Annotated in this window: 91 protein-coding genes, 2 tRNA genes, 3 rRNA genes and 1 pseudogene (2 of these 97 cut by a window edge); 36 read left to right on the forward strand and 61 right to left on the reverse strand. The window is 38.6% G+C overall.

What is annotated here, in order from left to right; all coding sequences use genetic code 11:
- Window positions 1-2,029: the 5' portion of a sodium-translocating pyrophosphatase gene (locus ACJVDH_RS03725; protein ID WP_443946232.1), read on the reverse strand. The gene continues 218 nt to the left of window position 1, outside the view; the window shows 2,029 of its 2,247 coding nt (coding positions 1-2,029); the start codon lies at window positions 2,027-2,029; its stop codon lies beyond the left edge, outside the window.
- A gap of 211 nt (window positions 2,030-2,240) precedes the next feature.
- On the opposite strand from ACJVDH_RS03725, the gene ACJVDH_RS03730 reads away from it, so the two are divergent.
- The 5 genes from ACJVDH_RS03730 to ACJVDH_RS03750 all read left to right on the forward strand — a co-directional run bounded on the left by ACJVDH_RS03730 (window position 2,241) and on the right by ACJVDH_RS03750 (window position 8,429).
- Window positions 2,241-3,662 (forward strand): APC family permease, encoded by a 1,422-nt coding sequence (locus tag ACJVDH_RS03730; protein ID WP_443946233.1) that lies wholly within the window; start codon window positions 2,241-2,243, stop codon window positions 3,660-3,662.
- Between the two features lie 342 nt (window positions 3,663-4,004).
- Complete coding sequence (locus ACJVDH_RS03735) at window positions 4,005-4,952, forward strand: TIGR01212 family radical SAM protein (protein WP_443946234.1); 948 nt, start codon at window positions 4,005-4,007, stop codon at window positions 4,950-4,952.
- Window positions 4,953-5,297: 345 nt separating this feature from the next.
- Window positions 5,298-6,686: an ammonium transporter gene (locus ACJVDH_RS03740; RefSeq protein ID WP_443946235.1), complete on the forward strand. Its 1,389-nt coding sequence runs from the start codon at window positions 5,298-5,300 to the stop codon at window positions 6,684-6,686.
- Between the two features lie 38 nt (window positions 6,687-6,724).
- Entirely contained in the window at window positions 6,725-7,753 is a 1,029-nt protein-coding gene (locus tag ACJVDH_RS03745) for a porin (protein WP_443946236.1), read from the forward strand.
- Window positions 7,754-7,847: 94 nt separating this feature from the next.
- Window positions 7,848-8,429, forward strand: a complete 582-nt coding sequence (locus ACJVDH_RS03750; RefSeq protein ID WP_443946237.1) for a DUF4468 domain-containing protein — start codon at window positions 7,848-7,850, stop codon at window positions 8,427-8,429.
- 29 nt (window positions 8,430-8,458) lie between these two features.
- Here ACJVDH_RS03750 and ACJVDH_RS03755 read toward each other — a convergent pair whose 3' ends face one another.
- Window positions 8,459-8,929 (reverse strand): SRPBCC family protein, encoded by a 471-nt coding sequence (locus ACJVDH_RS03755; RefSeq protein ID WP_443946238.1) that lies wholly within the window; start codon window positions 8,927-8,929, stop codon window positions 8,459-8,461.
- Window positions 8,930-9,219: 290 nt separating this feature from the next.
- On the reverse strand, window positions 9,220-9,693 hold the full coding sequence (locus tag ACJVDH_RS03760) for a ribonuclease H-like YkuK family protein (protein WP_443946239.1): 474 nt from the start codon (window positions 9,691-9,693) through the stop codon (window positions 9,220-9,222).
- Window positions 9,694-9,912: 219 nt separating this feature from the next.
- On the opposite strand from ACJVDH_RS03760, the gene ACJVDH_RS03765 reads away from it, so the two are divergent.
- The 6 genes from ACJVDH_RS03765 to ACJVDH_RS03790 all read left to right on the forward strand — a co-directional run bounded on the left by ACJVDH_RS03765 (window position 9,913) and on the right by ACJVDH_RS03790 (window position 13,514).
- Complete coding sequence (locus tag ACJVDH_RS03765) at window positions 9,913-10,131, forward strand: hypothetical protein (RefSeq protein WP_443946240.1); 219 nt, start codon at window positions 9,913-9,915, stop codon at window positions 10,129-10,131.
- Window positions 10,132-10,164: 33 nt separating this feature from the next.
- A complete protein-coding gene (locus tag ACJVDH_RS03770) occupies window positions 10,165-11,469 on the forward strand; it encodes a DEAD/DEAH box helicase (RefSeq protein WP_443946241.1) in 1,305 nt (434 codons plus the stop codon).
- A gap of 71 nt (window positions 11,470-11,540) precedes the next feature.
- Window positions 11,541-11,771, forward strand: a complete 231-nt coding sequence (locus tag ACJVDH_RS03775; protein WP_443946242.1) for a DUF1456 family protein — start codon at window positions 11,541-11,543, stop codon at window positions 11,769-11,771.
- A 22-nt stretch (window positions 11,772-11,793) separates the two neighbouring features.
- Entirely contained in the window at window positions 11,794-12,492 is a 699-nt protein-coding gene (locus ACJVDH_RS03780) for a GDSL-type esterase/lipase family protein (RefSeq protein ID WP_443946243.1), read from the forward strand.
- A gap of 256 nt (window positions 12,493-12,748) precedes the next feature.
- Window positions 12,749-13,105 carry a hypothetical protein gene (locus ACJVDH_RS03785; RefSeq protein WP_443946244.1) on the forward strand — a complete coding sequence of 119 codons (357 nt, stop codon included), beginning with the start codon at window positions 12,749-12,751 and terminating at the stop codon, window positions 13,103-13,105.
- Window positions 13,106-13,127: 22 nt separating this feature from the next.
- Entirely contained in the window at window positions 13,128-13,514 is a 387-nt protein-coding gene (locus ACJVDH_RS03790; RefSeq protein WP_443946245.1) for a hypothetical protein, read from the forward strand.
- Window positions 13,515-13,620: 106 nt separating this feature from the next.
- Here ACJVDH_RS03790 and ettA read toward each other — a convergent pair whose 3' ends face one another.
- From ettA to ACJVDH_RS03805, 3 genes are all read right to left on the reverse strand, one after another.
- The gene (ettA, locus tag ACJVDH_RS03795) at window positions 13,621-15,300 is read right to left on the reverse strand and encodes an energy-dependent translational throttle protein EttA (RefSeq protein ID WP_443946246.1); all 1,680 of its coding nucleotides are present in this window, start codon (window positions 15,298-15,300) and stop codon (window positions 13,621-13,623) included.
- A 146-nt stretch (window positions 15,301-15,446) separates the two neighbouring features.
- Complete coding sequence (locus ACJVDH_RS03800; RefSeq protein WP_443946247.1) at window positions 15,447-16,781, reverse strand: paraquat-inducible protein A; 1,335 nt, start codon at window positions 16,779-16,781, stop codon at window positions 15,447-15,449.
- Between the two features lie 34 nt (window positions 16,782-16,815).
- On the reverse strand, window positions 16,816-18,147 hold the full coding sequence (locus ACJVDH_RS03805) for a paraquat-inducible protein A (RefSeq protein WP_443946248.1): 1,332 nt from the start codon (window positions 18,145-18,147) through the stop codon (window positions 16,816-16,818).
- A gap of 290 nt (window positions 18,148-18,437) precedes the next feature.
- Between ACJVDH_RS03805 and ACJVDH_RS03810 the strand changes: the two genes are divergently transcribed.
- Complete coding sequence (locus tag ACJVDH_RS03810; RefSeq protein WP_443946249.1) at window positions 18,438-18,785, forward strand: hypothetical protein; 348 nt, start codon at window positions 18,438-18,440, stop codon at window positions 18,783-18,785.
- A gap of 85 nt (window positions 18,786-18,870) precedes the next feature.
- On the opposite strand, the gene ACJVDH_RS03815 is transcribed toward ACJVDH_RS03810, so the two are convergent.
- The gene (locus ACJVDH_RS03815) at window positions 18,871-20,016 is read right to left on the reverse strand and encodes a clostripain-related cysteine peptidase (RefSeq protein ID WP_443946250.1); all 1,146 of its coding nucleotides are present in this window, start codon (window positions 20,014-20,016) and stop codon (window positions 18,871-18,873) included.
- Window positions 20,017-20,550: 534 nt separating this feature from the next.
- On the opposite strand from ACJVDH_RS03815, the gene ACJVDH_RS03820 reads away from it, so the two are divergent.
- From ACJVDH_RS03820 to ACJVDH_RS03845, 6 genes are all read left to right on the forward strand, one after another.
- Window positions 20,551-22,194: a fimbrillin family protein gene (locus ACJVDH_RS03820; protein ID WP_443946251.1), complete on the forward strand. Its 1,644-nt coding sequence runs from the start codon at window positions 20,551-20,553 to the stop codon at window positions 22,192-22,194.
- Between the two features lie 25 nt (window positions 22,195-22,219).
- Window positions 22,220-23,656 (forward strand): fimbrillin family protein, encoded by a 1,437-nt coding sequence (locus tag ACJVDH_RS03825; RefSeq protein WP_443946252.1) that lies wholly within the window; start codon window positions 22,220-22,222, stop codon window positions 23,654-23,656.
- Between the two features lie 526 nt (window positions 23,657-24,182).
- Complete coding sequence (locus tag ACJVDH_RS03830; RefSeq protein ID WP_443946253.1) at window positions 24,183-24,572, forward strand: hypothetical protein; 390 nt, start codon at window positions 24,183-24,185, stop codon at window positions 24,570-24,572.
- 139 nt (window positions 24,573-24,711) lie between these two features.
- Window positions 24,712-25,830 (forward strand): efflux RND transporter periplasmic adaptor subunit, encoded by a 1,119-nt coding sequence (locus tag ACJVDH_RS03835; RefSeq protein WP_443946254.1) that lies wholly within the window; start codon window positions 24,712-24,714, stop codon window positions 25,828-25,830.
- 77 nt (window positions 25,831-25,907) lie between these two features.
- The gene (locus ACJVDH_RS03840; protein ID WP_443946255.1) at window positions 25,908-29,066 is read left to right on the forward strand and encodes an efflux RND transporter permease subunit; all 3,159 of its coding nucleotides are present in this window, start codon (window positions 25,908-25,910) and stop codon (window positions 29,064-29,066) included.
- Complete coding sequence (locus ACJVDH_RS03845) at window positions 29,053-30,489, forward strand: efflux transporter outer membrane subunit (protein ID WP_443946256.1); 1,437 nt, start codon at window positions 29,053-29,055, stop codon at window positions 30,487-30,489. Before ACJVDH_RS03840 ends, ACJVDH_RS03845 begins: the two co-directional genes overlap by 14 nt.
- A gap of 95 nt (window positions 30,490-30,584) precedes the next feature.
- On the opposite strand, the gene ACJVDH_RS03850 is transcribed toward ACJVDH_RS03845, so the two are convergent.
- Entirely contained in the window at window positions 30,585-32,501 is a 1,917-nt protein-coding gene (locus tag ACJVDH_RS03850; RefSeq protein WP_443946257.1) for an LTA synthase family protein, read from the reverse strand.
- 486 nt (window positions 32,502-32,987) lie between these two features.
- On the opposite strand from ACJVDH_RS03850, the gene ACJVDH_RS03855 reads away from it, so the two are divergent.
- The gene (locus ACJVDH_RS03855; protein ID WP_443946258.1) at window positions 32,988-34,373 is read left to right on the forward strand and encodes a glycosyltransferase family 39 protein; all 1,386 of its coding nucleotides are present in this window, start codon (window positions 32,988-32,990) and stop codon (window positions 34,371-34,373) included.
- Window positions 34,374-34,577: 204 nt separating this feature from the next.
- Here the strand turns inward: ACJVDH_RS03855 and ACJVDH_RS03860 are convergent, their stop codons facing one another.
- The gene (locus tag ACJVDH_RS03860) at window positions 34,578-34,991 is read right to left on the reverse strand and encodes a DUF6691 family protein (RefSeq protein WP_443946259.1); all 414 of its coding nucleotides are present in this window, start codon (window positions 34,989-34,991) and stop codon (window positions 34,578-34,580) included.
- Between the two features lie 3 nt (window positions 34,992-34,994).
- Entirely contained in the window at window positions 34,995-35,489 is a 495-nt protein-coding gene (locus ACJVDH_RS03865) for a YeeE/YedE family protein (protein ID WP_443946260.1), read from the reverse strand.
- 407 nt (window positions 35,490-35,896) lie between these two features.
- Between ACJVDH_RS03865 and ACJVDH_RS03870 the strand changes: the two genes are divergently transcribed.
- The gene (locus ACJVDH_RS03870; RefSeq protein WP_443946261.1) at window positions 35,897-36,076 is read left to right on the forward strand and encodes a histone H1; all 180 of its coding nucleotides are present in this window, start codon (window positions 35,897-35,899) and stop codon (window positions 36,074-36,076) included.
- A gap of 135 nt (window positions 36,077-36,211) precedes the next feature.
- On the forward strand, window positions 36,212-36,427 hold the full coding sequence (locus ACJVDH_RS03875; RefSeq protein ID WP_443946262.1) for a hypothetical protein: 216 nt from the start codon (window positions 36,212-36,214) through the stop codon (window positions 36,425-36,427).
- 211 nt (window positions 36,428-36,638) lie between these two features.
- On the opposite strand, the gene ACJVDH_RS03880 is transcribed toward ACJVDH_RS03875, so the two are convergent.
- The gene (locus ACJVDH_RS03880; protein ID WP_443946263.1) at window positions 36,639-38,165 is read right to left on the reverse strand and encodes a DUF4394 domain-containing protein; all 1,527 of its coding nucleotides are present in this window, start codon (window positions 38,163-38,165) and stop codon (window positions 36,639-36,641) included.
- A gap of 49 nt (window positions 38,166-38,214) precedes the next feature.
- Window positions 38,215-38,529: a hypothetical protein gene (locus ACJVDH_RS03885; protein ID WP_443946264.1), complete on the reverse strand. Its 315-nt coding sequence runs from the start codon at window positions 38,527-38,529 to the stop codon at window positions 38,215-38,217.
- Window positions 38,530-38,676: 147 nt separating this feature from the next.
- On the opposite strand from ACJVDH_RS03885, the gene ACJVDH_RS03890 reads away from it, so the two are divergent.
- Window positions 38,677-39,549, forward strand: coding sequence for an EamA family transporter (locus ACJVDH_RS03890; RefSeq protein WP_443946265.1), 873 nt, complete (start codon window positions 38,677-38,679; stop codon window positions 39,547-39,549).
- 4 nt (window positions 39,550-39,553) lie between these two features.
- On the opposite strand, the pseudogene ACJVDH_RS03895 reads toward ACJVDH_RS03890, so the two are convergent.
- Window positions 39,554-39,685: pseudogene (locus ACJVDH_RS03895) on the reverse strand (FAD-linked oxidase C-terminal domain-containing protein); the annotation flags it as partial.
- Window positions 39,675-39,944: an FAD-linked oxidase C-terminal domain-containing protein gene (locus ACJVDH_RS03900; protein ID WP_443947599.1), complete on the reverse strand. Its 270-nt coding sequence runs from the start codon at window positions 39,942-39,944 to the stop codon at window positions 39,675-39,677. The pseudogene ACJVDH_RS03895 and the gene ACJVDH_RS03900, both read right to left, overlap by 11 nt.
- Before the next feature lie 492 nt (window positions 39,945-40,436).
- On the opposite strand from ACJVDH_RS03900, the gene ACJVDH_RS03905 reads away from it, so the two are divergent.
- Both ACJVDH_RS03905 and ACJVDH_RS03910 read left to right on the forward strand, forming a co-directional pair.
- A complete protein-coding gene (locus ACJVDH_RS03905) occupies window positions 40,437-42,986 on the forward strand; it encodes an ATP-dependent Clp protease ATP-binding subunit (RefSeq protein ID WP_443946266.1) in 2,550 nt (849 codons plus the stop codon).
- Window positions 42,987-43,368: 382 nt separating this feature from the next.
- Window positions 43,369-45,006 (forward strand): discoidin domain-containing protein, encoded by a 1,638-nt coding sequence (locus tag ACJVDH_RS03910; protein ID WP_443946267.1) that lies wholly within the window; start codon window positions 43,369-43,371, stop codon window positions 45,004-45,006.
- A gap of 105 nt (window positions 45,007-45,111) precedes the next feature.
- Here the strand turns inward: ACJVDH_RS03910 and ACJVDH_RS03915 are convergent, their stop codons facing one another.
- The 11 genes from ACJVDH_RS03915 to ACJVDH_RS03965 form a co-directional block, all read right to left on the reverse strand.
- Entirely contained in the window at window positions 45,112-46,179 is a 1,068-nt protein-coding gene (locus ACJVDH_RS03915) for a PA0069 family radical SAM protein (RefSeq protein WP_443946268.1), read from the reverse strand.
- Window positions 46,180-46,229: 50 nt separating this feature from the next.
- Complete coding sequence (locus ACJVDH_RS03920; protein ID WP_443946269.1) at window positions 46,230-47,474, reverse strand: carboxypeptidase-like regulatory domain-containing protein; 1,245 nt, start codon at window positions 47,472-47,474, stop codon at window positions 46,230-46,232.
- Window positions 47,475-47,557: 83 nt separating this feature from the next.
- Window positions 47,558-48,778: a carboxypeptidase-like regulatory domain-containing protein gene (locus tag ACJVDH_RS03925; protein WP_443946270.1), complete on the reverse strand. Its 1,221-nt coding sequence runs from the start codon at window positions 48,776-48,778 to the stop codon at window positions 47,558-47,560.
- 51 nt (window positions 48,779-48,829) lie between these two features.
- The gene (gene recN / locus ACJVDH_RS03930) at window positions 48,830-50,485 is read right to left on the reverse strand and encodes a DNA repair protein RecN (protein WP_443946271.1); all 1,656 of its coding nucleotides are present in this window, start codon (window positions 50,483-50,485) and stop codon (window positions 48,830-48,832) included.
- A 64-nt stretch (window positions 50,486-50,549) separates the two neighbouring features.
- On the reverse strand, window positions 50,550-51,860 hold the full coding sequence (locus tag ACJVDH_RS03935) for an alpha/beta fold hydrolase (RefSeq protein ID WP_443946272.1): 1,311 nt from the start codon (window positions 51,858-51,860) through the stop codon (window positions 50,550-50,552).
- Window positions 51,861-51,988: 128 nt separating this feature from the next.
- Window positions 51,989-54,052: a M56 family metallopeptidase gene (locus ACJVDH_RS03940; RefSeq protein WP_443946273.1), complete on the reverse strand. Its 2,064-nt coding sequence runs from the start codon at window positions 54,050-54,052 to the stop codon at window positions 51,989-51,991.
- A 56-nt stretch (window positions 54,053-54,108) separates the two neighbouring features.
- The gene (locus tag ACJVDH_RS03945) at window positions 54,109-54,480 is read right to left on the reverse strand and encodes a BlaI/MecI/CopY family transcriptional regulator (RefSeq protein ID WP_443946274.1); all 372 of its coding nucleotides are present in this window, start codon (window positions 54,478-54,480) and stop codon (window positions 54,109-54,111) included.
- Window positions 54,481-54,755: 275 nt separating this feature from the next.
- Entirely contained in the window at window positions 54,756-55,649 is an 894-nt protein-coding gene (porD, locus tag ACJVDH_RS03950) for a type IX secretion system protein PorD (RefSeq protein ID WP_443946275.1), read from the reverse strand.
- Window positions 55,646-56,842, reverse strand: a complete 1,197-nt coding sequence (gene coaBC, locus ACJVDH_RS03955; RefSeq protein ID WP_443946276.1) for a bifunctional phosphopantothenoylcysteine decarboxylase/phosphopantothenate--cysteine ligase CoaBC — start codon at window positions 56,840-56,842, stop codon at window positions 55,646-55,648. Before coaBC ends, porD begins: the two co-directional genes overlap by 4 nt.
- A 70-nt stretch (window positions 56,843-56,912) precedes the next feature.
- Window positions 56,913-57,239: a DNA-directed RNA polymerase subunit omega gene (locus tag ACJVDH_RS03960; protein ID WP_443946277.1), complete on the reverse strand. Its 327-nt coding sequence runs from the start codon at window positions 57,237-57,239 to the stop codon at window positions 56,913-56,915.
- A 3-nt stretch (window positions 57,240-57,242) separates the two neighbouring features.
- Window positions 57,243-58,181, reverse strand: a complete 939-nt coding sequence (locus ACJVDH_RS03965) for an outer membrane protein assembly factor BamD (RefSeq protein WP_443946278.1) — start codon at window positions 58,179-58,181, stop codon at window positions 57,243-57,245.
- Window positions 58,182-59,873: 1,692 nt separating this feature from the next.
- Here ACJVDH_RS03965 and ACJVDH_RS03970 point away from each other — a divergent pair.
- From ACJVDH_RS03970 to ACJVDH_RS03995, 6 genes are all read left to right on the forward strand, one after another.
- Window positions 59,874-61,393 (forward strand): 16S ribosomal RNA (locus ACJVDH_RS03970).
- Window positions 61,394-61,601: 208 nt separating this feature from the next.
- A tRNA-Ile gene (locus tag ACJVDH_RS03975) sits at window positions 61,602-61,676 on the forward strand.
- A gap of 11 nt (window positions 61,677-61,687) precedes the next feature.
- Window positions 61,688-61,761 (forward strand) — tRNA-Ala (locus tag ACJVDH_RS03980).
- Between the two features lie 388 nt (window positions 61,762-62,149).
- Window positions 62,150-65,025 (forward strand): 23S ribosomal RNA (locus ACJVDH_RS03985).
- A gap of 141 nt (window positions 65,026-65,166) precedes the next feature.
- Window positions 65,167-65,278, forward strand: a 5S ribosomal RNA gene (gene rrf, locus ACJVDH_RS03990).
- The 16S, 23S and 5S rRNA genes sit together here with 2 tRNA genes alongside, the layout of an rRNA operon.
- Window positions 65,279-65,571: 293 nt before the next feature.
- Window positions 65,572-66,552, forward strand: a complete 981-nt coding sequence (locus tag ACJVDH_RS03995) for an acyl-ACP desaturase (RefSeq protein WP_443946279.1) — start codon at window positions 65,572-65,574, stop codon at window positions 66,550-66,552.
- Window positions 66,553-66,603: 51 nt separating this feature from the next.
- On the opposite strand, the gene ACJVDH_RS04000 is transcribed toward ACJVDH_RS03995, so the two are convergent.
- The 19 genes from ACJVDH_RS04000 to ACJVDH_RS04090 all read right to left on the reverse strand — a co-directional run bounded on the left by ACJVDH_RS04000 (window position 66,604) and on the right by ACJVDH_RS04090 (window position 88,129).
- Window positions 66,604-67,551: an MBL fold metallo-hydrolase gene (locus tag ACJVDH_RS04000; RefSeq protein ID WP_443946280.1), complete on the reverse strand. Its 948-nt coding sequence runs from the start codon at window positions 67,549-67,551 to the stop codon at window positions 66,604-66,606.
- A gap of 75 nt (window positions 67,552-67,626) precedes the next feature.
- Window positions 67,627-68,109, reverse strand: coding sequence for an acetyl-CoA hydrolase/transferase C-terminal domain-containing protein (locus ACJVDH_RS04005; protein WP_443946281.1), 483 nt, complete (start codon window positions 68,107-68,109; stop codon window positions 67,627-67,629).
- 74 nt (window positions 68,110-68,183) lie between these two features.
- Window positions 68,184-68,903 carry an acetyl-CoA hydrolase/transferase family protein gene (locus ACJVDH_RS04010; RefSeq protein WP_443946282.1) on the reverse strand — a complete coding sequence of 240 codons (720 nt, stop codon included), beginning with the start codon at window positions 68,901-68,903 and terminating at the stop codon, window positions 68,184-68,186.
- A gap of 95 nt (window positions 68,904-68,998) precedes the next feature.
- Window positions 68,999-72,370: a methylmalonyl-CoA mutase family protein gene (locus ACJVDH_RS04015; protein WP_443946283.1), complete on the reverse strand. Its 3,372-nt coding sequence runs from the start codon at window positions 72,368-72,370 to the stop codon at window positions 68,999-69,001.
- A 186-nt stretch (window positions 72,371-72,556) separates the two neighbouring features.
- A complete protein-coding gene (pafA, locus tag ACJVDH_RS04020) occupies window positions 72,557-74,215 on the reverse strand; it encodes an alkaline phosphatase PafA (protein WP_443946284.1) in 1,659 nt (552 codons plus the stop codon).
- Between the two features lie 68 nt (window positions 74,216-74,283).
- Complete coding sequence (locus tag ACJVDH_RS04025; RefSeq protein WP_443946285.1) at window positions 74,284-75,576, reverse strand: bifunctional folylpolyglutamate synthase/dihydrofolate synthase; 1,293 nt, start codon at window positions 75,574-75,576, stop codon at window positions 74,284-74,286.
- A 150-nt stretch (window positions 75,577-75,726) separates the two neighbouring features.
- Window positions 75,727-76,935, reverse strand: coding sequence for a 3-oxoadipyl-CoA thiolase (pcaF, locus tag ACJVDH_RS04030; protein ID WP_443946286.1), 1,209 nt, complete (start codon window positions 76,933-76,935; stop codon window positions 75,727-75,729).
- Window positions 76,932-78,281, reverse strand: a complete 1,350-nt coding sequence (locus ACJVDH_RS04035; protein ID WP_443946287.1) for a 3-oxoacid CoA-transferase — start codon at window positions 78,279-78,281, stop codon at window positions 76,932-76,934. Before ACJVDH_RS04035 ends, pcaF begins: the two co-directional genes overlap by 4 nt.
- Window positions 78,282-78,283: 2 nt before the next feature.
- Complete coding sequence (locus ACJVDH_RS04040) at window positions 78,284-79,468, reverse strand: 4-hydroxybenzoate 3-monooxygenase (RefSeq protein ID WP_443946288.1); 1,185 nt, start codon at window positions 79,466-79,468, stop codon at window positions 78,284-78,286.
- On the reverse strand, window positions 79,455-79,859 hold the full coding sequence (pcaC, locus tag ACJVDH_RS04045) for a 4-carboxymuconolactone decarboxylase (protein WP_443946289.1): 405 nt from the start codon (window positions 79,857-79,859) through the stop codon (window positions 79,455-79,457). Before pcaC ends, ACJVDH_RS04040 begins: the two co-directional genes overlap by 14 nt.
- A complete protein-coding gene (gene pcaD, locus ACJVDH_RS04050) occupies window positions 79,856-80,632 on the reverse strand; it encodes a 3-oxoadipate enol-lactonase (protein WP_443946290.1) in 777 nt (258 codons plus the stop codon). The genes pcaC and pcaD overlap by 4 nt, the downstream gene beginning before the upstream one ends.
- Complete coding sequence (locus ACJVDH_RS04055; RefSeq protein WP_443946291.1) at window positions 80,613-81,962, reverse strand: lyase family protein; 1,350 nt, start codon at window positions 81,960-81,962, stop codon at window positions 80,613-80,615. Before ACJVDH_RS04055 ends, pcaD begins: the two co-directional genes overlap by 20 nt.
- A gap of 1 nt (window position 81,963) precedes the next feature.
- On the reverse strand, window positions 81,964-82,512 hold the full coding sequence (gene pcaG / locus ACJVDH_RS04060; RefSeq protein ID WP_443946292.1) for a protocatechuate 3,4-dioxygenase subunit alpha: 549 nt from the start codon (window positions 82,510-82,512) through the stop codon (window positions 81,964-81,966).
- Window positions 82,502-83,221 (reverse strand): protocatechuate 3,4-dioxygenase subunit beta, encoded by a 720-nt coding sequence (pcaH, locus tag ACJVDH_RS04065; RefSeq protein ID WP_443946293.1) that lies wholly within the window; start codon window positions 83,219-83,221, stop codon window positions 82,502-82,504. The genes pcaG and pcaH overlap by 11 nt, the downstream gene beginning before the upstream one ends.
- A gap of 630 nt (window positions 83,222-83,851) precedes the next feature.
- A complete protein-coding gene (locus ACJVDH_RS04070) occupies window positions 83,852-84,667 on the reverse strand; it encodes an energy transducer TonB (protein WP_443946294.1) in 816 nt (271 codons plus the stop codon).
- Window positions 84,667-85,068, reverse strand: coding sequence for an ExbD/TolR family protein (locus ACJVDH_RS04075; protein WP_443946295.1), 402 nt, complete (start codon window positions 85,066-85,068; stop codon window positions 84,667-84,669). Before ACJVDH_RS04075 ends, ACJVDH_RS04070 begins: the two co-directional genes overlap by 1 nt.
- Entirely contained in the window at window positions 85,068-85,775 is a 708-nt protein-coding gene (locus ACJVDH_RS04080; RefSeq protein ID WP_443946296.1) for a MotA/TolQ/ExbB proton channel family protein, read from the reverse strand. The genes ACJVDH_RS04075 and ACJVDH_RS04080 overlap by 1 nt, the downstream gene beginning before the upstream one ends.
- Complete coding sequence (locus ACJVDH_RS04085) at window positions 85,776-87,479, reverse strand: SPOR domain-containing protein (protein ID WP_443946297.1); 1,704 nt, start codon at window positions 87,477-87,479, stop codon at window positions 85,776-85,778. It lies immediately after the preceding gene.
- A gap of 185 nt (window positions 87,480-87,664) precedes the next feature.
- On the reverse strand, window positions 87,665-88,129 hold the full coding sequence (locus ACJVDH_RS04090; RefSeq protein ID WP_443946298.1) for a hypothetical protein: 465 nt from the start codon (window positions 88,127-88,129) through the stop codon (window positions 87,665-87,667).
- Between the two features lie 367 nt (window positions 88,130-88,496).
- On the opposite strand from ACJVDH_RS04090, the gene ACJVDH_RS04095 reads away from it, so the two are divergent.
- Window positions 88,497-89,399 carry a metallophosphoesterase family protein gene (locus ACJVDH_RS04095; protein WP_443946299.1) on the forward strand — a complete coding sequence of 301 codons (903 nt, stop codon included), beginning with the start codon at window positions 88,497-88,499 and terminating at the stop codon, window positions 89,397-89,399.
- 56 nt (window positions 89,400-89,455) lie between these two features.
- Here ACJVDH_RS04095 and ACJVDH_RS04100 read toward each other — a convergent pair whose 3' ends face one another.
- On the reverse strand, window positions 89,456-90,010 hold the full coding sequence (locus ACJVDH_RS04100) for a DUF4256 domain-containing protein (protein ID WP_443946300.1): 555 nt from the start codon (window positions 90,008-90,010) through the stop codon (window positions 89,456-89,458).
- Between the two features lie 169 nt (window positions 90,011-90,179).
- Here ACJVDH_RS04100 and ACJVDH_RS04105 point away from each other — a divergent pair, with 169 nt between their 5' ends.
- Entirely contained in the window at window positions 90,180-92,489 is a 2,310-nt protein-coding gene (locus ACJVDH_RS04105) for a hypothetical protein (RefSeq protein WP_443946301.1), read from the forward strand.
- A 117-nt stretch (window positions 92,490-92,606) separates the two neighbouring features.
- Here the strand turns inward: ACJVDH_RS04105 and ACJVDH_RS04110 are convergent, their stop codons facing one another.
- The 4 genes from ACJVDH_RS04110 to pyrR form a co-directional block, all read right to left on the reverse strand.
- On the reverse strand, window positions 92,607-94,313 hold the full coding sequence (locus ACJVDH_RS04110) for a hypothetical protein (protein ID WP_443946302.1): 1,707 nt from the start codon (window positions 94,311-94,313) through the stop codon (window positions 92,607-92,609).
- A gap of 7 nt (window positions 94,314-94,320) precedes the next feature.
- A complete protein-coding gene (locus ACJVDH_RS04115) occupies window positions 94,321-97,344 on the reverse strand; it encodes a tetratricopeptide repeat protein (protein WP_443946303.1) in 3,024 nt (1,007 codons plus the stop codon).
- A gap of 481 nt (window positions 97,345-97,825) precedes the next feature.
- The gene (locus ACJVDH_RS04120; RefSeq protein WP_443946304.1) at window positions 97,826-98,755 is read right to left on the reverse strand and encodes an aspartate carbamoyltransferase catalytic subunit; all 930 of its coding nucleotides are present in this window, start codon (window positions 98,753-98,755) and stop codon (window positions 97,826-97,828) included.
- A gap of 6 nt (window positions 98,756-98,761) precedes the next feature.
- On the reverse strand, window positions 98,762-99,307 hold the full coding sequence (gene pyrR, locus ACJVDH_RS04125; RefSeq protein WP_443946305.1) for a bifunctional pyr operon transcriptional regulator/uracil phosphoribosyltransferase PyrR: 546 nt from the start codon (window positions 99,305-99,307) through the stop codon (window positions 98,762-98,764).
- A gap of 221 nt (window positions 99,308-99,528) precedes the next feature.
- Between pyrR and ACJVDH_RS04130 the strand changes: the two genes are divergently transcribed.
- Entirely contained in the window at window positions 99,529-99,930 is a 402-nt protein-coding gene (locus tag ACJVDH_RS04130; protein ID WP_443946306.1) for a thiol-disulfide oxidoreductase DCC family protein, read from the forward strand.
- On the opposite strand, the gene ACJVDH_RS04135 is transcribed toward ACJVDH_RS04130, so the two are convergent.
- The 3 genes from ACJVDH_RS04135 to ACJVDH_RS04145 all read right to left on the reverse strand — a co-directional run bounded on the left by ACJVDH_RS04135 (window position 99,921) and on the right by ACJVDH_RS04145 (window position 102,304).
- Complete coding sequence (locus ACJVDH_RS04135) at window positions 99,921-100,118, reverse strand: hypothetical protein (RefSeq protein ID WP_443946307.1); 198 nt, start codon at window positions 100,116-100,118, stop codon at window positions 99,921-99,923. The genes ACJVDH_RS04130 and ACJVDH_RS04135 overlap by 10 nt on opposite strands.
- Window positions 100,119-100,274: 156 nt before the next feature.
- Complete coding sequence (locus ACJVDH_RS04140) at window positions 100,275-100,649, reverse strand: DUF779 domain-containing protein (RefSeq protein ID WP_443946308.1); 375 nt, start codon at window positions 100,647-100,649, stop codon at window positions 100,275-100,277.
- 149 nt (window positions 100,650-100,798) lie between these two features.
- Entirely contained in the window at window positions 100,799-102,304 is a 1,506-nt protein-coding gene (locus ACJVDH_RS04145; RefSeq protein ID WP_443946309.1) for an aldehyde dehydrogenase family protein, read from the reverse strand.
- 153 nt (window positions 102,305-102,457) lie between these two features.
- On the opposite strand from ACJVDH_RS04145, the gene ACJVDH_RS04150 reads away from it, so the two are divergent.
- The gene (locus ACJVDH_RS04150; protein WP_443946310.1) at window positions 102,458-103,384 is read left to right on the forward strand and encodes an AraC family transcriptional regulator; all 927 of its coding nucleotides are present in this window, start codon (window positions 102,458-102,460) and stop codon (window positions 103,382-103,384) included.
- Window positions 103,385-103,394: 10 nt separating this feature from the next.
- Here ACJVDH_RS04150 and ACJVDH_RS04155 read toward each other — a convergent pair whose 3' ends face one another.
- The 7 genes from ACJVDH_RS04155 to cmk all read right to left on the reverse strand — a co-directional run bounded on the left by ACJVDH_RS04155 (window position 103,395) and on the right by cmk (window position 111,411).
- Entirely contained in the window at window positions 103,395-105,065 is a 1,671-nt protein-coding gene (locus tag ACJVDH_RS04155) for a beta-N-acetylhexosaminidase (protein ID WP_443946311.1), read from the reverse strand.
- A 459-nt stretch (window positions 105,066-105,524) separates the two neighbouring features.
- A complete protein-coding gene (rpsA, locus tag ACJVDH_RS04160; protein WP_443946312.1) occupies window positions 105,525-107,459 on the reverse strand; it encodes a 30S ribosomal protein S1 in 1,935 nt (644 codons plus the stop codon).
- 938 nt (window positions 107,460-108,397) lie between these two features.
- Entirely contained in the window at window positions 108,398-109,111 is a 714-nt protein-coding gene (locus tag ACJVDH_RS04165) for an SH3 domain-containing protein (RefSeq protein WP_443946313.1), read from the reverse strand.
- Window positions 109,112-109,261: 150 nt separating this feature from the next.
- Window positions 109,262-109,405: a hypothetical protein gene (locus tag ACJVDH_RS04170; protein ID WP_443946314.1), complete on the reverse strand. Its 144-nt coding sequence runs from the start codon at window positions 109,403-109,405 to the stop codon at window positions 109,262-109,264.
- The gene (locus ACJVDH_RS04175) at window positions 109,402-109,698 is read right to left on the reverse strand and encodes a hypothetical protein (protein ID WP_443946315.1); all 297 of its coding nucleotides are present in this window, start codon (window positions 109,696-109,698) and stop codon (window positions 109,402-109,404) included. Before ACJVDH_RS04175 ends, ACJVDH_RS04170 begins: the two co-directional genes overlap by 4 nt.
- A 41-nt stretch (window positions 109,699-109,739) precedes the next feature.
- Complete coding sequence (locus ACJVDH_RS04180; protein ID WP_443946316.1) at window positions 109,740-110,561, reverse strand: 3-keto-disaccharide hydrolase; 822 nt, start codon at window positions 110,559-110,561, stop codon at window positions 109,740-109,742.
- Between the two features lie 169 nt (window positions 110,562-110,730).
- A complete protein-coding gene (cmk, locus tag ACJVDH_RS04185; RefSeq protein WP_443946317.1) occupies window positions 110,731-111,411 on the reverse strand; it encodes a (d)CMP kinase in 681 nt (226 codons plus the stop codon).
- A gap of 73 nt (window positions 111,412-111,484) precedes the next feature.
- Between cmk and arfB the strand changes: the two genes are divergently transcribed.
- A complete protein-coding gene (gene arfB, locus ACJVDH_RS04190; protein WP_443946318.1) occupies window positions 111,485-111,892 on the forward strand; it encodes an alternative ribosome rescue aminoacyl-tRNA hydrolase ArfB in 408 nt (135 codons plus the stop codon).
- A 113-nt stretch (window positions 111,893-112,005) separates the two neighbouring features.
- Window positions 112,006-113,034 carry an MAC/perforin domain-containing protein gene (locus tag ACJVDH_RS04195; RefSeq protein ID WP_443946319.1) on the forward strand — a complete coding sequence of 343 codons (1,029 nt, stop codon included), beginning with the start codon at window positions 112,006-112,008 and terminating at the stop codon, window positions 113,032-113,034.
- Window positions 113,035-113,078: 44 nt separating this feature from the next.
- Here ACJVDH_RS04195 and ACJVDH_RS04200 read toward each other — a convergent pair whose 3' ends face one another.
- Both ACJVDH_RS04200 and lon read right to left on the reverse strand, forming a co-directional pair.
- On the reverse strand, window positions 113,079-114,035 hold the full coding sequence (locus ACJVDH_RS04200; RefSeq protein ID WP_443946320.1) for a lipid A deacylase LpxR family protein: 957 nt from the start codon (window positions 114,033-114,035) through the stop codon (window positions 113,079-113,081).
- 82 nt (window positions 114,036-114,117) lie between these two features.
- Window positions 114,118-115,343 carry the 3' portion of an endopeptidase La gene (gene lon / locus ACJVDH_RS04205; RefSeq protein ID WP_443946321.1) on the reverse strand. It continues 1,246 nt past the right edge of the window, so only the last 1,226 of its 2,472 coding nucleotides appear in the window; its start codon lies beyond the right edge, outside the window — the gene reads right to left on this strand; its stop codon occupies window positions 114,118-114,120.

The following is a 115,343-nucleotide window of genomic DNA, read 5'->3' on the forward strand; positions in this document are numbered from 1 at the left end:
CGCCAACAGTATCTCCGGTAACAGAAGCTTTATGTGGTTCTGATTTTTTATAGTACATCTCGCCATTAATGTTTACGCCTTGTTCGAAAGACTTTTTTGCATTATCCCAGGCGCCGCCAGCATTGCTTTGGAAAATGCCCATCAATACGCCAGTTACGGTAACACCGGCCAGCATGCCGCCTAAAACCTCCGGACCGAACGTAAAACCAATAATAAGAGGGGTGATAATAGCGATGGCGCCTGGCAACATCATTTCCCGGATTGATGCTTTAGTTGAGATGGCTACACATTTTTCATATTCAGGTTTTGCCTTATATTCCATAATTCCGGGAATGTCCCGAAATTGTCTGCGTACCTCTTGCACCATGTCCATTGCTGCTTTTCCAACTGCTTGTATACAAAGTGCAGAAAAGATAAATGGAATCATGCCACCAATAAATAAACCAGCTAACACCGGAGCTTTGTAAATATCTATTGCCGTAATACCTGCAATACCCACAAAAGCCGCGAATAAAGCCAATGAAGTTAAGGCTGCAGATGCAATTGCAAATCCTTTTCCGGTTGCAGCAGTCGTATTGCCAACAGCATCAAGGTTGTCGGTGCGTTCTCGTACTTCAGGTGGTAGCTGGCTCATTTCTGCAATTCCGCCGGCATTATCGGCAATTGGGCCAAAAGCGTCAATAGCCAGTTGCATCGCTGTTGTGGCCATCATCCCGGCTGCGGCTATTGCAACGCCATATAGGCCTGCGAAATGGTAAGATGCCATGATTCCGCCGGCCAAAACCAAAATTGGAATCACAGTCGATTTCATTCCTACAGATAAACCGGCAATAATATTTGTTGCATGGCCGGTTGAAGATTGTTGAATAATAGAATTTACAGGGGCTTTTCCCATTGCTGTGAAATACTCCGTTACCACACTCATAATTGTGCCTACCACTAAGCCAACCAATATGGCATAAAAAACATTTATGCTAGAAAATTCATATCCACGCAAACTAAGTGTTTGTGGAAGCATCCATTTAACAATAAAAAATGAGGCTACTGCAGTAATCAGTATGGATGACCAGTTGCCTAGATTAAGTGCGTTCTGAACGTTTGATTTTTCATCTTTAATGGTTACAAACCAGGTTCCGATAATGGAAAAGATAATGCCCAGTCCGCAGATCACCATTGGCAATAAAATTGGAGACATCCCTCCAAATTTATCTGTAACCGATATCTCTTGGCCTAAAACCATTGTGGCGAGTATTGTTGCTACGTAAGACCCAAAGAGATCTGCACCCATACCGGCAACATCGCCAACATTGTCGCCAACATTATCTGCAATTGTTGCAGGATTTCTAACGTCATCTTCCGGAATGCCTGCTTCAACTTTTCCAACCAAATCTGCACCAACATCTGCCGCTTTGGTGTAGATACCACCGCCAACACGAGCAAAAAGCGCAATGGATTCTGCACCAAGCGAAAACCCCGTAAGCACTTCAATTGCAGTTCGCATTTCTGAACTATTTGAATTCGTAACATAAAAAATTTGTAAAAAAACAATAAATAAGCCGCCAAGCCCTAGTACAGCAAGTCCGGCAACGCCCAGTCCCATAACCGTTCCGCCAGTAAAAGAAACTTTTAATGCTTGTTTTAAGCTCGTTCGTGCGGCTTGCGTAGTTCGTACATTTGCTTTTGTTGCTGCTTTCATGCCAATGTAGCCAGCGGTTGCCGAAAAAACCGCACCAATGATAAAGGCAATGGAAATGATCCAGCTAGAGTGCAATTCTATTCCATTAATTTCGGTAACTGTGCCCGAATATGCGAGTAAAGCGGCTACGAAAACGGCGAAAATGCTCAATACTTTCCATTCTGCACGTAAAAAGGCCATAGCACCGTCGGCAATGTAGCCGGCCAGTTCTTGCATGTTTCTATCTCCGGCATCCTGTCGATTTACCCATGCACTTTTTGCTAACATTACAAAAATTCCCACAAGTCCGAGTATGGGAATGCAATAAATAAGATTGTTGTGTAGAAAGTTCATAATTTATATTTGGTTATAGATTGTTGTTCTCGCTTACGTAACGCGTATGATGTACAATTTTTCTGATTAGATTTACCAATATAACAATTTTATTTTCTTGCAATTAAATTTTAATTTCCGTTTGTAGGATATTTTATATAGTAAAATAATACACTCGAAATTCCAATCCATTTATTTTTTTAAATAAATTAGCCAACAAACAAAACTAACTATGGAGAAAGAAGCACAAGACCAAACGTTTAAACGAGCGCTTGGCCTTTTTGATGGTACCATGCTGGTTGTCGGTTCGATGATTGGCTCTGGTATTTTTATTGTAAGCGCAGACATTACCAGGCAGGTGGGCTCTGCTGGGTGGGTTATTTTAATTTGGGCACTCACGGCTATTGTCACAGTTATTGCAGCTGTAAGTTATGGCGAGTTAAGCGCCATGTTTCCTAAAGCCGGCGGACAATACGTTTATCTTAAAGAGGCCTATAATAAATTGGTTGCATTTTTGTTTGGATGGAGTTTTTTCGCGGTGATCCAAACCGGAACTATTGCGGCAGTTGGTGTTGCCTTTTCGAAATTTGCAGCCTATTTATATTCGCCGTTAAGCGATGAAAATATAGTGTTCAGTATCAGTGGTTTTCAGCTTAATGCTGCACAACTAGTTTCTATCGCTACAATTGTTTTGCTTACCTACATTAATAGTAAAGGTGTTAAGGATAGTAAAATCCTTCAAACCATACTTACGATTATTAAAATACTGTCTTTATTCGGACTGATTATTTTTGGTTTTACACTGGCTGCGAAGGCAGAAATCTGGAATGCCAATTGGGCCGATGCCTGGTCTACGCGCTCATTTGACGTAAAATCTGGAAGCTGGGTAAATGTTGCTGGCACTGCCTTATTATCTGGAATTGCAGCTTCAATGGTTGGATCGCTTTTCAGTAGTGATGCCTGGAGTGGCGTAACATTTATTGCCGGCGAAATCAAAAACCCTCAGCGGAATGTTGGCTTGAGTCTTTTTCTAGGCACGTTTATCGTAAGCCTTATATATATACTGGCCAATCTGATGTATTTATCTGTTTTGCCTTTGCAAGAAATTGCTACAGCAGCTAAAGATCGGGTGGCAGTTGCAGCAGCACAACCCATTTTTGGAGGAGTGGGCACTTATATTATTGCCGTTATGATTATGATTTCTACGTTTGCCTGCAACAATGGTTTAATTATGGCTGGTGCACGGGTATATTATACTATGGCAAAAGATGGCCTCTTTTTTAAAAAAGCAGCTTTCTTAAATAAATCTAGTGTGCCAAGCTGGGCCTTGTGGGCGCAATGCATTTGGGCATCTGCCTTATGTTTAACCGGAAAATATGGCGATCTTCTTGATTTCGTAATCATTATTGTAATGATTTTCTACATACTTACGATTGTAGGTATCTTCATTTTACGTAAAAGAATGCCGGATGCGGACCGTCCGTATAAAGCTTTCGGTTATCCGGTTTTGCCCGCATTTTATGTTCTGGTAGCCGCGGCTATTTGTGTAGGTTTGTTGGTGTTTAAAACCAGTACCTGCGGTTGGGGTGTAGCTATTATGTTGGTTGGTATCCCTGTATATTATTTAAGTAAGCCGAAAGATCAGGCTCAATAATTCTATTTGAAAAGCAATAGCAGTGCGTTTCGGTTTCTGCCGCCCCGCACTTGCTTCAATCTTTTTGTTTTTGAAGCCCCGGATAAAAAATTCAGGGCTTTTTTTGTTCAAAAAGTATTTTCGCGCCGTTCGGGTTTAATCACGTATATCGCTGCAGGAAACTTGCTTTCTAAACCCGGTATTGCGGATACCGGCCTTGTGGATAAGGCCTGAAGGCGTATGAGTAAATGACGGGACTGCCGTAACCGATGAAATGCAAGGTTGTGCTTTGCCAAAAACCAATTACTGTCATCTTGAAAGGCTATATTAATATGTTGCAACTAATTGTGTATTTTTGCGGCTATGGGAACACAGGTTGATTATGGTATTAAGGGATACAACAACTACGGAACACATTTGCGCGAGAAATACAATGGGCAAAGGGTGTTTAAAGTAATTGTGGATGGAGGTTTTACATGCCCTAACAGAGATGGGAGTAAAGGTTTTGGTGGTTGTACATATTGTAATGTAGATTCTTTTACGCCGGAGCTTTCCAGAAAATTGCCAACCATACGTGAACAATTGATGGCGGGTATGGAACGTGGGAAAAACCTTTATCGTGCGGATAAATTTATTGTTTATTTCCAGCCCAATACCAATACCTATGCGCCGGTGCATTATTTGAAAATGATGTATGATGAAGCTTTGTCTGTAAATACAGAAGATATTGTTGGTTTTGCTGTTGGTACGCGCCCGGATTGTATTGATGCTGAAAAGATTGCTTTATTGGAAAGTTATACCGATCGGTTCGATGTTGATTTGGAAATGGGTATGGAATCTATTTATGATGATACTTTACTGAAAATTAACCGCGGATGCAGTCATGGCGAATTTGTTGATGCCGTTAAATTGGTTGAAAACAGTAAGCTCGATTTGTGTGTGCATACTATTTTTGGTTTTCCTTGGGAAACGCGCGAACAGATGTACGCCTATATTCATGAAATTAATCGTTTCCCGCAAATCAAGTTTGTCAAATTCCATCATTTACACATTGTGGAAGGTTCGATAATGGGTTCAAAATACAGAAAAGATCCATTCCCGCTATTTTCTTTAGAGGATTATACTGCATTACTTTGTGAAATGCTTCCTTTATTGCGCCCGGATATTGTAGTTCAGCGATTATTTGGAATTTCTGATTGGGATATGTTAATCGGACCAAACTGGGGATTGAAAAAATCGGCAATTCAGTCTTATATGGATAAAGAAATAGAAAGAAGAGGTGTTGTTCAGGGTTCTGCATATTTTCAGTAATTTTTTATAAAACGTTTAAAATTTTTTCATCAATCCCGTAATTTTTACGGGATTTTTTGGTCTTTAGGTATTTTCTGAATTCCTAAAGGTTTTATTTTGAGTGTTTTCTTTCTAAATAGCATTATTGTCTCATTTTGGGATTTGTAAAAACAATGTTATTTAGATGCCCGATTTTTTGTTTATTTTAATTTTGGCTTATTTTTTTGATTTGTTTTATAAAAATTATGCGTTTTGGTTATAATTTTTTAATTTTTAAGATTGAAAACGCTTAAAATGTATATTTTTATAAAAATTATTTAAGAAAAATCAACTATTTAATCTAAACAAAACAATAAACTAAAAATTATGGGTAAATTCTCTATCAAACAATTTGCACCTTTCGCGATTTTGATGATTGTTGCAATCGCTTCGTTATTTATTCCTTTACTTCCCAATTTTGATGAAGGGAAGTACAACTCTGCAGATATTGCATTTGTATTAATATCTGCAGCATTGGTGTTTTTAATGACACCAGGATTGGCATTCTTTTATGGAGGTATGGTTCATCGTAAAAACGTCCTGTCTACTATGATTAAAAGTGTGGTAGCAGCAGGTGTTATTACCGTACTGTGGACAGTAGTTGGCTTTAGTCTTGCTTTTGGAGATAGTATAGGCGGTTTTATCGGGAATCCGTCTACATTCTTGTTTTTTCAAGGTGTAAATTCTGGCCCGGCATGGGGAACCATTCCATTGTCACTCTTCGCGGTATTTCAGTTAATGTTTGCGATCATTACTCCAGGTTTGGTTGTAGGTGCCGTTGCGGAACGTATCCGTTTTACATCATACATTCTGTTTATTGTATTATTTGCCATTTTCGTGTATTCTCCACTGGCACATTGGACATGGTCGCCAGAAGGCTTCTTGTTAAAAATGGGAGTCCTGGATTTCGCGGGCGGAACCGTGGTGCACATTTCTGCAGGTATGGCGGCTTTAGCTGGAGCATTGGTATTGAAACGTAGAAAATCTCACTTAGAACATAAAGAAGTTCCACCGGCAAATATCCCTTATGTATTAATTGGTACAGGTTTACTTTGGTTTGGATGGTTCGGTTTTAACGCTGGCTCTGCGTTAAGTGCAGGTTCATTAGCGGTTTCTGCTTTTCTGACAACCAATACAGCTGCCGGTGCTGCAGGTTTATCCTGGATGTTTTTTGACGTAGCAAGAGGTAAAAAACCTTCCGTTTTGGGTTTCTGTATTGGTGCGGTTGTAGGTTTAGTAGCCATTACGCCAGGTGCAGGTTTTGTGAGCATTCCATCAAGTTTATTTATTGGCGTAATTGCTGCTGTTGTTTCTAATCTTGTTGTTTCGTGGAAACAAAAAACAAGTTTAGATGATACTTTAGATGTATTCCCTTGCCATGGTGTTGGAGGTATTGTTGGTATGATTTTAACCGGAGTTTTTGCTACTAAAACAGTAAACAGCTTGGGTGCAGACGGACTTCTATATGGTGGTACAGACTTCTTTTTAACTCAGGTAAAAGGTGCTGTCATTGTAATTTTATTCAGTTTTGTAGTATCATTCGTAATTTTCAAATTCATTAACCTGATCCAACCAATCCGCGTTTCTGAAGAAGAAGAAGAGCTAGGACTTGACCAATCTCAGCACAACGAAAAATATAGCCAGGGAACCTTGTTGGTTGAAGAAAAACTGACCTATATCGAAACACATGCACCGCTAACTGAACCGATCCTTTAATCGGATAAGCCGCTCATCTAAACCTTAAACAGCTCAACATGAAGAAATTATTGTCTGCTATATTTACTATAGCGAGCACTACGTGTGCCCTGGCCCAAGAGGCTTCTACACCACTTGAATTTTCAGGATCGGTGGATACTTATTACAAATATGACTTCGCTAAACAGCCGGGAAATATTAAGACATCGTTCGCAACCGATCATAACTCGGTATCGTTAGGGATGATTGATTTGGTTTTAAAGAAAAAAACGGGTAAGGCTTCGTTTGTTGGAGAACTTTCTTTCGGACCGAGAGGTCAAAGCCAATCTATTCCAAGCGCGGATAATACGTATAGCGAAACTACTAATAGTTTTCATATACAGAACCTCTATGTGAACTACGATTTTACGGATCAGTTTTCGATGACAGCTGGTTATATGGGAACTTTTGTGGGTTATGAAGTGATTTCACCGGTTGGTAATTTCAACTATTCAACATCGTATCTTTTTACTTCCGGCCCATTCCAGAATGCAGGTATTAAAGCCACCTATAAATTCTCTGATAAAGTAAGTTTAATGGCAGGTTTGTTTAACGATTGGAATGTGTATTCTGCCACAAGAGGTGTCTCGGCGGTTGGTGGGCAATTGATGGTATCTCCTGTTGAAGGTTGGACTGCTTACCTGAATGTACTTTCTGGTGCTGGAGGATATGGTTATGGGACTATAGAGGATCTAACTACAACCTATCAGATTACAGAGAAGTTTAAATTGGGTTTAAATGCTGCCAATTATGATACGAATGACGATGGCGGTGGTTATGCTGGTGTAGCACTATATCCTCAAGTTGCCGTTGCGAGTGCAGTTACTTTAGGCTTGCGTGGCGAATATTTTAAGACGAAAGATGTTGGAACTGTAGCAGGCACAAAGTACACAGCAGTAACACTTACAGCTAATGTAAAATCTGGTGGCTTAACCTTTATTCCTGAGGTGAGACTGGATCACAATAATGACAAACCATTCCTAAATAAAACAGGATTGACAGCGCCTAATGCCGGTCAGTTTTCTTTAGCAGCTGTTTACGCTTTCTAAAAACTGCATATCATTTAATAGCCGCCAGATTAAAAGTTTGGCGGCTATTTTTAGTTTTATACCTTAGTTACCAAAATTACAGTTAACTTGTTTTATGAAAGTATTCATCCTAGCATTTCTGCTACTTTTTACTTCGAAACTTTTTGCCCAGCAGAAAGAATTTCCACTTGATGATCGTGGAAAGTACATCTACTATGAAATGATAGAAGGACAAAAAGCGAGTGCAGATTCTTTATTGAAGAAAGCATCTTCTTTTGTTGAGTTGAAATATAAAAAAAACTTTAAATCTATAATTGTTAACGATGCTGAGTTAAATGCTGAAGGAAAGTCTGTTTTAGATAAATCTGTGCTTATTGCAAATCGCCCGATAGGAGAAATTACTTATCACTTTCAGTTTGAAGTTAAAGCGGGAAAATACCGGTTTTGGCTCACGGATTTTCTTTTTATACCTTATCAGCGCGATCGTTACGGAAATTATGTTGCTTCTACATCTATCGGAACGCCCCTGGAAACAAATCCGGGCAAGCTCAATTCTGGAGAATGGAAGGCAATCATTTCATCAGCCTATGAAAAATCTGAAGCTATTGCCAAAGACTTTAAAGAGTTTTTAGCAAAAAAAACAGTACCTGTTACCAAGAAAGTTACTCAAAAAGTAATTTCTACAGATAACTGGTAGTAAGTTATTGTTCAACTGCAGGATTGGATTTAACGTATTTTGCCAAATATTTCTTCGACTTTGGTGAAACGAAAGCTAAAAATGTCTTTGACTTTATTTTTAACGATCAAACCATTGGCTATTTTACCGATTGGCCCCCATCCAATAGCATAATGTAGTATATCTTTCATGATTACGCCACCCTGAATTTCATCAAAATGATGATAGTGATGCCAGAATGCGAAAGGCCCAAAACGCTGTTCGTCTATAAAATATTCTTGATCCTTTACATGTGTAATTTCGGTAACCCAGTTTAATTTTATTCCGTATAAAGGAGCCACTTTGTAGGTAATAATCATGCCCGGAAACATTTTGTCTTCAGCTGTTATCGGTGATGTTACGTCGAAAGTCATATCCTTTGGCGTAATTTCTTGCAAGTTTAATGGTGAAGAGAAGAAGTCCCATGCTTGTTGTAGGCTAATCGGGAGTTTCTGAGAAAATTCAAGTCGATAAGTTTTCACGGTGTTTTTTTTATTAGGAACAGCGAAATTAGGGTTTTGTTGAGAAAAAATTGAAAGGCTGAAGTCGGAAGTTCGATGTCGGAATGCTTGCGAAAAAAATGTTGCAATTTAAACCGCGAATATCCGGAAGGAATCTGCGGGAATTTTAAAAAGTTTGAAGGTTGGAGATTGGCATCAAAATAATCGTTGTAAACACGGACGACGTATATTACTTCAATTTTTGGCACGAAATCCCCATAAGCCGAACTCAATCAGCAGGATAAACGGCAGATCAAGAAATTAATTTACGCTTAATGCACCATTTTATCTGCACAGGTAGAACTTGCAAAAGCTTCTGGTTTTGCTTTGAAAATAAATCCCATGCTTAAGATATAACCCATTGCATCGTTAAGTGCCTTATTCGATTTAAACGATGGATTTGTGTTAATGTCAGCGTGTACTTCCAGAGCAACATCATAAATATCCAGTAAATCACAAATAGAATAGGCGGTTTCAATAGATTTTTGCACTTCGGTAAGCATTCTTTCCTTTATGCTCAATTGCTGACTACTTTTCTCCTGATGAATGTACATAAAGCCGCCATGATGCTCTCTAAGCAGCACAATTACTGTTGCAAAATCGGTTAAAGCACCTTTAACCTGAGAGTCTGTGCCAATGCAAACTTTAAGCTTGTAGCCGTTATCGGTTTCTCTGATGATGGCTTGTTCTACTTCTTCCAGAATGGACGAGTGAATTACTTCTCCGCTGAATTTTTTCCAGGTCATACAATTTTGTTCTTTGAGGTTAACAAATGGTAATCACGTTTTTATAAAAATAAGGGCTAAGAATTAAAAGCATGTTAAACTTTTATTGTTTAATTGCTAACAAAATATTAGTTATCAACAAGTTAATCATAATATGTTGTTTTGATCGTGTATTCTCGAAACAATTATAAAATACAGTCGTTGTAATTATATATCATTTACAGACTAAAATAAATTGTTATGAAAACTGAATTGATCCAAGAATTTCAACTTTTGCAAATGAGTAGGGCGAATAAAATAGCCGAAGATTTAGCAGATCGTGTTATTTCATCAGTAGACGCATTAAATGAGAAAGTGAGTACATCAATTACTAAGCGTGGAAAAATGTTAATGATGTTGGAAAATCGGCTTAATCTATCTTCTCTTAAACGATTTCAGAAGCGTTTTTTTAAATCTTAACCTAAGGCAGGGCGAATTGATTATCTTTGCAGGATGATTGAAAATGCTCTGAAAAAGCTTAATATAACCGCACTTAACCCAATGCAGCAGGCTGCACTTTCTGCAGCAGGCAAATACAATAACATAAAACTTATTGCGCCAACGGGTTCTGGCAAAACGCTGGCATTTTTACTTCCGTTGCTGGGTACTTTGAAGCCCGAAGCCAAAGGTGTGCAAGCGCTTGTTTTGGTTCCTTCAAGAGAGCTGGCTTTACAAATTGAGCAGGTTTTTAAACAGATGGGAACGCCATACAAAATAAATTGTTGCTATGGCGGGCACGCGGTTCGTATCGAAAAGAACAACCTTGCAAATCCACCTGCTGTATTGGTAGGTACTCCGGGGCGTATTGCTTATCATATGGAGCACCGTAATTTTGATGAATCAGGAATAGAAACCTTGGTGTTAGATGAATTTGATAAATCGCTCGAATTTGGTTTCGAGGCCGATATGTCATACATCATAGGTTTTTTAAAATCGTTGAACCGTCGCATTTTAACTTCGGCAACAGCAATGAATGATATTCCACCATTTGTTCAATTGCAAGATGCATTTTCAATAGATTTTTCAAATGATAATCCACTAAAACCTGCGTTAACCATAAAGAAAGTCATCGCGCCAGCAGCAGATAAATTAGAAGTTCTTTTTAATTTACTCAGTAAAATTGGCGGGAAAAACACGCTCGTTTTTTGCAACCATAGAGAAACTGTAGACCGCATTAGCGATTTATTATTTGAACAGGGCTTAGAACACGACGTTTTTCATGGCGGCATGGAGCAGTTTGAACGGGAAAAGTCTTTACTTAAATTTAGAAATGGAAGCCATAGAATTTTAATTACTACAGATTTGGCTGCGAGAGGTTTAGATATTCCGGAAGTAGAAAACATTGTTCATTATCAATTACCATATACAGAAGACGCTTATATTCATAGAAATGGCCGCACCGCTAGAATGAATGCTACCGGTACTGCATATCTGGTGATGACCGATGAAGAGCAATACAAGTATTTACCGGAAGATGTGGAAACCGAAAATCTTAAAGAAAATTACAAGCTGCCGAAGGCCAGTGAATGGCAAACACTCTATCTTTCTTACGGTAAAAAGGACAAAATCAATAAAATTGATATTGTGGGGTTATTTTTACAGAAAGGCGGATTAGGCAAAGAAGATTTGGGCTTAATAGAAGTAAAAGACAGTACCAGTTATATTGCCGTAAAACGCGACAAAGTTGAGGAACTTTTAAATACACTTAGTGGCGAAAAAATAAAGGGCAAAAAACTGAAACTTGCTATAGCGAGCTGATAAAACAAATGCTTAAACAGAATAAATTAAAATGCTTAACAACACATATCTGTTCCAATAATTAAACCAAAATGAGCAACAACGACATATTAAAGAAACTAAGAGTAGCATTATCTCTAAAAACAGAAGACATTATCCATATTTGTGATTTAGTTGGTTTTAAGGTTACTAAAGCTGAACTTGGGGACATTTTCAGAAATGATGATCACGAAAATTTCAAACCATGCGGAGATCAGATTTTGAGAAATTTTCTGAATGGTTTGGTTATTTTTAAAAGAGGTCCGCGGGAAGAAAAAAAATAAAGTCCTGTAAAATATTAGTTTAATGAAATTCAATATTCTATTAATAAGCTTGCTGGTTTTTACTTCGAGCTGTTATTCCCAAAAGAAAGCCACCAAAGAAGATTATTCTGATGACTGGGCTGCATTATACAAATATCAACAACAAAATCTTGAACTCGGCTTACCGAAAAAAGGGGAGAAGCGTGTGGTGTTTTTAGGCAGCTCTATTTTTGAATTTTGGAAAGAGAAAGATCCAACATATTTTGAAGGAAAGGGTTATATCGACAGAGGAATTTCTGGGCAAATTTCACCGCAATTGTTAATTCGTTTTCGTCAAGATGTAATTGACTTGCAACCGAAAGCAGTAATTATTCTTGCTGGAAGTAATGATTTAGCCGGAAGCAAAGGCCATGTTGACAATAAAGTCATCATGGATAATATTCGCTCCATGGCAGAACTGGCAAATTTAAACGGTATAAAAGTTATTCTTTGCAAATACCTTCCTATTTATGAATATCCGTGGAATAAAGTTAAAGCTGCAGAAAGTATTATCGCATTAAATAATGAAATTGAAACTTATGCAAAAGCGAATAAGTTTACCATTCTGGATTATTTCACGCCATTAAAGGACGAGCGAAATGGACAGAAAGCCGAATGGACTGTAGACGGTGTACATCCAAATCTGAAAGGTTACAAAGTGATGGAAAAAGTTACCGATGAAGTTATAAAAAAAGTATTGTAGGGAATTATGGCTATAGTTATATAGCCATAATTTTTTAAGTTAAACTTTCAGTATTTTTTGAAAATTAAATAATTATTCTTTAGCTTTACTCTGTGAAACAAAATTTAAAAAAGAGAAATTGAACCGGGACTTTGAAAGGTAAAAAATTTGAAATAATGTTTCATTATTTACTGAAAAAATAATTATTACTGATTGGTAATTGAATAGTAGTAATCTCATCAGTAATATGGGGTTTAATAGAGAAAAAACAGTCATTATGTTACTTATTATGAATTTCAATGTACTTGGTTATAGCTTATTTACACTATTGATTGTTGTAGTCATTTTGGTGGTTGGGCAGCTTTGCTATAAGAACGGTAATATATATGTTGCCGCACTTATACCAGATCGTAAAGATTTATGTGAACACATTAATAAGATTCTTTTGGTGGGTTATTATTTGGTAAATATTGGATATGGAACGATGACATTTATACAATGGGAAACTATTCTATCTGTACAACAATTGGTAGAAACATTGGCCATAAAGGTAGCCTGGATTTTGGCCATTCTATGTTTTCTTCATTATCTGAACATTTATTTGCTTACAAAAACCATTCATAAATTCATTTAATTTCAACTTAAATTTCATCATTATGGAAACTTCAAAAATTCTGATCGGTTATGCCATTTATCTTCCTATCGCAGTATTATTGACTTTTTACGTGTCTAATACATTATTTAAAAACAGTAAAATTTACATGTTGGATATTTTTAAAGGACGTGAAGAAATTGCATTTGCGACAAACAAATTATTTGAAACAGGATTTTATCTGCTCAATATTGGATTTGCATTATTGATAATGAGGATCGTGTCTTACACAAATTCTTACCAAACACTTGTTGAAATTCTGGGCGTGAAAATTGGTGGTTTTGCAATTTATCTGGGCGTGATGTTATTCCTGAATATGTATTTTTTCTTTCGGGGAAAAAGAAAATCCAAAGAAGAGGTAGCGGCTAGAGTGGTAATTGAAGGACGCTGAATAAAATCTATTTAATAACACCTGCGGAAAAAATCACATCATAAAAAAACCTGTCAAGATATATCACCATTTAGAAATCTTGACAGGTTTTTTCTATTACTGGAATTTATCCCAGTTTTTTGTATCTGATGCGTTTTGGTGCAACATCGCCCAATCTTTTCTTGCGGTTTTCTTCATAATCAGAGTAATTTCCTTCGAAGAAATAAACTTCAGAATTGCCCTCAAATGCCAGAATATGCGTACAGATACGATCTAAGAACCATCTATCGTGACTAATTACTACTGCGCAACCGCCAAAATTTTCTAAGGCCTCTTCCAAAGCCCGTAAAGTATTTACGTCAATATCATTGGTTGGCTCATCTAGAAGTAATACGTTAGCACCTTTTTTCAAAGTGATGGCCAAGTGCACGCGGTTTCTTTCTCCACCAGATAAAATTCCTACTTTTTTCTGCTGATCGCCGCCATTGAAGTTAAATTTCGATACATATGCACGTCCATTTACTGCTTTGTTGCCCAGTTGAATGTTATCCAATCCGTCGGTAATATTTTCGTATACCGTTTTACCAGCATCGAGGTCATTGTGCATTTGATCTACATAACCTAATTCTACAGTTTCACCTACGCGGAAAGTTCCTGCATCAGGTTCTTCCTGTCCGGTAATTAATCTGAAAAGCGTTGTTTTACCAGCTCCATTGGGGCCAATAATTCCAACGATACCAGCCGGAGGCAAGGCGAAAGTAAGATTATCGAATAATACTTTATCGCCATAAGATTTGGTCACGTTTGTAGCTTCAATGACTACATTACCCAAACGTGGCCCTGGTGGGATAAACAATTCCAGTTTGTCTTCTCGTTCTTTTGAATCTTCTGAAGCCAGTTTTTCATAATTGCTTAAACGTGCCTTAGATTTTGCATGACGGGCCTTTGGCGCCATTTTTACCCATTCCAACTCGCGCTCCAAGGTTTTTTGGCGTTTGCTTTCCGTCTTTTCTTCCTGGGATAAACGTTTTGCTTTCTGATCTAGCCAGCTGCTGTAATTTCCTTTCCAAGGAATACCTTCTCCGCGGTCGAGTTCCAGAATCCATCCGGCAACATTATCTAAGAAATATCTATCGTGGGTTACGGCAATTACCGTTCCTTCGTAATTCTGTAAAAACTGTTCTAACCAATCAATACTTTCTGCATCCAAGTGGTTGGTAGGCTCATCCAGCAGGAGTACATCAGGATGTTGAAGCAACAAACGGCACATGGCAACTCTGCGGCGTTCACCACCAGAAAGTACAGCAATTTTAGTTTCCGGATCAGGGCAGCGTAATGCATCCATTGCGCGTTCCAGTTTGTTGTCGATTTCCCAGGCACCAGTGGCGTCTATTTTATCCTGAAGTTCGCCTTGGCGCGCAAGAAGTTTATCCATTGCATCTGCATCTTCGTATACTTCTGGCAAACCGAATTTTTCGTTTATTTCTTCGTATTCTTTAAGTACTGCTGTAATTTCAGCAACGCCTTCTTCTACCACTTCGCGTACTGTTTTTTCCGGATCTAGTTCAGGTTCCTGAGCCAGATAACCCACAGAATATCCGGGAGAAAATACAACCTCGCCTTGATAAGATTTGTCTAAGCCGGCAATGATTTTTAATAAAGAAGATTTACCGGAACCATTTAGACCGATTACGCCAATTTTGGCTCCGTAGAAAAATGAAAGGTATATATTCTTTAAAACTTGTTTTTGCGGTGGGTAAATCTTATTTACACCCGCCATTGAAAAAATTATTTTCTCGTCTGACATGTTATATTGATGTTCTATCTGCTTGCGCAGCAATTTTTATTTCCAGTAGGGTTACAAAGATAGAAACAACGGGCTGATTAAAAAGTGCTTTATTGGATAAGCTTGTTTTTCTTTTTGGTAAATAATTCAGCTCCAAAGAAAGACTATTAGCACGGGCCATTTAATTTGTCAATGCGTTTTAAAATTAATGTAAGCAGGGCTGCATAAACTACATATCCTACAAAAACAAAAAAACCGAGTTGCAGTGCAGAGTTGTTGGCGGTTACGGTTTTGAGCGTATCGTTTTGGATGTTTAATCCAGAAAGCTGGCTTTTCAAAATACCATTTAGTCCGATATAGGTCATTGCGATGCCTACAACCATTACGTCTGCCATATCCCACTTTCCTAAATCAAAAGCTAAAAATCTCAATATTTTCGGGTTGTTGAAAAGATGACTGCAGGATACATGCAGCCCGCGTGCAATTAGGCGTAACATGGGCAGCAAAATGACAAACAGCAGCAACAATACGCCAATAAGAACTGCATCTGGTTTAGGTTGTTCGATCAAACTTTTAATAATTCCCAGAATACTTTTGCTTTGAAAAAAAAGAACCTGATTGTCAAACGCCAGCTTATCGCCCAATAGAGAAAACTCTAATGTTTGTATTCGCGCATCTACTTCAATAATTGGTGATGAAATGCCAACACAAAGCAACACAAAAGCAAACAACAATGACATTACAAACAAGACACCATGCAACTGTGTTTTGTTGCGAAGCAGCAGCCACAATACAATGGCAATTGCAACGCATGCAAACATGGCAAGAACAAAGCGAACAGATTCTTTTTTAATTTCGGCAAGGCGGGAATTGATGTTGTTTTCAAAAGCTTGTTTGTTATTTACATGGTATTTTTTATAAATATTACGCTCTACAGTAGTAATTGTGGTGTCGCTGTTATCATAGGTTTGGGCTTCCAGTTCATCCATTTTACTGGTGGCAATACCTTTAATTCTTTCCAAGCTTTGTCTGCTGGTCATTTTAACCACAATAGTACGTGCAAAAGTTGGAACTTGGGCATGAACTTCATCAACATCTACAAAACTGTTAAAGGCAAGTTTTTTTAATTTCCCGCCTAGGCTTTTTTGCGGTTTCGTTACTTCTTTAACGGCTTTATTAATCAGATTATGGAGCTGTTTTTCAACTTCATTCTGCATATCAGCCTTTTGTTGTTTTGTAAGGTTGAAACCTTTTACCCGCCGATCAACAACTGAAGCAATTTTTTCTCCCCAGCGGTCTACAGAGAAAATACCAAACGTAATGTTATTAGAGAGGCTATAATCTTCTTTAACACTTTTCTGCTCTATGGAAAGTTGTTGAAAGCGAAAACCAAAATAGGCTGCGCCGAGCAGTAAAACAGATAAACCTGTAATAAGTGCAATTGTGGCAAAACGATTTTTGCCGGTTTGCTTATTCTCTGGGATTGTATTACTTGTAGACATAGATCAATCGTTTTGTTGTGGTTTGGCTTTTGTATTAATGTGCATCATGCGGTGTGATGGCTTTTAGAATGGTAGAAAGTACCAGTCCATAGAGTACAAAACCAATAAATATAATGTAACCCGGTTGCAGCGCGGTGTTATTTGTGGTGAGGATGGTTAAGGTATCATTTTTTATATTAAGCGCCTGAAGTTGCCCTTCCAGCAAACCATTTAAACCGATATAAGCCATTAAAATTGCAATTACAATAACATCTGCCATACTCCATTTGCCAGATTGAAAAGCGAAATATTTAATGATTCCATTTTCTGCCAAACGCCGGCTGCCCAAAAGGTGAATACCGGTTGAGGTGAGTTTAACCACCGGAAAAAGAATACTGAAAGCCAGAATGAGGACGCCAACCAAAATGGAATCTATTCCGCTTTGGCTAAGCAGCACATGCACTACATCCATAATACTTTTGCTTTGAAAAAATAACACCTGATCGCTAAAGACAACGTGCTCGCCCAGCAAAACAAAATCCAGAGAACGGATTCTGGCATCCACTTCAATCATTGAAGCGGTAAGCCCAACGGCCAGAAGAATAAAAGCAAAGAGCAAAGACATGATAAAAAGTACGGTATGCAAATCGCTGCGTTTTCGCAACAGCCACCAGAATGTAAGAACAGTAAGAATACAAGCAAGCATACCAAATGAATAGGCATAGGTTTCTGAACGTATCTGAGAAAGTGCCGCCTGAAGTTTTTTGTTTAATGCAGGCGTAGAATTTACTTTGTATTTCTGATACATGGTTTTTACGGCTGCCTGGTTGGCAAGGAATACACTATCCTGGCTTTCTTCCTTAGCAAGTTCATTAAATTGGCCAATAGCCATTCTGCCAAGTTGTTTTTTATGAGTTGGTTTATCTACTTCTGCAATAATTTTATGTGCAAATTCCGGAACCTGTGCACGTATGCTGTCAGAATTTACAAAATTACGGATAGCAAATTTCTGGATTTTTCCGCTGATGGTTTTTTTTGGCTTATTGACCAAAGCTTCTGCTTTATTGATCAGCGCAAGTAAAACCTGTTCAACTTCTGTTTGAAGCACTTTCTTTTGCTTCCTGGTCATTTTTAAACCGCTTACCTGATGATGGACAATCCGCGCAACATTATCTTTCCATTGTTGCACAGAAAATAAACCGTACGTAATGTTGTTGATTTCGGAATAATCTTCTTTTAAGTTTTCCTGATGATTAGAGAGGACGTGCAAGCGATAAGCAAAAAATGCTTCTGCGCCGAGCAAGAGTAGCAGCGCAATTACCAGGGTCATTTTTGCCTTGAAACTGCCGCGTTGCTTTCCAGATTTTTCTTTTTGTTCCAAATTCATTGATCTGCAGAATTTATATCGATACGCAATTGTCAGACATTTTTTTACTTTCAGAAAAAAGCAAATAATTACACTTTATTTGGCCAGGTATCGGCTGATAAAACCGCAGAAAAAGCAAAAAGTTTTAAGAACAGATTAAAAATTAAAACGCTTCAATCTGCGCGATGAACTTCTGGTTATAGAAAGTATAAGCATATAAAAGAGATGCAGAACCAAAATGTTACAGATGCAATTGCATTGAACTTGCAAAACTTCTGATTAAATTGCTGAACACACAATTGAAATATCTTATGAAATTAACCAATCTAATTTACGCGACGGGCATCGCTGTATGCCTGTCCTCGTGTATCTTGTCCAGTCCTGCTTACTTCGGAACTACGTATAGTGCAACAACAAAAGTTCAGACTTTTTATTCAACCGGCGACATTAAAGCGCCCTTCGAAGTTATCGGTCACATGAACATTACAACAGGTTCATCGCAAAATGGACAGGAGCGCGCACGTGCCAGCGTAATCGAGAAAGCAAAAGAAATCGGGGCAGATGCAGTAGTTTTTTCTGACTTAAACCGACAGGTAAACCACAAAACCACAGATGATTTCACCATTAAAGTAGAAGTAATCAAGTTTAAAAAACCTTAATCTATTGCTGCTGATTTAAAATTTTGCTCAGCAATCTATACCTAAAAAAGGTTGCTGAGTAATTTTCTTTGCTCGGCAAAAATATCTATTGCCCAAAAAGGATATTAAATCCACTGTTTGGATACCAGGCCAGTCTTTTATAATAGGTTAAATTGGGATCTGTTTGATTAGGAATGTAACATGTCAAACCATAAAAAGTTAAAATCGGCACGCCCAAAAACTTTGCAGTAGCTTTTTGATAAAGTATTGTTTTTTGAAGTTGCGCTTGTATGTCTGGCAAATCTGCTGTCGTAAAATTATGCGAAAGAAAATCTCCGAAATCATACACTGCAACAGGGAAATTTGATGTAAAATCTAACCGTTGGATTCCCGTTTTAGAAAAATCATCACCAAATTTCTTGGTTTTTGATATTAGATTTTTCATTTGATTCGCCAATAGAACCATTTCTGAAGTGTTGATTAAAACGACGGTTGCAGACTGCCTGTCGTCTGTGTAAGCATTATAATGGTTGTAGTAGGTTTCTGCAATTTGTTTCAGGTTTTCGGGCGATGTTTTAAAAAGCAGTGGCGCAATTTTATCGTAAGGAAAACTTTCTGAAATGGTTTCTGCCGGCGAGGCGATGATGTATTTTGCCTTATCTTTAAATTCATATAAAACTTCTACGCCACCCATAGAACAGGCATCGAAAATGATGTATTCAAAAGAATCTGAAAGCGCATTTTTCATATCAATGATGTCCATTTCCTTGCCATTATCGCGCCCGAAAGATTTTGTGGTGACGCCAGAGTTGTTTGGTGGTGCCCACGATGTGGCGTGCGACCATAAAACCAGTCCATAACTGTTTGCAGGATATTCTGTTTGCGCATAACTGATCACATCTTTCATAAACTGAACGTCTGATGGATTACTGGCCTCGAAGGTTTTTACAGTATCGCTCACAATCCGGTTATCATCCACATCATATTTAATTTTTAACAGGTAAGAACGTATGCTGCTGGTTTTAATGTACACCAATAAAACACCATCAATGTTTTGTGCGCCTTTTTCCATATTGTTTATGCTGTTTAAGGCGTCATAACGTAAATCGTTATTGGCTTCCATGTAAACCAGTACCATTTTATTTACTTTTTCTTTGGCCGCAATACTGGTTTCTTTTTTACAGGAAAAATGAACAGAGACCATCAAAAGGAAGAAAGAAAATTTAGCAAAGTGTTGTAGAGCAGACTTCATATCGGGCGTTTGGCAATACAAAAATACTCAAAATCAACCGACTAAGAAATCTATGCAGAAACGTTTGGCTGGATAAACCAACGAATACAGAACGGTTGTGTGGAAAAGATTTACATACCAAAACTCCTCTTCTTGCTTGTAATTGTAGATTTAGCTTTGTGCTGTTTTAATAATTTTTGTTTTCCAATTGTTTGGTAAATAGATGTTTGATTTTTTTTAGGTTGCGTTTTATGCCATTGTCTTCAAAAATTCGCGCGTTTATCATACCAGATAATTTTGCCGAAGCGAAATTTTTCATGTTATGGTTTCTTTACGATTTTTTGGTAAAGCACTGCAAATCTTAACCTAAGCTTGTCCGATTGTTAACAAAAAGCTTACGTGCCGCGCCGTTTCTTTGTATCCGGAATTTACGGCAGCAATAGCTTAGATTCTTTTACTAATCATTAATGGACAAAAAAATACGCTCACTCAAGTCGAATTGCCGCATTTCCTCTGCGCGGTAAAACCTAAATCGAAACAATTTTAAAAAATCATATGAACAAAAATCTACATTTAACGAGCATTGCGCTGCTCTTACTTTTCGGCACGGCCTGCCGTAAAGACAAGAAGCCAGAAGTAATTAACGAAAGCCGTACCGCTGTACAATTTACTTCGTCTATCAACGGACAGGTAAGAACAAAAGCAGCTGACAACAGCTGGGATGCGAATGACAACATTGGTGTATTTATGAAAAAAGGAACGGGTTTAGCCAATATCCTTTCAGACAATAAACAATACACAACTTCTGGCGATGGCCAGTTCAAAGCAAATGCAACAGATCAAACCATTTACTATCCAGAAGATGGCAGTACAGTTGATTTTGTTGCCTATTATCCTTACAAAGTTTCTCTTACTGCAAACACGTATTCGGTTGATGTAAGTAACCAAACTGTTCAAAGTGCAATTGATTTATTGTATGCAAACAATGCGCTTAACTTGAGCAAAAACAGTTCAAACGCTAATTTGGTATTTACACACCAATTGTCTAAAGTAGAATTAACGGTTAAAAATGGTACTGGTGTAACCAATTTGGACGGTTTAACTACAACTTTTTCTGCTTCTACAACTACTGCAGATTTTGATTTGGCTACAGGGGCATTAACTGCGAAAGCACAGACTGCAGATATCCAGGCCAGAACATCAGTAAAAAGCGGCGTTACCGTTTCTGAAGCTATTTTAGTTCCTTCGGCAACAGCATCTGCACAGAAAGTTGTTTTCGCTGTAGGTGGAAAAACCTTCACATGGACAATGCCTGCCGATACCAAATTTGAGCAAGGTAAAAAATACAGCTACGAAATTGAGTTAAAAGGCGAAGGAACAGGAGCTGTTGGTACAGCATTATCACTTAAAGCTGTTGTGACCAACTGGAATGAAGTTCCGTCTGGTTCCTATGTGGTTGATGGAGAAACGGTAACGATTCCGCCAGTAACTTCTGGTTATATGGAAACGCCAATTGTAACTACAGACGAAAATACTGTTTATGTAGCGCATGATTTTCCTGGCCGTACAGGTGTAAGAAATTACGCCATGTTATACGATAAAAAATATAAAATGGCTTATTGGGTAGCGTATCCATTACATGCATCTTATATTGGTAGTTCAGGTCGTTCTGACGCATGGGCTTTCGATCCAAGAATTTCTCAGGATGCACAAGTAAACCTGAGCAGCTCTTTCGGAAATGGTTATGACCGCGGTCACCAGATTCCAAGTGGAGACAGAACTGCAAGCCGAGATTTGAATGCAACAACTTTTTATTATTCAAATATGACGGCTCAGGTTTCATCAATGAACCAGGGCATCTGGAATAATCTTGAGCAACAAGTTAGAACATGGATGGCCCAAAGCGATACCTTATATGTAGTAACTGGTGCAGCGATTAAAACTAAAACCGACGAAAACATTACGTATTCTAAAGGTTCTGCAATTCCTAAATACTACTACAAAGCTTTAGCGATGAAAAAAGGAAATGTATACTATACTATCGGTTTCAAAATCGACAACATCGTAATTCCTTCATCTTCATCATACAATACATATAGAATGAATGTAAGCGATCTTGAAAAAGAAACTGGTTATACATTCTTCCCTAAAATCTCTAATGCTGCTAAAGCAACAATCGATACATCTATCTGGAAATAAAATAAATTAACCCTTTTAAAATAAAATGAAAAATCAGAACATTTTCTTAGCAACTGCACTTACCATGTTTGTAATGAGCAGCGCTTGTAAAAAAGACAAAACTCCTCAACCAACACAACCAGTTAATGGTACAGCAGTAAATTTCTCTGCAAGTATTAATGGACAGATCAAAACCAAAGCCGTTAACGACGCTTGGGAAGCAAACGATCAGATTGGTGTATTCATGAAAACCGGTACAGCTTTAAGTAATGTATTGGCTGCAAACAAAGCATATAAAACTACTGGCGACGGAACTTTCAATCCATCAGCAACAGATCAAACCATTTATTTCCCTGAAGATGGTAAAACTGTAGATTTTATTGCTTATTATCCATTAAAAAGCACTTTAACCACAAATACGTATGCAGTTGATGTAAACAACCAAAGCAACCAGGCTGCAATTGATCTTTTGTATGCAAACAACGCAACAGGTTTAAGTAAAACCAGCTCTGTAGCAAGTCTTGTATTTTCTCACCAATTGTCTAAAGTAGAATTTACAGTTAAAAAAGGAACTGGCGTTACAGACTTAACCGGTTTGGCTGCAACAATTTCTGGCTTAAACACTAAAGCAGATTTCGATTTGGCAACAGGTGTTTTAAGCAATGCCTCTCAAGTTGCAGATCTAAATGCTAAAGTAAACTCGAGTACAACAATAACTGCAGAAGCGATTGTTGTGCCAACTGCAGATGCTAGTACAGCTGCGGTAAACTTTACTTTACCAGGATCAAAATTCAAATTGAGCCTTGCTGCAGGTACAAAATTTGAAGCAGGTAAAAAATATACTTACGAAGTTGAATTGAGAAATGGCGTTGCCGGAACACCGGTTGCTGTTGCCATTACAGCTACAATTACCAACTGGACTGATGTTCCTTCTGGTTCTTACGTAGTAGATCAGGATAAAGACACGACTACGCCTCCGGTTACAGGTACAGAAGAAACATTATTCACGGAAACTTTCGGTGTGGGTGCAGCGACAAATAAACCTAAAGTAAATGCATATACAGGTTGGGCAAATTCTTCTTTCACTTTCAGCGATAGCTACGGAACAACAGATTTGAGAACAATTAGCGCTTATCCAGATAATATTCACGCTTGGTTCCCTGCAACTAAAGATGCATCAATGGTTATTTCAGGTATCAAAATTTCCGGATATACTAAAATTAAGCTAAAATACGAGCTTGCTCCAAACGCTTCATCTGCAAGTTCTGTAACCAATGTAAATGTAATTACGGTTAAGGTAAACGGTGTTGCTATTACAGTGCCTAGTCGTCAATTGACAAATGCAGACAATAATAAATTCTCTGTAGTGGAGTTAAGTGACATTGCGGTAACTGGCGACAATACAATCGAATTTTTCGGTTCGGCAGCAGCCAATACCTTAGGTTTGCGTTTAGATAACGTAACCATTATTGGTGTAAAATAATTTAATTAAACGCTCAAAAAAAGCGCGTGTCGGCAAATGCCTGGTACGCGCTTTTTTAGTATAAGAAATATCTGTTTCTTAACTGGTAGAACTATTAACAAGTAGTAAGCGGAAATGAAGTCTGCATTATTATGCGACGTTATGGAACTGGCAGTGTAGGTTCTGCAAGTACTTGAAAAATCAGTACCATAAATAATAGAAAAGTAACCGCGCCGGCAAATGTGTGAAAAGTTGCGGTAATTCTTACGGTAGGTGATTCAGGTAATTAGAAATCCGATATCAATTTTATTAAGGCCGCTTTACCAATTGAAAAGTGTTTTTTTTCGCTTGAACTCATAGGTGACCCCACAGGTTTAGGCGTTTTTTATACAACTGAAATAATTGCAAAATGACTCGTTTTCAGGTTGTAGAAGAATATTATTTGAGGGAGACCAGGCTTCTTTTTCGTAAAAGTTTCAATTCTGTTACATCTCAAAAACCCTCGAGACATCTGTAAATGTTATATTTGTGCCAACAGGGTAGGTTAATGGCAAATAAATTTCAAAATAAGCAAGTAAAATTTACTGCGCTCAAGCTTTTTGTGCTTGTGGCACTTGGTATGTTTTCGTTGCTTTCTATTGCCTTAAGTTTTTCTGATGACTTTTCTGAGGAAATCTTCGCATCATTTGATGGAAATTCTATACAGAACAAAGTTGGAGATACCATCCATTTTTTTCCTGAAACAGCTGTTAAAGCCAAAGTTGCCAAATACCAGAAAAAACACAAACACCTTAATGATTCCAGTGTTGATTTTCATCTCTATCAAAAGAAATTAACAGCCAGGCTTAATCTGGTTTTGGCCGATGTTTCTGGTTATAAAACTCCATATTTTCGTTCCCGTGTATATTCTTTTCTGTATCGTTTAACATACTTCTAAACGTAGTTTTCAACTTTCTGAACAATTAAACTGACATCCTGAACGGGTTGATGTTTCTCTATGCAAATTTTTTGAAAACTTAAAGGCAGCATTTCCCAAACTACAGGAGTTTTGCTGCATAAACATACACTAGATACACATGAAAATAAAATGGATGGTTATACCAGTCCTTGCAGCTGCTTTGCAATCTTGCTCAGTTGGCGAAACCAGGAAAAAAGATAATGATATTGCAGAAATCCCGGTTCTGAAACTTGAGGTACAGGATACTTCTTTGGCTGTAGATTACGTGGCCGATATTCAAGCCATTAAAAATATAGAATTGCGCTCCCGTACACATGGTTTTATCGATCAGGTTTTGGTAGATGAAGGTCAAAAGGTAAAAAAAGGTCAGCTTCTTTTCCAACTTAATGATAGAGAATATGTAATTGCGCTGAATAAAGCAAAAGCCAATCTGGCCAGCGCACAATCTGCGGCAAGCATAGCCACGGTAGAGCTGGGCAGAATTAAAACCCTGGTTGAAAAGAAAGTGATTTCCGCAACGGAGCTTTCATTAGGAGAAGCGAGACTTAAAGAAGCAGAAGCAAATATCAAAACCGCAAAAGCCATGATTGATGATGCGAATCAAAAACTATCGTATGCGCGGGTACGTTCGCCATTTGACGGGACGATAGACAGGCTTCCGTTTAAAGCGGGTAGTTTAGTAGATGAAGGTGCCTTATTGACAACACTTTCAGATACGCGCCAAATGTATGCTTATTTCGATGTTTCAGAAAATGAATATCTTCAGTTTGTACGGAATGGCAAGGGGCGTTTTGAACTCAACAAAGAAACTTCACTTATTCTTTCGGACGGAAGTCTTTATCCCTTAAAAGGTAAAATACAAACACATGAAAGTGCATTTTCTGGAAATACAGGTTCTATCGCGTTTCGTGCAATTTTTGAAAACCCCAATCATATTCTTAAACACGGTGTATCGGGCAAAGTCCGCCTAAGATCTCAAATTAAAGGCGGTTTGCTCATCCCTCAGAAATCCGTATTCGAAATACAGGATAAAAACTATGTATTTGTAGTTGGGAAAGACAGTATGGTCAAGATGAAAAGTTTTGTGCCAAAGATGCAGCTTCCAGGATATTATGTGTGTCAATCTGGTTTAAAACCCGGAGAAACTATAGTATATGAGGGCGTACAGAATATTCGTGATGGTGCAATGATCAAACCGGTTTATACCTCAATGAAAGATCTCCTGGCCAAAAAATAGTTTAGTATTTCATTTTTCGACAAATAAGATTCGCGGGTGATTTCCCGTCGAATGGCTTTTGTTTTTATCTCAAAAAAATGGTAGAAACCTTTATAAGAAGACCTGTGCTTTCGCTGGTCATCTCTCTCATATTGATTTTATTGGGCGTACTCGCCCTATTTAAATTGCCAATAACCCAATTTCCGGATATCGTTCCACCATCAGTTGTAGTTACGGCAAATTACAATGGCGCCAATGCAGAGGTTTGTGCAAAAGCTGTTGCAACCCCGCTGGAGCGCGCGATTAATGGTGTACCCGGAATGACGTACATGAACTCTGTAAGCAGTAACAATGGCGTAACGTTAATTCAGGTGTTTTTTAACGTAGGTACTGATCCCGATCAGGCAGCAGTAAATGTACAGAACCGTGTAACAACAGTTTTGGATGAATTGCCCGAAGAAGTAATTAAAGCCGGCGTTACAACGGAGAAGGAAGTAAACAGTATGCTTTTGTATCTGAATGTAACCAGTACTGATAAAGACATGAACGAAGAGTTCATTTACAATTTTGCCGATATTAATGTGCTGCAAGAACTTAAACGTATAGATGGTGTAGGTTTTGTAGAAATCATGGGCGCGCGCGATTACTCCATGCGGGTTTGGTTAAAACCAGATCGGATGTTGTCTTATGATATTTCTTCTGAAGAAATTATCAATGTAATGCGCAAACAAAATATAGAAGCAGCGCCTGGCGTGGCCGGAGAAAATTCTGGCAAAGGCCACGAGGTAAAACAATACGTTTTAAAGTACACGGGTAAATTCAACAGCAAAGAAGAATATGAAAACCTGGTGCTCAAAGCCGATCGCGACGGAGCCCTGGTACGCTTAAAAGATGTTGCCGATCTGGAATTTGGAACAGTAAGTTATGATATGGTTTCTAAAACCGATGGCAGCCCCTCTGCATCTATTATGATTAAACAACGCCCAGGTTCTAACGCCAGCGAGGTTATTGACAACATCAAAACTAAAATGAAAGAGCTGAAAGCCACAAGCTTTCCGCCGGGTATGCAATACAATTACGCGTATGATGTATCGCGTTTTCTTGATGCCAGTATTCACGAGGTGCTGCGCACATTGATAGAAGCATTTATCCTCGTGTTTATTGTCGTTTTTATTTTTCTACAAGATTTCAAAAGTACCTTAATTCCGGCTTTGGCCGTACCTGTGGCATTGGTTAGCACGTTGGCTTTTCTACAGATTATGGGCTTTTCCATTAATATTCTCACGCTTTTTGCACTTGTTTTGGCTATTGGAATTGTGGTAGATAATGCCATTGTTGTAGTTGAGGCCGTGCACGTAAAAATGTCTGAAGAACATCTGCCACCAATGGAAGCAACAATTGCTGCCATGAAGGAGATCAGCGGAGCTATTATTGCCATTACGCTTGTAATGTCTGCTGTATTTGTTCCTGTCGCATTTTTATCTGGTCCGGTGGGCGTTTTTTACCGCCAGTTTTCACTTACATTGGCCATTTCCATTGTTATTTCCGGGATAAATGCGCTAACCTTAACCCCTGCACTTTGCGCTTTAATGTTAAAACATAGTGATACCAGTAAAAAGAAAGCAAACCTGATGCAGCGCTTTTTTAACAGCTTTAACAAAGGTTATGAGCGAACTGAAGGCAAATTTGCAAAACTGGTACGTTATGTTATTGGCAGGAAGCCGGTTACTTTAGGTATTTTGTTGTTTTTTATACTGGCTACGTGGTTAGGCGTCAGTATTTTGCCTTCAGGTTTTATTCCTACAGAAGATCAGGGAATGATTTACGTAAACGTAACCACGCCGCCAGGCTCTACAGTAGAGCGTACAGAAAAAGTTCTCGACCAGATTGAAGCGGCAACCAAAGGTTTGCCAGCCGTAGAAAACGTGAGTACTTTGGCAGGCTACAGCTTAATGAGCGATATTACCGGCGCATCTTACGGTATGGGGATGATTAATCTCGAAGCCTGGGAATCCAGAACGGAAAGCGTAGACGAACTGATTGCCGAGCTTAAGCGTAAAACCAGAGGCATCAGCGATGCTTCAATAGAATTTTTCTCACCACCAACCGTACCGGGTTTTGGAAATGCCAGCGGTTTTGAGTTGCGCTTACTCGATAAAAACAAAAGTGAAGATTTAAGTAAAACAGCCAAAATTACCAATGATTTTCTCGCTGAATTGCGTAAAAGCCCTGCGATTTCGGGAGCATTTACCAGTTTTGATCCGAATTTTCCGCAATATATGATTCATATTGATCAGGATATGGCTGCACAAAAAGGAGTAACAATTGACAACGCGATGAGTACGCTTCAAACTTTGGTGGGAAGTTATTATGCAACAAACTTCATTCGTTTTGGCCAAATGTATAAAGTAATGATGCAAGCCTATCCGCAATATCGAGGCAAACCAACGGATCTTTTAAGCTTGTATGTAAAAAACGATCGCGGCGAAATGATTCCGTATTCTACCTTCATTTCTTTAGAAAGGGTGTATGGGCCAGAGCAGATTAACCGATACAATATGTATCCTTCTGCAATGATTAACGGAGATGCATCTGCAGGTTTTAGCAGTAGTGATGCCATTGCAACGGTAGAAAAAACAGCTCAGGAAAAGCTGCCGCGAGGTTTCAGTATAGAATGGTCTGGAATGACCCGCGAACAAATCCTGAGTGGAAACCAGGCGATCTACATTTTTATTATTTGTTTAATCTTTGTGTATTTGCTTCTCGCTGCGCAATACGAAAGTTTTCTTTTGCCATTGCCGGTTTTACTTTCACTTCCTGCCGGGATTGCCGGAGCATTTTTTACGCTTAAACTGGCGGGCCTGGAAAACAACATTTATGCACAGGTTGCATTGGTCATGTTAATTGGCTTGCTTGGTAAAAATGCTATCCTGATTATTGAATTTGCAGAACAGAAAAGGAAGTCTGGCTCTTCTGTAATTGATGCAGCACTGGCCGGTGCGGTGTCTCGTTTACGCCCAATTTTAATGACTTCTTTTGCTTTTGTTGCCGGATTAATTCCTTTGTGTATTGCAACCGGAGCCGGCGCAGTTGGTAACCGCTCAATCGGGATGACTGCCGTTGGCGGAATGCTCATCGGAACACTTTTCGGTGTGGTTTTAATCCCCGGCTTGTATGCAGTTTTTGCTGCAGGAAAAGCTAAACAAGAACAAAAAAAGTTAATCCTTAACACAAACACTTCACATGAAACCAACTAAAATAAATTATATATATACGTTTTTGTTTGTCTGGAGTTTGTTTTACCTCAGTTCTTGTGGTTCCGTAAAACAAGCCGCTCTGCCAGCATTAAAGAAAATGCCGGATAGTTTCAGCAGACTTGATGATGCACCAGTGGAAGCACTTAGCTGGAAAGCAATATTCACTCAAAACGATCTTGAAAAACTAATTGATACGGCACTTAAAAACAACCTTGATTTGAAATCCGGAATGCAACGCGTATTGGTTGCCGGCGCCAATTTAAAACTTAGCAAAGCCATGCTTTATCCATCTTTGCAAGCGAATATTTCGGGAGGATTGGATCGATTTGGGAAATATACCATGAATGGTGTTGGAAATTATGATACCAATTTCTCCACCAACCTGAACAGCAATCAGTTAATTCCAAACCCTACGCCGGATTATTTTGCTGGCTTTAGAAGTTCCTGGGAAATCGATATCTGGGGCAAGTTGTCCAAAAGAAAAGAAGCAGCATATAATCGTTATCTGGCCAGCGCCAAAGGTTTAAAATGGTATCAGACTCAATTGGTATGCCAGGTAGCAGAGCTTTATTTTGAACTGGTTGCGTTGGATAAAAAACTTGAGATTGTAGAAAGGAATATAAAAGTTCAAAACCATGGATTGGAAATTGTTGAAGCACAAATGACAGGTGGCAGGGCTACGGCTTTAGCTGTAAGTCAGTTTAAGGCACAAAGAATTGCTACAGAAGCCAAACAGTTTCAGATTCGAAAGGCAATTATTAAAATAGAAAATGATCTGAATGCACTTTTGGGGCAATATCCCGGTACGCTTGAGCGTGATACTACAGCAATTACGAAAAAATTGCCTGAGAAAATTTATGCAGGTATTCCGACCAAAGTTCTTTTAAGCAGACCCGATATTCAGGAAGCCGAATTGGCTTTGAAAGCAACTAAAGCAGATGTTTCTGCGGCGAGAAAAGCATTTTTTCCATCGTTAACCTTAGATGCATATGCGGGTTACAATGCATTCAAATTACCATTGTTATTTTCACCAGGTTCACTCGCGGCAGGTTTCTTGGGTGGTTTAACGGCTCCAATATTAAATCGCGCAGCACTAAAAAACAGCCAGTTGCTGGCCAATTCAGCGCAGCAGTCTGCGTTTTACGACTATCAGAAAAGCATTATTAATGGGTATTCTGAAGTGTCATCGCAACTTGGTGCTTTAGAAAATCTAAAATCGGCATATCAGTTTAAATCCCGTGAGGTAACAGAATTAAAAACTGCAGTGTCTACTGCCAACGATTTGTATTTAGCCGGTTACGCCAGTTATTTGGAAGTAATTGTTGCACAAGGCAGCGTTCTGAATGCTGAAATGGAACAAGTAGATTTAAAACGTGAATCTTATGGTGCACTGATTGGTTTATTCAGGGCACTTGGTGGTTAATTTTTCTAAATCATCCGGTATTGTTTTCTCTGCCGGATGATTTTTTATTTAATTGGTATTCACGAAATCTATCTTTCAGTTGCTTTTCGGTTTTGTTACCGTTGAAAACTATATAATCCCTTTTGGTACATGTAAGAAGCCATTTGATAATTGGCAATCGCTTCATCAATTAAAGGTTGATCCTGTGCAATTGATACCGCACTGCCATTGCTAAAATCGGGCTTAAAAGTTGCAGTTTTTTTATTCGGATCTAAAATCATCAGTTTTCCATTTTTTAGGTAACCTAAACTTTGGTAAGTGCTTATAAATGCACGTTCTGCACCTTCTTTCATGTTAAATACATCCTGGCCAAAGAATTTACTGGTGTAAGAAAATCCCAGATAACTTAATATAGTTGGTCCGGCATCAATTTGTGCAGTTAAGCGATTAAATTTTGCAGGAGCGATGTTCCCCGGACTATAGAATATCATTGGTATGTGGTATTTATCTACCGGTAACTCTACCTTGCCAGCGCTTGATGCGCAATGATCTGCAACAATCACAAATAAAGTATTGGAAAACCAGGGTTTTTGTTTAGCCTCTGTTATAAACTTGCCAATGGCGTAATCTGTATATTTTACCGCACCTTCTCTGCTTGTATGCGAAGGAATATCAATCCTTCCTTCGGGGTAAGTATAAGGGCGGTGATTGGAAACCGTCATAATGTGCGCGAAAAAAGGTTTGCTATTTTTATAGTCTTGATCCAGTTCTCTTAACGATAAAGTAAACAAATCTTCATCGGCTACGCCCCAGATATTTGAATAATGAATTTCAGAATCTTTCAGCGCGCTGCGGTCTGTAACCTCGTAGCCATTGTTAGAAAAAAACTCATTCATGTTATCGAAATAACCATATCCGCCGTAAATAAATCTACTGTTATATCCTTTAGAATGAAAAACACTGCCTAAAGTAAACAGGTTTTTATTGTCTGGCCGCTTCACAATAGATTGGCCGGGAGTAGGCGGTATGCATAGCGAAAGTGCTTCTAAACCACGTACTGTTCTTGTTCCGGAGGCATAAAGATTGGTGAAAAGCAAACCTTGTGCAGCCAAACTATCCAGGTTTGGTGTAAGATGCTGTGTATTCCCAAATGAACCTAGAAACTCTGCACTCAGACTTTCTACACTAATCAAAACAACATTCATTTTCCGTTCTGCAGCTGCTGAAGTTATTTTTCGGGTTGTTGTACTTTTATCGGTATTTGTAGCCAAAAGGCGATGAATAATGGCCGAAATTCTACTTACGGGCAGCGTTTTATAAAATGCTTTGTAGTCCAGCTGGTTGTTCCAAAAAGCGAAGCCAAAATCGTACATACCGTTTCCAGACAATTCATCTACATATTGATTGTTGCTGTGGTATTTCCACTTGTGGTTTACGCCAAAATAAACCAATACAGGCAGGCACAACAATAAAACAGCAATTTTACTTCTGCTTGCAAAACGCATTTTGTTAGGTGTAGAGCGTACAATTTCTTTTCGCAAAACATAAACCACAACTGCAGAACATAAAATAAGCGCACACAAAATGGTGTTAATTGGATAGGATTGGCGGATATTGCCGATAACTTCTGTGGTATATACCAGATAATCTACCGCAATAAAATTGTAACGCACTGAAAATTCTTGCCAAAAAAACCATTCGGATACGATGTTAAACATCAGTGTAAATACTACGATGAAGAAGTAGATAAACAGCAATATTTTAGAAGTTTCAGACGAATACCATTTTGAAGACAATATCCACAGATAGATAACCAAAGGTATAATGGCGAAAGAAGCCGCAGAGAGATCGTAAAGTAAACCAACCAGAAATATTTTGAGAATGTTGAAAATAGACCAATCTACTGAACATGCGCTGTAAACCATCAATAAAATTCTGGTGAGCAATGAGGTTATGCACAGTAAAATTACGGCCAATACAACCGGGCTAAATCTATTGCTGAATATGTGAGCAGCCTTTTCTTTAATCGTCATTTTTGGGATTTATCGGTTTTATCAACCAACTTATGACGGCCAAAATTAATATCGAAATCTGTAGAAATCCTGAAGATGGTTAGCGTTGGTAAGAAATTTCAGATTGAAATATCCAACTCTGGTTTGCGATAGAAGAAGATAAGATTACTCCTTGGATAGATTGCAAAATTAACAATCAGAAAATATGTCTCATGTGGCTTAATCAAAAAATGTTTACCTTGGTATTCCCTTTTTGTCGAACGTCTTTAATCCCAATAAAGAAAAATAAGTATCAGCAAAATCCGTATCCGAAGTAAGGTGTTACGGCAAATGTGCTTTTCCTTTTAAACATGATGTGCAGCGAGTTCACTTTAGTGTTTACTTATTTGCCAAAGTTTAATGGTTTTTCAAATCTGCGCAAAGCGTAATTTACTGTTTAAGGTTTCTGCTTGTGTGCTTTTCACAATTCTTTTAATCCGCATAATTTCTGTTTTTATAATGGGCCCAATGCCACAAGATGCCTATTACTATTTTTATTCTCGGCATTTGGCACTTTCGTATTTTGATCATCCGCCAATGATTGCGTATGTATTAAAACTCTTCACTTTGATTTTTGGCGATAACGTAATTGCTATAAAACTGGCCAATACTTTTCTTACCATTTTTACCAGTATTGCGTTCTACCAACTTGCTATTCGGCTTTTGCCAAAATACGATGCTGAAAAAGCCATTATTCTGTTTTTGAGTACTTTAATGGTAAGTATATTGTCGCTTATTTCTACGCCAGATACGCCCTTGCTGTTCTTTTGGACACTCTCATTAATCGCTTTGTATGAGGCCATTTTTAAAAACAAAAATAAGTTTTGGATCATTGCCGGAATTTTAATGGGATTGGCTTTTGACAGTAAATACACCGCGGTTTTTTTGCCTTTTGGCTCGTTTATATTTCTAATTTTTGCAAAATCTAAACGCAATGTATTGACCTCTTTCTGGCCGTATTTAAGTTATACACTTATGTTGCTTGTTGCCAGTCCGGTAATGATCTGGAATGTTGCAAACCATTTTGCTTCTTTTACTTTTCAAGGTACACAGCGTTTAAATAATGCATCGGGCTTACATTTTAATCCAAAATTCATTGCCGGTCTTTTGGGGCATCAGTTGGCATTGCTCACTCCGGTGCTATTTGTTGTGGTGTTGTATGCGGTGGTGCGTTTGCTAAAGTCTGCAAAGAGAAAACTGCCTTTGCTTACAAACGAAGAATTGTTTTTACTTTGTTTCTTTCTGCCAATATTTGCTTTTTTTCTGTTTATTTCTCCAATTTACTGGATCAAAATCAATTGGATGATGCCCGCTTACGTTAGCGGAATTATAATTGCAGCAAAGCTGATTTCAGTAAAATGGATTAAAATCCAGCTCTACATTTCTTGTTTTATTCACCTTGCGCTACTGGTTCAGATACTTTTTTATCTTGTGCCAATTCAATCAGACGATACTTGGTTCGGTTGGAAAGAACTTTCAGTAAAAGCCACCGACTTAAAAAAGCGTTACCATGCAGATTTTATTTTTTCTGCCGATGGTTATAAAACAAGTTCAGAATTGAATTTATATAGCAATACATTTATTTACAGCGAAAATGTGATTGGTAAAGCGGCGCTTCAATATGATTTTATTGGAACCGACTTGAATGCTTTGAATGGAAAAACCGCATTGTACATAGATTCTGATCCAAGATTCAAAAACGATGAGAAAAAACCAGACACACCAACAGAGGTTAAGCCATATTTTAAATCGGTGACACAGCTAAAACCTATTTTAATAAAAAACAGGGGTAAAGCGGTAAGGAAATTTTACGTGTATTTATGTAAAGGATATAAATATCTTGGAAAAAGATAAACCGAATAGGAAAATAACCATGTTTTGACTAATAAAAAAGGCCCGCATCCCAGCGGGCCTTACTAGTGTAAATTGCTATTAACCAAATATAAACAATTGACTTAGCAACATATTTTAGTGTATAAGGTTTTAGAATTTTTAAAAATTATTTATCGTGCTTTAATCATTTGAAACCATAAGTCGATTTTTTACCCAAAATTCTTTTTAATGTGGAAGTTTGTTTTTGATTGCGCCGTACAAATAAGTACCGAACAAAGCACCTAAAATAACCAAAGCCATTGCGGGGTAACCGTTGCCAATGTTTACGAACATTGGGCCAGGGCATGCGCCGGTTAAAGCCCAACCCAATCCAAAAATAATACCGCCAATAATGTACCTTGGATACGATTTTGTTTTTGCTTCAAAAGGAATCGGCGCACCGTGAATGTCTTTGATCTTTAATTTTTTTATCAGATAAACAGCTAATATTCCCAATAGCACAGCGGTGCCGATGATGCCATACATATGAAAAGATTGGAAGCGAAACATTTCCTGGATCCTGTACCAGGAAACGGCCTCAGATTTTGTCATTACAATTCCGAATAAAATGCCGGTAAGGATAAACTTAATAGCTTTCATTAGTTAAAAAATAAAGGGCATAAATAAATAAGTCATCATCAATCCGCCGATAAAAAATCCGATTACAGCTATAAGAGATGGTATTTGCAAATTTGATAGTCCGGAAATGGCATGACCAGACGTGCATCCGCCAGCATAACGGGAACCAAAACCTACCAATAAGCCGCCAATAAAAAGAATCAAAATATTTTTCGATTGTGTTAACGCATGCAATGAAAAAAGTTGATCGGGATTAAGATTTCCATCAAATTTGATGTTCAATTTTTGTAAATCGCGGATGGTTGATTCTGCAAGCTGCAAAGGTTCGGGATTGTTGAGGAATTGTGTAGCGATGAAACCGCCGATAATTGATCCCAATAGAAACAATAGATTCCAACGTTGTGCTTTCCAGTCGAATTTAAAAAAATCAGTGTGTTTTCCTGCGCCAACAATCGTACAAATGGTGCGCAGATTAGAAGAAAAACCAAAAGTTTTTCCAGAAAGAATTAATATTAACATGATCACTACGATCATAAAACCTGAAAAATACCAGGGCCAGGTGCTTTGAAAAAATCCGATCATCACAGTCTTGAATTATGAATGAACAAATGTGCAGTGTTTTTATTTAAAATCGCAATTATTCACAATGGCATTTGCCGATACAGTTTAGGGCAGATGATCCTCCTCATGAATTTGTTCATGGTCTGGGTTTTATCCCGACAGGAGAGAGCTGGAGATTGGAAAATTGATGAAATTAAGCTGAATTTGTCTGTATTGGCACATTTTAATACATGAAAGGAAAAAAATCTTCTCTACAAAGTTTGGCCGTTTAAGAACAATTATTATTTTCGCGGCTCGTTAATGTTAACGAATCATTTGATTTTAGAACAAATGGCCGGATTAAACCAGCCTCAATAAAAACAATTATGGAAAAATTTGAAAAAGTAAAAGAAATTATCGCTTCAGTTGAAGCTGATGTTGCTAAATTTTATGATGCTGGTAACGCTGCTGCAGGTACACGTGTACGTAAAGCAATGCAAGATCTTAAAGTTTTAGCTCAAGAAATCAGAACTGAAGTTACTGACAAGAAAAACAGCGCGAAATAAGTTTATAGCGTTTTGGGACTAAACAGCGGCCATATTGTCTATTGATGATATGGCCGCTTTTGTTTAACAAGAAATCTTCATCATTAAAATATGAAGTGAAAGCAAACCAAATTGCTTATAAAAGGTTTCATACGTATGGAATTTCCACATGAATTAAAAGAGCTCTATCCGGCAGAAATTATTGAGGTTAGAGGAAATGCAGAAGCTTTAACTATTATTTTAAAGCCAAGCGTAGATATTGATAAATTTTCTGGTTTGCTGCAACGGGCATACACCAACCTTGACGAGCCAATGTATTTGTTTTTGAAACATGAAGGTCAGCAAGATTTTAGAAAAATAACGTTGTCTTAGTTTCATAAAATGCCGCTTTCGGCTATTTTTAATGCAGTTTTAATTTAATTATCACTTTAGCCTCATAAGATATGGAAGGCTTATTTGAACACAATAAAAATACTATTTTCAAACATTCGGGATCAATTTACCGTAAATGTTAGTTTAATGAAAAAGCCTTTCAGGATTGAAAGGCTTTTGAATTTTAGCATTTTTTTAAGGAATTGAATTGTTAGAAACCAATTCCAATTGCAAATCCTCTCGAGGCAGTAGATAACGTGCCAAGTGCAGTTGCTGCGCCTGTGGTTAAGTTAACCGTATACAAACGTTGTGTGCCACCTACGGTAAATAATCCGTAAGCAACTCCGCTCGTCCCGCCAATATCAAAACCATTACTGGCCTCAACATTTACACCCAATGGACCAACATCTACCAAAGTACCTGCATTTGGTGGATCTTGTTTGTATAATCTATCTGTTTGCGAATCGATATCATAAAGAACGGTAGTGCTTGCGCCTGCAAAATTATTGGTATATGCTGCACCAGAAATGGCAACATTTGTCATGGTAATATTTCCATCTACGGTAACAGATCCATCATTTGGATTAAAACGTAGGTTTTGGCCAAGGTTACTTACAATACGAATACGATCAACCGTCGGATTAAAATCAAAGCCGAATTGAGTACCTGAAAGTAAAGTGGTTAAAGGTGAAGTACCAACTGCAGCTGCCACACCAGATGATGCATTAATGCTATATACCCTGCTGCTACTACCTAAAGCATACAATTGGCCGTTTAAAGGACGCATGTCTATACCTAAAATAGATTCTCCGGTTTGAATACCCGTAATCGCTTTGGTAACGATAGTTGGATTACTGGCCAGTGGATTAAAAATTAACAGTTCATTGTTGTTAGATACTGCATATGCAACAGCTTCTGTAGGAATGGCAATTCCAGAAATGGCCAAATCAATATTTGAAATTTTTGACGCTTTTCCTGAGTTTAAGTCAATTGTATATAAACCAGATTTTCCACCAACAGAAATGGCAGCAATTGCTGCGGTACCATCAGGATTAATATCAAAACCACCAACTTCCTCCGCATCTACACCAAGGCTTCCTACTTCAACAAGTTTTCCATCATTTGGCGGATCTTGTTTATGCAATTTATCGTTGTTAACATCGATATCATATAATGTTGTTATGCTTGCACCAGCTCTGTTTTGCGTGTAGGCAACTGAAGAAACTTTTGCATTGGCAACAGCATTAATTACACCATCTGTAGCGGCAACGGTTCCGGTTTCTGGATTTAGGCGTAAATTTTGCCCGCTCGATGTAACGACCCTAATCCGATCTACAGTTGGGTTAAAATCAAAACCAACCGAAGTGCCGGTAAGTGCCGGGGTAAACGGAGTAGAGGAAACCGCACGCGCTATACCAGTTTTCTGATCGATAACGTACAGACGGCTCGTACTTCCAATGCCATACAATTGACCTGTAGCTGGTCTGAAATCTATGCCTAGAATGCTTTCGCCAGTCTGAAGTCCGGATATAGAAATCTGGCTGCTTACGGTATTTGGGTTTTTCGCATTTATGAGTAACAATTTATTATCTGCTGTAAGGGCGTAAAGGTTTAAATCTGGACCAGGAACAAGAATTTCATTGTCCATGTTGTTGCGGTCTTTCTTACAAGATACCAAAAAAAGGGGCATCATAATGGCGCATAAGGCCACCACGATTAAGTGTTGTGCTTTAATCATAATAGGGTTTTTGAAGTTTTTAATAAAAGAAAATGTAAAATAGCTCAGGCTATTTTGGCGGATATTCTAAGGTAGGCAGATGACAATCTAAGGCTTTAAAAGATTCTCTGGAGGTTACTGCCTTTAATAGTGAAGAAAAAATGAAATTGTTTTTGAAAAGCATTGGCATTTCAAGATCTTCATACTTTAACTTTTCCAACTCATCATCATCATCAGTTTCCATCGGAACCGATTTCTGAATGTTAGAAATCTTAACTTTTTTAATGGGGTTTTGATCAGAAAAGACAACAGATAAAGCAATACGACCTATGAAAACAGATAAGAGCAGGGAAACGATAAAAAAGTTTCTATAAAGGGCGTACATTTCAAACAATTATTTCCGATTTACAGTACATACGCAGTTTTTGGAGTTGAGGATTTTTGAAGCAGAAAATAAATTGCTTTTGGAGATCAAACGGATGGTATTATAGTAACAAAAGCATTACTTTTGCGAGCAATTTTACTCAGGGTGATGAAGAATAAAACAGGATTAAATATACCAGCAGTGCCGGGCGTATTGCTGGCCATTATTAGTGTTCAAGGTGGTGCAGCTATTGCCAAAGGCATTTTTCCGGTTTTGGGTGCGGCAGCAACTTCTTCTTTAAGAATTGTATTGTCTGCGGTAATTCTTTGTATTGTTAATCGTCCAAATCTTCGCAACCTAAGCAAACAACAATGGAAAATGGTTGCCATGTATGGAATGGCGCTGGGAGCAATGAATCTGGTATTTTATATGGCCATAAAAAGAATCCCGCTTGGGTTGGGCGTAACTTTAGAGTTTATCGGTCCGCTGGTTCTTGCTTTAACCGGATCAAAACGATTGCTTGATTTTATCTGGGCACTTTTAGCCGCTTTGGGTATCGTGTTAATTGCACCGTGGAGTGGAAATGGAATCGATATTGTTGGTGTTTTACTGGCTTTACTTGCTGGCGCACTTTGGGCAGCATATATTATAATGGGCGGAAAAATTTCGCAAATTATGGATGGAAACAAAGCTGTTACTGTTGGCATGCTGTTCGCTTCAGTTTTGGTTATTCCGTTTGCACTGGCAGATGGAATTATACAAAATATTACCCCACAGCTTTTCCTGTCGGGAATGGTTTTGGCTTTACTCTCCAGCGCAATACCATTTACATTAGAAATTAATGCCCTTAAAAAAATACCGGCCAAAACATTCAGTATTTTAATGAGTGTAGAACCTGCGGCAGCGGCACTTTGCGGATTGGTTTTTCTGCACGAAAAACTAACGGTAGGCGAGTGGCTTGCGGTTGCACTTGTTGTTACAGCCAGCGCTGGCGCAACGTTAAGCAGAAAGAAAAAAGTAGCCACCACTATTGATGGTTAAAAAATCAGGATTTAAGGATACCGTTGGGATTAAAAACCTGTTTAATGCTTTCCATTATATGGATATGTGTTTCGCTGTATTTTATCGGAAGATATTCGCATTGTATAGGTCCACTTCCATGTTCTTCAGAAATTGTTCCGCCTAAAGAAAATTTTTTCCACCACGTTTTTCAAATGGTGGTTCCATTCGGCATCTTTCATTTCTCCTTTGGTAATATTGGTATGTGGATTTTCATTGCCAGCATGGCCAAAACATAAAACCTGGAAAACAAAATTCGCAGCAATATTTCTGATACCACTAATGAGTTTTGGCAACGCTTCACGCGGTACAGTGTAGCCAAATAAATTCTGTAGAAAGCAGAGAATGCTTAATAAGTTTAAGCAAGTTATTTCGATTTCCTAGAATAGTTTTCAGCAGAAATGTATCTCTGTTGTGACAGCTATTGCAAAACAAAAGTAAAGTTTACAGGGTTAAACGGATACAAGGTAAATGAATCGACTGTCTAGAGTTTGTTAATTTCTAAAATGGTGTCACGTTCTTTTTGTTTTTCTGTCAAAACTTGTAAATTGCTTCAAGAAAAAGTTACAATTTGTCAGTCGTTCAGGGCAAAAAAATACTTACAAAAAACCGACAAAATATCTGTTTTGAGGTCTTAATAACATAAACTGTCTCTAAATTCTGCGTGGTATATATTACGTAGATAGATATATGGGTTTATTAGTGAATCACAACTGGTACAACTGTAAGCATAAATTAGTTTGCGGAATATAACATGGAGTATATTGTTCACCTATATGGCGCAATTGTTGATAAAATAAACGAAATGGTACGGACGCTTTTTATAATTTATTTTATAGTTTAGGGACGTAGCTGTTAAGAAAGGTATTATGGAAGCAAAATTTTCACCGCAGGTAAAAGATGTAATCTCTTTTAGTAGAGAGGAAGCTCTCCGTTTAGGGCACGATTACATCGGTACCGAGCATTTATTATTAGGCCTCATCCGCGAAGGCGATGGTATGGCCATCAAAATTTTACGCTCGCTTGGAGTAGATACAAGTAAATTGCGCCGTTCTATTGAAGATGCCGTTCGTGGCACATCCAGTGTAACGGTTAACTTAGGCAATATTCCTTTAACCAAACAGGCAGAAAAAGTTTTAAAAATCACTTATTTAGAAGCAAAAATATTTAAAAGCGATTTAATTGGTACGGAGCATCTGTTGCTTTCTGTATTGAGAGATGACGACAATATTGCCTCACAGATTTTGTTGCAATATGGCGTTACATATGATGTTTTTAAGCAAGAGGTTGAAGTAAATAAAAACGGTTTCAGAGACGATATTTCAAATAGCGCTTCTACAGGTGGCGATGACGATTATCGCGAAGAGGAAAGTTTCAGTACACCGAAAAAGGTTTCGGATATCAAATCCAAAACACCAGTACTGGATAATTTCGGTCGCGATTTAACCAAAGCTGCAGAAGAAGGCCGTTTAGATCCAATTGTTGGCCGTGAAAAAGAAATTGAACGCGTTTCTCAGATTTTATCCAGAAGAAAGAAAAACAATCCGATTTTAATTGGTGAGCCAGGCGTAGGTAAATCTGCAATTGCAGAAGGTTTGGCACTTCGTATTGTGCAACGCAAAGTATCTCGTGTATTGTTTAACAAACGCGTGGTTACGCTTGATTTGGCTTCGCTGGTTGCAGGTACTAAATACCGCGGTCAGTTTGAAGAGCGTATGAAAGCGGTAATGAATGAGCTTGAAAAGTCAACAGATGTAATTTTATTTATTGATGAAATTCATACTATTGTTGGTGCAGGCGGCGCATCTGGTTCTTTAGATGCATCAAACATGTTCAAACCGGCATTGGCTAGAGGAGAAATTCAATGTATTGGTGCAACAACTTTAGATGAATACCGCCAGTATATTGAGAAAGATGGTGCGTTAGACCGTCGTTTCCAAAAAGTAATGGTAGAGCCGGCAACACCAGATGAAACCATCGAAATTTTAAGTCGCATTAAGGATAAATACGAAGAACACCATGGTGTTACGTATACACAAGAGGCAATTGAAGCTTGTGTTACCTTAACATCGAGATATATTTCTGATCGTTTCTTGCCAGATAAAGCAATTGATGCTTTAGATGAAGCGGGTTCTCGTGTACACTTAACCAATATCCATGTTCCACAGAACATTATTGATATCGAAGCAAAAATTGAAGATATCAAGCTGGAGAAAAACAAAGTGGTACGCAGCCAGAAATACGAAGAAGCAGCAAAACTTCGTGATACAGAGAAAAACCTGATCGAAGAATTGGATAAAGCTAAAGCAGAATGGGAAGCAGAAACCAAAACAAAACGTTATGAGGTTTCTGAAGACAATGTTGCTGAAGTTGTTGCCATGATGACGGGAATTCCGGTACAACGTGTTGGCCAAAGCGATAGTCAGAAATTGCTGAATATGTACGATAAAGTTGCAGAAAAAATTATCGGACAGGATGACGCCATAAAAAAACTGACTAAAGCCATTCAGCGTACTAGAGCAGGTTTAAAAGATCCTAAAAAACCAATTGGTTCATTTATTTTCCTGGGTCCAACTGGTGTTGGTAAAACAGAGTTGGCTAAAGAACTTGCACGTTTCATGTTTGATAGTGATGATGCTTTGATTCAGATTGACATGAGTGAGTATATGGAGAAATTTGCGGTTTCACGTTTAGTGGGCGCGCCTCCGGGATATGTTGGTTATGAAGAAGGTGGCCAGCTTACTGAAAAAGTAAGAAGAAAACCTTATGCGGTAATTCTATTGGATGAGATCGAAAAAGCGCATCCTGATGTATTCAATATCTTACTTCAGGTTTTGGATGAGGGGCAGCTTACCGATAGCTTAGGACGTAAGGTTGATTTTAGAAATACCATCATCATCATGACATCTAATATTGGTGCACGCCAATTGAAAGATTTTGGTCAGGGTGTAGGTTTCTCTACTGCAGCAAAGACCAATCAAGCAGAGCAACACAGTCGCGGTGTAATAGAAAGCGCATTAAAACGTGCTTTTGCACCAGAATTTTTAAACCGTGTTGATGATGTTGTGGTATTCAACAGTTTGGGTAAACAGGAAATCTTTAGGATTATCGATATTGAGTTGAAAGCGTTATTCGGTCGTGTACACACTTTAGGTTATGAAATTACCTTAACTGAAAATGCTAAAGAATACATTGCAGAAAAAGGTTTCGATAGTAATTTTGGTGCCAGACCACTTAAAAGAGCGATTCAAAAATATCTGGAAGATCCAATTGCAGAAGAAATTCTAAAAGGAGAACTTGCAGAAGGCGATGTACTTGAAATCGACTATGATAAAGAAAAAGAAGAAGTTTCTGTTCTCCATAAAAAAGGTGAAAAACCGAAGGAAGAACCAAAAAAAGAAGATTCTTCAAAAAAATAAATATTGAAAACTCCCGGTGAAAACCGGGAGTTTTTTGTTTTGCATTTCAATTTTCGCGTACCATTTCAGACGGTTTCATCGAAGCCATTTCCTCTAGCTACTATTTTAGCGCAATCGTTTGTGCCTACACTAAATTTTCTTAGTTGGTCTGTTTCTATTGACATTAACGATTTGTGTTTGTAAGTCTTTTTTATTTAAGCAGATAAAATTTACATCGCATTTCCCATAATTTGTAAAAACTGTTGATATCTAGTAGATTAGGCAAACGTTTGTGCTGCTTTTTTTATTGCCTTAGTTTTTTTGAGCTTGTATTTTGGGTCGGGAATTAATCTCAGTCATTACAATTTTATTGGCTATTGCCGAAAACCTAAAAACTCAACCAATGAACAAAAAATTTATTTTTAGTATGCTGATGGCAACACTTGCCTTCAGCGCTTGTAAAAAAGAAGAACAAACCGAAAATGCATTAAGCATACAAAGCAATGCACTGGGGGCTGCTTCCGGAATTTCAGGTCCAACTCCCGGCATATTTACATCAGATAAAAATAGAAACCTAAATCTGGTTTACTTTGTACCGAATGATGTAGATACTGTTGCAAATTATCAAAAACGTTTAAGTGAGTTGATGTTATGGACACAGAACTGGTATAAAGAGCAGATGGCACTAAATGGTTATGCAGACAAAACTTTTGGAATGTTTACCAATGCCGGCAAAACTTCTGTTAAAATCATCACCATTTATGGTACCAAGGGAAAAGCAGATTATTCATATTCAAGCGGCTCAGGTAATGTTACTGCAGAAATTAATGCATATTTTACAGCAAATCCAAGCCAAAAAACGAGTGAACATACACTTGTAATCTTACCAAGATACGAGATTCTGGCTAGTGGAACGCCGAGTGGAGGGCCTTTTTACGGACTTGGCAGATGGTGTTTTGCACTCGATTACGAAGAAATGGATATTGCCAATTTAGGCAAAACAGATGCCGTTGGAAACCGGTTTAGTGTGTGGTTTGGGGGACTGGTACATGAGTTAGGACATGGTTTAAATTTACCGCACAACTGTCAGAAGGTTTCAGAGAATAATGATCCCCTCAAAGGAATGGCTTTGATGTGGGCGGGCAATGGCACTTTAGGCAAATCACCAACTTTTCTCACAGCTGCTGACGCTGCAACCTTAAATGCAAATCAAATTTTTAATAACGACACCAAAACATATTATAGCAGCGCCACAGCAGCCATCAAAGCCATCCACGCAGAATACTCATCTTCCAAACAAGCAATAGTTCTATCGGGCAGATTCACTACAAATGTAAAAGTGAACAGCATATTGTATTATAATGATCCAAACGTGAACAATGAAGGAACAGGTGTTAATCGAGATTATAATGCCGTAACCTGGGAATCTAAAACAATTGGACTGGATAGTTTTTATGTGGAGATGCCCATATCAGAATTTCAATATAAAGATGGTAGCCCTTATGAATTAAGATTACGCGCGGTACATGAAAACGGTACCATAAGCCAAAGCAGTTACAATTACGAATTTGTAAATAACATTCCGGTTTTAAATTTTTCTACACGAACTGAATTTAGTAAAACGGGCTGGACGATAAAATCATTCAGTTCTGAAGAAACATCTGGCGAAGGCACAACAAATGGGCGTGCCACAGCTTTGATTGATGGAAATACATCTACGTACTGGCACTCACGCTGGACAGCAAACGCAACTTCCTATCCTCATGAAATTACTATCGATATGCAGGCTATAAAAACGATGCAAGGCGTTAGCTTAACACAACGGTCTGGTTTGCAGCGTGCGATTAAAAATTTTGAAATACAATTGAGCAGTGATGGAGTCAGTTTTGTTTCTGCGGGTAATTTTATCGCAGCGAATGCCAACGGGCCACAATACATTAACTTCAGTTCTTCAAAATCCGGCAGATACATTAAAATTATTGCCAAAACTGGTTACGATGGTTCACAATATGCATCGCTTGCAGAGTTGGGCGCATATTAAATTCAGAAATAAACGGTTATAGAAAACGGGTTAACTAAAGCTAACAAACTTTAATTAACCCGTTTTAATTGTCTCTATTTAGAAACGATTAATACCTGCAGAAAATCAGAATAAACTCATCTGCGATCCAGGAATTTGAAACAAACTATGGTCTAGCTCAATAGTTTGTTTGTTTAAACCATTTAATCTGCAATGCAAACGAAAATTATCACGAATCATTTTTGCAATATTTCCGTCGCCACGCATGCGATCGCCAAATCTACTATCATTTACATTGCCACCGTGGCAGCTTTGTATCATATGCCAAACCTTATCTGCACGATCTGGAAAGTTCTTTTTTAGCCAGTCTTCAAAAATTTGACCCACAGCACCATTTAGACGAACAATTGTATATCCAGCATTGGTAGCTCCGGCATTCGCTACAGCCTTTAAAATAGATGGGATTTCATGGTCACTTAAACCCGGAATGAGTGGCGCAACCAGTACACCCACGGGAATACCCAATGCAGAGAGTTGCTCAACAACTTTTAATCTTTGTTTGGCAGTAGTTGTTCTAGGTTCCATTTTTTGACGTAAATCTTCATTCAGGCTATTTATAGAAACATAAACCAGGCAGAGTTTTTGTTTTGCCATTTTTGCAAGCAAATCCGAATCGCGAAGGATTAGCGAATTTTTGGTAATCATCCCGATAGGTTGTTTATACTCTAATGCAATTTCTAATAATTGGCGGGTGAGTTTGTATTTGCGTTCTGCGGGTTGGTAACAATCTGTATTTCCTGATAGAGAAATGGTTGTTGCATCCCAGCCTTTTTTCTCCAGAAATTTCTTGAACAGGATAGGAGCATCTTTTTTCACAATTATTTTGCGCTCAAACTCAAGTCCGGCACTATATCCCCAATACTGGTGAGAATTTCTTGCATAACAATACGTGCAGCCGTGTTCACAACCTTGATATGGATTAAGAGAATAAGCCATGCCCACATCGGGACTATCCACTTTGTTTACAATCGTTCTTGAATGCTCGAAAATAAACGATGTTTTGCGGTCAATTTCTTCCCAATCGTCAATACCTTCATCATGTGCTTTTACATACACATCTTTCAAAAATTTATTGTGCGGATTAACTTGTGCACCACGACCTTTAAAATAATGTTGTTCATCTCCCGAAACCATAGCATAAAAATACTAAAAAAATTAGTAAAATTATATGATGTGGAGAGAAACTAAGGGATTGATTTTTTGGCTAAGGGAATATAATCCATCGGAACCATATCGGCAATTTTTTCGTAAGCCCAAAACCCTTCGTAAAGCAGAGATCTGGAATCGTAAATGCCGCCGTTTTCATAAAAACGTACAGGGCCTTGTGTTAAATTTGCAATGGAAAGTTCATTTTCGGGAACATCCAAGGGACGGAAAATCCAAAACCCGGTTTTAGAATACGCAAGAGATTCTTGCTCTTTGGTATATTGTACAATTAATGCATCGGTATAATTGATCCATTTTAAGTTCTCGTTAAAATAATGAACCAGCGTATCAGGCAGTACTTCAGCTCTGGAAAATTTATCAATTGTTTTTGGCATTTCCTGTTGCTTGGTCCAAAATTCAAGCAAGCCAACATCAACTTTTCCTGCGTTTTGTCTAATCCCGGTTTTCTCTGCCGCATTTTTAATGTTCATCAGGTTTGTATTGATCACATAATCCGGATAGCGGTTTGGATTGGGCATTTTTACCATTTTATTGATGATAAAACCCTCTTCTTTTGTTTTATTGTTATATAACGAACGGAAGAAATGTTGTGCAGAACCATAGTAAGCAACTTCTCGTGCAGCAATATATTTTCTCTTTTTTGCTGCAGAGGCTTTTAATTCTTCGAAAAATGGATGCCCGGAATAATAGATAATGCGCGTTCTGGAGTTGTATTCAAAATGATCGAGCATATATTTTAACCGATAGCCAAGCGCCTTGTTTTCTACAATTAGAAATTCTGTAGTAGAGACTGTTAGCGTGCTGTTTGTGGCATCGTAATCGACATTTAAAACCTGTGGATTCAGTATTTTACATTGCGCCGCATTTGGCGTTTTACCGATAAAAAAATCTTTAAACTGATTGATGTATTTTTGCCGGTTCGGATCAGCACGTATGACAACTTCCTCTAGCTGAGCGACATTTTCTTTTAAGATTAGATTTACCTCCACAGATTTATCTGAAACAATTACGCTTTTTGAATAGGGCAAATAGCCAACCATTTGCACCAAAATATCGTAACTGCCAGGTTTTAAATTTAAGAGCCTAAACCGGCCATCGTTATCGGCAACGGTAGCAATTTTATAACCACTTAAATAGATGCTTGCGCCGGGTAGTCCGCCTTTATCATCTCGCACTTGCCCGCTTATTGTAAAAGTATTTTGGGCAGAGAGTTGTAAGCCTGTGAAGAACAATAAAACCGCAACGAAAAAGCTTTTAATCATGAACACGAATGTATGCAAATGACGCAATATTTTATAAGGGCAAAATTGCTTTTTAACAAATTTAACATATCTGTTTTTATAGGCTATTTTTCGGTCATTTGATAATCCATTGGAACGCTGTCGGCAATTTTTTCCCAAGCCCAATATCCTTCATACAACATAGATTTTGGATTGTAAATGCCTCCATTCCGGAAAAAATATACAGGCGCAACCTGCAAGTTGATTAAAGAAACCTGCGTATTTTCTAAACTCATTGGCCGCGAAACAGACATACCTATCCGATTGGTGAACTCCGGAGATTCTGTTTCGTTCTTATATACCACATAAAGAACATCAGTAAAATTGATTGATTTTATGGCAGAGTTGAAAGGTTTTACCAGAGTATCTGTAAGTATTTTTGCCTGATTTAAAATCGCTATTTTTTTAGGTTCTTTACGTAAGCGCACCCATTTGTTCAGAGAATCGCCAGCTTTAATATCTTTTACGAAATTAGGCGTACCAGCGGTAAGTCTTTTAATATTGGCGTTTATCAGGCTGTCTGATGGTCTGTTGGTATTATCTGTTCTGATTAATTTAAAAATTTCAAAACCCTCGGCATTGCTTGTACCATCAAAAATGCTTTTGAAGAAATGCTGCGGAGAGCCACGATAGGCGATTAGCCGTTTTTTTGCCCATTTTTGTTTTCTGGCAGTTGAGCCTTTTAAATCTTCATATGTTGGGTAACCTTCATAATAAACAATCCGGGTACTGTAATCGTACTCAAATGCATTAATCAAATACTTGATTCTATAACCCAAAGCCTTATTTTCAATGATTAGGAATTGATCTGTACTTACTGTAAGCACACGCTCTTTTTTATCAAAGTTAACGCGTAATATTTCTGGATTGATGATTTTGCAAGCCTCCGCATTAACGGTCTGACCGATAAACATATTCTTAAAAATATCAATATAATACTGTCTGTCGGGATCTGGTTTAATCGTTACTTCACTAAGCTGCGTTATACTTTCTTCCAGAACAATATGTTGCTCAACATTTTTATCGACAATTAAAACATTTTTATTCGATGCCTTAAATCCAATAATCTGAACCAGAATATCATAATTTCCAGGTTTTAAACTCAGCGTATAATGGCCATTATTGTCCGTTGCAGTTGCAATTTTGTAGCCACTTACATAAACGCCAGCACCGGGTAACGGCTCGCCTTTTTGATCTTTAACGATTCCACTGAGTGTGAAGTTTTGCTGACTAAAGCATAACTTGGCCGCAAGTAAGCAAAATACAAATAAGAATAAGGATTTCATTTTGCTAAACTAATTTTTTAGTTTGAAAAAATAAAATCTATCTCGATAAAGTTACGGGCGCAATAATTCTTTTGCATTTTCCAGAGCAGAAACACCCGGATTTTTGCCGCTCAACATTTCTGCGATGGCCGCTACACGTTCATTTTCGGCGAGTTTTTTGATCCCGGTAGTGGTTTTGCCTTGATGATCGTTTTTATATACGAAGTAGTGGGAGTGGCCTTTCGCAGCAATTTGAGGCAAATGTGTTATAGACATCACTTGCATATTTTTTCCGAGTTCGTCAATCACTTCACCTACTTTTAATGCGGTTTCACCAGAAATACCGGTGTCAATTTCATCAAAAATAATGGTAGGAAGCGAAGTATGTTTAGCCAAAAGTGTTTTGATAGACAACATTAGTCTGGACAGTTCACCGCCTGATGCAACTTTGTTTACCGGCGCAGGCGCCTGTCCAAGGTTTGCTGTAAAGAGCAGCGTAATTTCATCAACACCATCTTTATGCAGTTCTGAAAGGATTTGTTGCGCTAAAACCAATTTGGCATTTGGCATACCAACTTGTTTAAGTGTAATTGCAGTTTGCGCTTCAACCGTTTTAATCGCTTTTTTCCGGTTGGCACTTAATTGAGTTGCCATTTTTTCCAGGTCTTTCCGCAACGCATCAATCTTTTTTCGCAACTGCTCTATATGTTCATCAGACGATAGCAGTTGGTTTAAGTTGTCTTCAAGCTGTTGTTTTAAGGCAATTAATTCGGTATTGTCTGCTACGCGATGTTTTTGTTGTAAGGTGTAAAACAAATCTAAACGCTGATTAATGGTATCCAAACGTTCTGCACTATGCAAAGTATCTGCTTCTAAAACCGAAACTTCATCAGCAATGTCTTTAATTTCGATAATTGATGATTTTAACCGATCGTACAGTGATTGTATTGCCTGGTCAAACTTTTCTATTCCTTGTAATTGCAGTTGCGCTTCTTTCAGCATAGCCAAACCATTTGGTTCGCCATCCGTTAATATCGCTGCTGCGGTAACCAAAGCACGTTTTATTGCTTCGGCATGTTTTAGCTTTTCCAGTTCTTGTTCCAGTTCCTCTTGCTCGCCGGCTTTTAAATCGGCCTGATCCAATTCGTTAAACAAAAATTGTTCATAATCTTGTTTGTTTCGGGCCTCATCTGCATCTTGAATCCGTTTTTTTAGCAGTGCAGATTCTTGTTTAAGTTTCTTAAATCCAGATTTATATTCTACTAATAAAGCGTGGTGATTGGCAAGTGCATCAACAATCAGAAGCTGAAAATCCGGATCGTTTATTTCTTGTGTAGCATGTTGTGAATGTATATCAATGAGTTTTTCTCCGATTTTTTTTAATACAGATAAATTTACCGGCGTGTCATTGATAAAAGATCTGGTTTTGCCATCAATAGAAATCTCCCTTCGTAAAATGGTTTCGTTAGAAAAATCGAGATCAAATTCTTCGAAAGTTTCTTTCAGGTTTTCATCCGCCAAGGCGAAATTTCCTTCAATTACACACTTTTTATCTTGATTGAAAAAGTATTTACTTTCCGCACGTTGACCTAAAATAAGCGATAAAGCACCTAAAATGATAGATTTACCAGCACCGGTTTCACCCGTTATTATATTTAGACCGCTATCAAATTCAATATCTAGGCTATCTATTAATGCGTAATTGCGAATGGAAAGTTTCTGTAACATGCTAATGCGAAATTAAAAAAGAAATGCTTAGTAAGGGAAACAAAATTTACACCATTACTGGTTTTTAAAAATTTAAAAATTGTAAAACGGCCTGATTGAAAATGTTGGGTATTTCTGTGGGCGCCAAATGTGTTGCATGGTCAAAGATTAGCAGTTTAGCATCTTTAATGTTTTCTGCAATCAATTTGGTATGCGCCGGTTTTATGATGTCTTTTTCTCCTGCCATCACTAAAGTTTTTGCTTGTATCTGGTGCAAATTTGCTGTAGAAATGTTTGGAGCCGACAGCAGCATGGCAAGCAATTTTGTTACTCTTTTAGATTCTGCATCTTTTCTAACGCTCAGTTTTTTAAGATCTTTCGCTACTGTTTCCAGCATAGAACGTTCTACCGCTTCTGATGTTGGATTTAGATTTGCGCCCATAATCATAAGTTTGTTTACGTATTCAGGATATTTTATCGCCATAGTTAGCCCTGTATTGCCACCATCGCTCCAGCCAACAATATGTGCTTTCGGAATGTGTAAACTGTCTAGCAAAATTTTCAGGCCTTCGGCAAAAAGATCATAGCTTAGTTTTTCATTGTCAGAATCGCCACTTTTTCCATGTGCCCTTGTATCTACGGCAATTACACGATACTGTTTTGCTAAATCAGGAATCTGTTTAGAAAAATCTGCAATAGATTGCCCGTTTCCATGCAGAAGCAATACAGGTTCGCCTTCCCCATACTGTTCAATATATAGTTTAATGCCATTTACAGCTATGTAACGGCCGCTTTTTGCATTGTTACCATAGAAGGTTTTCCAGACAATACTGCTTTGCGTCGCCGCAATTTTAAGTGCGTGGCCTGACGTATCTGCTCGGTTAACGAGCTTTGTACTAACACCATCCGGAAGGTGATCATATCGAATAAAGCCTTTGAGTAAATTGTTTTCAGACTGCTCAAAATCACCATTTGGAATGTCTATGTCGTGCCAGATTCCTCCTTTATTCTTGATTTGAAAACGAACATTATCGATATAAAAATCGCCATTGCCCTCAACTTTAATATTTAGCCAAAATTCTTTCGTTTTAGAATTGATCTCACTTTCTATCGTGCTGACGTGCCAGTTGGTGTCGGGAAGGAGGTTTCTTCTTGTTTTATTGCTTAGCCAAGTGTCATCATTTTCTACTTGTCTAACCTGCAGCGTAAAATTTCTATTGGTATCGACAGAAGTTGATTTAAGTTCGGCAGAAAATCGTAAAGCTTGATTCCCGATAGGTTCGCATTTTATTCTTCGGCCCAGATAGAAACTGTTACTTACGGTTTTCGTTTGGGCAAAGCCCGATAAGTGTATCGTAAAAAGTATTGCCGAAAATAGGAGGACGATAAAGCGCATAATTCAATTTGTGGCTAAAATAGCAGAAATGACCGGATTATACGCTGGAAAAAATAAAAGCAACGTCTGCGTTGCTTTTATTTTAATGTTATGTTTTCAGAAAAGATATTCCCAATTCAAGATATTAACTAATTGGCGGGCACAATTCCTAATTTTTTATCTGGCTGAGAGAGATTATCACCATAATATTTAATTACGGCATGTGTATAGTTTATTGGTTGTATATTCTTTTTTACCAATTTTATTTTGCCATTTGCTAAAAGAAGATTGTCTATTATACCTTCTACCGGAGTAAAATTAAAAGCGCCGTCTTTCTGTTTTTTTTCTTTTTGCTCTTTTAATTCAACTTTTTCTTTCAGTTCCAGAACATCGTGATCAAATTTTTCTTTCAATTTTTTATATTCTTCTGTCTGTTTTATTTTATTCGATTTGGAATCTATAATCAAAATTGAACCATTCGGAGACAACAATTTGTGACTGCCGCTTAGTGAATCAATTTGAATTGATTTCAAAGATGACAGTTTTTCTATGTCAACACCTTTCAAAGCATCGGAGGTAATACGCTCCAATTGTGCTCTAAATTCTGGTGTTTTTACTTGTTCGCTAATATCTTTACCTAATTTTTCCCATTTGGCTTGCGCTTCTGGCGATGCATATTGCTTGGCGATATCTTCACCAAATTTTTTCCATTTCGCTTGTGCTTCTGGCGATGAATATTGTTTGGCGATATCTTCACCAAATTTTTCCCATTTAGCTTGCGCTTCTGGTGATGCATATTGTTTGGCGATATCTTCACCAAATTTTTTCCACTTCGCTTGCGCTTCTGGCGATGCATATTGTTTGGCAATATCTTCACCAAATTTTTTCCATTTCGCTTGTGCTTCTGGCGATGCAAATTCTTTATAAATAGAGGCGTAATCAGCAGAATCTGCGTAATAGTAATTTTTGCCGGTATTAAGCTTAAGGATTTTATTTTTGTCTAGCCCTTCTACATACAGAAAATTGTCTTTAAGGCTATCTGGTAAATCTTTTATGGAATTGTATTCTGTCTTTTTTCCATTTTTATCAATACAAATGATTTTTGTTTTCGATTTTCTCGTTGTGTCTGAATACATATTTGCGTGATTGTTCTGGTGGCCAACCGAGCGGATGTTTTCAGTTTGCAAAATGGTTGTTTTATGATCGGAGCCTGTTTTTTTATCTGGATTGATCCATGCAATGGAACATACACATGCAACACCAAGCGTTAAGGCGGCCATTTGCTGTTTTGCGTTCAAATAGTTTGTTTTCATATTGGTTATTCTTTTAATGCGTTGATACAGGTTTTGGGTTTTACCGGTTGCAGCAAGTGCAAACGCCGGACTGGCTTTATCTTTAATTAATTCTAATTTTAGCAGGGCGTGCGCATAATTAAGTGGTTGGCCGGTAAGTTTCAATACCAAGTCATCACATGCATGCTCGCGCTCTATGTGTATGAATTTGCCCGCCATCCAAACAAAAGGATTAAAAAAGAGAATGGTTTCTATTGCGGTTTTAATCAGATTTAAGAAAAAATCATTTCTCCTGATGTGAGAAAGCTCGTGGATTAAAACGGCTTCAACCTGATCTTCATCCAACTGATTAACCACCGCAAGGGGAAAAAGTACTATTGGTTTCAAATAACCAATTACCAAGGGAACGTTAATCAAGTTAGATAAATGGAATCGTATTTTCCTTTTCAGATTTAGGCGCAGCGAAACTTTCTGAAAAATCTTCTGCCAATTGGCCGGAACTTCGCTTAATCCATTGCTTTTGAAAGTTGCCAACTGGCGATAACCTTTAGAAATCACAAACAACTGAAGCAGGATTCCAATTCCATAAAACAACACTACAACCGGAAAATACTGTTCGGCTTTGCTGGCGAAACTTTCTGGAATTTGACTGATATAAGGATAAACCTGTGCTGTGTGCGTTTGTGTTGTAGGATAATTTTGCGGTCTGTTTAATATCATTTGATGTGCAAAATTGTAAGCAAAGCTGATGAACATTAGCACGATTGACATAAACGCAAGGTTGTGTTTATGGCGGGCTGCAACTTTTGGAAAACCAAATAGAACAATAAACAAAACGCCATATACAATTGCGCTTTGCCAAAGCGAGTTAATAATGCTCCAGCCAAAAGCTTTAATAAGTTGTTGTATTAGATTTTCCATAATCTTTTTGAATTTTTATTAGGCTTTCGGCCTGTATGCATTAATTTTTTGCTGTTCTACTTTAAACTATCCAAATACTTTTTAATCTCTTCAATTTCTTCCGAGTCGGCTTTGTGATTGCCCAGGGCCTGCATAACCAAACGTGCAGCAGAACCGTTAAAAACGTTATCAATCATTTTATTGACCAGTTGTTTTTCTGTTTTGTCGCGATTTACCAAAGCAGTATAAATGTGTGTTTTCTGGTTCGTATTGCGTTCAACCATACCTTTTTCATGCATAATCTGCATCAATTTTAAAGTTGTGGTATAGCCAGAATCTTTTTTATTCAACGCTTCGTGCACTTCGCGCACGGTTGCTTTCCCATTGGTCCAAAGCACTTGCAGAATTTCCATTTCTCCCTCAGTGGGTTTGCTGTTGTTAGTCGTCATAATTTTATTCTACGAATTATTTCGTATTCAAATGTACGAATAAATTCGTATTATCAAAATGATTTGTTATTTATTTTTAAGATAGACGTGTAAGGGTGCCAAATGTTGCACCGTTTATCAGAAAGATTTTTAGAATACTTGGCTTGAAACTTGAATTACAGAGGATTTGAGCAATGGAAAACCACGCAAGTTGGAAAGGTTTCTACGGATAGACGATTAAATAAGGTAAAGCAATTGTAGGTCTTTGTAATTTAAAATTTCCCAGAGGGATTTTGTTATTTTTTCAAACCTTCGTATTTACCGATATTGGCTGGGTCGATTTCGGCAAGCATGTTATACGCTTTAACTTTACTTTGCGTATTAAGTTTGGCCAGCACGTTCGTAATTTCTTCAGCCTTAGCGGCAAAATATACGTTTGGAAAAATTGAACCCAATTTTTGCTTGTCCATTTGTTGCAAGTCTCCTAAAGCAGAAACAATTTGATCGAGACCTTTGTCTTTATCCGTAAGTTGATCCAATCCATCGAGGTGATAATAATAGATAAAGTTTCTTAACGGATTGAAGATTGGGTTAAGTGTATTTTCGTTAAACCAGAACCGATTGCGTAAACCATCGGCAGCTTTCCAGCCCGTGTTGCCCGATGCCTGTGCAAGGTTGATCATATTTTGGGCTTTACGGAAAAACGGTGTTCCGCCCATTTTACTGAAACTGTCTTTATCCAAACCGATTATGGTGTAAGCATAATAGGTGAGGAGCGCGCTCAGGTTCGAGATGTAATTCTGATCTGAAAAATCAATTGTTGAACCATCATTGTACGCAAAATCAAAATTCTTATCGCTCATGTTTAGCAGCGTACTGTTGTAAGAACTGTTGTAAACAGGTCTGCTGCTTTGAATTTGTGCTTCCGCAATGTAACCAGAGCCTCCGTCCCAAGCATTAATTGTAATTACGAAGCTGCAATCTATACGTTCCTGTGTTTTATAAGTTTCGTTTCCGAACTTATTGTTGTTTAGGAAATCGCGAATATTTTTCTGTAAACCATCAAGTACAGCCTTACTCATATTTGAAACCTGAGGTGCCAGCAAGGTTACTCTGGCGTTCAGTTCCTGCGCCTGAATTTTATCAAAGGCCAATAGTGTTATCAATGTGAATAAGAGCTTTTTGATCATTTTAGGATTTTTAAGATGGCTTTGCAAATGTCTTTCGCTACTTCAGTTTTTGTCTTTAGCTCGAAAGTTTCACGCTCCAGTGCCTTGTTAAAAATAGTAATTTTATTGGTATCAGATTTAAAACCTGCGCCTTTATCGTTTAGCGAATTTAAAACAACCAGATCCAGGTTTTTCTTTTGAAGTTTCCCTTTTGCGTAGTTTTCTTCATCATTGGTTTCTAACGCAAAACCAACCAATGTTTGTTTGTCCGTTTTTAGCTTTCCCAACCGAGCAAGGATATCGGTTGTTTTTTCGAGGTCTATAGTTAAAACGGCCTCTTGTTTTTTTATTTTTTGTTCGGCAATCTGTTTCGGCTTATAATCTGCAACCGCTGCACACATTACGGTTATTTCACTATTGGAAAAGTATTTTTCGCAAGCTTCTAACATCTCTTGAGCGCTTACAACATCAATTCTGTCGATCTTTTCAATTGATTTTTGTGCAGTTGGTCCAGCAATTAGAGTAACTTCAGCGCCTAATGCGGCAAGTTCATCTGCAATGGCAAAGCCCATTTTTCCTGATGAATGGTTGCCAATAAACCGTACAGGGTCTAAAGCTTCGTAAGTTGGTCCGGCCGTTACGAGTGCATTTTTCCCAAATAAGGGCAATTTATTTTGAATAGAGATTTCCAGAAAAGATACAATTTCTTCAGGTTCTGCCATTCGGCCTTCTCCAAATAAACCGCTGGCAAGTTCTCCTTTATTGGGCGCAATAACTGTATTTCCGTATGTTTTGATCTGATTTAGATTTTGCTGTGTGCTGGTGTGTTTCCACATATCTAAATCCATAGCTGGAGCAATGTAAACGGGGCATTTCGCAGAGAGGTAAACAGCAGTAAGCAGGTTATCACAAATTCCGTTAGCAAGTTTTGCAAGGGTATTTGCACTAATAGGGGCGATGATTACAAAGTCTGCCCATAAACCAAGTTCTACATGATTGCTCCATACGCCGGTTTCTTCTTCAAAGTATTGCGTATAAACCGGGTGTTTAGAAAGCGTAGCAAGGGTAAGTGGCGTAATGAAATTTGCGCCATCAGAAGTGAGAATAACCTTAACGTTTGCACCAGCTTTAACTAAAAGCCTGACTAAAAAAGCAGACTTATATGCAGCTATGCTACCGCAAACGCCAAGGATGATATTTTTGTTGTTTAGCATGGAATATGGGCATGAGGCTTAGAGCATAAATATGCCGATGAATAGCGCCATGCTCTTTACCCTTCGCTAATTACTTTTGTTCTTTTGCTGGGTTTCTATGGTAAACCTTTTCGTTAAGGAATTCATCCATAGCAACTAAAACAGGTTTCGGCATACGCTCATAGTGTTTACTGATTTCGATTTGCTCGCGATTTTCGAAGATCTCTTCCAGGTTATCGTTGCTTGAAGCAAATTCAGCCAGTTTGCCATGCAATTCTTCTTTCATGTTGTTTGAAATCTGATTAGCACGTTTAGCAATTACCACCAACGATTCATAGATGTTGTCAGTTGTTCTGTCTAAATCACGTACGTTTCTGGTTACCGTAGTATTTGGAATTGCAGGTTTGTTAGTATTCATGTATTAATTGTTTTTATTGTCTTTGATATCTGTTTTCAAAGCGGTAGTATCTTTAATTCTTCCCGTTCTGATTAACATTTCTTTATATTTCTTTTCCTCTTTTGCGTAATTCTGTAATTCAAGCTTCACCGTTTGAATACCAGTTTCACTATCATCTTTCAGTTGTTTTGCGTCTCTTGAAAACTTGCTGTCTGGATGGTTATCTGTAAATTCATCATACAGCGCAATTGCTTCGTTGTAACGATCTTCCTGGCGCACAGTATAACTATTTTTAGCATATAGATATTGCGCTTTGATCATTAAAAAGTCCATTTCTTCAGCATACTTAATGTCTGGGAAATCGCGCTGTGCATTTTTGAGTGCAATTACTGCAGCTCTATAATTGTCTACGTTACTAGGACCGGTTGTTAAATACATTTTTGCATTCTCAAAAGCTTTATCTTCCAGTCTGTTACGTAAATCTGCAATATATTTAGACGCTGCAGTTGCTCTTTCACTTGTAGGGTATAAGTTAATAAACAATTGCAATGCATCAATTGCTTTGTACGTATTCTCTTGATCTAGTGAAAATGTAGGTGCTTCAAGATAGTAACAATAGGCACTCATATACCTCGCTTCTTCGGCATTTTTACTTGCCGGATAGGTTTCTGCAAAGCTTTTAAACTGATACCTCGCAGTGGTGTAATCACTTAATCTATATAATGTATAAGAGTAATAGTAGTTCAAATCTTCGGCCTCTGCACGTCCACGGTATTTTTGCGAAAGATCTTCAAATAAAACTAATGCTTTACTGTAATCTCTTTTATTATATAAACGTATAGCCTCCTGGTATTTCTTCTTAACATCGTTGCTCGCCCGTAGTTTTTCAAACCGGCTTTTACAACCCGCCATACCAATAGCGGCAACAAAAACTAAAATAATTAAGTGTTTAACTTTAAACATTCTGCAAAGATAATTAATAATACGATAACTTCAATAAAAACAATTCTGCGCTAAGCTATGTAAAGCCTTTCAGTCCGATAGAACGATTAACAATTTTTAACATTAAATGTGCTGTTGTGTCAGCCATGCTTTCTATAATATACAATATGTTAACTTACTTTCTAATCACAATAAGAGATATACATTTCAATTTTACGTTCTCTCAGGGGATTGAATCAGCATTATAAATCATGTTGGTCTTAGTCTAGTTTTTTACAGGTCAGGTAGGTACCAAGTTAACCCCAGGTTAACCCCTCGTTTACCTGTTGGTTACCTGTTGTTTACCTATTGGGTAAAGCGGAGGTAAAGAATAAGCGAAGGATAGGTAAAGAAGAGGCCAACAAAGGGTAAAGGAATTGGCTGTTTTGTATTTGGTAAACTATGAGGTATCGTAATGATAAGGGATATGAATTGCGCCCGCTGATATTCAGCGATTTCATGCACTTTATTTCAGGAGTGGTTATTTTTCTTTTGACCGCAAAAGAAACAAAACTCCCGGCTTAAAATTGTTCTATTAAAGTTTGGAAGGAAGATAGAGTATTGTAAACCGAAAAACTTGTGATGCGGGTTTCTCAGCAAACGGGAATCCGTGAAGGGGCCTTATATCTATCAATGAGCAATAATCTCAAGGGCTTAGCATGGCTTAAGGCCTTCGTATTCTCTATGTCTATATGGTAAAGTATTATTTGCCCCCTCAAACAGTCTGAAATTTTCGTTACAAACGGGGAAAAGGTCTTCATCTCCTATATGTCTATATGGTTAGAAAAAACATTTGCCGTCTGAGATAGCTAATGTACCTGTTACAAACGGGGAAAAGGTCTTCATCTCCTATATGTCTATATGGTTAGAAAAAATATTTGCCAACTTAGATAGCTAATGCGCCTGTTAAAAACGGGGAAAAGGTCTTCATGTCCTATATGTCTATATGGTGAGAAAAAACATTTGTCATCTGAGATAGCTCATGCGCTTTGAAATCCTCTTGATAGATTGATTAGAAGCGCGTGCGGGCGTCAAACACTTAAGTTGCTCGAATTGTTTTGAAAGACGTTTAAATTTTTCTCATTGGTAAACAGGGTTTTAAGCGATTGATAAAAGAAATAGTGTTTATTGTATTTGCGTGGGTATAATTTTTTTCTACCTTTGCACTCCGCTTCGGAAGGAAGGGGATGCCGGTGAGGGAGAAAGAGAAGAGATAAGGCAAAGAATTGAAAAGAGGATAGGAAGACGTTATATTAAAGGATTAACTGAAATACAACGAAAAGAGTTAGGGAAAAAAAATAAAAAATATTTTTCTTGCGAATAACAAAAAGTTTCCTACCTTTGCAATCCCAAACGGAAACGAAAGGGAAACCGGAACGGCGGATGTCGGGAAGGAGATAAAAAAAGAATTGAATGGTTGGTGTGGATTGAGGGATGAAAAAGACCTTTAAGAGATACAAACCAGAAGATATACAAAAAGATCGGCCGTGAGGTTTAGAAGATCAATAAGTTCTTAAAAGAGATGTCAATGTAGCGCAGTGGGGTAAAGAAGTACGTATTCAAGTACAGAATACCTCAACTGAATTTTCAAGTCAAAACCTGACAGACAAAATTAAAAAAAGAAGACTATTTTTAACGATAGTTAAAACTGGTCAGAATCAAAAAGAACATTTTACAATGGAGAGTTTGATCCTGGCTCAGGATGAACGCTAGCGGCAGGCCTAATACATGCAAGTCGAGGGGTAGAGGAAGCTTGCTTTCTTGAGACCGGCGCACGGGTGCGTAACGCGTATGCAACCTACCTTTATCAGGGGGATAGCCCGGAGAAATCCGGATTAACACCGCATAAAATCACAGAACAGCATTGTTTCATGATCAAATATTTATAGGATAAAGATGGGCATGCGTGCCATTAGCTAGTTGGCGGGGTAACGGCCCACCAAGGCGACGATGGCTAGGGGCTCTGAGAGGAGAATCCCCCACACTGGTACTGAGACACGGACCAGACTCCTACGGGAGGCAGCAGTAAGGAATATTGGTCAATGGGGGCAACCCTGAACCAGCCATGCCGCGTGCAGGAAGACTGCCCTATGGGTTGTAAACTGCTTTTGTACGGGAATAACCACTGGTATGTATACCAGCCTGAATGTACCGTAAGAATAAGGATCGGCTAACTCCGTGCCAGCAGCCGCGGTAATACGGAGGATCCAAGCGTTATCCGGATTTATTGGGTTTAAAGGGTGCGTAGGCGGCCTGTTAAGTCAGAGGTGAAAGACGGTAGCTCAACTATCGCAGTGCCTTTGATACTGATGGGCTTGAATGAACTAGAGGTAGGCGGAATGAGACAAGTAGCGGTGAAATGCATAGATATGTCTCAGAACACCGATTGCGAAGGCAGCTTACTATGGTTTAATTGACGCTGAGGCACGAAAGCGTGGGGATCAAACAGGATTAGATACCCTGGTAGTCCACGCCCTAAACGATGAACACTCGCTGTTGGCGATACACAGTCAGCGGCTAAGCGAAAGCGTTAAGTGTTCCACCTGGGGAGTACGCCCGCAAGGGTGAAACTCAAAGGAATTGACGGGGGCCCGCACAAGCGGAGGAGCATGTGGTTTAATTCGATGATACGCGAGGAACCTTACCCGGGCTTGAAAGTTAGTGAATTATTTAGAGATAAATAAGTGAGCAATCACACGAAACTAGGTGCTGCATGGCTGTCGTCAGCTCGTGCCGTGAGGTGTTGGGTTAAGTCCCGCAACGAGCGCAACCCCTATGTTTAGTTGCCAGCATGTAATGGTGGGGACTCTAAACAGACTGCCTGTGCAAACAGAGAGGAAGGAGGGGACGACGTCAAGTCATCATGGCCCTTACGTCCGGGGCTACACACGTGCTACAATGGATGGTACAGAGGGCAGCTAGCTGGCAACAGTATGCGAATCTCATAAAGCCATTCACAGTTCGGATTGGGGTCTGCAACTCGACCCCATGAAGTTGGATTCGCTAGTAATCGCGTATCAGCAATGACGCGGTGAATACGTTCCCGGGCCTTGTACACACCGCCCGTCAAGCCATGGAAGCTGGGGGTACCTAAAGTATGTAACCGCAAGGAGCGTCCTAGGGTAAAACCGGTAACTGGGGCTAAGTCGTAACAAGGTAGCCGTACCGGAAGGTGCGGCTGGAATACCTCCTTTCTGGAGCAGGGTTGACTACCCACTGTGCAACATGATACTCTTAAAAAAAGACAAAAAGAAGAAATACCCAAAAGATTAATGAATCAATTGTAGAGAACTATTGTGGTTAAGATACAAGGATGATATTAAGATTAGCAGGAAACAAGGAAGCGGTAGCGGTAATATACAATCTACTATATACTGCCGAATAACTACTGTTACTTATTACAGTCCCGTAGCTCAGCCTGGTTAGAGCACTACACTGATAATGTAGGGGTCTCCAGTTCAAATCTGGACGGGACTACAGAATCTTTCGGGGAATTAGCTCAGCTGGCTAGAGCGCCTGCCTTGCACGCAGGAGGTCAACGGTTCGACTCCGTTATTCTCCACATTTGAGCTATACGCTTAAAGAAGAAAGCATAAAGCTTTCAAAACAAAAAAAGGTTATCAGGATTGGTAATATACATTGACATTAAGTAAACAAGAAGAAAACGCCATAGGGGCACATAGAAACGGTTCGAGCCCGCAGTTTTTTACTAACGAAGCTGAAATAAGGCTTAGGTTAGGGCACATGACACCCTATACCTTTATACCCTTCACCTTCAGATTCAGTAAAGTTCTTTGACATATTGGAAGAAGTTAAAAAGAAGAGCAAACAACAATAGGCGACTGTTGTGTTTGTGCTCACCCGACTAAGAGGTAACTCGAGGTTTGGTATGAGACATCATAACAAGAGCAAAAAAAGCATACTATACGGCGCAAAAGGCGTATAAGTAGAAGAAAGTAAGAAAGAGTACACGGGGGATGCCTTGGCTCTCGGAGGCGATGAAGGACGTGATAAGCTGCGATAAGCCCTGGGGATCTGCAAATATGAACTGATCCGGGGATTTCCGAATGGGGCAACCCGGCTGGTTGAAGACCAGTCACAATAATGAGCAAACCTGCCGAACTGAAACATCTAAGTAAGCAGAGGAAGAGAAAATAACAATGATTTCCTGAGTAGTGGCGAGCGAAAGGGAAAGAGCCCAAACCATCCATGTTACGGCATGTGTGGGGTTGTAGGACTGTGATGTGGTTACAATGTAATGAAGTGGAACGGGATGGGAATCCCGGCGAAACAAGGTGATAGCCCTGTACACGTAAGTACCATTGACCTAACAGTATCCTGAGTACCGCGAGGTCGGAGACGCCTTGTGGGAATCTGCCGGCACCATCCGGTAAGGCTAAATACTCCCGAGAGACCGATAGTGAACCAGTACCGTGAGGGAAAGGTGAAAAGAACCCCGAACAGGGGAGTGAAATAGAACCTGAAACCGTGTACTTACAAGCGGTCGGAGCTGGCAAGTCCAGTGACGGCGTGCCTTTTGCATAATGAGCCTACGAGTTACTCCTCTCTGGCAAGGTTAAGTGTTTAAGGCACGGATCCGAAGCGAAAGCGAGTCTGAATAGGGCGCATAGTCAGAGGGGGTAGACGCGAAACCTTGTGATCTACCCATGGACAGGTTGAAGGTGCGGTAACACGTACTGGAGGACCGAACCGATAAACGTTGAAAAGTTTCCGGATGATCTGTGGGTAGGGGTGAAAGGCTAATCAAACTGGGAAATAGCTCGTACTCCCCGAAATGTTTTTAGGAACAGCGTGGATATTAAGTTTCATAGAGGTAGAGCTACTGATTGGGTGCGGGGGAGTCAAATCCTACCAAATCCAGACAAACTCCGAATGCTATGAAATATGATCTGCAGTGAGGCGCGGGGTGCTAAGGTCACGCGCCGAGAGGGAAAGAACCCAGACCATCAGCTAAGGTCCCCAAGTTACAGTTAAGTTGAACTAACGAGGTCCGGTTGCACAGACAGCTAGGATGTTGGCTTGGAAGCAGCCATTCATTTAAAGAGTGCGTAACAGCTCACTAGTCGAGCGGCCGGGCATGGATAATAAACGGGCATTAAATTGTACACCGAAGCTATGGGATTGAAATATATCGGTAGGGGAGCATTCTATATGCAGCGAAGGTATCTGGTAATGGGTGCTGGAGCGTATAGAAAAGCAAATGTAGGCATAAGTAACGATAAGGCGGGCGAGAAACCCGCCCACCGAAAGGATAAGGTTTCCTGATCAACGCTAATCGGATCAGGGTTAGTCGGGACCTAAGGAGAACCCGAAGGGGAAATTCGATGGACAACTGGTTAATATTCCAGTACTTTTTATAACTGCGATGTGGGGACGGAGTAGTGACACTGCCGCGATCTGACGGAATAGATCGTTAAAGACAGTAGGTATTAGAACGGTAGGCAAATCCGCCGATCTAGCTGAAAGTCGATAGTACCGCAAGCCTTCGGGTAAGTGGATAGCGCAGGTAATCAGACTTCCAAGAAAAACCGCTAAGCTTCAGGTTATAAAAACCCGTACCGCAAACCGACACAGGTATCCGGGAAGAGGATTCTAAGGTGCTCGAGTGAATCATGGCTAAGGAACTCGGCAAAATGGCCCTGTAACTTCGGGAGAAGGGGCGCTGTCAGCAATGGCAGCCGCAGTGAAAAGGCCCAGGCGACTGTTTAACAAAAACACATGGCTTTGCAAAATCGAAAGATGAAGTATAAGGCCTGACACCTGCCCGGTGCTGGAAGGTTAAGAGGGGATGTCAGTCGCAAGGCGAAGCATTGAATCGAAGCCCCAGTAAACGGCGGCCGTAACTATAACGGTCCTAAGGTAGCGAAATTCCTTGTCGGGTAAGTTCCGACCTGCACGAATGGTGTAACGATCTGGGCGCTGTCTCAGCCATGAGCTCGGTGAAATTGTGGTCCCGGTGAAGACGCCGGGTACCCGCAACGGGACGGAAAGACCCCATGCACCTTCACTACAATTTAACATTGACATTGGGTACAGGATGTGTAGGATAGGTGGGAGGCTTTGAAGCGGCGTCGCTAGGCGTCGTGGAGCCAACGTTGAAATACCACCCTTTCTGTATTCGGTGTCTAACTCCACAAGTTGGAGGACATTGTTTGATGGGTAGTTTGACTGGGGTGGTCGCCTCCAAAAAGGTAACGGAGGCTTTCAAAGGTAAGCTCAGTACGCTTGGTAACCGTACGCGGAGTGCAATAGCATAAGCTTGCTTGACTGTGAGACATACAGGTCGATCAGGGTCGAAAGACGGATATAGTGATCCGGTGGTTCTGCATGGAAGGGCCATCGCTCAAAGGATAAAAGGTACGCTGGGGATAACAGGCTGATCTCCCCCAAGAGCTCATATCGACGGGGAGGTTTGGCACCTCGATGTCGGCTCGTCACATCCTGGGGCTGGAGAAGGTCCCAAGGGTTCGGCTGTTCGCCGATTAAAGTGGCACGCGAGCTGGGTTCAGAACGTCGCGAGACAGTTCGGTCCCTATCTGTTGTGGGCGTAGGAATTTTGAGTGGGGCTGACCTTAGTACGAGAGGACCGGGTTGGACTAGCCTCTAGTGAATCTGTTGTTCCGCCAGGGGCATTGCAGAGTAGCTACGCTGGGAATAGATAAGCGCTGAAAGCATCTAAGTGCGAAACTAGCCACGAGATGAGAATTCCATATAGGGCCGTAGCAGACTACTACGTTGATAGGCTATAGATGTAAAGCTGGCGACAGCACAGTCGAGTAGTACTAATCACCCGAAGCTTTCAAAAGCAACATAACGTTGTTTGCTCTTCGAGCTTAACTTCTTTCAATAATATGTCATTTAAGGCTGGAAGGCTAAAAGATGAACAGGCAGAAGGTAATACCTTCCCTCCTTCAATCTTGTAACCCTCAACCTTTAATAAAAATATTCAGGTGCCTATATCGGTGGTGTCCACCTCTTCCCATTCCGAACAGAGAAGTTAAGCCCACCAGAGCCGATGGTACTGCGGTAACACGTGGGAGAGTAGGTCGGTGCCGAACCTTAAAGAAACCTTGTAGTAAACACTACAGGGTTTTCTTGTTTTATATCACTCCTCATCCCTCAATAGATAAAAACAAGAAAAGTAAACGTTTGCCCATTCCAATTCCCCATAAAACTTAAGTTTCTTGTTTTGATGGGAAATTAATCAGTTATATCGTATTTACAACCTCTTGGTTTTTCTTTTAATATAAAATATATCATTTTTTAAATTGATTCTACGCTAAATCTCTCAATATACCGTGGTTTGCGATATTATTTGGTTATCTTTGATAGATTAATATATAAACAAATAATGAGTTTTTTTGCACAGAAAAGAGGGGAAGTGATGTTGCATATCGAGAAATACATGCTCGATATGATGGATACCTACTTGAAACCTATTGATACCATTTGGCAGCCTTCAGATTTTTTGCCTGATTCTACCAGTGAAAACTTTTATCAGGATATTCGTTCGTTAAGAGATAATGCAAAAGAACTTCCTTATGATTTGGTTGCTGTATTAATTGGCGATACTATTACAGAGGAGGCGTTACCCACTTATGAATCTTGGTTGGCAATGGTTGAAGGACCAAGTATGGCTGAGGATGGCGGTTGGATGACTTGGAACAGGCATTGGACAGGTGAGGAAAATCGCCATGGTGATCTTCTGAACAAGTATCTTTATCTTTCAGGTCGTGTAGATATGCGTCAAATGGAAATTTCAACCCAATATCTTATAGCAGATGGTTTCGACATCGGCACTGGTCACGATCCTTATAGAAATTTTATTTACACCAGTTTTCAGGAGTTGGCCACAAATATCTCACACAGACGCGTAGCTTCTTTAGCGAAGAAAAGTGGCGATACATTATTGTCGAAGATGTGCGGTGTTATTGCTTCTGACGAAGCAAGACATGCTAAAGCATATAAAGATTTTATGAACCGTATTTTCGAAGTTGATCCGAGCGAAGCTATGATTGCTTTTGAAGATATGATGCGTAAGAAAATTGTGATGCCCGCACACTTTTTAAGAGAAGTCGGTTTGAAAATTGGCCAAACTTTTGGACATTTTACCGATGCAGCACAACGTTTAGGTGTGTATACAGCGGTTGATTACGTAGATATTCTTCAGGAGTTAATTGTAGACTGGAAACTTGAAGGTATGCGCGATTTGAATGAAGCAGGTGAAAAGGCACGTGATTATGTGATGAATTTACCAGCTCGTTTATTACGTGTTGCGGAGCGTATGAAAAATCCAACAATAGATTACAAATTCAGCTGGATTGCAGGATAAAACCCGCACCTGATCATATTCAAGCCCTGTTGCATAACGCAATGGGGCTTTTTAGTAGATCGACAGCTCCTTCGCAAAATTAAATGCTTCTTTTAAAAGCTCTTTTTGTTTGTCCGGATCCCACATTAGAGGATTAGTGTGGTTGAAGTGTATAAAATGGATTTTAGCTTTTAGCTCTTTAGGTTCTTTTGCAAATAGCGCTGTGGTTTCTTCAACAAATGGATGAGGTATTTCTTCCATTGGCCTGTTTCCTAATTCGCCATTTTGGTAAAAGGTTGCATCCAGAAAAGCGATATCAACATTTTTCACCATCGAAATAATATCCCTATTCCATTTGCTCCACTTATCTACATCAGGAATAAAAAGGTATTTTTTACCTGGTGTCGTAATTTTAAATCCAGCAGTTTCTGAGAATTCATCGCGGTGTGGGACAGTAAAGACTTCAACGCGGTTTAAACCTAATTTGACACTTTTTGTTGTATTGATTTCCTGAAGGTTAATATTCTTTAAATCGACCAATTGACTCCATGGCCCATTTGTGGATAGAAATTTACACAACTTTGGTAAGGCATATACTTTCAGTTCTTTTGTTGCCATTACCTCCCGTCCAAATTGCATTAAACCCGTATAGTGGCCAATATGTGCATGTGTAATAAAAATTCCCTCCGGTAAATATGCATATAAGCCATGTGTTTCCTGCCGGAAGTTTTTTAGTTGTTGTTTTATGTCGGGAGTAGCTTCAAATAACCACCATTTTTTCGTTTTTGGATCAACAAGCGCTAATGAAACAACATTTCGCCGCGCAGAAACATTTTCCCAGGCTTTCGTACAGCAAATCTTCTCACAGCCCATATGCGGAAATCCGCCATCTTGTGCAACACCCAAAACCAAAACAAATGCAGAAGTTGTGTTTTGTTTGGGCTCAGTAATTTGTGCAACGGTTTGTTGCGGAGAAATGAGGTAAAGACATAGAATTATGGAAAAGAATAAAACCTTCATTTGTGTAAAATCATTTTCATGGAATTTACAAATGATTTTACAAAGCGTGTTCATAAATGAGGTGAAAAACGTTTCTTACTTATACCGATTGTGAAATGCACGCTCTAAACTTTCTCTGTGATCGGGATGTGCAATGCTAATTAACGCTTTTCCTCTTTGTTTAAGATTTAATCCGAATAGATTTACACGTCCATATTCTGTAATAATCCAATGTACATGGCCGCGGGTAGTTACTACTCCGGCACCTTCTTTCAAAAATGGTGTAATTCTCGAAATGCCTTTGTTGGTAACAGAAGGCAAGGCAATAATTGGCTTTCCACCTTTGGATAAGGATGCGCCGCGCATAAAATCCATTTGTCCGCCAATACCAGAATATTGATAAATACCAATAGAATCTGCACAAACCTGACCTGTTAAGTCAATTTCAATCGCACTGTTTATGGCAATCATATCTTTATTTTTCCGGATAATACTGGTGTCGTTTACATATGCAATGTCCAGTACCTCCATTTCTGGATTATCATCTACAAAATCATATAATCTTCGCGTACCCGCCATAAAACTGGTTACAGATTTACCTCGATTTATTTTTTTTAAACTATTGTTTATTGCACCACTTTCTATCAATGGAATTACACATCAGACAACATTTCTGTATGCAAACCTAAATTTCTGTGGTTGCTTAGGTTTTTTAGAACCTGATCAGGAATGGTTCCGATTCCAAGTTGTAAGGTGGCACCGTCATCTATTAATTCGGCAATATTGACACCAATTTGGCGTATAGCATCTGTAGCACCAGATTCATAATTCACCTCTGGAAGTTCTGCCTCATGCCAAACTAAACAATCAATTTCTTTGGTATGAATAAAGCTATCGCCATGCGTACGTGGCATTTTTGGGTTTACCTGTGCAATTACGCGCGTTGCCATTTCTACAGCTGCCCTGGCAATATCTACAGAAGTTCCTAATGAGCAGTAACCGTGTTTATCTGGCGGAGAAACTTGTATAATTGCAACATCAATGGGCAAGATATTGGTTTTAAACAATTGTGGAATCTGGCTTAGAAAAACAGGAACGTAATCTCCCTGGTCGCTATTGGCCACTTTTCTGGTATTGGCAGATACAAAAAGAGAGTTTACAAAAAAACTCCCTTTATATTTTTCGTCGTAAAAATCAACATCGCCCAAGCTCGTAATACTTACAAGCTCTACATTTTGGATTTCGCGGTAGCGTGCTTGTAACGCATGGATAATGTGCACCGGGGAGGCTGCACTTCCATGTAGAAATACCCTGTTTCCCGATTGCACATTTTTTACGGCTTCTTCTGCGGTAATATATATTATGGATGACATAGCTGAAAGTATTGATCGGCGACTAATTTATTTATAATTATTCTAAATAATATAATCGTGATCACTTTTTTTTATGTTCAGTCTCATTAAATGGTTTACATATTTCTGCGGTATTGCCCTCCAACTTCGTATAAAGCTCTACTAATCTGGCCTAGTGAACAATGTTTGCAAACTTCCATTAATTGCTCAAAGATATTTTCGCCGGCTATTGCTGCTCTTTGAAGTTCTGCCAACAATGATTCGGTAATTTCGCGATTATGAAACTGAAAATTTTTCAATGTAGCGATCTGATCTTGTTTTTCAGTTTCGGTAGCACGGATGACTTCGCCCGGCGTAAGCGTTGGCGAACCACTTTTACTTAGGAAAGTATTTACACCAATAATTGGAAATTCGCCGGTATGTTTTAATGTCTCATAATACAAACTTTCTTCTTGTATTTTTCCACGTTGATACATGGTTTCCATTGCACCTAAAACACCTCCTCGGTCGTTAATGCGTTTAAATTCCTGTAAAACGGCTTCTTCTACCAAATTTGTCAACTCTTCAATTATGAAAGCGCCTTGTAAAGGATTTTCATTTTTGGCCAATCCCAACTCGCGGTTGATGATCAGTTGTATTGCCATTGCTCTGCGTACAGATTCTTCTGTTGGCGTTGTAATGGCCTCATCATATGCATTTGTATGCAAGGAATTGCAATTGTCATAAATGGCGTAAAGTGCCTGCAAAGTAGTACGAATATCATTAAAGTCAATTTCCTGTGCATGGAGCGATCGGCCGGAAGTTTGGATATGGTATTTCAGTTTTTGAGAACGATCGTTCCCTTTGTATTTATTTTTGATTGCTTTTGCCCAAATCCGGCGCGCTACTCTACCAATCACAGCGTATTCGGGATCGATACCGTTAGAGAAGAAGAAGGACAGATTAGGTGCAAAATCATCAATATGCATGCCTCTGCTTAAATAATATTCAACAAAAGTAAAACCGTTACTCAGTGTAAAAGCCAGTTGCGAAATTGGATTTGCGCCGGCTTCTGCAATGTGATATCCAGAAATGGATACAGAATAAAAGTTGCGCACTTTTTCATCTATAAAATACTTTTGAATATCGCCCATCATTCGCAGAGCAAATTCAGTAGAAAAAATGCACGTATTTTGTGCCTGGTCTTCTTTAAGGATATCTGCCTGAACGGTACCACGAACAGCACTGATGGCGTGTTTTTTTATTTGCTGATAAATTTCGGGCGCCAAAACCTGATCGCCGGTTAAACCCAAAAGCATCAAACCTAAACCGTTGTTTCCTTCAGGAAGACTGCCTTTGTAAACTGGCCGTTTGGTTCCATTTGATTTGAAGATTTCGTCTATTTTTGCCTGAATTTCATCTTCCATTCCTTGCTCTTTAATATATTTCTCGCATTGCTGATCAATTGCTGCGTTCATAAAGAAGCCGAGGAGCATTGGCGCGGGGCCGTTAATGGTCATCGAAACGGAGGTTGATGCGGCACAAAGATCAAAGCCAGAATACAGTTTTTTCGCATCATCAAGCGTAGCAATACTAACACCAGAATTGCCAATTTTCCCATAAATATCCGGACGAATATGTGGGTCTTCTCCGTACAGTGTAACAGAATCGAAAGCGGTAGATAAACGGTGTGCAGGCTGACCTAGAGAAACGTAATGAAAGCGTTTGTTTGTGCGTTCTGGTCCGCCTTCACCTGCAAACATACGCGTTGGATCTTCGCCTTCTCGTTTTAAAGGGAAAACACCGGCAGCATAAGGAAACTCTCCGGGTAAATTTTCTGTGAGTAACCATTTCAAAATATCGCCCCAATCTTCATATCGTGGTAGAGAAACTTTCGGAATGTGAAGTTTAGACAGCGATTCTGAAAATAAAGGCTGTTTAATTTCTTTATCTCTAACTTTATAAATAAAATAATCCTGTGAATAGGCATGTTTGGTTTCTGGCCATTCGCGCAATAGTTTTTTACAGGTGCCATCTAATTTCTCTTCAAAATGCTGATAAGCATTTTCCAGTCCGGCGCCAATATTCAATACCGGATTTTCTTCAGAAAGATCTATAACACCTTTAAGTTGATACATTTTGCGCGCTATTGCAGATTGTGTTGCAACCCATTCGTTGTAAGATTGGCTGGCTTCTGCAATCTCTGCGAGATAACGAATCCGATCTGGTGGAATGATGTATGTTTTTTCTGATTGTGCAGCGGTAACAAGCATATCTGCCTGAAAATCTACATTGGTTTTAATCTTAATTTGTTGCAGAAGTGCAGCAAAAAGATTGTTCATGCCAGGATCATTAAATTGTGAAGCCATTGTACCGTAAACGGGAATATCTTCATCAGCGGCATCAAATATATTGTGGTTGCGTTTGTATTGTTTACGTACATCACGCAGCGCATCTAAAGCACCGCGTTTATCAAATTTGTTAATGGCAACCAGATCGGCAAAATCGAGCATATCAATCTTTTCTAATTGAGTTGCTGCACCAAATTCTGGTGTCATTACATATAGAGATACATCGCAATGTTCGGTGATTTCTGTATCAGACTGGCCAATTCCGGAGGTTTCTACAATAATTAAATCATAACCAGCGGCTTTGCAGATATCTATACTTTCTTGCACGTTTTTGGATAAAGCAAGATTGGCCTGGCGCGTAGCTAATGAGCGCATATAAACGCGGGGATTGTTAATGGCATTCATCCGGATACGATCGCCAAGAAGTGCACCACCAGTTTTGCGTTTAGATGGATCTACAGAGATAATGGCGAGGGTTTTGTCTTTCACTTCTATTAAAAAGCGGCGTACAAGTTCATCAACTAAAGAAGATTTTCCGGCACCGCCGGTTCCGGTAATACCAAGTATTGGCGCATTGTTATTGGCAGACAATTGTTTAAGCTGATTGACAAAAGACTGTGCTTTTTCGGGATCATTTTCTGCAACTGTTATTGCACTGGCAATGGCTTTTATTTCTCTCTTTGGGATGTCTTGTAACTCTGTTGTGATTTCTGCTTTGGTGATAAAATCCGTTTGGGCAAGCATATGGTTAATCATTCCCTGAAGGCCCATTTTACGACCATCATCCGGAGAATAAATTTTTGTAATTCCGTAGGCTTCCAATTCCTCAATTTCTGCCGGAAGAATTACGCCACCACCACCGGCAAAAATTTTGATGTGTCCAGATCCACGCTCTTGTAATAAATCATACATGTATTTAAAATACTCAATATGCCCACCCTGATAAGATGTCATTGCAATACCCTGAACATCTTCTTGTATGGCGCAATTTACCACTTCATCAACAGAACGGTTGTGCCCCAGATGGATGACTTCTGCACCCGATGATTGTAAAATGCGGCGCATAATATTAATGGTGGCATCATGTCCGTCAAAAAGTGAGGCAGCGGTAACAAAGCGTATTTTATGTTTAGGTTTATAGATATCTGCTGATTGCATATGTACATACTTGGTGTGTACAAATGTAAGAAAATAACGGTGTGCGCTAGAAAAGACCCTAAACCGTTACGGGTTTTGGTATAACCCATAGAAATATAACGGTTAATGCGCTTTTAATATTTTGAAACAAAAAAGGCCAGCTCATAAAGCTGACCTTCTGAAATAAAATATAAGAATGTTCTTCTGTTATTTATTGGTGACCTCTGTAATTGGCTCGCCAACACAACCATTTGGCATTTGAATGTGCAGAAGTGCAGCAATTGTAGGTGCAATATCTGTCATATAATGGGTTTTATTCGTTGCGCCAGATTTAATTCCCCAACCCATAAATACCAAGGGAATGTGAGAATCATAAGGGTTCCAGTTCCCGTGTGTTGTTCCGGTACTGCCACCGTTAAACCAGTTTGGATCAAGTACGTAATAAATATCTCCGCTTCTGCGCGCATTGTATCCGTTAGTAATCATTTTTTTCTGGATTTCCTGCATGGTGCTTTGTGAAATTTTTGAAATGTCTACTGCATTCTGAAAACCATCTAAAGTTTTCAAAAATTCTACCGATGCAGCTTTGATCACATCGAAACTTACATTTCCGTTATCGGTTTTCGCATGATCGAAGATAATTTGGTTGTTCATTGATTTTAGAACAATATTATTTACTTTAAACCTATCGTTTAAATACGTATTCAATTTAGCGGCCACATCTCTGTCGCTTACTACACCTGCAGGCAATTTGTTTTCTGCCATAAAACCAGGAACATGTGCTGCGCCGTGATCTGCCGTTAAAAAGATTGTGTAATTTCCTTTACCAACTTGTTTGTCCAGATAATTGAAAAATTCTTCCAAATCTTTATCCAAACGCAAATACGTGTCTTCGGCTTCGATAGAATTTGGTCCGTACGCATGGCCAACGTAATCTGTAGAAGAGCAGCTTACAGCAAGAAAATCTGTAATGTTGTCTTTACCTAAATCTTCGGATAAGATAGCCAATTTGGCTAAGTCTAAAGTGATGGTATTTCCATAAGGCGTTGATCTGATTGCATCATAATTTTTACCAATGTTTTGAACCAATTGATGCGGGAAAGTGCTGTTTTTACCTTCGTAAGCATTTTCATCTTTTGCGCTGTTTACATAGGTATTTATTGGATAAAGTGTTTCCCAGTTTTTTGCATAAAACTTATTGGCAAGTTTTAATTTGTTGTAATCTGCTATCCACGTAGGTACTTCATTCATGTAATACGTACTGGTAATCCAGTTTCCTGTGCTGCCTTGGTACCAATATGCACCATTTGCCGCATGGCCGGCAGGTAAAATAGAACCTCTGTCTTTTAAAGAAATGCCAATAACTTTTCCTTTAAAATTGGTTGCCAGGCGCAACTCGTCAGTAATGGTATTGGTAAGCATATTTTTTGGCGACATATTGCCCTCGGCAGATGGTGTACTGCCTACAGTAGAAACCGTGCTGTCTTCTGTGCAATACATGTTCTTTTTTAACTGAGGATCATACCAGTCATTTCCGATAATTCCATGAACAGCAGGCACAGAACCTGTATAAATACAAGTGTGGCCACAAGCCGTATATGTTGGTGTATATGGAATGAAAGTATTTTCTACAGAAAATCCCTCGTTAATTAATCTTTTAAAACCTCCATTGGTATAACGGCTATAAAATCTATACAAGTAATCCCAGCGCATCTGGTCTACAACTAAACCTACAACCAGTTTTGGTCTGGCTACTTCTGCCGGAAAAGTTTTCGCTGCAATTGTTGTTGCTTTTTTGGTTTGCGCAGATGTTATGGAGATGCAAAAGAGAGAGATAGAATAGAGTAATAGAGAAATTTTCTTCATTATTATTAAGTTAAAGGGCTAAAGTAAGGATTTTCATATGAACATATTTTGAACTTTCTGTAAAGATTTTATAGCGCTTCTGCTACTACAAAGGTACTTCCGCCAATAAAAATCAGATCATCCGGATGTGCAGATTGGATTGCCGATCTTTTCGCTTCAACTACTGAAGGATAGGTATTACCTTTAAGTCCAAAGTATTGTGCCTGAATTTGTAATTCTTCTGCTTCCAATCCACGTTCTAAATCTGGTTTACAGAAGTAGTAAGTAGCGAGTTTGGGCAAGAAAGATAACACCTTGCTGATGTCTTTATCCTTAACCATTCCAAAGACAATATGTAGATTCTGATGTTGCGTTTGCGCTATATTTTTAACAACTTCTGCAATGCCGGCTTCATTGTGACCAGTATCACAAATAACCAAAGGTTGTTCTTGTAAGGTTTGCCAACGGCCTTGAAGACCTGTGATTTCCTTTACATGAGCCAATGCACGAAATACAGTTTCCTTGTCGATTTTAAATAAATCGGATTCATTAATTACTGAAATTGCTTCTAAAACGGTGAGTATATTTTTCTGCTGATAAATGCCTGTCAAATCGCTTTTTAAATGCTCATACACCAATTCACCGTCCCGATAAATGGAACAATGCATCATACTGTTTTTAAGCTGAATGTTTCCGATACTCAAAATCTGATCGGCGAAGAAAATCGGTGCATTTTGTACTTTGGCTTTGTTGATAAATACCGGTGCAGATTCTGCTTGTTTTTCACCAATAACTACAGGGATATTTTGTTTGATGATGCCAGCTTTTTCTGCCGCAATTTCTGCCAAAGTATTGCCCAACATATTGGTATGGTCTAAACTGATATTGGTAATAACCGAAAGTTCTGGCGAAATAATATTGGTAGAATCCAGTCTTCCACCCAAACCGACCTCAATAATAGCAACATCAACTTCATGTTTGGCGAAATAATCAAAAGCCATTGCAACTGTCACTTCAAAAAATGATGGTTCAATTTCTTCCATAAGCTGGCGTTGCTTATCCACAAAAGTAATCACATCTGCCTGTTCCATCATTTTTCCGTTTATACGAATGCGTTCGCGAAAATCTTTTAAATGTGGAGAAGTATATAAGCCGGTTTTGTAGCCCTGTTCCTGAAATACAGCGGCCAACATATGAGAAGTGGAACCCTTACCATTTGTACCTGCTACGTGTATGGTTTTGAAACGATCTTGCGGGTTGTTTAATGCCGCGCAAAGCACTACTGTATTGGTCAGGTCTTTTTTAAATGCAGCTGCACCAATGCGTGTGAACATAGGCAGTTTGCTGTACAAAAAATCAAGCGTTTGTTGGTATGTCATCATGATGACGCAAATATAGGGATTGGGAGAAACAATGGTTTGCTAGATTGAGGAATGTTTCTCCCTTCTGTTGGCGCATTCAAAAAAATACAGAGATTACTTTGATATTTAAAGACATGTAGTATATGGTTTTGTCTGAGAAAGCTGGCATTTTTAAACACTTTCTAATATCACAGCATATCCTTGTCCAACGCCAACACACATGGTTACCAAAGCGTATCTTTTGTTCCTTTTTTTGAGTTCTAATGCAGCGCTATAGACAATTCTCGTTCCGCTCATACCTAATGGATGACCCAAGGCAATTGCTCCGCCATTTATATTTATTCGTGGATCGTTATCTGCCAAACCCAATGCACGTATACATGCTAAACTTTGTGCTGCAAATGCTTCGTTCAGTTCAATAATATCCATTTGTTCCAGAGTTAATCCGGATTTCTCCAGCACCTTTTCTGTAGCGGGTACGGGGCCAATGCCCATGATACGTGGCTCTACACCAACTATTGCACTAGCTAAAATTTTAGCTAGTGGTTTTAAATTATATTCTTTAACTGCTTCTGCAGATGCGATTAATGTTGCCGCTGCACCATCATTTAAACCAGAAGCATTGCCGGCAGTAACTGTTCCGTCATTTAAAAATGCAGGTTTCAGTTTTAAAAGACCTTCTAAGGTGGTTTGCCTTTTTATAAATTCATCTTTAGATACGATAATTGGCTCGCCTTTTCTCTGTGCGATTTTTACGGGAATAATTTCCTCATCTAATCGCCCGTTTTGCTGTGCAGCAGCTGCCTTCTGTTGCGAATAAAAAGCAAAAAGATCCTGATCTTCGCGCGATATCTGATAGCGTTCTGCAAGGTTTTCTGCTGTTATCCCCATAGAATCTACACCATACTTCGCCTTCATTTTGGGATTTACAAACCGCCAGCCAAAGCTAGAATCTTCCATTTTGGAATCTGTACCGAAACCTTTAGAAGGTTTAGAGACGACGAGGGGCGCTCTGGTCATGTGTTCTACACCACCGGCAATGAAAAGTTTTCCATCTCCCGCTGATGCGGCACGTGCAGCCTGAATAATAGCAGACATGCCTGAAGAACAAAGTCGGTTTACGGTTTCTCCGGGCACAGTTACGGGCAAACCCGCTAATAACAACGCCATGCGCGCAACATTCCGGTTGTCTTCTCCGGCTTGATTGTGGCAACCCAGTATCACATCGTCTATAGCCGATTTTGGAATATCCGGATTTCTTTTTAGAAGGTCTTCTATCACCAAAGCAGCAAGGTCATCTGCCCGAATGCCAGATAGCGTCCCACCGAAATTCCCAATCGGGGTGCGTATTCCATCAATTATATATGCGTCGTAGTTCATTTCTTTAATTTTTCGTCGAAATTTGCTGAGGTAATGGCCCTGATTTTTTCAAGCGATGTACCAGGCATTAGCTCAGTAAGTGTTAAATTTCCATTTATAAATTCAAAGACACCTTTGTCTGTTATAATCATGTCAACGGTACCAACGGCTGTTAATGGCAGTGAACATTTTGCTACAACTTTTGAATTGCCATGTTTATCGTTATGCATCATTAGAATAATGAGTTTTTTCGCGCCAGAGGCGAGATCCATTGCCCCACCAACGCCCAGTAAAGGTTGGCCCGGAACAGCCCAGTTGGCGAGATTTGCTCGTTCATCAACCTCTAAACCACCCATTATGGCCACATCAATATGTTTACCTCTGATCATGGCAAAAGAATCTGAACTGTCAAAATAACTGCTTCCGGGCAAAGCCGTCACTGGTATTTTACCGGCATTTACCGGGAAATGCATTGCACTGGCTTCGTTTTTTGGAGCCGGGCCAACACCTAACATTCCATTTTCAGTATGTAAAGTGATGGGCATTTCAGCTGGAATGAGATCGGCAACCAATGTTGGTATGCCAACGCCCAAATTCACTACATCTCCATTCTTAATTTCTGCCAAAGCTCTTTTTGCCATATTTAAACGGAGTTCATCAGGTTTTTTATCTTGATCTATTTTCGCGGAACTCCCTAAATCTGCACTGGTCAGAGTGGCCTGAACCAAATAATCTACATAACAGCCCGGCGTATGCACCTGATCTGGTGGAATTGCACCAATTGGCACGATTTCTTCAGCTTCTACTACAACTAAATCTGCAGCTGTAGCCATCACCTTGTTAAAATTTTGCTCCGTCATCCGATAGACCAAATTTCCGGCTTCGTCTGCTTTCCATGCACGTATAAAAGCAATATTGCCTCGGATTGAGGGCACAAAAACCTGGTCTGTACCGTTAATGTTTTTCATTTCGGCATCTTCTGCAATTTCGGTTCCTGCGGCGGTGGGCGTATAAAAACCACCAATACCTGCTCCACCGGCGCGAATGGCTTCTGCCAACGTACCTTGAGGAATAATCTGATAGTCTACTTCTCCGTCTTGCGCAGCTTTCACTGCTTCAGGGTTGCTTGTAAAAAAAGAACCGATCATCTTTTTAATTTGTCCGTTTCTGAGCAGACGCCCGCCGCCTAAATTAACTTCGCCAACGTTGTTTCCAATAAAAGTGATGTTTTGCGTGCCTTTATCTGCAAGTGCGTGCATTAAGTGCACGGGATTTCCGGTCATTCCAAAACCGCCTTGCAGCAACGTATCTCCCTCTTTAACTAAATCAGCAGCTTGTTCTGCTGTAATGATTGGTTTTGCTTTCATAATTATGACCTGTAAATTTTGCCGGTATAATTTTCGGCCAATGAATATTGTGCAGCCTCTGAATTTGCGAGATAGTTTATTTTTGATTGCTGCAGTTTTTGAAAAAACTCATCTTCATTTGGATTTAGATGGAGTAATTCTGTCATTAAGTTTGAAAAATCCTGAACGCGCCAGGCTCTGTTAATTACCGTTTCAGAATAGCTGTTCAGCTTTCTTGAGTTTCCATTGAGGTAAAAATCTTGAAAGGCGTAGAAAAGACTTTCGGCATCTGCAGCTGCGAGATTTAAGCCTTTTGCACCTGTAGGCGGGACGATATGTGCTGCATCTCCAGCTAAAAACAACTTTTTGTATTGTACAGGCGCAAACATGTAGCTGCGCATTGGCGTTATAGTTTTTTCCAGAATTGGTCCTGTGTTCAGTTGCCATCCCGGGGTAGCCAATCGAATGTTCAGTTCTTGCCAAATCCGATGATCTGGCCAGTTTTCGAGTTCTTCGTCATTCGGTACCTGGAGATACAATCGGCTTATTCTTTCGCTGCGCATGCTGTGCATCGCAAATCCACGTGGATGCCAGGCATAAATCAGTTCGTCTGTTGCCGGAGCTGCATCAGCCAAAATCCCCAACCAACTAAAGGGATAATGTTTCTCATGTATCGTAGTGATTTCTTGCGGTATATTTTTCTTAGAAATACCATGGAAGCCATCACAACCAGCAATAAAATCGCATTCAATTTTCTGTTGTTCGCCATCCAGATCAAAATAAATTTCTGCACTTTTTGCTGTCGTAGAAAACTCAATTCTACTTGCTTCTGCTAAAAAAAATAATGAATAATTTTCAGCAGTGCTTTTCGCAATAAGGTCTTTTACCATTTCTTGCTGTCCGTAAATGATGACCTTTTTCCCCGTCAGGTTATAGAGCGGAATGCGAATACGTTGCTCGTTACAGCTGAGGATTATACCTTCGTGTTGCAAACCATGTTGTTTAATGTTTTGGTCGGCGCCAATTTTCGTCAACAAATCCATTGTGGCTTCTTCCAGCAAACCGGCACGTAACCGTCCTTCAACATGTTTACGGCTTTGTCGTTCTATAATAATATTAGCTATACCTTGCCGATGGAGCAGGTGCGATAGGAGTAAACCAGATGGGCCGGCACCAATAATTCCAACTTTTGTTTTATGGGTTTTCATCTTTATACACAATTTCTAACTCGTCAAAAACTTCTTCTGCAATTTTATATGCTGCATTTGCGGCAGGTAAACCACAATATAAACCAGCTTGTAAAATAATTTCTTTGATTTCGGATACGACTACACCATTATTAATTGCAGCACGTACATGCATCCGAAATTCGTGTTCGCGATTAAGTGCAATCAACATAGAAAGTGTAATGAAACTTCGTTCACGTAAGTTGAGACCTGGCCTCGTCCAAACTTCTCCCCAGGCATACTTGGTAATGAAATGCTGAAAATCCGCATTGAATGCGTTTTTAGTCGATTCGGCATTTTCTACATGCTCTTCCCCCAATACTTTCTTACGTTGTTTAATTCCATTTAAATAAGTTTCGTCCGCATTCATCATTCACTGAAAAAATTTCTGATGACCTGATTGAAGCCTTTTGCGTCTTCTATATTTGACAAATGCGAGGCAGATAAAATAGTAAGTTCAGCATTAGGAAGCTCATTTTTTACTGAAATTGCATCGTTTACAGTAGTAGATTCATCTTGGTCGCCGGCAACAACCATAATTGGAATAGATATGTCTTTTAACAATGATCTAAAGTCTGCAGCACCAATTGCACGGCAACTCTCCGCGTAACCTTGAGGATTCGTTTTGAGTAAAACTGCCTCGATTTCTTTAATTCTTTCTGGTGAACTTTTTAGAAACTTATCGGTAAAAGACCTGCCTATTGTATCTGCAATCATATTTGACATACCCTCCTTCGCAATAAAATCAGCGCGATCGTTCCACATTGATGCTTTGCCTATTTTTGCCGAAGTGTTTGCGATGATGACTTTAGGAAACCTTGCAGGTTGATGTGCAGCGAGCCATTGACCAATTAAGCCGCCCATAGATATGCCTACAAAAAATGCCTGATCAATTTGCAGAGATTTCAAAAGTTCAACCACATCTTTCCCCAATTGCTCAATGTTTGTACCGCTAGTAGTTTCGCTTTGACCATGGCCGCGGGTATCATAAGTTAAAGTACAATAATCATCTTTTAAGTCATCAATCTGGGCGTTCCAAATGCTTGAATCTGTACCCAAGGAATGCGAAAAAACAATTACCGGATTATGAACAAAACCGGTTAACTCATAGTGGCATACATGGCCATTAACTTTTTTGCTTGACATAGTTGTTATATTTTTTTAAAGTTTTGGTCACGTAATACTCTGAAAGTCCGGTAGTTTTGTAGATGTTGAAAATGGCATCCCGTTCTAAACTTTCCGAAGTGATATATTTAAGGATGCTTTCTCGAAGGGGAATATCATGGTTCAAAGTGTCTTCACATGCCAACTTTACAAGTCGAGTTGCTTCGGTTTTTCCCATCGTTTCAGACAATGCAGCGGCGAGTTCTTCTGAAAAAATCAATCCCATTGTCTGTTCTATATTTGCCTGCATTTTTACTTTGTTCACATTCAGATTTTCGATCAAGTCTGTCGCATGTTCAACTGCTGATAAAGCTAAGGCGGCAAGTTCTGGCATTAGATTCCATTCACTTTGCCAGTTGCCTGCTGCGCGTTCATGTTCTTGAATACAGGTTTGCTGGAAGGAAGAAACCAATCCGATTGATTTTTTAGCAATGGCAACCAGGAAAAGTGATGAAACCGGATTTTGTTTGTGGGGCATAGCCGATGATCCACCTTTTCCGCTCGCTTTTCCTTCGCTCACTTCGGCAACTTCAGTCTGCATCAGTAGAATAATATCTTTCGCCATTTTGCCCAGTATTGTGCACAAATGATTTAGGTTTTGAGCAATTCTAAGTAGGGGCGTTCGCTGTGTATGCCAAGGCATGTCTGCTTCAGTCAATTGCAGTTCTGCTGCAAGCGCACACATTATAGCATCGCCTTGGTTTCCATATGCAGATAATGTTCCTACAGCGCCACCAAATTGTATTGGAAAACCTTCTAAGCATAGGTAATCTATGTCTTTTTTTACTTCCAGTAATTCATTTAACCAAGTCGAAACTTTGTAACCAAAGGTTATTGGTTTTGCTTGTTGCAAAAGTGTGCGACCCATCATTGCCGTATTTCGATGTTCATCGGCCAATTTGGCCAACAGACCTGCAAGCGTTAAAGTTTTAGGCGTTAACTGAAGATAAATTAACTTTAACTGGCCCATCAAAACACTGTCTATTAAATCCTGACTGGTTGCGCCGAAATGTACCCACCGGCTTAAATTTTTGTTTTCGATTTCTACAGATGCCGTTAAGAGTTTCACGAAAGGTATAGATGCGTTGCCGGCAATTGCAACTCGTTTAACTATTTCTGTTGCAGGTATATCCGCTGATGCGATGAGTTTAATAAGTTGATCTGCATCATTTTTTGTCAAGAAATTATGTTGTCCCAAAGCACTTATTAGCGCCATTTCAAAACGCTTCATGGCGTTAACAGTTGCCTCAGAAGTAAATATTGAATTTGAAAAAGCTGTTGTAAATATTGGATCTGTTAGGGAATGTATCATGCTAGTATTCAAAAAAAACCGTTTCGTTTTCGCCCTGAATAACCAGATTAATCTGGTAATTTTTTGCACTTTGCAGACTGGCAATCAGGGTGTGTTTGCGCTGTTCTGAGACCTCCTTTAATACTCGATCTGCTTGATTCAGTTCCATCTCATCTTCAAAATAAATTCTAGTTTTCAGGCTTTTAAGTGCGCCGCGCATAAAAATCGTAACGTTTAAGTGAGGAGCCTGTTTAGATGAATCTGCATTTCGCTCGGCACCTGGTTTTATGGTAGTAAAAGAGAATTGGCCATTTTGATTGACAGAAATGCGGGCAAACCCTTCATCGGTATTCAGGTAATTTCCAGCTTCATCTGCTTGCCAGATTTCTATTACAGCATCGGGAATAGGTGAACTTTTTCCATCTAATATTTTACCCGAAATGCGAATGTGTTTCGTTTCTTTCGCTTCGCTAAACAATTGATCTTTGTACAATGGTGCTAAGCCGATGCTGTAGTACGGCCCAACAGTTTGTTGAGGCGTAAGTAAGAAGTTTTTCTGCTTAGTCTCCATTTTCAAAGTAGCTTTTTTCGCGCCCGCGCAGTACGAGATTAAATTCATAAGCAAGCATTTCAAAGGGTAATGAAGAAGCAATATTTAAGGTAGAAACCATTCTTTGCCTCGCATTTTCGTTGCGGATGCTGTTAAAAATAGGATCAATAGACAGCAAGGGATCTCCCGGAAAATACATCTGAGTAATTAGGCGAGTGGAGATTGCCGGCCCGAATAACGAGAAATGGATGTGTTGCGGTCTCCAGGCATTGTAATGATTTCCCCAGGGATAAGCACCAGGTTTAATGGTTTTAAACTCATACCTTCCAGATTCATCAGTATAAAAACAGCCGAGGCCAGTAAAATTAGGATCAAGCGGTGCATTGTGCTGATCGTTTTTATGTAGATAACGGCCGGCAGCATTGGCTTGCCAGATTTCTATAAGTGTATTTGGAACTGGTTTCTGGTCTTCGTCTGTTACGGTACCATAAATCAGTATTTTTTCACCAAGCGGGTGTCCTTTAAAACCCTCCGTTAAATCAGTTATGATTTTTTGTTTTTCAGGATTAAAAGAAGGTCCGGTGAGTTCTGATAAACCGGGCTGGATGGGAATTACAGTGTGCTTAGGCGATCTCAGTCCATTGGATGTATAGGGCTGCCAGGAATAATCCGGATATACGCCATCGACAGGTTTTTTGAAGGGATGGAAATTATCGGTTTCCAAAATCATCTTTAGTTTCTTTTACATTCGGTAATAGCTGGGTTACGGCTTTAATTTTTTTGAGCGAAATTTATAATGCTAACCGAATTTTTACTGACTTGTATTAAACAGAATTTGAAACATGATCTGCCCTCTGTTTTTATGATTCACAAGAAAGGTTTTTTATTGGTTACTGCCCAAATATGCCAAGATTGATTTTTATTGTTGTAATTTTTAAGTCACAAAAAGTGTTAATTATCAATGTGTTATATTGTTTCTTTTGATTTATTTCGCGAAATAATCATTTCGTATTTTTTTCCAACGAAGAACTTTTTTCAAAAAATGTTGAGGAGAATTGTATTTATTGCGCAATGATTTATCTATCTAACTGATCGATAGAATACTTTATTAAGCTGAAAGAAACCGAGCTTAAATTCTGAAAGATGGTTGCGAAGAAAGATTTAATTATTCCTCTTTGCGCGTTTTAACCATAGTTAATTATAGGTATTTTTTTCGAGAGAAAGTCTCGGATCTTTTGTTCAAAAAAAGCAAATGAGCAAAATGATTTAGCAGAAATTGTGGGTAGGTTATTCGATAATTAAAAGTCTCTAAACAAAAACAGCCGATCGTTGGTTGATCGGCTGTTTTTGTTTTATAGTTCTATTTCACCTTGAAGTTGAAAACTACAACACCAGTCTGGTTATCTCCGCCAACATCACTTTTACTTAATGACGAATTTAAAACAGACTGTATACATTTGTTAACTAAGTCTGTGTCCGTGATTGTAGAGCCTTTCAGTTCTTGATTGGCACGGGTAATGTCTCCATTTTTGTTAAAATAAATTCTAATGGCGATTTTTCCGGTTTTTTGACCATCATCTTTCGGGATAACGAGATTAGAAAAGCGCCTCAATTCGATCGGTTTATTTCCAAATCCGGAACCACCTTCTCCATAATTATTGGCTAAAGGATCTCCATTTTTGGAACCCTGATTTCCGGCTTCATTTCCCGTTCCATCTCCGCCGCCCTGACCTGTACTTTTCTTGCCTTTATACAAGGCATTTTGATTGATTACCGGTTTGGCCGGTTTCTCTTCAGTAGAAGTTGTGGGCGTAGTTGTAGTTGCTTTTTGCGGCTTGGTATTTACCGCAAGTGCATCTTCGGTATTTTGTGTTTGTATTTCTTTATCACTCGATTCAGAATTGGTCGTTTTAGTTACCTGCTGTTCCTCGGTTACTTTTTCTGGCGCTTTATTGTTGGCATTCGGATCTGCAGATGGTTCTTCAATGCTGGTATAATCATCGCCCATTCCGGTTTCAGAAGTACCATAATTCACCACCATGCCGCCCATGCCTAGATCTTCGGCTGGCTGAAAAGAATTGATCACGATCAAAAAACTAATCGCCAGCAAGGCCACCATAATCCCTGAGGCTATGGCAATTGCTTTTGGATAATTATTTTCTTCTTTGTGGGTCATTATTTTTTCGGCTCAACAGCTAAAACAAGTTTCAATTTCAATTTGTTTGCTACGTCATATGCGACCATAATATTTTCTGCAGGAACATTTTTTGCTACATATAAAATGATGGTTAAATCTGGTGCTGCTTTCTGATAAACTTCAATTGCAGGTTGCAAACCATCTGCCGGCGTAGCTTTTTTATCCACGTAATAATTCAGATTTTCGTCAATACTCACGGTAACTGCCTTTTTCGCTGTAGATTGTTGTCCGCTAGAAGATGTAGGTAAAAGTAATTTCACCACCTGCGGGTTTACAACGGCAGACGCCAATAAGAAAAACAGCATCAGGAAGAACATAATATCATTTAATGCCGATGTATGTACTTCTACGCTTCCTTTTGATCTTTTTCGTAAATTCATTATTTACCTGGTTCTTCTAGTAAGTCAATAAAATCAATTGCATCGGTTTCCATTTTCAGGATAATTTTTTCTACCATGATATTTAAAATATGGTACAAAACATAAGCGATAATACCGATAATTAAACCTGTAGCAGAAGTAATCATTTTAGTGTACAAACCACCAGAAATGGTTCCAATTTCAATTGCGCCTTTAATAGAAACCTGATGGAAGATGGTAATTACCCCAACAATGGTTCCTACGAAACCCAACATGGGTGCAATACCCGCAACAATACCTAAAATACTGATATTTTTTTCCAGTTTAGAAACTTCTAGTTTACCTACGTTTTCTATAGCGCCTTCAATATCTTTAATTGGGCGACCAATACGTTTTAGTCCTTTTTGAAGCATGCGCGAAAGTGGCGAATTGTTGTTTCTTAATAATGCCATCGCGCCATCCAGATTTCCGGAATGAATATATTGTCTGATTTGAACCATCAGGTTGGCTTCTTCTTTGGTTGCTTTTTTTATGGTTAAATAACGCTCAACAAAAATGACCAATGCTAGAAATGCAAGGAAAGCCAATGGGATCATTACCCAGCCACCTTTAAAAAGCAAATCAATAAAATGTAATTCTGGAGCGGGTTGGCTCAATGTAGGATTTGCCGCCGCGGTAGTGTCTTGTAAGGTTTGTGCAGTGTCCTGAATAGTTAATAAAGTAATCATTTATGGTGTGTTTATTTGTTTTACGTAGTATCCTTTTCCTTTAAATTTTTTCTGCAGAATTTCCATTTGTTTTAAGGCTTCATTCTGATCGGTATAAGGGCCGATTCCTATGCTTTTGCGCAACCCGGAGATTCTTGCAATATGTGCATCAATGCCTTTCAATTTCAGTTTGGCAATGTGTTCTTGTGCATCTTTTTCAAATTTATAGGAAGCAATAATAATATCATATTGTTTAGGTGCGTCTGTTTTACTAACGTTAACGCTCGTTTTAACCGTATCTTGTATTGGTGCCTTCGTTTTTTGAACCTGATTGGCTTTTAGTATACTATCGGTTTTCGCAATTGAATCTAATTTCAGTTTTAAGGGATCTTCTTTTTCAACAGGTGTTTGCATGGCGCCCATTTCTGGAATATCCTCAATATCAGAACGTTTGAAAAGATCAGGTTTTACCAGAAAAATTATGGCACCAATAACCAGGAGTAATCCAATGGCTATAAATATTTTAGGCCAAACCGATTTTTTTTCTGTTTCTGCCGGCTCATCCAACATCGGATCATGTCCAAAACGGTTCGGATGTTCAGCGTGCTGCTTTTTAATGAATGCGGGCGACTGTGTTAAGTGTTCATCCTCTACCAGTTCATCGCGGTTAACAATTGTACGGCGTTCTTCCGGCTCTGGCCTATGTCCGAAACGGTGTGGATGCTCCGCATGTTGTTGCTGAATAAATGCTGGCGATTCTGTTACCTTTTCATCCGATAACCTAAAATCATCACGGTTAACCACTGTGCGTTTTTCTTCAGGTTCTGGTGTATGCCCAAAACGGTTTGGATGCTCTGCATGTTGTTCCTGGATAAAATCTGGTGCTTCGGTAACCTCTTCTATATTTTGTTCTTCTAACTGATGGTACGTTTTTGGCAGTTCTGATTCTGGCTCATCGCCGGAATGTACCTCATTTTCTTCGACAATAGATTCTGGACCAGAAACTGTTTCTACAACTCCTTCCTGAAGATCGGCTTGAGGAGTTTCATCAACAGTTTCTTCTGATTGCATATTTCCCTCTTCATCTGGCTCTACAGTTTTTTCAGGCTTAGATGAATTCTCATCCATGTTATTCGATTTCTGTTCTGGGTTGCCGAGTGTTTTGGTCAGATCATCGCGTACTTCATCCAGTTCTATCGTTTCAATTTCGGGCTGTTGTGCCACATCCTGGGTTGTTTCATTATTCAGGAAATGACTTGGCGCTTCTGCAACTTCTGTATGTTTTAGCTCGTCATTTGCAGGTTTCTCTGGTAAAAAAACTAAATCTTTAACTGCTGGAAAACCATAAAACTCAGAACCGTATGTAATATTTTGTGCAGGCTCAAAGCTTAAACCTTCATGTTCGGTAAAAAACAAACGGCCAAAATCTTCATATTCTACTTCATGCTCGGTTTCGAGCATTTCATGCGTAGCTTCTACAAATTGTGTTACAAAATATGTGGCCGTTTCTTTGGATACATTTCTTTTCTCGACAATAAAATCGATCAATCCATCATCTTCTCTTGCTTCAGCAGAAAACTGCAAAGTATATCCCGGAGGAAGAAATGATTTCGTTTCCTTATCATACCGACCCGGAAACTTCTTTTTATGGAATGCACCCAAGCCTTTTACGGCAACGGTTTTCCGCTGTTGAAGAAATTCTAAGGCATAAGCTAAAATATCCATTCTGGTAAAATTAATGCTTTTGTTCAGAAAAAGTATTTAATTTTTCTGAATAAACTAATAAAGCACAAAAATGCATTTTTTTTGGAAAAATGATGTGGATAAATCGTTCATTGACGCATTTGTCATTTGCTTATTCTTTTAGGCTTCCTTTGTTTGAACGATCTTTGCAGATGGGGCAATAAACCCTACTTACACGGCACCTCTACAAAAGTAAATTTCCCGGCTTCGTAATTAATGGGTTTTCCTTTTACAAAGTAAGAACGGCCAAGTGTGGTTTCGATTTGACCAACGCCCATAATTAGTTTTCCATCTTTTTTTAAAAAAGCCAGTGGATTGGTAAATACTTTAGTTTTATCGCCCCCTGTGTTAAAGCGGTAATCTACATATAAGGTATCTCCACTAAATTTACCTTTTATTAAACCGTTGTTTTCTGGTTTTGACGCATATTTAATCAATAAAGAACCTTCAATTTTGCCAGATGCCAAAGTGGTTATAATCATTCCGGCACTGTCTTTTTCAAAAGATGCAGCATAACAGATTTTAGTTAACACAGAATCTTTTTTAGCATTTTCTGTTTTTTTATCAGATGAATTACAAGCAAATGCAAATGGAATAAGAAACAAGGCGAGGTGTAATTTGAGTATTTTCATGGCTTAGAGATAATTGTTTTTTGGAAACAGGATGAAAAGTATGTTGCATTTCCATAAAGATAAAAACCATTTTGTGTTTTGGAAAATTTTTGAGTGGCTGATCAGCTGAGTTTGTAGTAAATGCTTTGGGCAGGAAAGATTTCTTCTTCATACGTTCTCGAAATCACGTTATCTCGCATAAATCGTCATTGCGAATGGAAGCAAAGGGATTAATGGAAGTCTAAAGGAGCCTTTAACAGGTTTGTCAGAGAATAGCTAAAAGAAACAATCTTCGGACCTCGGTCTACCAACTCCATACTTTCAACCTATGATTTCATCTTTGCTTAACCTCAAATTAATGCACTGAGGCTTTCTTTGGAAACAAACCATGGAAAGACGATCAGCATTAAAAGGTTTGGGCAGTTTATTGTTATTGCCAACATTGGCACAGGCCCTCCCAACTGCACCAGAAAAACCTGTGCTCCGGGTTGCGCACCTCACTGATGTACATTTGAAAGACGAATTTGGTGCACCCGATAAATTGGTGCGGTGCCTTCATCACGTGCAACAGCAAAATCCAAAAGTCGATTTAATCCTTAACGGAGGCGATATTGTGTTCGATATGAATAAAGAAAATCTAAGTGCAATAGATAAACAATGGAACCTCTGGAATAAAATTATCCAAAACGAATGCAGTTTGCCTATACAATATTGTCTCGGTAATCATGATATCTGGTGGAATGAAAATACTAAAACCGATACTTTTTACGGCAAACGTTACAGTATGAATAAGTTGAAACTCAATACACCTTACTACAGTTTTGAGCAGAAAGGATGGAAATTTATTATACTGGATAGCGTACACCTGGATATTGACCAAACCTGGTACATTGGGAAATTGGGCGATGAGCAATTTAACTGGCTTAAAACAACGCTAGAGCATACACCAAAAGATATGCCCGTGATGGTCATGTCGCACATCCCGATTCTTACCGCTTTACTCATGATTGAAGATAATATTGTAAACCGATGGGAAATGTTGGGCGGCGATATGCATACTGATACCGCTAAAATCATCAATTTATTTTATCACCATAAAAATGTGAAACTTTGTTTAAGCGGCCATTTGCATATGCAAGATCAGGTGGTGTACAATAATGTGAATTACTTATGCAACGGTGCAGTATCTGGCGCGTGGTGGGAAGGCAACCGTAGAGAAACTGCGCCAGGCTACGGACTTGTAGATTTGTATGCCGATGGCAGTTTCAGTTCTAAATATGTGAACTATTGATTTTTTTGTTCAGTAGTTTATGTGCTCATAAGTTCATCTGAAGCTTAATCTATTTTCTAAACATGTAAAGCAGCTCTAAACGCGCGTGCGGCATAATAGGAAGATGCGCCATTGTGGTACACAAAAACCGTATTGTATCGGCGGTCGCAAAATAATGCACCGCCAAGTTTTCTGATTTCGTCTGGTGTATTGATCCAGCTGGAGGTTTTTAAATCAAATTTTCCAAGTTGTTGTAAATACCGGTAATCTGCTTCTGTTAACAAATTTACGCCCATTTCTGCCGCTATTTCTACTACGCTGTTTTCTGGCTTAAATTCTTTTCTGGATTCTAAAGCTTCCCGATCGTAACACAAACTTCTGCGTCCTTTTGGACTTTCTGCCGAACAATCAAAAAATGTAAATACATCGTTATCAGAATTGTATGCAACAATATCGGGTTCGCCATCTGTTCTTTCCATTTCATTAAGCGACCAAAGTTTGCCCGGATTGTTCTCTAATTTAACTTTCACTTTTTCCCAATCTAAGCCTTCATGTCGGCTCGTGTTTTTTTCAAAACGAAGCCGAAGGGTTTGTAACAGTGTGTTTTTTTGTTCGGTTGTTAAAGTTTTCATAGGATGTCTGTTTACTCAAATATAAAATAATTCTGCCTTCGGCGCTGCCGACCTGTAATTTACATCAACAAATATTTATCTTATATTTAACATATTGATTATCATTAGGGAATTGCTGCTTTTTAAATTTGAAAGATCTTCTAAACGCTTTTAAACCTAAATTTTATACATGAATTTGTTTAACCGAAATATCAATAAACTCCGCGATTTATTTAAAATTCTTAGTGGCCTTTGGGTAATGTTGCTGTTCGATTTGTTGGCCATTGTCGCATTTTTATTGGTAGAACAGGGCAGAGATGTATTGCTTGTAGTTACAGAATACGCTGCAGATTTTGATCATTTCTGGACTCTGTTGGCTTTGTTTATCGCCTTAATGTTTTGGTGTATTTCTTCAGAATTTAGTACCAAAGTACTTTCTTATTTATCAGATAATTCTGGCAGATCTTTAGAACCAGAACGTGTAGAATGCCGGAAAAAATATCAATTCTATATTTCCAGGTTTGCACTTTTTTTTCCGTTGGGATTAATGTTTTTAGCCTTTATAAATACGTGTTTTATCAATTTTGGCGAGATCAGCAACGCCGATAATTTGTATAATTTTCAGAAAATTATCCGCGGTACTTGTGTGGTTCTATTTCTAATTGCTTCTACTTTCGGAATCATCTGGTTTTTATATCCCGGTGGTTTAATCATCAAATGGAGTAAGAAATTTAAACGCCTGCGTTGGTTAAGGCTTTCCGTTCAGGAGGGGAGATGGGCGAGTAAATTGTATGGAATTTTTAACGATGTACGGGTAGATTTACCAGATCCTGCCGATGAATACAAAGGGAAAGATTTACCGAGAAACCGTATGTTACCTAACGGGATGATTTTACCCAGTTCGAGGTATTTTTCGCCTTTCCCAGAAAATCCGATTTGTAAAAAGGGAAATCCAAAAACGTGGATGTTTAAGGTTAATTTCAGATTTTATCGCCGGCTTATTAAACAATTGTTGGTGCTGACTATTCTTGCCGGAATGCTTATTTTATCAGTAGGGATTTTCTTCCCAATTTCGTGGTATGGACAGATTGGTGCAACAGCAATTATTTGTTTAAGTTTCGCCTGTTGGCAAATTGTGTATGTTTTTCTCAGCTTTTTAGATAAAGCGCAGCCTTTTCCTGTTCGTTTTACCTTGATCGTTTGGTTGTCCATTTGTTCTATCATCAATCAGGATCATCCCGTTAGGACAATTTATAGACAGAAAATTGCATCGTGTTTGGCATCAAATGATCCGCGCAGTACCTTGAATGATCATTTTGATCGTTGGTATAAGCGTTTGGAAGCCGATACGGTGGGTAAAAAATATTATCGGGTTGATTCTGGGAAGCGTGTGCCCGTAATTTTCGTTTCCGCAGAAGGCGGCGCGCTCAGAACCGGCGCTTTTACCGGTATGTTACTTGCCCGTTTGCAGGCCAAATTTCCAGAACTTAAAAATTATATTTATGCATACAGCAGCGTTTCTGGCGGAACTTTAGGTAGCAATTTTTTTAATGCGCAAACTTTGCGCGCAGCACACAATCCATCAGAAAGGAATGCATGGATTTCTGCTTCAAAAGAATTTTTTAAAACAGATTTTTTATCGGCATTAACGGCAAAACTCGTTTTTGGAGAAATACTTAATTATTTTATTCCATTTCCAATACAAAGAGCAGACAGGGCAATTGCACTTGAAAAAAGTTTTGAAGCAGGTTGGGGAAACGCCTATGGAAACGACCAGAATCTTATGGAATCTTCTTTCAGTAAAACATTTACTGCGCCTTCTGCTGCTATTTTTATGAATACAACAGAAGTTGAAACCGGCATACAGAATGTTTGGAGTAATGTTAATCTTGAAGGTTTGCCACTCGCCACTTCAAGAGATTTATATCTGCGCAGCGGATTAAATTTGCGCTACAGTTCTGCAATAAACCTGAGCGATCGCTTCCCGTTAATTTCACCGGCAGCCGCTTTCAGATTTAAAGACGGCACTAAAGACAGTATTTTTAAACGACATTTTGTTGATGGCGGTTATTACGAAAATAAAGGTTCTGAAACACTTACGCAGGTTTTGAAAGCCTTAAAACTCGAAAAATACAAGGTGAAACCTTACGTTCTGCAGTTTAACTTTAGTGGCGATAGTACAATCAAAAGTGTAACAAAGTTTAATGAAATTACAGAAATTATTGGGACAATTTACAATACACGTATTGGTAGAGGACGTATTGCTCAAGACGATTTAAAGAATCAGGTACGCATATTAAATGGCGAATTTATTTCGCTTAACAGCGAAAACTTGCCCATGAACTGGTTGTTGAGTAATACACTGATAGACCAGCTGGATGTTACATTGGCACAATTAGTTGGTGGTAAAAATAGCAAAAAAGTAACGCACGTGCTCGATAGTACCTCGTACAAGGAACTCCGAAAATTATTTTTTTATGATCAGCAGAATTTAAAGTAACAGTTATTTTGAAGTATAAGAATATCGGTTTCTTACAACACGCTCAGACGTTAAAAGCAGTAAACAAAAAAAGCCGCAGTTCATTAGTGAACTGCGGCTTGATAATTTTAGGTTGGTTTAGAACGAATAACTCAATCCACCGAAGATGTTAAATCCGTTTACCTGATAATATAAATATCTGCTGTAGTTAGAATTTAGCAAATTATTAGCTTTGGCAAATACAGAAAATTTGTTGTTGATTCTGTAATCTGCACCTACGCCTAAATCTACAAAACCTTTAACCGTAACAATAGATTCTATAGCGGTATTTGGAATTACGTATTGCGACGGATTAACCGGAGCTGAAGTATATACTTTCGCTTTAACATTATCTTGAATAACAACAGCAGCATTGAAGCTCAATTTTTTATTGTACGTATACAAGAAATTAGAGCTTACTTTCAATCCCGGTTTAAACCAACTGTAGGTTTCAGATGCAGGTTTCCAGTCGTCTAAGTTTAGTCTTCCGGTCCATTTTAATGCATCACTTACCTGAACGGTAATTTCGCCTTCCAAGCCAGTAAGTTTGGTTTTTCCGAAATCGTAAATCACATCAAATTTATTGAAATCAGTAAAGTTGTTAACGAATAAAGGCATATCGTCAAATTGCTTTACATAAAAACGAGCTTTATAACCAAATCCTGGTCCGCCGGTTCCTTTAATACCACCGCTAAAGCTCAATCTTTCAATCGTATTTTTAACCAGAATGTTGCTGTTTAACCAAGGATTTTCATCCGTAAAACCTTTCAATGAATTTCGGTTTACATCACCTTTAACTTCACCAAAGATCTGAAGATAATCCGGAATCAACGTGAAATCTGCTGTAATTGCCGGGAAAAGACGGGTACTGCTGTATGCGCCAAACTCCTGAACTAAGTTTACGCCAGCGGTAATTTTTGCGCCTTTTACTTGAAGACGGATGTACGGATTTACACGCAAAAGATTGTTGGCTACACTGGTTAAAGAGTCTTTAGTATTTCCAAATTCTGCGGCTGCAGCCAAACCAAGATTGAATGAGCTGATGCGTTTATTCAGATAGCCATTTAACGTGACGTAATTTTCTTTTGCATTGTAACGGTCGCCCCAAACATATCCATTTGCTTTAAGTGCATAACTCAATGCATCCGGATCTTCAGTGAAGTTTTTAACCAATTCTCCTTCAGCTTCAAACATCGTTAATGTTTGTCTTTGCGGATTTGGATTTAAAGTTGGGCGCGTATCGTCAATACCGTAAAAATACGTTCCCTGACGGTCGAAGTTAATTCTTCCACTTACTGTATTTTCTTGCAGAATGCTGCGGCCAAATAAACTTAACTGTTGTGTATTGTTATTTTGCTTGTTTAGTTTCCCTTCCTGACTGAAATGTCTGAAATATCCACCCAATTGCAAACCTTCGTCGCGGCCATTGTTAATGTATACTTCGCCAAGTAAAGTTCCCATAGAACCTACGCCACCTTTAACATAGTTGTTGATTAGCGAGTCTTGTTTTTCATGAGTTAAAGCCTGTGCCTGCAACTTTTGAATATCGCTGTTCAGTTCCAGCTTACGATCAGTAATGCTGTAGTTTAATTTTGCTTTGTAAGTTTTTACGTCGTCCAGGTTTGGGCTTCTTCTTAATTTCACCGCTTCTGCCAATATTGGTTTGTACGGACGAACAACTTCAATTTCTTCGCTTACGGTCGACTTTTCTTTTTCCTCAGTTTTTTTAACTTCCTGAGCTTGTACTTTGGCTAAACCAAAGGATAAAAAAAGTAGCGCGCTGTATATATATTTATTCGACTTCATGTTTTTCTTACTTCTTCTGGTTTAGTTTTTCTAATTTTTCTTTTGCCGTTGGGATAATGTCATCCTTTCCGTCATAGTTGTCAATAATACTGAGAAGTGTACTTTTTGCCTGCAAGTTATCTTTCAAGGCCACATAATTATCCGATAGGAGAATAAAGGCTTTAGCTACCCAATAATCATAAGAAGCCATGTTATTGATTAAATCGAAACAGGTTTTGGTCGATGTTTTGTAATCCCGTTTTTTATATTCCAGAAAAGCAAGATTGTACTTCGCTTCTGCTGCGGCTATAGTTTTGGTACTTGCAACAACGTTTTTAAATTCTTTGACTGCAGTTGTGGTATCGCCTTTAATCAAATACGCTTTACCGGCAAATAAACCCGAACTGTTTTTTTCTTCTTCAGAAGCTTTTTCAGATTCCTTAGTCAATTTAGCATATTTCAGCATATCATCCGGCATATTTAATGCGGTGTAGGCTTTCAATAAATTGTTAATTGCAAAACTATAATGCGCTTTATAATCCGTTGTTGTTTCTAACCTTTTCAGATATACAATTGCTTCATTGTATTTTTGCTGATCAAGATAAAGCTGAGAAATGCTTAACAATGAACGTTCGGTATAATCACTTGTCCAATCGTTAAGAATGGCTTCATAATCCGGAATGGCTTCGTCCGGACGTTTCAGTTTAACCAAAGATTCTGCACGGATAAATTTGGCTTCTTTAGTGTGTATTGCTTTCGGGAATTTATCGAAATATGCATTTACAGCTGCAAAAGCACCGTTAAAATCTCCTCTCAAATACAAAGTATTGGCTGCCGCAAAAACAATATTATCTTGCTCTGCATTAGAATAATTGCCTAGAGGTGTTGTGGCGGCATAACTCATAAATGAATTTGCATCACCTTTATCTACATAAATATTTTTGATAGATTCCAAAGCTTGTTTGGCTTCATCGGCACTTGGATAATCGCGAATTACTTTTTTGAAAGATTCTAAAGCTTGTTCATCTTGATCTTGGTTGTATTGAACCAAACCAATAGTAACTAAAGCTTTTGGTATATAACTGCTGTGCGGATATTTGGCCACCAATGCTACGAGATCTGTTTTAGATTTTTCCAAATCTCCTTTTGTAAAATACGTATAAGCGGTTTCAAAACCTGCATCATCCGCATAGTTAGAGTTCGGGAACTGCTGCAACAAAGACTGCATGGTAGAAATTTTCGCATCATACTGACTTTCCAATCCCTGGATCATTCCTTTTTGGAATACGGCATAATCTTCTGAGCTATTTTTTCTGGCGATGATTTTATTGTAATTCGTCATCGCATTTCCGTAGCTCTTATTTACAAAGTAAGAATCGGCCAGACGGATTGTTGCATCATCAATCGTTTTTTGATCTTTATCATTTCCGGCTAAAAAGCGTTCGAAATAGGTTGCTGCCTTTCCGTATTTTTCATCTTCAAAAGCAGAGTAGGCAAGGGCATATTTTGCAAAATTATAAACGCCTGTTTTATCTGCATCTGGCATTTTAAGGAATTTTTCAAATGTGCTTACAGCTTCTCCAAATTTGCGCAATTCATACATGGCTTCAGCTTTCCAATACGTACTTAAAGCGTGTATCTCATTGTCTTCGGGAAATTTTTCTGAACGCAAAAACATAGAGAGCGCATTAGGAAAAGCACGCTCGTTGTAAAATTCGAGTCCGCGGAAGTACGTAACTTTCTGATAAGCTTCTCTTGCTTCTAAGGTTTTATCCGGAATAGGTTCCAGGATATCAACCGCTGCCTGGTAATTTTTGGTGGTTAATAAAACCTCGCCCAAAAGGGTTTTGGCCTCATTCATTTTTCTTGATTTCGGAAACTGTTTGATAAAACCTTGAGTAGCTTCCAATGCTTGTTGATGAAAATCCAATTCATAACTCAGTTTGGCATAACTTAACCAAGCTTCTTCCTGAATGTTTTTATCAAATACCAAACGCGATGCTCTGAAGAATGCACTTTGCGCTTTTTGTTTATCGCCAAGTTGGATAAATGCTTTTCCCAGCGTGTACATACCGTTTTGCAAATACACATCGTCTGTATTCAGTTTTTCTAAAACGGTTACAGATTCTTTGTACTTTTTATTTTGAAACAACGAATATCCATACTGATAAATGAATAAATTGTTTTTGGTATCGTTTTTATCTTTTGCATAAAACTCTGTAAAATATTTTTCGGCATTTTTAAATTCCGATTTTGCAAAGTAAGATGCGGCAACCAAGCTTAACATTTCGGCTTCAAACTGTTGTTTGGTTTTTTGCATTATTGGCAAAGCGTATGAGATTACATCGTCATAACGTTCATCCAGGTAATACATAGATGTGATGTAATATGGATAACTGGCCTCATACGTTGGAGAGCCTTTTAGCTTTTCAAAATTTGCCAAAGCCGTTTTATACTCTTTGTTTAGGTAATTGATGTAAGCGAAATAATAAGTTGCGCTTTCCTGAAATTGCCCTTCTTCCTTTTTTACCGCTTCAAATAATGGCTCGGCCTTTTCATAATCTTGCTGCATGAAATAAGCATAGCCTTGCTTAAACTGATATTCGTTGCGTTGTTTACTTGAAAGTGTAGACGGATCTGTTTTTTCAAACCACTCTAAGGCTTTTTTATAATTTTTTTGATTGAAGTAGGTTTTACCAACATAAAAATACGCCAGTTTGGTATTGGGATTTAAAGGATAATCGCGAATGAACGATTGAAAAAGACTTTCTGCATCGCTATTACTCAACTCCAAAGCGCAAACAGCTGCGTAGAATTTAGCATTTTCCTTTAAGGTAGAAAGTTCTGCATTGCTTTCCTGTTGAGTAGAAGGTTTATACCGGAGTTGTTCAACAATTTTAAATTGCTGCGCTGCCGCGGTGTATTTTTCCTTGTCCAGAAGTTCAAGTCCGGTTTGGTAATTTTTGTTTAAGGTTTGCACGGGGCTAACCTGTGCGTATGTGCTTAGGCTTCCCGCCATCAAAAGCGGAATTAGTAAGTGTTTTTTATGCATCGGTTTCAAATATGGTTGGTACTAAATTAGAAATAGTATCATAGCTTATCAACATAAGTAATTAACATCTGTTAATAACACAAATTAACGAAGGTATTTTTGAATTGGTATACCGCGTAGAACGAATGTGGAAAAAAGGGTGCTGGTTCATTCGGTTAGTTCATTCGTTCATTTGTTCATTGGGAATGCGAAGAGGTTAGTTCATTCGTTTAGTAGCTCATTTGTTCATTGGGAATCCGACGCGGTTAGTTTATTCGAAAATTCAAATTTTTATTCATTCCTTCGTTAAGTAAGCATGAAGTTTAAAGAAAAGAAAAGCTCAAATACAGACGTAAAACTCACTAACAAAATCAAAAGTTTTTCCTGGAATTCGTATATCCCTAAGATTGTAGTGCTTGTACAAATAAACTAATCAACTATTGAACCAATGACTCATGACTAACGACCAATGAACTAATGAACCAATGACCAATGAACCAAATTACCCTTTACTTGCCAGAAGATAGAGAACTGCCATTCTTACAGCAACACCATTCTCTACCTGCTCAAGGATGATAGATTGTTTGCTATCGGCAACGTCGCTTGTAATCTCCACACCGCGATTGATTGGCCCAGGGTGCATTACAACAATTTCTTTGTCCAGATTATCCAGAATTTGTTTGTTTAACCCATACATCATTGCATATTCCCGTTGAGAAGGGAAATACTTAATGTCCTGGCGTTCCAGTTGGATGCGCAACATGTTGGCAACATCACACCAGTTTAGCGCTTTAATCAAGTTGTGTTCAACTTTGACACCCAATTGGTGAATGTGTTTTGGTATAAGCGTTGTTGGCCCGCAAACCATGACTTCTGCGCCTAAACGCTGCAAGCATAAAATATTGGAAATGGCTACGCGCGAATGTAAAATATCACCAACAATCACCACTTTTTTCCCGGTTACATCACCTAATTTCTGGCGAATCGAAAAAGCATCTAATAAAGCCTGCGTTGGGTGCTCATGTGCGCCATCGCCTGCATTTACAATTTGCGCTTTAACATGTTTGCTAAGAAATTGGCCAGCGCCGGCATATGGATGACGCATGACAACCATATCTACTTTCATTGAAAGGATATTGTTTACCGTATCGATAAGCGTTTCTCCTTTACTAACAGATGAAGAAGATGCAGCGAAATTCACGACATCTGCCGAAAGGCGCTTCTCTGCCAGTTCGAAAGAGAGTTTTGTACGCGTAGAGTTTTCAAAGAAAATATTGGCAATAGTAATATCACGAAGTGAAGGCACCTTTTTGATCGGTCTGTTAATCACTTCTTTGAAATTATCTGCAGTTTCGAAAATTAATTCGATATCATTCCGATTGATGTCTTTAATGCCTAAAAGATGTCGGGTTGATAAGGTGTCTGCTGCCATTTTATATTATTGCTTTTCTGATAATAAGGTTACTTTATCTTCTCCTCCTTCGCTTGTCCACGTTACTTTTACTTGTTGCGAATCCAAACTATCTACCTGATGGCCGATATAATCTGGTTCAATTGGCAAATGTCTGCTAAAACGGCGGTCAATTAAAACCATCAGTTCTACTTTTTCAGGGCGGCCATAGGCCAACAATGCATCCATTGCTGCTCTAATGGTTCTACCGGTCCAAAGTACATCATCAATCAGGATTACTTTTTTGCCTTCTATAATAAAATCGATAGAATTGCTGTTTGCAGTTACAATACTGTCTTTTCGGCGGAAATCGTCTCTAAAGAAAGTAATGTCGAGGTTTCCTTTTAAAATTTTCTTGTTTTTTAAAATGGATTGAAGCTCTTGATGGATGCGATCGGCAAAAAATATACCCCGCGGCTGGATACCTATTAAAACGGTATTCGAGAAATCGTCGTGGTTTTCAATTAATTGATGGCAAAGCCTCTTAATTGTAATCTGAATTTTTTGTCCGTCAAGAAGTGTTTTCTTTTGCATTGGCGAAGGATTGGACAAATATATAAAAATGTTTTAAGCTGGGAAAACCACAAGGGATTTGTTTAGCAATGTTTGGGTAAAATGTTCAGCTACAACATAGAAAACTTTTTAAAAATAATCCAGACTATTATATCAATGGATTTTAACGACCAGACTTTGTATGGTTAACGGCTGAAATTGGCTTTACGAATTGAAAACGAAAAAAAAATGTAATTTTGAATATGCCTACTCACCCTGTGATATTTTTTGATGGCGTTTGCAATCTTTGTAATGCTTCTGTGCAGTTTGTTCTTACACACGAAAAGAGGGATTACTTTCGTTTTTCTGCGTTGCAAGGAGATTATGTCCGTAAATTGTTGCCGCAGTTTGATATCGAAATTGGCAATTCAAACTCTGTTGTTTTGCTGGAAAATGGCTTATTATATACTAAATCAACTGCTGCTTTGCGTATTGCAAGAAGATTGAATGGTTTATGGCCGCTTTTATATAGCTTAATCATTGTTCCGAAATTTTTACGGGATTGGGTATATAACATAATCGCCAAAAATAGATACAAATGGTGGGGGCGGCAGGAAACTTGCTGGGTACCAACACCAGAATTGAAAACGAAATTTTATTCTTGATTTTTCCGTTTAGGAATCCATAACCAAAAACTTAACACCAATAATGGAATGGAAATGCTTAAGGCGGTTAATATAAGCTGAGGGCGTTGTTTTACAACATCTGCATCGGCCGTATTAAAGATATAGAGGGTTTCTTTAAATGCAAAAAGTGTGATTAAAGTACAAATAGCGGCTAAAACTCTGCGCATGATAATCGGATCTTAAGGCAAAGATTGCATTAATTTTTTAAAAGGCGGAAGAAAAGTTGTTGTTCTTAGTAGGCTTTTATTTTTGAGTGTATGGTCGGATATGAAATCCGGAAAAATCAATTCATCGGGTTATATTTAGAAAAAATAAAAAAACGATCATTCTGCAGTTTTTACAGGAGATAAATTTTCCAGCTCTTCTGCCGAAAACAAGCGGTAATGAATTTTAAATGTTTTGTGTAATGGAGTTTCTAACGAAAAACCACCAACACCAAAGCCATCCAGCACGTCTAATGTGAAGTGCGAAAATTTCCAGTATTCAAATAAGTCGCGGTCTACCCAAAACTCACAACCTTCCACTTCGCCAATGCAAACATCATTCATGCGTAGATAGTAGCCACCTTTTTCAAAGCATTGAGGTTGTGTGCCTTCGCAGCATCCTCCTGCCTGATAGAACATCAGCTCGCCATGTTGTTTTTTTAAAGTTGCAATGAGTTCTTTTGCTACTTCAGTACTGTCTATTCGTGCAATCATAGTTTTGGGATTTAACGTTAAGGCAGTTCTAAATGCAGAACTGCCTTAATTAAAAGGTGAAGTTTATTCAATCCTTGATCTTAAAAGATAATATGAAATTATTATGAATGAAAATAAGCCAGAAAGATTTTTAGTCGATTGGGTGTCTATTAAAAAAAGCCCAGTTTATTTTTGTCATAAGAAATTAGCATGTTCTTGGTCTGGCGGTAATGTCCAAGCATCATTTTATGGTTTTCTCTACCCACACCAGATTGTTTGTAACCACCAAATGGCGCACCTGCAGGATAAGAATGGTATTGATTTACCCAAACCCGGCCAGCTTGAATTGCACGTGGTACCTGATACAATTCATGCGCGTCACGCGTCCAAACGCCTGCACCTAGACCATATAATGTGTCATTCGCAATTTCTATGGCTTCTTCTACCGTTTTAAACGTGGTTACAGCGAGTACAGGTCCGAAAATCTCCTCCTGGAAAATCCGCATTTTATTGTGGCCTTTAAATATGGTCGGTTTAATATAGTAACCACCACCCAATTCGCCTGGCAATTCATTTACATCACCACCGGTCAATAAGTCTGCGCCTTCTTCTTTACCCAATTTAATGTATGCAGCAATTTTTTCGTATTGAATTTTTGATGCCTGTGCGCCCATCATTACGGTTTTATCCAGCGGACTACCAATCTTAATGGCTTCGGTACGTTCTATAACTTTTGCAATAAATTTATCATAAATATTTTCCTGTACCAACAGGCGTGATGGACAGGTACAAATTTCACCTTGATTCAGTGCAAAGAGTACAGCGCCTTCAATGGCTTTGTCTAAAAATGCATCATCTTCATCCATAACAGAACTAAAGAACACATTAGGAGATTTTCCTCCCAATTCTAGTGTTACCGGAATGATATTTTCTGTGGCATATTGCATAACCAAACGGCCGGTTGGTGTAGATCCGGTGAATGCTGCTTTGGCAACTTTAGGATTGGTTACTAAAGCACGGCCAAGTTCTGCACCAAATCCATTTACTACGTTAACAACACCTGGAGGCAACAAATCGCCAATCAGCTCCATCAATACCATAATTGAAATTGGCGTACTTTCAGCTGGTTTTAAAACCACACAATTTCCAGCGGCCAATGCAGGAGCAAGTTTCCAGATGCCCATTAGTAAAGGGAAATTCCAAGGAATAATTTGGGCCACTACACCAATAGGTTCATGTACAATTAATGAAACGGTATTTTGGTCGAGTTCTGAAAGTGAACCTTCTTCTGCCCGGATTACACCTGCAAAATACCTGAAATGGTCTATACCAAGCGGTAAATCTGCTGCCAGTGTTTCACGGATGGCTTTTCCATTGTCTATCGTTTCAACCGTTGCAAGATATTCAAGGTTATCTTCCATCCGCTGTGCGATTCTGTTCAGAATGATACTTCTTTCTGTCGAAGACGTTTTACTCCAGGTTTTGAACGCTTCTGATGCTGCATTAACCGCAAGTTCTAAATCTTCTTTGCTTGAATGCGCAGCTTTTGTAAAAACTTTGCCATCAATAGGAGAGATGTTATCAAAATATTTTCCCTGAACCGGAGGTGTAAACTTGCCGCCAATATAGTTGTCATAATGCGGCTTAAACTCAGGTTTCTTAACTGTATTTTCCATGATTATAAGATTTGGTTAATACAAACCTACTTCCAAAAGCTTTCGTTTAGGTAGTGATATTGTTTCAAATGATAGCATTTTTGTTTCACTATGTGTGCTGTTCTACGTAAATGTGACGTTAGTTATCACACAATTTCACTATCTTACCTTACTATGCAGCATACTTTAAAAAAGCTGAATCTCAGCAATTCGGCAACTTTACAAACACTTGTTGAAAACCGTACTTCTTATACATTGGAGCGGTGCGAATTAAAAGTTTTCGAAACCTATACAGAAACGTATAAGGTTCCTTTAACCTTTAATGATTTTGTGATCACAAGTATGCTTAGAGGGAAAAAGGTGATGCATCTTTTTGATAAGAAAGGTTTTGATTACATACCCGGCCAAACCGTAATTGTTCCGCCATCGGTAACGATGAAAATTGATTTTCCGGAAGCAACAAATGTAAATCCAACTCAATGTATTGCACTGGCAATAGATCAAGATCAGATTGGTAAAACAATCAATTATCTCAATGAATTTTTTCCGAAAGAAGGAAGTAAGGAAAAATGGTTGTTGAATTACGATGAATATCATTTTTACAACAATGAAGAAATTGCGTACCTAATTAATAAAGTGATTAAAATCTGTTCAGAAAACTCGCGCGAAAAAGATGTACTGGCAGATTTAACGCTGAAAGAACTTTTGGTCCGAATCATGCAAACGCAAAACCTTAAAATGGTGAATGATCAAGGGTATAACTTAAATCAAAATCCTTTGGCATTCGTTATGGGCTATATTAAAGCCAATCTTGGAGAAAAAATTAATATCAATACACTTAGTGATAAAGCTTGCATGAGTAAAGCAACATTTTACCGATTATTTAAGCGCGAGCTGGGCATAAGTCCGAATGATTTCATTCTGAAGGAAAAAATTAACAAAGCAAAAACTTTATTGGTGCAGCCAGGCGCGAAAGTTGCCTCAATCAGTTACGAACTCGGTTTCAGCGATTCTAATTACTTTATCCGTGCATTTAAGAAAATTGTTGGCACTACGCCGGGCGCATTTCAACAACAGGCACATTTGAAATTAATCCATTGATTTTCTAAGGTTAAAAATCTTCTGTGAGATACCTTTTGCTGTAGGTAATGCCCATTAGATCATACCTTTTAAATTGGTTTTTTAATCTTTTTTTGAAATCCGGATAGTTTCGTTTTTCTTTCGGGCTCCATAAAATCTCGCTCAATGCATCCAGACGAGGAAATAACATATATTCCACTTTCTGCGGATTGGTGATGTATTCTGTCCACAAGCAACCTTGTGCGCCCCATATGTATTTCGTTTGTTCCAATGTCAATTCCGCAGGTACAGGTTCATAATTGTAAACATTAACCAGCAAAGAAGGCGTGCTTGCCGTTAAACTATCTTCTTTCACAAACTGACCGTGGTTAAAGTACATTTTGTTTTCAGGCGTCATAATGGCTTTGTGCTGTTGTTTAGCAGCTTCAATTCCGCCTTTTTCACCTTGCCAACTCATTACAATTGCATTTGGTGCGAGGCCACCCTGTAAGATTTCATTCCAACCTATAATGGTTTTTCCTTTGCTGTTCACAAATTTCTCCATTCTACGGATAAAATAACTCTGCAGTTCACTTTCGGTTTTCAAACCGTTTTGTTTCATAAATGCCTGTGAAACGGCAGATTGTTTCCACCAGACTTTCGATGCTTCGTCTCCACCGATGTGGATATATTGAGATGGAAATAAATCCATCACCTCGGTTAAGATATTTTCGAGAAACTTAAACGTTGTATCTGATGCTTGTAGCACATTGTTGTATTTGTTCATCATTCCCCAGGTTTGGGCCACCTCATATTTCTTGTTGGGTTCTGTTCCTAATTCTGGATAAGCAGCCAACAAGGCCATGCTGTGTGCTGGCATTTCAATTTCTGGAATAATCGTGATATACCGTTTAGCAGCATAGTCTACTACATCTTTAATTTCTTCTTGTGTATAATATCCGCCGTGTTTTACGCCATCGGTTTTGACTTTTGCGTTTTGCGGCGTTATCTTGATCTCATTCGGTAATACTTGATATTTGATGTTTTCATTTCCTTTACCGGGCCATAAACCGATAATACTTCCATCGCGCCAGGCACCGATTTCGGTAAGTTTAGGATATTTTTTGATTTCAATTCTCCAGCCATGATCGTCGGTTAAGTGCCAATGAAAATAATTCATTTTATGCATAGCCAGATAATCAATGTATTTTTTTACGAAGGCAGCATCAAAAAAATGCCTACTCACATCAAGGTGCATTCCACGATAATCGAAGCGGGGATGGTCTATTATGTTAATGGATGATATGTTAATCGAAGTTTTATTATCAGTTGGTAATAATTGGATTAAGGACTGAACACCGTAAAATATTCCTGCTTGCGATGTGCCTGCGATAACAATTCCGTTATCTAAAGTATTAAGGAGATAAGCGTTTTCAAATTCGCTAATTCTGGTGTTTAAAATTAAATTAATAAAGTTTTTTGTGGGTGTTACGTTGGTTATATTCAGTTTGAGATTATAATATTTTTGAAAATAATCATTAAGAAAGTTTGCGGAATTGTATAATGAAGAATCGACAATTACGATTTGTGTTTTAGCATCTATTGAAAAAGGTTTTTTATTCGAATCAACTTTTACATAAGCTGGCTGCGGGATAATATTAACTTCCTGTGCCGAAAGTTTGTAGGAAATTATAATTAAAAATAAAAAGACAATTTTTCTCATGCTAAAATGCTAGGTTATGCTTTTCAAAAGTACAGAAAAAGCTTTGTTTAATCAGATTCGTAAGTTAATGTCAATGCGGAAGGCGCGAAAAAGGAATCTAAAACGATCGCTGTATCCATACTAATCAGATTGCTTCGCCGGCTGAAAAAGCCTTTTCGCAATAACGGTTTATGGAGTGTGCTTTGTGTATTCAGTGTTTCCGTGAGAAAAATAATCGCGAGCAAAAATAAAAATTTTAACCATGTAAGAGATTTAAGAAATGTAAGTGTTTTCTATTTCTTCAGTATTCTTAAATTTCTATATGGTTGGTATCAGATTGCTTCGTTGGCTGAAAAAGCCTTCCCGCCATGACGGAATATGGCATACACTCTGTGTTTTCCGTGTTTCCGTGGCAAAAATAATTGCAAAAAAAATCCCGATAACTTGCGCTATCGGGATTAATTTATCAGTTAAAAAGAACTAGCCTTTTTTAGCTTTGCTTTCTTCGCCTTCTAATTGCGATTTCAATTGAGCCAATACGTCTAAGTCTCCTAAAGTAGATTTCTCTACAGAATCTTTAACTTTTTTAACCGCAGTTACAGCAGCTTTAGCTTCTTTTTTCTTTGTTGCGCGCTCTTCAGCAGCAACTTCAGCTTTAGCTTCTTCCCAAATACGGGCGTGTGATACTACGATACGTTTTGCTTCTTTGTTAAATTCAATGATTTTGAAATCGTTGGTTTCTTCAGCTTTAACAGAAGTACCATCTTCTTTCACCATATGTTTTGTAGGTACGAAACCTTCAACACCGTAAGGTAAAGCGATAACAGCACCTTTATCCGTTACTTTAACAACAGTACCTTGGTGAATTGAATCTAAAGTAAAGATCGTTTCGAAAGTATCCCAAGGGTTTTCTTCCAATTGTTTGTGACCTAGGCTTAATTTACGGTTGTCAACATCAAGTTCTAAAACAACTACGTCTAATACATCACCAACTTTAGTGAATTCATTAGGGTGGTTGATTTTTTTAGACCAAGAAAGGTCAGAGATGTGGATTAATCCATCAATTCCTTCTTCGATTTCAACAAATACACCGAAGTTAGTCATGTTTTTAACAACAGCTTGATGCTTGCTTCCAACTGGGAATTTAGCAGCAACTTCCTGCCAAGGATCGTTAGACAATTGTTTGATACCCAAGCTCATTTTGCGCTCGTCTCTGTCTAAAGTTAAAACTTCAGCTTCGATTTCATCACTTACTTTCAAGAATTCCTGAGGATTTCTCAAGTTTTGTGACCAGCTCATTTCTGAAACGTGGATCAAACCTTCAACACCAGGGATGATTTCTAAGAAAGCACCGTAATCTGCAACAGTTACGATTTTTCCTTTTACTTTAGAACCAACCTGAATGTCAGTGCTTAAATTCTCCCAAGGGTGTGGAGTCAATTGTTTTAAGCCCAAAGCAATACGTTTTTTCTCGTCATCGAAATCCAAAACAACCACGTTGATTTTTTGATCCAATGCCAATACTTCTTTCGGATGCTCGATACGACCCCATGAAATATCTGTAATGTGAAGTAAACCATCAACACCACCCAAATCGATGAATACACCGAAATCAGTAATGTTTTTAACAGTACCTTCTAATACTTGTCCTTTTTCTAATTTAGAAACGATTTCAACTTTTTGTGATTCTAAATCGTCTTCAATCAATACTTTATGAGAAACTACAACGTTTTTAAATTCATGGTTAATTTTAACCACTTTAAATTCCATTGTTTTTCCAACGTATACATCGTAATCGCGGATTGGTTTGATATCGATTTGTGATCCTGGCAAGAAAGCCTCAACACCCATGATATCCACAATTAAACCACCTTTAGTACGGCTCTTAACGAAACCATTGATGATCTGATCGTTCTCAAGCGCCTCGTTAATCGCTTCCCATGATCTTTGGGTTTTAGCTCTTTTGCGAGAAAGAATCAACTGACCGTTAGCATCTTCAGGTGCTTCAACAAAAACATCAACTGAATCACCGATTTTTAAATCTGGAGTATCACGGAACTCAGAAGTAGATACTAAACCGTCAGATTTGAAACCTACGTTTAATACAACATCTTTATTGTTGATAGATACAACAATACCGCTAATGATTTCACCTTTAGTGATTTGGTTGAATGTTCCAGCATACATATCTTCAAACTTTTTACGGTCTGCGTCATTGTAATTACCGAAAACTTTTTCGTCTGCATCCCAATCAAAATCTTCTGTTGGTGTTGCTAATGATGATTTGATCGATTCGATCGATACTGAATCAGCTTCTGATTCAATAGTTTCTTTTTCAGTAAGGCGTCCGCCTTCTCCCTGAAGTTCAGCTGTTTTAGCTGCTAATTCTTTTTCTGCTACTTGTTTTTTAGCCATTAATTAATTATCTCCTTTTTTCCCTATTTAGGGACTGCAAAGGTAATACTTTTTTTAATTATGGAAAAGTTTTTTTTAATAAATCTGGCTGATTTTAAGGTGTTTAGAATTTAAAGCCATTAAAATGAATTATCAAGATAAAATGTGTTTTGTTTTCTGGCCAGAATTTTCAAAAGCTATTCGCTGTTTTCATGAACAAAAATGTATAACCTGCGCATTAAATATTTGAAAATGAACGCCACAAGTTCTTCCGAAACAGCAGTCCGGCTTTCGCTTATAGTCCTCGCTGCGCTGCGGGCTATTCCACTCAATCCGGTTTAGAAAACAAAGTCTGGAATTGATTTGGCGCGATGGTGCTTCTTGTTAAGTTCTTAACTTCACTGCGTACAACGCCAATTTATCGGATCTATGGGGAGACTTAGCTCAGCAGTTCACAAAGTTCTTTATCACTAATATTATCACTCTCAGATTAGTCATAAAAGAATGCAAATAGACGACAGATTGGGTAACTACAAAATTGGTAATAATTCAAGCTCCGCCAGATTTTCTCTTGCCTTTTTTGAAGTGATGGCAATACGAACTGTATAGCGATATTTCCGAAACTCTGGATTTTTACCTGTTTTTTGTCCAAGCGTCCGGATTTCCATTTGTAGAAATGCATTTTTTAATAAGCGTTTAGCTTGACGTTCAAATACTGGTATAGTTCTAACTCATAATGCATATAAAAAATCTCCGGCGCTGCGACTTTGTTTTTTTTCATTTTGATGAGGTTTATTTCTTCCACTGCTTCTCTAATTTCAGACAGTAACAAAGCTTTCCAGTAATTGCCTTGGCATTAACATTAGGAACGTTATTCAGAAGTTCCAGTATAGACTCCGCATTATTGTCAGGAATTTCGAGTTATACTTTCACAATAGCAAATACAGGAAATATACTTTTTATTTCTTAAACGTGCCTTTTGTAAAACCTTCTCCAACCAGAGTATTTTCATCGCGGATTACCAGGAGAATAGAATTTTGTTCCTGGTAAAGTTTAATTAAATCACCATCAATTGTATAATGTGAAGTAAATAAGGAATCGGTATAGCTGTCTGTTACGGTTACGGAATCTTTAGATTTAAAATCAAAAGATTTGAATTGCGCGCCCTGATCGCCGCGGTAAACGCCGCTAATTATTTTTTTCTGCACAAAAGTGATGTAACAGAAATAACCTAAAATCAATACTACAAAAGTGCAAAACGCAATAAGCAGGCGATTGGAAGAAACAAATTTGAAAATCAAGAAAATGATTAAGCCAACAATTAAAGCTATGGCAACAAAAAAGATCAGGCTGGAATTGTCTTGCATTACTTTAGGTTCAACCGCTGCAACTGTTTTTGCGGCTGGTTTTGCTGCAACTGGAGTAACGCGTACCAAAAATGAACTGCTTACATAACCTTCGCCGTTGGTGACTTTCACTTTAAAAAAATCTTTATTTGTAGAATCGAGTACAGCAACATTTTCGCCTTGCGGGATAAAGCCTATAATTTTACTTCCGGTTTTATCGGTTTCTCTAACGTTCAGTTTATCGGCGGTAACCTTGTACATAATTTGAGCGTTGGCTATGCCGGCAGTAAAGAAAAGCGCAATAGAAAGGATTAAGAATCTGATCATAGGTTTTGTATGTGTTCCATTTGTGTAACGGAAATGAGTGCATCAATTTTATGCGATGCAAATAACATTTAATGTGCCAAAATTAGGAATTGCATTGGTAAAAAAGAGAAATAGGTTAAAATTGATCCGCATAAATTACAAGTCTGCAAACTACCAGCTTCCGCCATCGCCGCCTCCGCTACTGCTTCCGCCGCCCCAATCGCTTGATGATGATGACGATGAGGAACTTCCGCTGCCTGACGAAGAAGAATCTGAACTACTTGCAATCCAGACAGGAATTGCAACTTCTCTCAAAAAATGTTCGGTTCCGCAGTTTTACAATTCTGAATTTCTTTACCATTTCCCGCTCTTTTGTATGTTGCTTTGGTTATCACTTTGATGCGAGGAAATGTAAAGGTTTTAAAACCACAAGATAAACAGCTTTTGTATTTTGCCAGTTTTTTGCCTTCATGCGCAATTAGTTTCACCGATTTGTTTTTGCCCAGCCAGATGTCATAAAATGCAGATTCGAGGTATTCTTCCTTTTGCTGCCCGGCATTCAGATATGGTTTTCCTGATCTGTTTTTCTCGCGGTCTACGCGCTCCATAGGGCAAACAAAATATATGCCGCCTTCACTTAGACGGTAAACTATTTTAGTATTTTTGTCAAAACAGCTTCCAGCTTTGCTTTGTCGCCCATATATGGCTCCAGGTTATACAATTGAACATCTTTAAATTCGATCGGATGGCTTTCGCTTTGTAACGCAATGTATCCGGATTTAAGTGCTTTACCGTCCGTTTTAATTGTTGGATCAGAGTTGGATACATTTCCGCCGCCAATGCGTGGTTTCGTATATTCCAATACAACTTCGCCATCAATCACATGTTTAATCACTGAATCCTGCAAGACTACAAATTCTGCTGTTACCCATTGATCGCCATTGTAGGTTTTTGATTTCGAATCTAGGCAATGTGGCGTAAATAATTTTCCCTGATAAACGATTTCAGTGCCTGGCGTACAAACATTGCTGGTTGGCCTGATGTGTTCGCCATCGCCACCCAGAATTTGGCCTTCAATAGAAATCGGAAAATCCTGATCTTTTAGCATTGTTTCGGGTGCCTGGCAGTGTAACATTGCCCCGCTGTTTCTCAATGCCCAGCCTTCGCCGCCTTTAGCTTGTTCGCCAACAAAACGGTAAGTAACTTTCAATACATAAGCAGAAAATGGTTTTTTGTAGAAAATATGTCCGTATTGTTGGTCAAAATCTGAGTAACCTTCATACCCAACTTGCAATAAGCCATCTTTTACACGGAAAGTATTGGCATAATTGTCGTTATATTCATGTTTAGAAATTTTAATGTTCCAGTCTTTAAGATCTTTGCCATTAAAAAGTTTAATCCATCCAGTTTGTGCAGAAACAGAAGTTGAACAGCTTAAAAGGAATATGGCTAGAAATAGGTAGATTTTCATATTGTAGATTCGGTTGAATCGCTAATATAAGAAATTGATGGGAGAGTGGAAGGAATGCTTGTAGAGATTAAAGCAGTTATTTAGAACCGAAAAAATAAATCGAGAAAGAAAAAGGCGATCGGAAATTAAGCCAAGCGCACAATTTTCTTTAAGCTAAAGGCAAGTTATATTATCCGTTTATAAATGGTTTCGCGTGGTCTAATGCGAAATTCAATTGTTCTTCTTGTGTAAGATCGGTGTTATCTAAAATAATGGCGTCTTCTGCTCGTACCAACGGACTTTCTTTACGTGTGGTATCGGCATAATCACGATGAGCCAGATTTTCAAAAACTTCTTCTAAGGTGGTTGTATTATTGCCTTTACTTTCCAATTCTTTAAACCTGCGTTCTGCTCTTATTTTTGGATCGGCTGTCATAAAAAATTTTACCGGAGCATCTGGAAAAACTGTTGTACCAATATCGCGGCCATCCATTACAATATTTTTGGATTTGCCCATTCTTTGCTGCTGTTTTACCATTTCGTGCCGAACGAGTTTGTGTGCAGAAACTTCGCTTACATTTTCAGAAACGGGCATCAGGCGGATTTCATCAGATACTTCTTCGCCATTGAGTGTAATGTGCGATTCATAATCACGAGAATGAAAATTGAGTTCGATGTGCTGTAAAGCATCAATAACCTGAGCATCATCTGCAACATTTATTTTATTTCGAAGAAAATAGAGCGTTACTGCACGATACATTGCGCCACTATCAATATAAATAAAACCTAATTTTTTAGCTAAGGCTTTTGCCAAAGTGCTTTTTCCGCAAGATGAGTAGCCGTCTATAGCTATAACCAAGTTCTTTTTCATTCTGATGCAAAGGTAAAAAATCGGTAAAGAATACCTGAATTTTTTAGCTTTGTATTCTTTTTATTTTTACAAAATGCTACCATCCAGATCAGAAATTTTAAAAGTTGTTGTGTTTAAGACGTCCAGAAGTGGAGGCAAAGGCGGTCAAAATGTAAATAAGGTATCCACAAAAGTGGAATTGATTTTTAATTATGATTTGGCCACATTTTTTACTGAGGATGAAAAAACCTTGTCTAAAAGCAAATTGGAAAATCGTTTGGATGGAGAAGGTTTGCTTCATGTGGTTGTTCAGGAGGAACGCAGTCAGCTGCTAAACAAAGAAAAAGCGATTGCTAAACTTTTAATCCTGTTGAAAACTTCGCTTGAGATACAAAAGAAAAGGAAACCGACAAAAATTCCGAAAGCTGTTGTTGAAAAACGTTTGAGTAATAAAGCTTCAAAGTCAGAGAAGAAACAGAATAGAAAAAAAGTTGATATTTAGGGTATTAAGCGTGTTTTTTTATCTGCAGTAGTTTTGTTGCAATTTAAGTCCTAAAACTTTAGGTTGTTGGCTTTAACATTTATATTTTGCAGAACACACAAATAACTAATCAAATGAAAAAAACAATTTTAGCGCTGGCGATGCTCGCCATTCTCGCTTCCTGCAAAAAAGAAAGTTCAGAAATTTTAGAACCTGAAGAAATTTTATCCACGGATATTAAACTGAGGGTAAAAGGAGAAACGCAGGAATCAATGCCCTTGTATGCAGCTTCAGAAAAGTATAATTTTTTGGGTTACGGATATGATGTCACAGATCAGTTCAATTCTGAATCTTCTACACGTGCTGGGGTTGTAGATATGGCTGCTTATGCAGCTGCCAGACCTGGTTTAATAGATTTGGCGCGCGGAACAGAATCTTCCACAATTACTATTCTTGGTAATAATGCTGTAGATCTTTCTGAGAAATTGTCCAACAGAATTAATTCTACAAAAGGACAACGTGCTTTCGGTTATACCATGATCAAAGCTTTTCCCGAATCAACCACAACAGCTTCCAAATATGTTTATGGCTATTATTCATATTATATGATTAGGAAAAGATATAGGTTTTATTACGATCAGAGAATAAACAGCTATTTAACTACAGGTTTTAAGCAGGATTTACTTACGCTGAATGCTGAAGCTCTGATTAAAAAATATGGTACGCATATTTTGACAGGTTTAAGTATCGGATCTAAGTTTGATGTTGTGTATCAGGCCGATGGTTCTGCTGGTTTAGATAAGGAAGCAACCGTGATGGAAGGTGTGCGATATGCACTGGCGAAGACTTTCGGTTTATTCAGTGGGTATTTGGATGAGGCGAATCTACGTAATTTGAATGCAAACGCTGCGGCGGAAATCTATTACAGCTCTATAGGTGGCGACATTACTAAACTAAAAACAGAAAAAATTAATGATAAGGTAATCTTAAATCTTAACAATTGGGTTGCGACTACGACCGAAGATAAGGCCAGATTTACAGGTGCTTTAACTGATGGCTTAACACCACTTTATGATTTGATTGATGATGCGCAAAAGAAAGAAGAAGTTAAGGTATACATGGATTCTTATCTCAGCTTAAATGCTGTTAAATTGACCAATTAAATGAGAGAGGGAGCGATTTATTCGCTCCCTCTCTTGTTTATAATTTATCTTCCAAATCTGTAATATAAACTCAATCCTCCATAATTTTGCGCTTGGGCGATACTTTTAACTTCTTTGGTTTTAAAGATCACGTTGAAATCTGCAGTGAATCGGTTTGAACTAAAATTTACGCCAAATTGTTGTTCAAAAACAATTGGTTTTACGCCGTAAGTAACCGGACTATTGTTGTTGAATAAACTTCCCTGAATGGTTGCATCATAAGCGACGTAATTAAGCTGAGGTTTTATGTAAACGAAAAACTCATTCTTGTTTATTTTTTTTGTTTTGGCTTCGCCGATTACAGCATTGTGGTAAGCGCTATTGAACAGCTGATTTATATTTCCGACCCTAAATAATAAAGAAGTACCCAAACCAGAAAATGTTGTGCCTAAATTTGCGTAACCTTGGGCACTAACGTCTAAAATAGGATCGTTAGTGCGAACTAAAAGTTTGCTGTAGTTGGCAGATAAGTTTAGTGCCAGCTCGTTCTTGATTTGGTATTCCCAACCTGCGGGTGTGTAAAAACCAACAGTAGTGTGCAATAACTTCTGTGCATCTTGTGCCAATGAATTTGGCCCAACTGTTCCAATTTCTACGCTTGTTTTCAGTACGCTTTCATTTTTAAAAAAGACTGAATATGCTCCTCCGGCATAGAGATAACCGGCAAACGGTCTGTCTTGGTCTTCTCTTTTTGGCACATTGCCCCAATAAGGTGTGTACATTTTTTGACCAACAGAAATTTCATAGGTTTTCTTCTCTATATTTTCATTCAGTTTTGAAGGATCTATCGCCCTGCGAAAATAAATGAACAAACCGTTGGTATAATATCGATCGTTTAAAGTGGCTAAATAGGCATCGTTTTCTGTTTTAAAGCCAAATTCATTTTTGAACGATTGGCTAAAAGCTGGTGATGCACAAACTAACAGGAAACAAACGAGTAAACTGGAAAAGGAAATTTTCATAAAAAAAGCCTGAGCAAATGCCCAGGCTGTAAAAGTATTTATACTAATTGAATTATTTGGCTACAAACCAAAAAATTACAAATTAGTTGACGATTGATGTCGCTTTAATTGTTAAATCTAATGGTTTTTTTACTTTGTTTTTGGTCAATGCCAAATCAATTACTTCGCTCATTTCAGAAACATAATGGAAATTAAGGTCTTTTATGTAGCTCTCTTTAATTTCTAAAATATCCTTACGGTTGCTTTTACACAAAATAATTTCTTTGATATTTGCGCGTTTCGCAGCCAGAATTTTTTCTTTGATACCGCCAACGGGTAAAACTTTTCCTCTTAAAGTAATCTCTCCGGTCATGGCAAGGTGTTGTTTCACTTTACGTTGTGTAAATGCAGAAGTTAATGCAGTTAACATTGTTACACCTGCAGAAGGGCCGTCTTTTGGTGTTGCACCCGCAGGTACGTGTACGTGTACATCCCAGTTATCAAACAAAGAGTAATCAATTCCAAACTCAGCGGCATGTGCACGTAAGTACGCCAACGCAATTACTGCCGATTCTTTCATTACATCGCCCAAATTACCAGTTAAGGTTAATTTACCTTTTCCCGGACTTAAACTGGCTTCAATAAAGAGAATATCACCACCAACGCTGGTCCACGCCAAACCTGTTACTACACCTGCAACTTCATTGCCTTCATACAAATCTTTATCGTAAACCGGTGCACCCAGAATGCGTTCTACATCTTCCGTACTCATTGTTACATCGTATGGTTCTTCCATTGCCAATTTTGTAGCCACACCGCGCACCAATGATCCTATACGTTTTTCTAAACCACGCACTCCAGATTCTCTGGTATAATCTTCAATCACTTTTTCAATGATAGAAGGTTTAAGATTGATGTCTTTATTCTGTAAACCATGATTTTCCTTTTGTTTAGGAAGGAGGTATTTTTTGGCAATTTCGATTTTTTCTTCAATGGTGTAGCCATTTACCTCGATAATTTCCATCCGATCCAACAAAGCGGGTTGTATGGTGCTTAATGAGTTTGCTGTGGCAATAAACAAAATGTTAGACAAATCATAATCCATCTCTACATAATGATCATAAAATGCATTGTTTTGCTCAGGATCTAAAACTTCAAGCAATGCTGAAGAAGGATCGCCGCGATGGTCTGTGCCAACTTTATCAATTTCATCGAGTACAAAAACCGGATTATCTGCGCCAGCTTTTTTAATTGATGAAATAATTCTGCCAGGCATAGCTCCAATATAGGTTTTCCGATGACCACGGATTTCGGCCTCATCACGAATTC

Origin of the sequence: Pedobacter terrestris (assembly GCF_052343045.1) — a bacterium.
In the GTDB taxonomy this organism is placed as follows: Bacteria; Bacteroidota; Bacteroidia; order Sphingobacteriales; family Sphingobacteriaceae; genus Pedobacter.

Excerpts from the sequence above, each read along its gene's own strand:
- ACJVDH_RS03730 (WP_443946233.1), top strand. The coding sequence starts at position 2,241 with ATGGAGAAAGAAGCACAAGACCAAACGTTTAAACGAGCGCTTGGCCTT.
- ACJVDH_RS03735 (WP_443946234.1), top strand. The coding sequence starts at position 4,005 with ATGGGAACACAGGTTGATTATGGTATTAAGGGATACAACAACTACGGA.
- ACJVDH_RS03740 (WP_443946235.1), top strand. The coding sequence starts at position 5,298 with ATGGGTAAATTCTCTATCAAACAATTTGCACCTTTCGCGATTTTGATG.
- ACJVDH_RS03745 (WP_443946236.1), top strand. The coding sequence starts at position 6,725 with ATGAAGAAATTATTGTCTGCTATATTTACTATAGCGAGCACTACGTGT.
- ACJVDH_RS03750 (WP_443946237.1), top strand. The coding sequence starts at position 7,848 with ATGAAAGTATTCATCCTAGCATTTCTGCTACTTTTTACTTCGAAACTT.
- ACJVDH_RS03760 (WP_443946239.1), bottom strand. The coding sequence starts at position 9,693 with ATGACCTGGAAAAAATTCAGCGGAGAAGTAATTCACTCGTCCATTCTG.
- ACJVDH_RS03765 (WP_443946240.1), top strand. The coding sequence starts at position 9,913 with ATGAAAACTGAATTGATCCAAGAATTTCAACTTTTGCAAATGAGTAGG.
- ACJVDH_RS03770 (WP_443946241.1), top strand. The coding sequence starts at position 10,165 with ATGATTGAAAATGCTCTGAAAAAGCTTAATATAACCGCACTTAACCCA.
- ACJVDH_RS03775 (WP_443946242.1), top strand. The coding sequence starts at position 11,541 with ATGAGCAACAACGACATATTAAAGAAACTAAGAGTAGCATTATCTCTA.
- ACJVDH_RS03780 (WP_443946243.1), top strand. The coding sequence starts at position 11,794 with ATGAAATTCAATATTCTATTAATAAGCTTGCTGGTTTTTACTTCGAGC.
- ACJVDH_RS03785 (WP_443946244.1), top strand. The coding sequence starts at position 12,749 with ATGTTACTTATTATGAATTTCAATGTACTTGGTTATAGCTTATTTACA.
- ACJVDH_RS03790 (WP_443946245.1), top strand. The coding sequence starts at position 13,128 with ATGGAAACTTCAAAAATTCTGATCGGTTATGCCATTTATCTTCCTATC.
- ettA (WP_443946246.1), bottom strand. The coding sequence starts at position 15,300 with ATGTCAGACGAGAAAATAATTTTTTCAATGGCGGGTGTAAATAAGATT.
- ACJVDH_RS03800 (WP_443946247.1), bottom strand. The coding sequence starts at position 16,781 with ATGTCTACAAGTAATACAATCCCAGAGAATAAGCAAACCGGCAAAAAT.
- ACJVDH_RS03805 (WP_443946248.1), bottom strand. The coding sequence starts at position 18,147 with ATGAATTTGGAACAAAAAGAAAAATCTGGAAAGCAACGCGGCAGTTTC.
- ACJVDH_RS03810 (WP_443946249.1), top strand. The coding sequence starts at position 18,438 with ATGAAATTAACCAATCTAATTTACGCGACGGGCATCGCTGTATGCCTG.
- ACJVDH_RS03815 (WP_443946250.1), bottom strand. The coding sequence starts at position 20,016 with ATGAAGTCTGCTCTACAACACTTTGCTAAATTTTCTTTCTTCCTTTTG.
- ACJVDH_RS03820 (WP_443946251.1), top strand. The coding sequence starts at position 20,551 with ATGAACAAAAATCTACATTTAACGAGCATTGCGCTGCTCTTACTTTTC.
- ACJVDH_RS03825 (WP_443946252.1), top strand. The coding sequence starts at position 22,220 with ATGAAAAATCAGAACATTTTCTTAGCAACTGCACTTACCATGTTTGTA.
- ACJVDH_RS03830 (WP_443946253.1), top strand. The coding sequence starts at position 24,183 with ATGGCAAATAAATTTCAAAATAAGCAAGTAAAATTTACTGCGCTCAAG.
- ACJVDH_RS03835 (WP_443946254.1), top strand. The coding sequence starts at position 24,712 with ATGAAAATAAAATGGATGGTTATACCAGTCCTTGCAGCTGCTTTGCAA.
- ACJVDH_RS03840 (WP_443946255.1), top strand. The coding sequence starts at position 25,908 with ATGGTAGAAACCTTTATAAGAAGACCTGTGCTTTCGCTGGTCATCTCT.
- ACJVDH_RS03845 (WP_443946256.1), top strand. The coding sequence starts at position 29,053 with ATGAAACCAACTAAAATAAATTATATATATACGTTTTTGTTTGTCTGG.
- ACJVDH_RS03850 (WP_443946257.1), bottom strand. The coding sequence starts at position 32,501 with ATGACGATTAAAGAAAAGGCTGCTCACATATTCAGCAATAGATTTAGC.
- ACJVDH_RS03855 (WP_443946258.1), top strand. The coding sequence starts at position 32,988 with ATGCCACAAGATGCCTATTACTATTTTTATTCTCGGCATTTGGCACTT.
- ACJVDH_RS03860 (WP_443946259.1), bottom strand. The coding sequence starts at position 34,991 with ATGAAAGCTATTAAGTTTATCCTTACCGGCATTTTATTCGGAATTGTA.
- ACJVDH_RS03865 (WP_443946260.1), bottom strand. The coding sequence starts at position 35,489 with ATGTTAATATTAATTCTTTCTGGAAAAACTTTTGGTTTTTCTTCTAAT.
- ACJVDH_RS03870 (WP_443946261.1), top strand. The coding sequence starts at position 35,897 with ATGGAAAAATTTGAAAAAGTAAAAGAAATTATCGCTTCAGTTGAAGCT.
- ACJVDH_RS03875 (WP_443946262.1), top strand. The coding sequence starts at position 36,212 with ATGGAATTTCCACATGAATTAAAAGAGCTCTATCCGGCAGAAATTATT.
- ACJVDH_RS03880 (WP_443946263.1), bottom strand. The coding sequence starts at position 38,165 with ATGATTAAAGCACAACACTTAATCGTGGTGGCCTTATGCGCCATTATG.
- ACJVDH_RS03885 (WP_443946264.1), bottom strand. The coding sequence starts at position 38,529 with ATGTACGCCCTTTATAGAAACTTTTTTATCGTTTCCCTGCTCTTATCT.
- ACJVDH_RS03890 (WP_443946265.1), top strand. The coding sequence starts at position 38,677 with ATGAAGAATAAAACAGGATTAAATATACCAGCAGTGCCGGGCGTATTG.
- ACJVDH_RS03905 (WP_443946266.1), top strand. The coding sequence starts at position 40,437 with ATGGAAGCAAAATTTTCACCGCAGGTAAAAGATGTAATCTCTTTTAGT.
- ACJVDH_RS03910 (WP_443946267.1), top strand. The coding sequence starts at position 43,369 with ATGAACAAAAAATTTATTTTTAGTATGCTGATGGCAACACTTGCCTTC.
- ACJVDH_RS03915 (WP_443946268.1), bottom strand. The coding sequence starts at position 46,179 with ATGGTTTCGGGAGATGAACAACATTATTTTAAAGGTCGTGGTGCACAA.
- ACJVDH_RS03920 (WP_443946269.1), bottom strand. The coding sequence starts at position 47,474 with ATGATTAAAAGCTTTTTCGTTGCGGTTTTATTGTTCTTCACAGGCTTA.
- ACJVDH_RS03925 (WP_443946270.1), bottom strand. The coding sequence starts at position 48,778 with ATGAAATCCTTATTCTTATTTGTATTTTGCTTACTTGCGGCCAAGTTA.
- recN (WP_443946271.1), bottom strand. The coding sequence starts at position 50,485 with ATGTTACAGAAACTTTCCATTCGCAATTACGCATTAATAGATAGCCTA.
- ACJVDH_RS03935 (WP_443946272.1), bottom strand. The coding sequence starts at position 51,860 with ATGCGCTTTATCGTCCTCCTATTTTCGGCAATACTTTTTACGATACAC.
- ACJVDH_RS03940 (WP_443946273.1), bottom strand. The coding sequence starts at position 54,052 with ATGGAAAATCTAATACAACAACTTATTAAAGCTTTTGGCTGGAGCATT.
- ACJVDH_RS03945 (WP_443946274.1), bottom strand. The coding sequence starts at position 54,480 with ATGACGACTAACAACAGCAAACCCACTGAGGGAGAAATGGAAATTCTG.
- porD (WP_443946275.1), bottom strand. The coding sequence starts at position 55,649 with ATGATCAAAAAGCTCTTATTCACATTGATAACACTATTGGCCTTTGAT.
- coaBC (WP_443946276.1), bottom strand. The coding sequence starts at position 56,842 with ATGCTAAACAACAAAAATATCATCCTTGGCGTTTGCGGTAGCATAGCT.
- ACJVDH_RS03960 (WP_443946277.1), bottom strand. The coding sequence starts at position 57,239 with ATGAATACTAACAAACCTGCAATTCCAAATACTACGGTAACCAGAAAC.
- ACJVDH_RS03965 (WP_443946278.1), bottom strand. The coding sequence starts at position 58,181 with ATGTTTAAAGTTAAACACTTAATTATTTTAGTTTTTGTTGCCGCTATT.
- ACJVDH_RS03995 (WP_443946279.1), top strand. The coding sequence starts at position 65,572 with ATGAGTTTTTTTGCACAGAAAAGAGGGGAAGTGATGTTGCATATCGAG.
- ACJVDH_RS04000 (WP_443946280.1), bottom strand. The coding sequence starts at position 67,551 with ATGAAGGTTTTATTCTTTTCCATAATTCTATGTCTTTACCTCATTTCT.
- ACJVDH_RS04005 (WP_443946281.1), bottom strand. The coding sequence starts at position 68,109 with ATGGCGGGTACGCGAAGATTATATGATTTTGTAGATGATAATCCAGAA.
- ACJVDH_RS04010 (WP_443946282.1), bottom strand. The coding sequence starts at position 68,903 with ATGTCATCCATAATATATATTACCGCAGAAGAAGCCGTAAAAAATGTG.
- ACJVDH_RS04015 (WP_443946283.1), bottom strand. The coding sequence starts at position 72,370 with ATGCAATCAGCAGATATCTATAAACCTAAACATAAAATACGCTTTGTT.
- pafA (WP_443946284.1), bottom strand. The coding sequence starts at position 74,215 with ATGAAGAAAATTTCTCTATTACTCTATTCTATCTCTCTCTTTTGCATC.
- ACJVDH_RS04025 (WP_443946285.1), bottom strand. The coding sequence starts at position 75,576 with ATGATGACATACCAACAAACGCTTGATTTTTTGTACAGCAAACTGCCT.
- pcaF (WP_443946286.1), bottom strand. The coding sequence starts at position 76,935 with ATGAACTACGACGCATATATAATTGATGGAATACGCACCCCGATTGGG.
- ACJVDH_RS04035 (WP_443946287.1), bottom strand. The coding sequence starts at position 78,281 with ATGAAAGCAAAACCAATCATTACAGCAGAACAAGCTGCTGATTTAGTT.
- ACJVDH_RS04040 (WP_443946288.1), bottom strand. The coding sequence starts at position 79,468 with ATGAAAACCCATAAAACAAAAGTTGGAATTATTGGTGCCGGCCCATCT.
- pcaC (WP_443946289.1), bottom strand. The coding sequence starts at position 79,859 with ATGATGAATGCGGACGAAACTTATTTAAATGGAATTAAACAACGTAAG.
- pcaD (WP_443946290.1), bottom strand. The coding sequence starts at position 80,632 with ATGTCAAGCAAAAAAGTTAATGGCCATGTATGCCACTATGAGTTAACC.
- ACJVDH_RS04055 (WP_443946291.1), bottom strand. The coding sequence starts at position 81,962 with ATGATACATTCCCTAACAGATCCAATATTTACAACAGCTTTTTCAAAT.
- pcaG (WP_443946292.1), bottom strand. The coding sequence starts at position 82,512 with ATGGAGACTAAGCAGAAAAACTTCTTACTTACGCCTCAACAAACTGTT.
- pcaH (WP_443946293.1), bottom strand. The coding sequence starts at position 83,221 with ATGATTTTGGAAACCGATAATTTCCATCCCTTCAAAAAACCTGTCGAT.
- ACJVDH_RS04070 (WP_443946294.1), bottom strand. The coding sequence starts at position 84,667 with ATGACCCACAAAGAAGAAAATAATTATCCAAAAGCAATTGCCATAGCC.
- ACJVDH_RS04075 (WP_443946295.1), bottom strand. The coding sequence starts at position 85,068 with ATGAATTTACGAAAAAGATCAAAAGGAAGCGTAGAAGTACATACATCG.
- ACJVDH_RS04080 (WP_443946296.1), bottom strand. The coding sequence starts at position 85,775 with ATGATTACTTTATTAACTATTCAGGACACTGCACAAACCTTACAAGAC.
- ACJVDH_RS04085 (WP_443946297.1), bottom strand. The coding sequence starts at position 87,479 with ATGGATATTTTAGCTTATGCCTTAGAATTTCTTCAACAGCGGAAAACC.
- ACJVDH_RS04090 (WP_443946298.1), bottom strand. The coding sequence starts at position 88,129 with ATGAAAATACTCAAATTACACCTCGCCTTGTTTCTTATTCCATTTGCA.
- ACJVDH_RS04095 (WP_443946299.1), top strand. The coding sequence starts at position 88,497 with ATGGAAAGACGATCAGCATTAAAAGGTTTGGGCAGTTTATTGTTATTG.
- ACJVDH_RS04100 (WP_443946300.1), bottom strand. The coding sequence starts at position 90,010 with ATGAAAACTTTAACAACCGAACAAAAAAACACACTGTTACAAACCCTT.
- ACJVDH_RS04105 (WP_443946301.1), top strand. The coding sequence starts at position 90,180 with ATGAATTTGTTTAACCGAAATATCAATAAACTCCGCGATTTATTTAAA.
- ACJVDH_RS04110 (WP_443946302.1), bottom strand. The coding sequence starts at position 94,313 with ATGAAGTCGAATAAATATATATACAGCGCGCTACTTTTTTTATCCTTT.
- ACJVDH_RS04115 (WP_443946303.1), bottom strand. The coding sequence starts at position 97,344 with ATGCATAAAAAACACTTACTAATTCCGCTTTTGATGGCGGGAAGCCTA.
- ACJVDH_RS04120 (WP_443946304.1), bottom strand. The coding sequence starts at position 98,755 with ATGGCAGCAGACACCTTATCAACCCGACATCTTTTAGGCATTAAAGAC.
- pyrR (WP_443946305.1), bottom strand. The coding sequence starts at position 99,307 with ATGCAAAAGAAAACACTTCTTGACGGACAAAAAATTCAGATTACAATT.
- ACJVDH_RS04130 (WP_443946306.1), top strand. The coding sequence starts at position 99,529 with ATGCCTACTCACCCTGTGATATTTTTTGATGGCGTTTGCAATCTTTGT.
- ACJVDH_RS04135 (WP_443946307.1), bottom strand. The coding sequence starts at position 100,118 with ATGCGCAGAGTTTTAGCCGCTATTTGTACTTTAATCACACTTTTTGCA.
- ACJVDH_RS04140 (WP_443946308.1), bottom strand. The coding sequence starts at position 100,649 with ATGATTGCACGAATAGACAGTACTGAAGTAGCAAAAGAACTCATTGCA.
- ACJVDH_RS04145 (WP_443946309.1), bottom strand. The coding sequence starts at position 102,304 with ATGGAAAATACAGTTAAGAAACCTGAGTTTAAGCCGCATTATGACAAC.
- ACJVDH_RS04150 (WP_443946310.1), top strand. The coding sequence starts at position 102,458 with ATGCAGCATACTTTAAAAAAGCTGAATCTCAGCAATTCGGCAACTTTA.
- ACJVDH_RS04155 (WP_443946311.1), bottom strand. The coding sequence starts at position 105,065 with ATGAGAAAAATTGTCTTTTTATTTTTAATTATAATTTCCTACAAACTT.
- rpsA (WP_443946312.1), bottom strand. The coding sequence starts at position 107,459 with ATGGCTAAAAAACAAGTAGCAGAAAAAGAATTAGCAGCTAAAACAGCT.
- ACJVDH_RS04165 (WP_443946313.1), bottom strand. The coding sequence starts at position 109,111 with ATGATCAGATTCTTAATCCTTTCTATTGCGCTTTTCTTTACTGCCGGC.
- ACJVDH_RS04175 (WP_443946315.1), bottom strand. The coding sequence starts at position 109,698 with ATGGAGCGCGTAGACCGCGAGAAAAACAGATCAGGAAAACCATATCTG.
- ACJVDH_RS04180 (WP_443946316.1), bottom strand. The coding sequence starts at position 110,561 with ATGAAAATCTACCTATTTCTAGCCATATTCCTTTTAAGCTGTTCAACT.
- cmk (WP_443946317.1), bottom strand. The coding sequence starts at position 111,411 with ATGAAAAAGAACTTGGTTATAGCTATAGACGGCTACTCATCTTGCGGA.
- arfB (WP_443946318.1), top strand. The coding sequence starts at position 111,485 with ATGCTACCATCCAGATCAGAAATTTTAAAAGTTGTTGTGTTTAAGACG.
- ACJVDH_RS04195 (WP_443946319.1), top strand. The coding sequence starts at position 112,006 with ATGAAAAAAACAATTTTAGCGCTGGCGATGCTCGCCATTCTCGCTTCC.
- ACJVDH_RS04200 (WP_443946320.1), bottom strand. The coding sequence starts at position 114,035 with ATGAAAATTTCCTTTTCCAGTTTACTCGTTTGTTTCCTGTTAGTTTGT.